The sequence below is a fragment of the Streptomyces xanthophaeus genome (genome assembly GCF_000725805.1).
GTDB classification, from domain to species: Bacteria; Actinomycetota; Actinomycetes; order Streptomycetales; family Streptomycetaceae; genus Streptomyces; species Streptomyces xanthophaeus.
The window spans coordinates 57,672-163,053 of record NZ_JOFT01000022.1 but is presented as its reverse complement, the minus strand read 5'-3'; the positions used below and the strand labels follow the sequence as shown (position 1 = coordinate 163,053).

The 105,382-nt window shown below is 69.4% G+C and carries 88 protein-coding genes, 3 pseudogenes and 3 CRISPR repeat arrays; of the genes and pseudogenes, 53 read left to right on the top strand and 38 right to left on the bottom strand.

All coding sequences use genetic code 11. The annotated features are described in order from the left end of the window. Positions 1–108 precede the first annotated feature (108 nt). Genes IO30_RS0115340 through IO30_RS0115330 form a run of 3 tightly spaced genes read left to right on the top strand, consistent with a single transcriptional unit; the run spans position 109 to position 1,713 of the window. On the top strand, positions 109–474 hold the full coding sequence (locus IO30_RS0115340) for a hypothetical protein (protein WP_031143257.1): 366 nt from the start codon (positions 109–111) through the stop codon (positions 472–474). After that, positions 471–1,130, top strand: coding sequence for a nucleotidyl transferase AbiEii/AbiGii toxin family protein (locus IO30_RS0115335; protein WP_031143255.1), 660 nt, complete (start codon positions 471–473; stop codon positions 1,128–1,130). Before IO30_RS0115340 ends, IO30_RS0115335 begins: the two co-directional genes overlap by 4 nt. A 37-nt stretch (positions 1,131–1,167) precedes the next feature. Continuing rightward, positions 1,168–1,713: a hypothetical protein gene (locus tag IO30_RS0115330; RefSeq protein ID WP_031143253.1), complete on the top strand. Its 546-nt coding sequence runs from the start codon at positions 1,168–1,170 to the stop codon at positions 1,711–1,713. 188 nt (positions 1,714–1,901) lie between these two features. Here IO30_RS0115330 and IO30_RS0115325 read toward each other — a convergent pair whose 3' ends face one another. Further along, the gene (locus IO30_RS0115325; RefSeq protein WP_157853314.1) at positions 1,902–2,246 is read right to left on the bottom strand and encodes a hypothetical protein; all 345 of its coding nucleotides are present in this window, start codon (positions 2,244–2,246) and stop codon (positions 1,902–1,904) included. Between the two features lie 331 nt (positions 2,247–2,577). After that, on the bottom strand, positions 2,578–3,666 hold the full coding sequence (locus IO30_RS46400; protein ID WP_031143249.1) for a DivIVA domain-containing protein: 1,089 nt from the start codon (positions 3,664–3,666) through the stop codon (positions 2,578–2,580). 268 nt (positions 3,667–3,934) lie between these two features. Here IO30_RS46400 and IO30_RS45430 point away from each other — a divergent pair, with 268 nt between their 5' ends. Continuing rightward, complete coding sequence (locus tag IO30_RS45430; RefSeq protein WP_157853312.1) at positions 3,935–4,096, top strand: hypothetical protein; 162 nt, start codon at positions 3,935–3,937, stop codon at positions 4,094–4,096. Positions 4,097–4,190: 94 nt separating this feature from the next. Here IO30_RS45430 and IO30_RS45425 read toward each other — a convergent pair whose 3' ends face one another. Then, entirely contained in the window at positions 4,191–4,331 is a 141-nt protein-coding gene (locus IO30_RS45425; protein ID WP_157853310.1) for a hypothetical protein, read from the bottom strand. 170 nt (positions 4,332–4,501) lie between these two features. Here IO30_RS45425 and IO30_RS41975 point away from each other — a divergent pair, with 170 nt between their 5' ends. Continuing rightward, positions 4,502–6,511, top strand: coding sequence for a tetratricopeptide repeat protein (locus tag IO30_RS41975; RefSeq protein ID WP_051902315.1), 2,010 nt, complete (start codon positions 4,502–4,504; stop codon positions 6,509–6,511). A gap of 231 nt (positions 6,512–6,742) precedes the next feature. Further along, positions 6,743–9,535 (top strand): hypothetical protein, encoded by a 2,793-nt coding sequence (locus IO30_RS0115300; protein ID WP_051902313.1) that lies wholly within the window; start codon positions 6,743–6,745, stop codon positions 9,533–9,535. 103 nt (positions 9,536–9,638) lie between these two features. Here the strand turns inward: IO30_RS0115300 and IO30_RS0115295 are convergent, their stop codons facing one another. After that, positions 9,639–12,758: a DNRLRE domain-containing protein gene (locus IO30_RS0115295; protein ID WP_031143243.1), complete on the bottom strand. Its 3,120-nt coding sequence runs from the start codon at positions 12,756–12,758 to the stop codon at positions 9,639–9,641. 564 nt (positions 12,759–13,322) lie between these two features. Here IO30_RS0115295 and IO30_RS0115290 point away from each other — a divergent pair. Together IO30_RS0115290 and IO30_RS45420 are read left to right on the top strand one after the other, a co-directional pair. Then, on the top strand, positions 13,323–20,795 hold the full coding sequence (locus tag IO30_RS0115290; protein ID WP_107066892.1) for a ricin-type beta-trefoil lectin domain protein: 7,473 nt from the start codon (positions 13,323–13,325) through the stop codon (positions 20,793–20,795). Then, positions 20,774–21,289: a hypothetical protein gene (locus IO30_RS45420; RefSeq protein ID WP_157853308.1), complete on the top strand. Its 516-nt coding sequence runs from the start codon at positions 20,774–20,776 to the stop codon at positions 21,287–21,289. Before IO30_RS0115290 ends, IO30_RS45420 begins: the two co-directional genes overlap by 22 nt. A gap of 688 nt (positions 21,290–21,977) precedes the next feature. On the opposite strand, the gene IO30_RS41970 is transcribed toward IO30_RS45420, so the two are convergent. Together IO30_RS41970 and IO30_RS0115280 are read right to left on the bottom strand one after the other, a co-directional pair. Then, positions 21,978–22,604 carry a hypothetical protein gene (locus IO30_RS41970; protein ID WP_157853306.1) on the bottom strand — a complete coding sequence of 209 codons (627 nt, stop codon included), beginning with the start codon at positions 22,602–22,604 and terminating at the stop codon, positions 21,978–21,980. Then, positions 22,601–23,728: a C40 family peptidase gene (locus IO30_RS0115280; RefSeq protein WP_031143238.1), complete on the bottom strand. Its 1,128-nt coding sequence runs from the start codon at positions 23,726–23,728 to the stop codon at positions 22,601–22,603. The genes IO30_RS41970 and IO30_RS0115280 overlap by 4 nt, the downstream gene beginning before the upstream one ends. Before the next feature lie 255 nt (positions 23,729–23,983). On the opposite strand from IO30_RS0115280, the gene IO30_RS43560 reads away from it, so the two are divergent. The 13 genes from IO30_RS43560 to IO30_RS46390 all read left to right on the top strand — a co-directional run bounded on the left by IO30_RS43560 (position 23,984) and on the right by IO30_RS46390 (position 39,293). After that, positions 23,984–24,880, top strand: a complete 897-nt coding sequence (locus IO30_RS43560) for a hypothetical protein (protein ID WP_051902308.1) — start codon at positions 23,984–23,986, stop codon at positions 24,878–24,880. Between the two features lie 16 nt (positions 24,881–24,896). Continuing rightward, on the top strand, positions 24,897–25,238 hold the full coding sequence (locus IO30_RS0115270; RefSeq protein ID WP_031143234.1) for a hypothetical protein: 342 nt from the start codon (positions 24,897–24,899) through the stop codon (positions 25,236–25,238). Between the two features lie 6 nt (positions 25,239–25,244). Next, complete coding sequence (locus tag IO30_RS47005; protein ID WP_031143232.1) at positions 25,245–26,024, top strand: hypothetical protein; 780 nt, start codon at positions 25,245–25,247, stop codon at positions 26,022–26,024. Between the two features lies 1 nt (position 26,025). Further along, on the top strand, positions 26,026–27,858 hold the full coding sequence (locus tag IO30_RS0115260) for a hypothetical protein (RefSeq protein WP_237403543.1): 1,833 nt from the start codon (positions 26,026–26,028) through the stop codon (positions 27,856–27,858). 1 nt (position 27,859) lies between these two features. Further along, entirely contained in the window at positions 27,860–29,380 is a 1,521-nt protein-coding gene (locus IO30_RS0115255; RefSeq protein ID WP_031143229.1) for an SCO6880 family protein, read from the top strand. Further along, positions 29,380–30,939, top strand: a complete 1,560-nt coding sequence (locus IO30_RS0115250; protein ID WP_031143227.1) for a type VI secretion protein — start codon at positions 29,380–29,382, stop codon at positions 30,937–30,939. Before IO30_RS0115255 ends, IO30_RS0115250 begins: the two co-directional genes overlap by 1 nt. A gap of 1 nt (position 30,940) precedes the next feature. Next, complete coding sequence (locus tag IO30_RS0115245) at positions 30,941–32,626, top strand: type IV secretory system conjugative DNA transfer family protein (protein WP_031143225.1); 1,686 nt, start codon at positions 30,941–30,943, stop codon at positions 32,624–32,626. Positions 32,627–32,652: 26 nt separating this feature from the next. Then, positions 32,653–33,171, top strand: coding sequence for a hypothetical protein (locus tag IO30_RS0115240; protein ID WP_031143223.1), 519 nt, complete (start codon positions 32,653–32,655; stop codon positions 33,169–33,171). A gap of 157 nt (positions 33,172–33,328) precedes the next feature. Further along, positions 33,329–34,522, top strand: coding sequence for a hypothetical protein (locus IO30_RS46395; RefSeq protein WP_031143221.1), 1,194 nt, complete (start codon positions 33,329–33,331; stop codon positions 34,520–34,522). Between the two features lie 126 nt (positions 34,523–34,648). After that, positions 34,649–34,960 (top strand): hypothetical protein, encoded by a 312-nt coding sequence (locus tag IO30_RS0115230; RefSeq protein ID WP_051902305.1) that lies wholly within the window; start codon positions 34,649–34,651, stop codon positions 34,958–34,960. Next, positions 34,957–36,285 (top strand): zeta toxin family protein, encoded by a 1,329-nt coding sequence (locus IO30_RS40520; RefSeq protein WP_051902302.1) that lies wholly within the window; start codon positions 34,957–34,959, stop codon positions 36,283–36,285. The genes IO30_RS0115230 and IO30_RS40520 overlap by 4 nt, the downstream gene beginning before the upstream one ends. Before the next feature lie 261 nt (positions 36,286–36,546). After that, positions 36,547–37,551: direct repeats of the CRISPR family, unit length 29 nt; unit sequence CTGCTCCCCGCGCACGCGGGGATGACCCC. A 201-nt stretch (positions 37,552–37,752) separates the two neighbouring features. Next, positions 37,753–38,667, top strand: coding sequence for a CehA/McbA family metallohydrolase (locus tag IO30_RS0115220; protein WP_031143217.1), 915 nt, complete (start codon positions 37,753–37,755; stop codon positions 38,665–38,667). Between the two features lie 56 nt (positions 38,668–38,723). Beyond that, the gene (locus IO30_RS46390; RefSeq protein WP_031143215.1) at positions 38,724–39,293 is read left to right on the top strand and encodes a hypothetical protein; all 570 of its coding nucleotides are present in this window, start codon (positions 38,724–38,726) and stop codon (positions 39,291–39,293) included. 154 nt (positions 39,294–39,447) lie between these two features. On the opposite strand, the gene IO30_RS0115210 is transcribed toward IO30_RS46390, so the two are convergent. Further along, on the bottom strand, positions 39,448–39,786 hold the full coding sequence (locus tag IO30_RS0115210; protein ID WP_031143213.1) for a MerR family transcriptional regulator: 339 nt from the start codon (positions 39,784–39,786) through the stop codon (positions 39,448–39,450). Between the two features lie 998 nt (positions 39,787–40,784). Between IO30_RS0115210 and IO30_RS0115205 the strand changes: the two genes are divergently transcribed. Both IO30_RS0115205 and IO30_RS0115200 read left to right on the top strand, forming a co-directional pair. Further along, entirely contained in the window at positions 40,785–41,177 is a 393-nt protein-coding gene (locus IO30_RS0115205; RefSeq protein WP_031143211.1) for an ATP-binding protein, read from the top strand. 48 nt (positions 41,178–41,225) lie between these two features. After that, complete coding sequence (locus tag IO30_RS0115200) at positions 41,226–41,585, top strand: hypothetical protein (protein ID WP_031143209.1); 360 nt, start codon at positions 41,226–41,228, stop codon at positions 41,583–41,585. A 102-nt stretch (positions 41,586–41,687) separates the two neighbouring features. On the opposite strand, the gene IO30_RS0115195 is transcribed toward IO30_RS0115200, so the two are convergent. The 6 genes from IO30_RS0115195 to IO30_RS0115165 form a co-directional block, all read right to left on the bottom strand. Beyond that, positions 41,688–41,999 carry an SCO5918 family protein gene (locus IO30_RS0115195; protein WP_031143207.1) on the bottom strand — a complete coding sequence of 104 codons (312 nt, stop codon included), beginning with the start codon at positions 41,997–41,999 and terminating at the stop codon, positions 41,688–41,690. Between the two features lie 51 nt (positions 42,000–42,050). Further along, the gene (locus tag IO30_RS0115190) at positions 42,051–42,455 is read right to left on the bottom strand and encodes a CBS domain-containing protein (RefSeq protein WP_031143206.1); all 405 of its coding nucleotides are present in this window, start codon (positions 42,453–42,455) and stop codon (positions 42,051–42,053) included. Positions 42,456–42,501: 46 nt separating this feature from the next. After that, on the bottom strand, positions 42,502–44,016 hold the full coding sequence (locus IO30_RS0115185) for a DEAD/DEAH box helicase (protein ID WP_031143204.1): 1,515 nt from the start codon (positions 44,014–44,016) through the stop codon (positions 42,502–42,504). 316 nt (positions 44,017–44,332) lie between these two features. Beyond that, the gene (locus tag IO30_RS0115180; protein ID WP_031143202.1) at positions 44,333–44,536 is read right to left on the bottom strand and encodes a cold-shock protein; all 204 of its coding nucleotides are present in this window, start codon (positions 44,534–44,536) and stop codon (positions 44,333–44,335) included. A 472-nt stretch (positions 44,537–45,008) separates the two neighbouring features. Then, positions 45,009–46,613, bottom strand: a complete 1,605-nt coding sequence (locus IO30_RS0115170; protein WP_157853305.1) for a hypothetical protein — start codon at positions 46,611–46,613, stop codon at positions 45,009–45,011. 1 nt (position 46,614) lies between these two features. Beyond that, complete coding sequence (locus tag IO30_RS0115165) at positions 46,615–47,028, bottom strand: hypothetical protein (RefSeq protein ID WP_031143198.1); 414 nt, start codon at positions 47,026–47,028, stop codon at positions 46,615–46,617. Positions 47,029–47,322: 294 nt separating this feature from the next. Here IO30_RS0115165 and IO30_RS0115160 point away from each other — a divergent pair, with 294 nt between their 5' ends. Beyond that, on the top strand, positions 47,323–48,180 hold the full coding sequence (locus IO30_RS0115160) for a hypothetical protein (protein WP_031143197.1): 858 nt from the start codon (positions 47,323–47,325) through the stop codon (positions 48,178–48,180). Here IO30_RS0115160 and IO30_RS0115155 read toward each other — a convergent pair. The 3 genes from IO30_RS0115155 to IO30_RS45415 all read right to left on the bottom strand — a co-directional run bounded on the left by IO30_RS0115155 (position 48,171) and on the right by IO30_RS45415 (position 50,408). Next, positions 48,171–49,016 carry an aldo/keto reductase gene (locus IO30_RS0115155; protein WP_031143195.1) on the bottom strand — a complete coding sequence of 282 codons (846 nt, stop codon included), beginning with the start codon at positions 49,014–49,016 and terminating at the stop codon, positions 48,171–48,173. The two genes, IO30_RS0115160 and IO30_RS0115155, sit on opposite strands and share 10 nt — an antisense overlap. Further along, on the bottom strand, positions 48,950–50,161 hold the full coding sequence (locus tag IO30_RS0115150) for a JmjC domain-containing protein (protein WP_031143193.1): 1,212 nt from the start codon (positions 50,159–50,161) through the stop codon (positions 48,950–48,952). The genes IO30_RS0115155 and IO30_RS0115150 overlap by 67 nt, the downstream gene beginning before the upstream one ends. Positions 50,162–50,252: 91 nt before the next feature. Next, positions 50,253–50,408 carry a hypothetical protein gene (locus IO30_RS45415; RefSeq protein WP_157853303.1) on the bottom strand — a complete coding sequence of 52 codons (156 nt, stop codon included), beginning with the start codon at positions 50,406–50,408 and terminating at the stop codon, positions 50,253–50,255. A 743-nt stretch (positions 50,409–51,151) separates the two neighbouring features. Between IO30_RS45415 and IO30_RS0115140 the strand changes: the two genes are divergently transcribed. Further along, positions 51,152–52,510, top strand: coding sequence for an NsdA family TPR-like regulatory protein (locus tag IO30_RS0115140; RefSeq protein ID WP_031143191.1), 1,359 nt, complete (start codon positions 51,152–51,154; stop codon positions 52,508–52,510). Here IO30_RS0115140 and IO30_RS0115135 read toward each other — a convergent pair. From IO30_RS0115135 to IO30_RS0115130, 3 genes are all read right to left on the bottom strand, one after another. After that, positions 52,480–53,013 (bottom strand): NUDIX hydrolase, encoded by a 534-nt coding sequence (locus tag IO30_RS0115135; protein WP_031143189.1) that lies wholly within the window; start codon positions 53,011–53,013, stop codon positions 52,480–52,482. The two genes, IO30_RS0115140 and IO30_RS0115135, sit on opposite strands and share 31 nt — an antisense overlap. 459 nt (positions 53,014–53,472) lie before the next feature. After that, on the bottom strand, positions 53,473–55,107 hold the full coding sequence (locus IO30_RS45410) for a hypothetical protein (RefSeq protein ID WP_157853301.1): 1,635 nt from the start codon (positions 55,105–55,107) through the stop codon (positions 53,473–53,475). 415 nt (positions 55,108–55,522) lie between these two features. Next, positions 55,523–57,331, bottom strand: coding sequence for a hypothetical protein (locus IO30_RS0115130; RefSeq protein ID WP_031143187.1), 1,809 nt, complete (start codon positions 57,329–57,331; stop codon positions 55,523–55,525). A gap of 242 nt (positions 57,332–57,573) precedes the next feature. On the opposite strand from IO30_RS0115130, the gene IO30_RS0115125 reads away from it, so the two are divergent. Beyond that, complete coding sequence (locus IO30_RS0115125) at positions 57,574–58,737, top strand: tetratricopeptide repeat protein (protein WP_167347264.1); 1,164 nt, start codon at positions 57,574–57,576, stop codon at positions 58,735–58,737. 799 nt (positions 58,738–59,536) lie between these two features. Here the strand turns inward: IO30_RS0115125 and IO30_RS40505 are convergent. Further along, a complete protein-coding gene (locus IO30_RS40505) occupies positions 59,537–59,980 on the bottom strand; it encodes a hypothetical protein (protein ID WP_031143183.1) in 444 nt (147 codons plus the stop codon). A gap of 219 nt (positions 59,981–60,199) precedes the next feature. Between IO30_RS40505 and IO30_RS41955 the strand changes: the two genes are divergently transcribed. The 6 genes from IO30_RS41955 (at position 60,200) to IO30_RS43545 (ending at position 67,940) form a co-directional block, all read left to right on the top strand. Continuing rightward, positions 60,200–61,273: a hypothetical protein gene (locus IO30_RS41955; RefSeq protein ID WP_157853299.1), complete on the top strand. Its 1,074-nt coding sequence runs from the start codon at positions 60,200–60,202 to the stop codon at positions 61,271–61,273. Between the two features lie 28 nt (positions 61,274–61,301). Beyond that, positions 61,302–62,444 carry a tyrosine-type recombinase/integrase gene (locus IO30_RS0115105; RefSeq protein WP_031143179.1) on the top strand — a complete coding sequence of 381 codons (1,143 nt, stop codon included), beginning with the start codon at positions 61,302–61,304 and terminating at the stop codon, positions 62,442–62,444. A 220-nt stretch (positions 62,445–62,664) separates the two neighbouring features. Continuing rightward, positions 62,665–62,938: direct repeats of the CRISPR family, unit length 29 nt; unit sequence CTGCTCCCCGCGCACGCGGGGATGACCCC. A gap of 82 nt (positions 62,939–63,020) precedes the next feature. Continuing rightward, on the top strand, positions 63,021–64,064 hold the full coding sequence (locus tag IO30_RS0115100; RefSeq protein ID WP_031143177.1) for a transcriptional regulator: 1,044 nt from the start codon (positions 63,021–63,023) through the stop codon (positions 64,062–64,064). Between the two features lie 442 nt (positions 64,065–64,506). Next, on the top strand, positions 64,507–65,004 hold the full coding sequence (locus IO30_RS0115095; protein ID WP_031143176.1) for a DUF6328 family protein: 498 nt from the start codon (positions 64,507–64,509) through the stop codon (positions 65,002–65,004). A 394-nt stretch (positions 65,005–65,398) separates the two neighbouring features. After that, complete coding sequence (locus IO30_RS0115090; RefSeq protein WP_031143175.1) at positions 65,399–67,216, top strand: alkyl/aryl-sulfatase; 1,818 nt, start codon at positions 65,399–65,401, stop codon at positions 67,214–67,216. A gap of 214 nt (positions 67,217–67,430) precedes the next feature. Next, on the top strand, positions 67,431–67,940 hold the full coding sequence (locus tag IO30_RS43545; RefSeq protein WP_078904707.1) for a hypothetical protein: 510 nt from the start codon (positions 67,431–67,433) through the stop codon (positions 67,938–67,940). A 70-nt stretch (positions 67,941–68,010) separates the two neighbouring features. On the opposite strand, the gene IO30_RS0115080 is transcribed toward IO30_RS43545, so the two are convergent. Next, the gene (locus tag IO30_RS0115080) at positions 68,011–68,640 is read right to left on the bottom strand and encodes a winged helix-turn-helix transcriptional regulator (protein ID WP_031143173.1); all 630 of its coding nucleotides are present in this window, start codon (positions 68,638–68,640) and stop codon (positions 68,011–68,013) included. Between the two features lie 81 nt (positions 68,641–68,721). Between IO30_RS0115080 and IO30_RS0115075 the strand changes: the two genes are divergently transcribed. The 3 genes from IO30_RS0115075 to IO30_RS0115065 are packed head-to-tail and all read left to right on the top strand — an operon-like array spanning position 68,722 to position 71,366. Further along, on the top strand, positions 68,722–69,474 hold the full coding sequence (locus IO30_RS0115075; protein WP_031143172.1) for an MBL fold metallo-hydrolase: 753 nt from the start codon (positions 68,722–68,724) through the stop codon (positions 69,472–69,474). Between the two features lie 23 nt (positions 69,475–69,497). Continuing rightward, positions 69,498–70,142, top strand: a complete 645-nt coding sequence (locus tag IO30_RS44650; RefSeq protein WP_031143171.1) for an NAD(P)-dependent oxidoreductase — start codon at positions 69,498–69,500, stop codon at positions 70,140–70,142. A 3-nt stretch (positions 70,143–70,145) separates the two neighbouring features. Next, on the top strand, positions 70,146–71,366 hold the full coding sequence (locus tag IO30_RS0115065) for a multidrug effflux MFS transporter (protein ID WP_051902295.1): 1,221 nt from the start codon (positions 70,146–70,148) through the stop codon (positions 71,364–71,366). An 841-nt stretch (positions 71,367–72,207) separates the two neighbouring features. Here IO30_RS0115065 and IO30_RS0115060 read toward each other — a convergent pair. Beyond that, positions 72,208–72,717 (bottom strand): hypothetical protein, encoded by a 510-nt coding sequence (locus tag IO30_RS0115060; RefSeq protein WP_031143167.1) that lies wholly within the window; start codon positions 72,715–72,717, stop codon positions 72,208–72,210. 187 nt (positions 72,718–72,904) lie between these two features. Between IO30_RS0115060 and IO30_RS0115055 the strand changes: the two genes are divergently transcribed. Beyond that, positions 72,905–73,216: a hypothetical protein gene (locus tag IO30_RS0115055; RefSeq protein WP_031143165.1), complete on the top strand. Its 312-nt coding sequence runs from the start codon at positions 72,905–72,907 to the stop codon at positions 73,214–73,216. A 101-nt stretch (positions 73,217–73,317) separates the two neighbouring features. Continuing rightward, positions 73,318–73,550: pseudogene (locus IO30_RS0115050) on the top strand (hypothetical protein). A gap of 18 nt (positions 73,551–73,568) precedes the next feature. On the opposite strand, the pseudogene IO30_RS43540 reads toward IO30_RS0115050, so the two are convergent. Next, positions 73,569–73,835 (bottom strand): annotated as a pseudogene (locus tag IO30_RS43540) (transposase); the annotation flags it as partial. Between the two features lie 139 nt (positions 73,836–73,974). Here IO30_RS43540 and IO30_RS0115045 point away from each other — a divergent pair. Further along, entirely contained in the window at positions 73,975–74,985 is a 1,011-nt protein-coding gene (locus IO30_RS0115045) for a quinone oxidoreductase family protein (RefSeq protein WP_031143161.1), read from the top strand. Positions 74,986–75,152: 167 nt separating this feature from the next. Here the strand turns inward: IO30_RS0115045 and IO30_RS0115040 are convergent, their stop codons facing one another. Next, complete coding sequence (locus tag IO30_RS0115040; RefSeq protein WP_051902293.1) at positions 75,153–77,408, bottom strand: MMPL family transporter; 2,256 nt, start codon at positions 77,406–77,408, stop codon at positions 75,153–75,155. Between the two features lie 174 nt (positions 77,409–77,582). Between IO30_RS0115040 and IO30_RS0115035 the strand changes: the two genes are divergently transcribed. From IO30_RS0115035 to IO30_RS0115025, 3 genes are all read left to right on the top strand, one after another. Continuing rightward, positions 77,583–78,752 (top strand): sensor histidine kinase, encoded by a 1,170-nt coding sequence (locus IO30_RS0115035; RefSeq protein ID WP_031143157.1) that lies wholly within the window; start codon positions 77,583–77,585, stop codon positions 78,750–78,752. Continuing rightward, a complete protein-coding gene (locus IO30_RS0115030) occupies positions 78,727–79,389 on the top strand; it encodes a response regulator (protein ID WP_031143155.1) in 663 nt (220 codons plus the stop codon). The genes IO30_RS0115035 and IO30_RS0115030 overlap by 26 nt, the downstream gene beginning before the upstream one ends. A 333-nt stretch (positions 79,390–79,722) precedes the next feature. Next, the gene (locus tag IO30_RS0115025) at positions 79,723–80,184 is read left to right on the top strand and encodes a hypothetical protein (RefSeq protein WP_031143153.1); all 462 of its coding nucleotides are present in this window, start codon (positions 79,723–79,725) and stop codon (positions 80,182–80,184) included. A 102-nt stretch (positions 80,185–80,286) separates the two neighbouring features. On the opposite strand, the gene IO30_RS0115020 is transcribed toward IO30_RS0115025, so the two are convergent. The 5 genes from IO30_RS0115020 to IO30_RS0115000 form a co-directional block, all read right to left on the bottom strand. Continuing rightward, positions 80,287–81,012, bottom strand: a complete 726-nt coding sequence (locus IO30_RS0115020) for a dienelactone hydrolase family protein (RefSeq protein ID WP_031143151.1) — start codon at positions 81,010–81,012, stop codon at positions 80,287–80,289. Positions 81,013–81,158: 146 nt separating this feature from the next. Continuing rightward, complete coding sequence (locus tag IO30_RS0115015; protein WP_107066894.1) at positions 81,159–81,587, bottom strand: MarR family winged helix-turn-helix transcriptional regulator; 429 nt, start codon at positions 81,585–81,587, stop codon at positions 81,159–81,161. Next, positions 81,503–82,066: an STAS domain-containing protein gene (locus IO30_RS47000; RefSeq protein WP_078904705.1), complete on the bottom strand. Its 564-nt coding sequence runs from the start codon at positions 82,064–82,066 to the stop codon at positions 81,503–81,505. The genes IO30_RS0115015 and IO30_RS47000 overlap by 85 nt, the downstream gene beginning before the upstream one ends. Further along, positions 82,063–83,133 (bottom strand): cobalamin B12-binding domain-containing protein, encoded by a 1,071-nt coding sequence (locus IO30_RS0115005; protein WP_373316560.1) that lies wholly within the window; start codon positions 83,131–83,133, stop codon positions 82,063–82,065. Before IO30_RS0115005 ends, IO30_RS47000 begins: the two co-directional genes overlap by 4 nt. Next, complete coding sequence (locus IO30_RS0115000) at positions 83,133–84,755, bottom strand: PP2C family protein-serine/threonine phosphatase (RefSeq protein WP_373316558.1); 1,623 nt, start codon at positions 84,753–84,755, stop codon at positions 83,133–83,135. The genes IO30_RS0115005 and IO30_RS0115000 overlap by 1 nt, the downstream gene beginning before the upstream one ends. 302 nt (positions 84,756–85,057) lie before the next feature. Here IO30_RS0115000 and IO30_RS0114995 point away from each other — a divergent pair, with 302 nt between their 5' ends. The 4 genes from IO30_RS0114995 (at position 85,058) to IO30_RS0114980 (ending at position 86,807) form a co-directional block, all read left to right on the top strand. Then, positions 85,058–85,411 carry an STAS domain-containing protein gene (locus IO30_RS0114995; protein ID WP_031143144.1) on the top strand — a complete coding sequence of 118 codons (354 nt, stop codon included), beginning with the start codon at positions 85,058–85,060 and terminating at the stop codon, positions 85,409–85,411. 83 nt (positions 85,412–85,494) lie between these two features. Then, the gene (locus IO30_RS0114990) at positions 85,495–85,917 is read left to right on the top strand and encodes an ATP-binding protein (protein ID WP_237403544.1); all 423 of its coding nucleotides are present in this window, start codon (positions 85,495–85,497) and stop codon (positions 85,915–85,917) included. 64 nt (positions 85,918–85,981) lie between these two features. Then, positions 85,982–86,497 carry an STAS domain-containing protein gene (locus IO30_RS41950; RefSeq protein WP_051902289.1) on the top strand — a complete coding sequence of 172 codons (516 nt, stop codon included), beginning with the start codon at positions 85,982–85,984 and terminating at the stop codon, positions 86,495–86,497. 55 nt (positions 86,498–86,552) lie between these two features. Next, positions 86,553–86,807, top strand: coding sequence for a hypothetical protein (locus tag IO30_RS0114980; RefSeq protein ID WP_031143141.1), 255 nt, complete (start codon positions 86,553–86,555; stop codon positions 86,805–86,807). Between the two features lie 49 nt (positions 86,808–86,856). Here IO30_RS0114980 and IO30_RS47865 read toward each other — a convergent pair. The 3 genes and pseudogenes from IO30_RS47865 to IO30_RS0114970 all read right to left on the bottom strand — a co-directional run. Then, positions 86,857–87,210, bottom strand: a pseudogene (locus IO30_RS47865) (DUF4158 domain-containing protein); the annotation flags it as partial. 183 nt (positions 87,211–87,393) lie between these two features. Further along, positions 87,394–88,274: direct repeats of the CRISPR family, unit length 29 nt; unit sequence CTGCTCCCCGCGCACGCGGGGATGACCCC. 86 nt (positions 88,275–88,360) lie between these two features. Beyond that, entirely contained in the window at positions 88,361–88,726 is a 366-nt protein-coding gene (locus IO30_RS0114975) for a hypothetical protein (RefSeq protein ID WP_031143140.1), read from the bottom strand. A gap of 14 nt (positions 88,727–88,740) precedes the next feature. After that, entirely contained in the window at positions 88,741–89,997 is a 1,257-nt protein-coding gene (locus IO30_RS0114970; protein WP_031143138.1) for a helix-turn-helix transcriptional regulator, read from the bottom strand. Positions 89,998–90,608: 611 nt separating this feature from the next. On the opposite strand from IO30_RS0114970, the gene IO30_RS45960 reads away from it, so the two are divergent. The 4 genes from IO30_RS45960 to IO30_RS0114945 are packed head-to-tail and all read left to right on the top strand — an operon-like array spanning position 90,609 to position 93,688. Then, positions 90,609–90,746 carry a hypothetical protein gene (locus tag IO30_RS45960; RefSeq protein ID WP_167347263.1) on the top strand — a complete coding sequence of 46 codons (138 nt, stop codon included), beginning with the start codon at positions 90,609–90,611 and terminating at the stop codon, positions 90,744–90,746. A 14-nt stretch (positions 90,747–90,760) separates the two neighbouring features. Beyond that, entirely contained in the window at positions 90,761–91,948 is a 1,188-nt protein-coding gene (locus IO30_RS0114955) for a cupin domain-containing protein (protein ID WP_031143133.1), read from the top strand. Beyond that, positions 91,945–92,850 carry an aldo/keto reductase gene (locus IO30_RS0114950; protein WP_031143131.1) on the top strand — a complete coding sequence of 302 codons (906 nt, stop codon included), beginning with the start codon at positions 91,945–91,947 and terminating at the stop codon, positions 92,848–92,850. Before IO30_RS0114955 ends, IO30_RS0114950 begins: the two co-directional genes overlap by 4 nt. Beyond that, on the top strand, positions 92,834–93,688 hold the full coding sequence (locus IO30_RS0114945; RefSeq protein WP_031143129.1) for a hypothetical protein: 855 nt from the start codon (positions 92,834–92,836) through the stop codon (positions 93,686–93,688). The genes IO30_RS0114950 and IO30_RS0114945 overlap by 17 nt, the downstream gene beginning before the upstream one ends. A 330-nt stretch (positions 93,689–94,018) precedes the next feature. Here the strand turns inward: IO30_RS0114945 and IO30_RS45955 are convergent, their stop codons facing one another. Beyond that, positions 94,019–94,507 carry a hypothetical protein gene (locus tag IO30_RS45955; RefSeq protein ID WP_167347262.1) on the bottom strand — a complete coding sequence of 163 codons (489 nt, stop codon included), beginning with the start codon at positions 94,505–94,507 and terminating at the stop codon, positions 94,019–94,021. Between the two features lie 213 nt (positions 94,508–94,720). Here IO30_RS45955 and IO30_RS0114935 point away from each other — a divergent pair, with 213 nt between their 5' ends. Further along, positions 94,721–95,977, top strand: coding sequence for a hypothetical protein (locus IO30_RS0114935; RefSeq protein WP_157853293.1), 1,257 nt, complete (start codon positions 94,721–94,723; stop codon positions 95,975–95,977). 228 nt (positions 95,978–96,205) lie between these two features. Here IO30_RS0114935 and IO30_RS0114930 read toward each other — a convergent pair whose 3' ends face one another. Continuing rightward, positions 96,206–96,445 carry a hypothetical protein gene (locus IO30_RS0114930; protein WP_031143124.1) on the bottom strand — a complete coding sequence of 80 codons (240 nt, stop codon included), beginning with the start codon at positions 96,443–96,445 and terminating at the stop codon, positions 96,206–96,208. 325 nt (positions 96,446–96,770) lie between these two features. Between IO30_RS0114930 and IO30_RS0114925 the strand changes: the two genes are divergently transcribed. Beyond that, complete coding sequence (locus IO30_RS0114925) at positions 96,771–97,148, top strand: hypothetical protein (protein WP_031143123.1); 378 nt, start codon at positions 96,771–96,773, stop codon at positions 97,146–97,148. A 92-nt stretch (positions 97,149–97,240) separates the two neighbouring features. Continuing rightward, entirely contained in the window at positions 97,241–99,589 is a 2,349-nt protein-coding gene (gene secD, locus IO30_RS0114920; protein WP_051902287.1) for a protein translocase subunit SecD, read from the top strand. 1,090 nt (positions 99,590–100,679) lie between these two features. On the opposite strand, the gene IO30_RS0114905 is transcribed toward secD, so the two are convergent. From IO30_RS0114905 to IO30_RS0114895, 3 genes are all read right to left on the bottom strand, one after another. Further along, complete coding sequence (locus IO30_RS0114905; protein WP_051902285.1) at positions 100,680–100,913, bottom strand: hypothetical protein; 234 nt, start codon at positions 100,911–100,913, stop codon at positions 100,680–100,682. Between the two features lie 34 nt (positions 100,914–100,947). After that, positions 100,948–101,853, bottom strand: coding sequence for a hypothetical protein (locus IO30_RS0114900; RefSeq protein ID WP_031143114.1), 906 nt, complete (start codon positions 101,851–101,853; stop codon positions 100,948–100,950). Positions 101,854–102,218: 365 nt separating this feature from the next. Continuing rightward, positions 102,219–102,479: an HNH endonuclease gene (locus tag IO30_RS0114895; RefSeq protein ID WP_031143113.1), complete on the bottom strand. Its 261-nt coding sequence runs from the start codon at positions 102,477–102,479 to the stop codon at positions 102,219–102,221. A gap of 1,257 nt (positions 102,480–103,736) precedes the next feature. Here IO30_RS0114895 and IO30_RS0114890 point away from each other — a divergent pair. Continuing rightward, positions 103,737–104,207 (top strand): MFS transporter, encoded by a 471-nt coding sequence (locus IO30_RS0114890; protein ID WP_031143111.1) that lies wholly within the window; start codon positions 103,737–103,739, stop codon positions 104,205–104,207. Positions 104,208–104,402: 195 nt separating this feature from the next. Here IO30_RS0114890 and IO30_RS0114885 read toward each other — a convergent pair whose 3' ends face one another. After that, positions 104,403–105,272: a hypothetical protein gene (locus IO30_RS0114885; protein WP_031143109.1), complete on the bottom strand. Its 870-nt coding sequence runs from the start codon at positions 105,270–105,272 to the stop codon at positions 104,403–104,405. Between the last annotated feature and the right edge of the window lie 110 nt (positions 105,273–105,382).

Genomic DNA, 105,382 nt, shown 5'->3' with positions numbered 1-105,382 from the left:
GCGCAGGGCCCCCCGGGCCCCCCGGGCCCCGCGGGCCCTGCGCGGCCCGGGGCCGGCGTGTCGCACCTGCGCTACCCGAGACGCACGGGACGCGGGATAATCAGGTCCATGGTCACGCTCTCCTCCACCGGCCCTGAGCCTTCCGCGGCTGAGGTACTGCACGCCAGGTACGCGAACCGGCTGCCCGCCTCGCTCGAGAAGCTCGCAGGCCCAGCCCACGGCGTGGTCCACCTCCCGCTGCACGTCGCCTGGTCCGGCCTGCGCTCCTACGACCTGGACCGCCCGCGCCTGCGGATGGGCATGTACCGCACCGTCCTGGCCGAGGGCCAGCACGAGGACCTCGTGAACCTCCTCAACCGCGACCTGCTCCTCGCCCAGTGGCCCACCCTGCGCACGCTGGTCCCCCGGCATCTGCGGCAGGCCTGGGAGAGCGCCTTCCCCGAGCTCACCCCCGCGGGATCAGCCGCCGCGTGAACCTCACCGACCTGCACCGTCGGCTCCTGAGCGCCGTCATCGACATCGGCACCCCCTACCCCCTGGTCATTACCGGCGGGTACGCCGTCCAGGCCCACGGCCTGGTCGACCGCCTCAGCCAGGACCTCGACGTCGCCACCGAGAACCCGGCACCCATGCCCGAGATCGTCGCCAGCCTCGAGCTCGGCCTGAACGCGCGCGGCTGGCGCGTACGCGTGATCGACGTGGACACGCTCTCGGCCCGGATGATGGTCACCGACCCGGACACCGACGAGGACTGCGAGGTCGACGTCCTCAAGGAGCACTTCTGGACCCCGCCGGCCCAGACCGAGTACGGCCCCGTCCTGGCCTTCGACTCCGTCATCGGCACGAAGGTCCGCGCCCTGGCCGACCGCGGCGCCGTACGCGACCTCATCGACGTCCACGCCGCTTCCGCACACCGTGACACCGGCGAACTGGAGCGCCTCGGGGAACGCCACGGCCGCGGCGAGTTCCGCCTCGAGGACCTCCGCGACCGCCTCGTCGGCGCGGACTGGGCCGACGACGAGGAGTTCACCGCGTACGGCCTCACCGAGGCTGAGACGACCGAGCTCCGCGCCTGGGCCCAGCGCTGGGCGAGCGACCTCGACCAGCGGCTGTACGCCGACGACGAGTGACAGCGGCTCGGTCAGTGCCTGCTGCGAGCATGTCGCCATGACGATCGCATCACCTGATCAGCGGCCCGACGAGGCCACCCTGGAGTTCCTGCGCTCAGCGTTCGAGCCGGAATGGCGGGAGCCGGCTCTCGGATACGAGGCCGTCTCGACGTGGGAAGCCGAGAACGGGGCCGTACTCCCGGAGCCGTACCGGAGCCTGGTCGCGGAAATCGCCAACGGCTCCTCGCTCGGGCCGCCGGAGGACGGCGGACTGCTGCCCCTGGGCTGGCTCACGCCGGCCTGGCCCCACCCAGCTGACCGGAACCCCGCGGCGCCGTTCCCGCTCCAGGAGACCTGGGCCTGGGAAGGCGAACCCCTCGTCGAAGATCACGACGAGCGCGTCGCCGATGTCCACGGCCACGGCTCCGTCGTGCTGGGCACCGACGACGAACTCTCCTACTGGGTGCTCGTCGTCACCGGCCCCCAACGCGGCAAGGTCTGGCTCCTCAGCGACGTAGGCGCCCACCCGTATCCGGGGCCGGAGGCGCTCGGCTTCCTGGAGTGGGTTCAGCGCTGGCAATCCGGCGACGGCTGGTGGGCCTGATCCGCAACGACAAGGCGCCCGATGCGCTGAGCGCCTGATTGCGAGGCTGCCATGACAAGCGCTGTGGTGGCGAGGTGTGGTGCTGACGTTGTGTCGGCGGGTCCGTGACAAGTGATCTTGACTGGAGCCGGGTCGTCCCTGCTGGTGCGCCGGAAACTGCGGTGCGTGTGGGCCGGGCGGCGACCGGCTTACGCCTCGTCGGCGAGGATCAGTTCGGCCATCGCAAGCAAGCCTCTGAAGACCCTGAGTCCCTCTCGGTAGTCCGCCGAACGCGCCAGCAGCGCGACGGCCGCACGGAGTTCCGGTAGGCAGTCCCGGAGAACCTCGACGGCGCCCGGGCCGGGAACGCCATCGTTGCTGAGGTAGGTCGTGACGCAGCCAGCCATGTTGAAATCCAGGTACGCGAGATCGTGTCTGTGATCAAACGGCACGTCGGGGAACGGTCCGGGGTGGTGCGCGGCCCACAGGAGGGCCACCTCGCTGACAATCGCCCGGTGCCGGTCGGGCCCGGGAGGCGGGATGAGAGTGGTCACGAAGCGATCCTCCCGCACACGCCGGGCCCCACCCGCCGCCGGCCTCCTTCGACCTGGCCGACAAACCTGACCACTTGGCTGAGCCCCTGGCCGCCATCTCCACGATCGTCAAGGAACGCGCGGCCGCCGAGCGGCAGACCGGCTCCCCGCCCCTTCCTCGATGGCACGTCAGAGCACTCGGGGGCTGAGCCAGTCAATATCGCCTGTCGGGGGACAGCCAGAGCAGGGGTGGGAACCGTTCGGGGGGCTTGCGTGCCTTGGTGATCCGGCGGGTCATGAGGGTGATGACGGTTCGGCGATCCCGAACACACCGCCCTGTCCGGCTCACGGACTAGCGGGCGTACGCTTTCGGGGCGCAGGGGTCCAGCTTGTCCCGGGCTGGCGAGGCGGTCGGCGTCGGTGTGGGGGTAGGGGTGGGCGTCGGCGTCGGTGTGGGCGTGGGACTCGGGGTCGGCTCGGGACTTGGTGTGGGTGAGGCTTCCGACGAAGAGCCGGAGGGGGGCCCGCTCGGGAAGCCGAACATCGGCCGCGGGGTGTAGTTGGGCGGGAACGTGATGAAGACCTCGGGCCTAGGGACGAACGCGGCCTGCTGGACGGTACCGCGGGCCTGGAGGCCGACTCCGGGGATGAGCCGGCCGGCGTCTTGGGCCCGGCAGTCGCCGGACGTGCCGAGGAAGGAGTCCCCCGTCAGGATCGCGGTCGTCGCCAGAGCGGCCACCGCGACCGCGGCAGCCAGCGGACGTAACGCGGGACGCAGCGCAAGGCCTGTCCCCTGCCGCCACCGCGACCGGCTCACGTCGGCAACGCCCGGCGCGTGCGGGGCTGCTCCCTGCCCCGCGGACGCCCGGTGGACCTGCCCGGCCTTCTCGCGGGCCCGGCGCAGGATTTCGTCGGCCTCCTTCTGGGCCTCGGCGCGCAGTTGTACGGCTTCGGCTTCCGCGCTCCCACGGATCCGGCCTGCTTCCGCGCGGGCGTCCTCGCGGACGGCCTGGGCTTCCTGCGCGGCATCGTCCAGGGTCTGCCGCACCGTGGCACGTAAGCGCTTGCTGGCAGGCTGGGCCTGACGCTGGAGCAGTTTGACGTCCCGCCACCGGCCCCGCCATTCGTCCAGGAGGTCGGTGTCGGCCTGGGACCCGGCGGCGGAACCCTGTTCCAGGTCTCGGGAGCGGGAGGTGGTGAGGACCCGGATCAGTTCGAGCAGTGCCTCCAGGGAGGTGAACCGCCTGCCGGAGAGCATCTCGTTGAGGCCGGCCTTGGTCAGCCGCGGCCTCACCGAGGCACCGGCCATGGTCGCGTAGGACGGTGCGCCGTGGTCGATGTGGAGCCGGTTCAGGTCGTGTGTGAACGCCTGCAGAGCGTCCTCGAACGCGGTGATGGCGGTGGCGTCGTGCGGTTCGATCCCGGGATCTGTCTGTGTCACCGGATCACCCCCCTGTCCGGAAAGCAACGCTAGAGGGAGCCGGGCGCGTACGTACACGGAATCTTCCGAACGTTGCTGAACGCTTGGCAGCGTTCGAGGTCAGGGCCGCTTCAGCTGCACGGTGACCGGCACTGTCCGGGTCCATGCGGGCCCGTACGGATCGCTAGGAACCCGCCCCTGCGGCCGCTCTCCTGGAGACATGACCCACACCGACGCGACACCCCAGACACCCGGCCCGGGACAGCCTCCCGGTCGCCCGGAACCGGCCATGCCCCCGGCAGCGGACCGGCACAGGCACCGCGACAGCATCGTGCTGATCGCCCTCCTCGCCGCCTGCGCCGGCGTCTACCTCGCCGTGGGAGCCACCGGCTTCGCCGGCGTCATCAGCGCTGTTACCGGCCTCTACGGCGCCTGGCACATGCGCCGCTGACCCACCGAAGGGCACCGGCCCGGTCCTCCCTCGCGGCAGGCCCGGTCCGGATTCGGCCGTGCCCCGGCCGCGAGACTGGGGCACGGGCGCCTGGTCACTGCGGAGGGTTCTCACCCTCGTGGTCCGTGTCGCCCTTGCGGGCCTCGCGGCGGGCCCGCCGGGTTTCCAGGGTGATGGTGAGCGCCGCTCCGACCAGGGTGAGGAGGTCGGCGGCGACGGCGAGGATGTCGTTCACGGGCTGCCCTTTCGAGTGCGGGGCCGCGGTGTGCGGCCGGTAGGCAGACCATGAACGGGAGTTGACTTATCCCGGCCCTCCAGACGGAACATCGCAGGTAAGTTGCGGACAGAACCGTGCTTGTCCCGGATGGAGCGGACAAACACACAGCACGCAGCAGGGGGCTACAGGTGGCGGGAGCGGACAAGCGCAAGGGCCGGCCGTGGGGGGCGATCCGGCCGGCGAACCCGGCGGCGGGCAAGCTCGCCGCGTTCCTGCGCGCCCAGGTCGAGGGTTCCGGCAAGACCCTCGCTGTGCTGGAGAAGGAGATCAACTACTCCACGACGCAGATCAGCTCCCTCCTCAGCGGACGGATCCCTTCGCAGCCGTTCGTCACCGCCCTGATCGGCGCGACGGTGCCCGCCCAGATGCGCGAACGCCGCCAGAGCGAGGCCGACGGCCTGTTATACGACGCGATGCACCCGCCCCGCACAGCCCCAGCCAGAGGCCTGACATCTGAGGCCACTGCGGGCGCCAGAGCAGGCGTCGTGGACGTGGCCGCGGCACAGGCGCAGCAGATCGAGACGTACGACCGGCTCACCCGAGCCCTGGAGCAGCAGGCGGAGCTCCGCCAGGCAGCCGACAACAGCGCCCGGCTGATCTGGATCCTTCTCAGCATGATCCACAACCTGACCGGCCGGGTCACCACGCTGACGCGGGAACGTGACGACGCCACGGGCCGGGAAGTGGTGGAGGCCGCCCAGGCCAAGCTCGCGCGCGCCCAGTCCCAGCAGGCCAAGGCCGAGAGCGAGCTCACGCGCGCCGAGGAGAAGAAGCAGCAGGCCGAAGACCTCTCCGCACGCCTGCAGGAACAGATCGACACGCTGACCGAAGAGCTCGACCGCCTCCGGGGCCAGGGAACCGCTCCTCACGAGCGCCTGCCCGACCTCGCTCACCTCGCCCCGGGCGAAGAGACCTCCGCCGACCCGGAAGCCGACGACATCGACGCGGTCCTGGAGCGGGTCAGCGCGGTCAACGACACCGACGACGACACCGTCAACCGCATCACCACCGAGCTCGGTGAACCATCACCCGCCTTTGTCCCGGACAACCCACCCACCAGCGCGGACATCCCGAACAAGACCGCAGAGCAGCTACGCGCCGAGGCCACCGCCGCCAGGGAGCGCGATGACTTTCAGGAAGCCTCCCGCCTCTACGGGCTTCTGGCCACGGCTTCAGCGGGCTTTCTCGGCCCGGACCACCGAGACACCCTCAACGCGCGTGCATGGCAAGCCAGCTGCACCGCCAAGTCAGGCGAAACCGGCATCGCACGAGACCTCTTCGCCGACCTGGTCTCCGACCGCACACGTGTTCTGGGCCCCGACCACTCCCTCACCCTTACGAGCCGGTACCAGCACGCCTACTACGTGGGTGAGGCGGGCGACCCGGGCGCTGCGCGGGACCTCATGGCCGCGGTCGCCTCCGACCGCACACGCGTTCTGGGAGCTGACCACCCCAACACCCTCTCGAGTCGAAACCAGCACGCCTACTTCGTAGGTGAGGCGAGCGACCCCGAAACCGCACGAGATCTCTTCGCCGACCTGGTCACCGACCGCGGACGTGTGCTCGGTCCCGACCACCCTCGGACCCTCATGAGCCGGTACCAGCACGCCTACTACGTGGGTGAGGCGGGCGACCCCGACACGGCGCGGGACCTCATGGCCGCGGTCACCTCCGATGAGAGCCGCGTCCTGGGCCCCGACCACCCCGACACCCTCATGAGCCGCCACTTGTACGCCTACTACGTGGGTAAGGCGGGCGACCCCGAAACCGCACGAGACCTCTTCGCCGACCTGGTCTCCGCCCGCAACCGCGTCCTGGGCCCCGACCACTTCGACACCCTCATGAGCCGGTACCAGCACGCCGACTACGTGGGTGAGGCGGGCGACCCGGACGCTGCGCGGGACCTCATGGCCGCGGTCGCCTCCGATGGGATCCGCGTCCTGGGCCCCGACCACCCCGACACCCTCACGAGCCGGTACCAGCACGCCTACTACGTGGGTGAGGCGGGCGACCCCGACACGGCGCGGGACCTCATGGCCGCGGTCGCTTCCGATGAGAGCCGCATCCTGGGCCCCGACCATCCCCAAACCCGCATCACCCGTTCCTGGCTCGATCAGGGCGAGACGGCCTCGGACTGAGGCGACCCGCGGGTGGCCACACCAGACCGTTCCGGTGGGGTGAGAACGACCCGTTGAAGACAGGCCGCGCTTGGGCGAAGCAGCAGGGCGGCGCATGGTGCCGTCCGCACCCGGGTCACGCCCCGGCTGCCCACGCCCGGCTTCGTCATCGCACGAATCCGATGGATATGCCCACGGCGACCTCGGCAGAGTTAGCATCCGCAGGTTCTGCAACTGGGGGAAGGACTGCAGATGGAGTCGTTACGGACGCTCGGGGAGACCTGGGCAGCGCGAGCGCGCAACTTCGCCGATCCTGCCGAGACCGACATCTATCGCCGGTGCGTGGAAGCCGCGCTGGAGCAGCCGGCCGCGGCCCAGCTGCTGAACATACGGCCCGGCGTGGGTCCCAGCGACGTGGCCTACGAACTGCAAGGGCTCTGGCACTTCAACCTCGCCGTCAGTCAGTCTTCCGGCTTGCGGCGCCGCTACTTGCGCAAGGCGTCCCAGGGGTTGGCGAGGACGCTGGCCAGGCACCGGGCCGCCGGTGCGGAGACCGAGTGGCACTGGCTGGCCGTCTGCCTGGGCGTCGCCTTCGCAACCCTCACCTGCCTCGTCCTCGCCGGCCTGCAAGCACTGCTCCTGACCGTTCTGGCCGTGGCCGCGGTGTTCGGGGCATTGGCCCTTCGGGGGGTGACGGGGCCGTGGAGGAACATCAGCCGCTCCCTGCTCGCAGGAGGACACGGGATCGTCTGGGTGATCCAGCGGGTCGACCTGGGATATCAGGCGGTCCTGTGGGGCGACGACCTCTACGTGAACGGGGTCGTGCCCATGACGATGCAGCGCATCCGTCACATGCTCGGCGACGACCCCGACTCCCTGTTCATTCCCGAGGGCTACGACGGCCTGGGCACGCCGCGCGCCTCCGGCTACGTCGTCGACACCGCGGCGGCCCGCCAGCTGAAGAGGAAACTGCAGTACCTCGACGACGGCACCATTGCCGTGTGCGGGCCCCGGGGTGCCGGCAAGACGACCCTCCTGCAGCAATGCGTCGACAAGGCCGGTTTCGGATTCCTCGCACAAGCCCCGGCCACCTACACCCCCCACGACTTCCTGCTGACGCTGTCCGTCCGGCTGTGCCGGACCTACATGACCCACGAGGGCTACGAGCCTCCTGAGTTCACCCGGCTCTCCCCGCTGGCGCGGCTGTTGCGCAGGGCGCGGCGGCGCGCCCGGGAAGTGGGGCGCTGGAGCACGTACGCGGTCCCGGCCGCCGCACTGCTCGTCCTGGGCCTGTCCCCGACGGTCCGGTCCCTCTACACCCAGTACGCCGGCTCCCTCGCGGACTTCGCACGCACATGGGCGGAGCGGGTCGTGGACCGTGTCCACGTCATCTGGGAGGGGCAGGCGGTCGCCGCCAGTGTGATCGTCGCCGTCATCGGCATCGTCTGGTGGAGGTCCCGGCACACGAACTGGCTGCCGGCCCTGGCAGCGCAGGTGTGGAAGCGGACCAGCGGCCCGCTCGGCATGCTCCTGGTCCTGCTGTCCGCCGTGGTGAGCGTGATGCTGGACCTGGCCGACGTCAGGGTGCACATCGACCTGTCCCCCCTGAGCGTGCGCGCCGAGGAACCGGTCAAGGTGCAGCCCATCCCGCCGATCGGACTCGGCACGATCGCCCGCGGCACGCTGCTGCTCGTCATCTGGCTGGCCTGCCGCCAGATGCGGTACTCCCGCACCACGTTCTGGGTGGGTCTGTGGCACATCAAGCCGGGGAAGATGTTCCGGCTGCTCGCACCGGCCGCGGGATTCGGCCTCCTCTACTTCCTGGTCACCGACCCGCAGATCCACGCGCTCCTGGCCGACCCCGAGAACCCGCTGCGCCTCGCGGGGGTCCTGGCGGGCACCCTGCTGATGAGGGCAGGAGGCTGGACTCCCCGCAAGGCAGAGCCCGAACTCGTCACCCGGTGCCGGAACTACCTCTACCGGCTGCAGACGACGCAGGCCTCCACCAGCGGGATGACCACCGGGGCCGCCCAGATCCTCAGCCTCGGCAGTACCCACAGCACCTCGCTCTCCACGATCCCGCCGAACTATCCCGAACTCGTGGAGGACTTCCGCACCCTCCTGAGGCTGATCGCCGAGGAACAGGCAGCCAAGGCCCAGAGCGTGGTCATCGCGATCGACGAGGTCGACCGCCTCGGCTCCGACACCCAGGCGCTGGCCTTCCTCAGTGAGATCAAAGCGATCCTGGGAGTCCCCGACGTCTACTTCCTGATCTCGGTCGCCGAAGACGTCGGCGCCGCATTCGTCCGCCGCGGGCTGCCCCACCGGGACGTCACCGACAGCTCGCTCGACGACATCATCCACGTCCAGCCCAGCACCCTGGCGGAATCCCGGACCGTCCTCGCGAAGCGCTCGGAGGCGCTCACCGACCCTTACATCATGCTGGCCCACGCCTTGTCCGGCGGCATCCTCCGAGACCTGCTCCGCTACGGGCTCCAGCTCAAGGAGATGCAGGACAAGGCCCAGTCCCACGAGCTCGCGGCCATCTCCCGCCACCTCATCCTGGAGGAGCTCTCGGAAACCCTCGCCGGCTTCAGGACGCTGCTGAGCAAACAGCAGTGGACCCTCAGCACCAGCGGTGTCCTCAGCGCCTTCAGGGCCCTCGGCGGCCACCTCCACGACATGAGCCCGGGCAACGCGGCCATGCTCCATGTGGCCCTGGCCGATTTCGCCGACTTCTACGCCACGAGTCCCGTCCCCGAGGACGAGCTCACCGATGCCGCCCGGCAGCTCATCGACGAGGCTTCCACCTACGCCTACTTCTCCCTCACCCTCCTCGACATCTTCAGCAGCGAAGGCATCGGCCGCCGCACCCGGCAGGCCGCCCGGCAAGGCCCTGACGGAGACCCCGAGCGGCTGGCGGAGGCACGCCGCGAACTCGGGATCTCCCCCTACAGCGCACGCGCACTCATCACCGACATCCGCAAGGCCTGGTCGCTCCCCCTGCAGGCGGCCGCCATCCGCATCCCGCCACCGGCGCGATGACCGGGCCCGCCCGCGGCCAGGGCAGCAGCAGGACGGCGCCGGCCCGGGGCTGTGTGCCCCGGCCCGGCGCCGTTCGTTCGTGGGTGTGGTGTGCAGGTGCGGGTCAGCCGATGGTGAGGAAGTCCGTCCAGCCGTCGTTGTCCGAGCCGGAGGGCATGCCCGGCATCCAGTCGGGTGCGCCGGTGAACAGGTACTGGGTGCCGTGGGGGCCCACGGTCCAGATGTCGGGGACGCCGTCGCCGTTGGTGTCGGGGGTGCCGAGCACCATGGGGAGTTCGGCGCGGCTCCAGTAGGTGGTGGCGTAGGTGTAGTCCTGGCCGCCGGCGGAGTCGGCGGCCGAGCGCAGGGACTTCAGGTCGGCCCCGCCGTTCGGGCCCGGCTTGCCCTTGCGCAGGGCGAGGCCGCGGTTGTGGTCGGCGTCGTCGCGGAAGATCAGGTCGGGGACCTTGTCCCCGGAGACGTCCCGCACTCCGACGATGTCGCGCGGGGCCCAGCCGGAGTTCAGCTTCGTGGCGGTGGCGAAGCTGGCTCCGCTGTAGCCGGTGAAGGCCCAGAAGCCGTCCGCGTCGAGGGCGAACAGGTCGGGGAAACCGTCACCGTCCACGTCCTCGCCGACGACGATCTGCCGCAGGGTCGCGGGGTCGGGTGCGCCTGCGGGCAGCAGGATCTCGATGCGGCGCCCGACGTCGAACTGGCCGGTGCCGGTGCCCGGGTAGACGTACATCTTCCCGTCGGGCATGCGCGCGATCAGGTCGGTGAGGCCGTCGCCGGGGTACCAGTCGGTGGAGTGGCCGATGAGGGCCGCTTTGCCGGTGGCGGGGTCCTTCCAGTAGCCGGGGGCGACGGGCTTGCCGTTCTCGACGGCGCCGGGGAGGTGGGCGTCGGTGTCGCCGACCTGGTCACCGCCGTAGGTGCGCAGGTTGCCGGCCGCGTCGATGGCGAGGAGGTCGGGGTGGCGGTCTCCGGTGACGTCGCCGGGTGTGTCCTGGCCGGCGGCGGGCCTGACGTAGAAGAGGTACTCGCTCGGCGGGGAGACGTTTCCGAACTTGCTGACGGTGCGGACGTACAGGACGTTGGGTCCTGCGGTGTCGACCTGGGTCTTGATGGAGGCCAGGTCCGCCTCCCACGGGACGGCCTTCTGGTCGAAGCTCGGCCGGTTCAGGCTCCACTGGTACTCGCGGATGTCCGCGGCCTGGGTGCCGTTGCCCCGGACCTCGATCCACTGGCCCGGCGTGCCGGCGGGGTTCACGCTCCACTCGGCCGCATCGGGGCCCGGCGCAGGGAACTGCTCGGAGCTCACGGCCGGGGAGCTGGGGGCGGTGTGGTCGACGGTGAAGGTGCACCAGCCGCCGCCTCCGGAGTCGAGCGGGCCGCTGCCCACCGTCCAGTGGTCCCAGTCGTTGGCGCGGGAGAGCCAGTGGTACTTCCTGCCGGAGGTGAAGCGGTCCCAGGGAATGTCCTTGGTGATCACGCCGTCGCTGTTGGGCCACAGCCACTCGTCGTGGACCTTCTGGCCGCTCTCCGCGTCCCAGATCTCGATCTGGAGCTGGCGCAGGTTCCCGTCGCGGTCGAATCCCCTGACCTGGAAGGTGATGTCCGTCTTGCCGATGCCGGTGCCGTTTCCGCTGGTCAGGCAAGGGCCGCCGGGGAAGGTGTTCATGTTCTCGGCGAGCGGGATGTCGGGCGGGCTGTTGTAGACGATCTCCAGGTACGGGGCGTTCTCACCGTTGGCGAGGAACTTCTTCCAGTACGTGGCGCTCGTCTCGTTGGGGGAGGCGAAGCCGAGGGAGAGGGCCTGCCAGCCGGCGCTGGCCGCCTGCCGGGCGAGCCCGGTGATGTCGGGGGCGATCCAGTTGTCGGGGCAGGCGCTCTTGTAGCCGTAGCCGGAGGACTCGGTGGCGACCTTGTTGCCCCAGTACGAGGACGTGTTCCCCCACGTGCTGGAGGAGGTGATGTAGGGCGTCGAGTAGACGTCCATCGGCCTGGCATCGCAGGACCACGAATGCGTCTGCAGAGCGCGCACCTTGGCCGAGTGAATTCCGGTGCCGCGCAATTCGGCGCCGAAGTCGAAATTGAAGATGGAACGGGCGGTGCCCACCGTGTCCGACTCGTAGCCGACACGGGCCTCCGACGTACCGCCAGGGTTGTAGTTCTGCCCGTTGAAGAAGCTTGAGTTCGGACTCTTCTTGTAGAGCAGGGTCCAGGACTGCTTGCGCCCCTTGAACGACGGGTCGATGAAAACCGGGTACACGGTTTCCGGAGCGCCCATCCACGAGGAGTCAGGGGTCAGCGAAAGCCTGTTCTCGGACAGTTCCGCCCGGGCGAAGGACTGGTGTGCGCCTTCAGCGCCCGCCATTCCGGGGAGGGAAAGCGTGGCGTGCTGCTTGCCTATCTCGGTCGGAATCCAGGCGGGTTCGTCGTCCGTGGTGGCGACCTTTCCGGACGAGTCCCACATCAGCGGCGACGGCGCCCCGGCGACTTCCTCACCCGCGGCGTCCCGGGCGCTGAGCGAGCCCGATGCACCGTCCAGATGGAACGTCAGGTCCGGGGAAGCCAGCTGGTACTGGAGCCGGCCGAGCAGGGGGTCGGCAGCGGCCTGCTTGTCCTTGACGACCAGGACGTGCGAGTAGCCGCCGTCCAGGGCGGTCAGCACCAGGTCGATGCCGGGCCGGACGTTCTCGTACAGGGCCCGCGGCCCGTCGATGACCGGGGCGGGCAGGGCACCCGGCCAGCTGACCACGATGTCGTGCCCGTCCGTATTGAGGCGGACGAGGTCGGTCCACACCTCACCCGGCGTGTCCCGCTTCAAAGCCACCCGGCTCACGCCACGGGCGGCGCGCTCCCCACCGGCGGCCTGCGGCGCACTCCCGGCGCTGAAGACCACGCGCCCGTTCACGGCCTTGGCGGCGAAGCCGTCCCCGACCCGCTCCAGGTCGGTGTCGATCGGCTTCCACTGCCCGCCCACCTTCGCGCGCACGGCCGAGTTGAAAACCTGCTTGCGGAACAGCCCGTCAGGCTGCGCCCAGGTCGTGGTGTTCGCGCTCTGCTCGGCCGTGACCTCGACGTCCTTGCCGGACTCCTCGGCCAGACGACGGGCTTCCGGCGCGGCGACGGGCGCACCGGCCTGCCCGTCCGGCCGGGCCTTCGGCTTCTGGCCGTCCGACAGGTACACCCCGGTCGGCACCGCAACGGCCACCGCGAGCAGGGCCGCCAGTCCCCCCATGACGCGACGGCGCCTGAACCAGCTGCGCGCCGGTGCGGCAACTTCACTTTCTGCAGGGGTTGTTGGCGGACTCTCGTCCACGGATTCACTGACAGCCATGGTTTTCTTCTCCCCCCTCGGGCGCGCACTTCCGCAGCCCTCGGCACTCACTAATCATTTCGGCCAGTGGCCGGAAAACGCGAAGAGGCGGCTCCCTGCTCGTCTTTCAACGCAAAGGAGTCGCGAGCCGAGCATGAACCATGCCACCGACATCCTCACCCCCTGTATTCGCTGTTCGGCCCACTCTGGTGGGGTCATTTGTGTGGATTGCCCCACGGTATACAGATAGTAAAGTGACAAAGCCCACACCGATTATCGGAACCTAGATTTTCGGGTCCGTATGGCCGCAGAATCAGCTGGCTATTTGTCAGTTTCCTGCCAGCCGTGTGCCATCGCCGCGGCGGCGGAGCGTGGGGGGTCCACATGTCGCCGTTGTCGGCGAACAATTTCCGCCTGCCCGGAAACAGAAAGGCGCGCGCAAGACGCGCGCGCCTCGCCGGGCAAGCCGGCATCACGCTTTCCGTGATGCTGGTCGCAACTCTTCTGCCCATCGAGGCCTGGGCTGCGCCACCGGGCGACCGTAATGGCGTCCAACTGCCGGGTCTCCAGCAGGACATCAGAGCCAAGCTCGACAAGGTCGAGGCCGCCAAGCTCGAAGGATGGGCGGGCACTCCCGCGCTTCCGCCCGCCGAGTACGAGCCGTCGAAGGTGACGCCCCCGGCCGCAGGCGCCGTGGACGTCGCCCTCAGCGGGGACCAGCTCGTCCAGGCCGGAACCCTTCCCGTCAGCATCGGCAAGGCCTCACCCACCACAGCCGAACCTGCGCCGCCCACCCCTTCGGGCACCTGGTCCGTCGCAGTGGAAGCCCGTACCGCCACCGAGGCGGCCAACGTCGACGGCGCGATCATCAAGGTCACCCCGCCCGCCGAAGGCTCCACCCCGGTCGACGTCCAGCTGGACTACAAGAAGTTCAAGGACCTCTACGGCACCGAGTGGGCCACCCGCCTGGAGCTCAAGCAGCTCCCGGCCTGCTTCCTGACGACCCCCGACCTGCCCGAGTGCTCCGTCTCCAAGGACGTCCCGAGCACCAACGACCCCTCCAGCGGCACGGTCCGCGCCACCGTCGACCCGGCCACCGCACCCGGCCAGGGCCTGCGCACCATGGCCGTCGGCGGGGGCGGCCCGATGGTCCTGGCCGCCTCCGACGGCGCCTCCGGCGCGGGCGGCACGTACAAGGCCACGTCCCTGTCCCCGACCGGTTCCTGGACCGCGGGCGGCAGCGGCGGCGGCTTCTCCTGGACCTATCCGCTGACCGTCCCCGCGCCGCCGGCCGGCCCCGCCCCGAAGATCGGGTTCTCGTACTCCTCCCAGGCCGTCGACGGCAAGACGTCCGTGGCCAACGGGCAGGCGTCCTGGGTCGGCGACGGCTGGGACTACGAACCCGGCTACATCGAGCGCCGCTACCGCTCCTGCGGCGACGACCTGAAGGCCGTCCCCAGCAAGCCGAACAACGACAACGCCACCGACAAGAAGAAGGGCGACCTCTGCTGGGCCGCCGACAACGTGGTGATGTCGCTCGGCGGCTCCACCACTGAGCTCGTCCACGACGCCGCGACCGGCAAGTGGGTCCCCGCCTCCGACGACGGCTCCCGCGTCGAGCGCAAGACCGACGCCGGCATCGCCAACGGTGCCAAGGACGGCGAGTACTGGGTCGTCACCACCCGCGAGGGCACCCGCTACTTCTTCGGCCGCCACGACGTCGACGGCGCCGGCAGCCGCCCGGCGACCAACTCCGTCCTCACCGCTCCGGTCTACGGCAACCACCCGGGCGAGCCCTGCTACCAGACCACCTTCGCGGCCTCCGCCTGCGACCAGGGCTGGCGCTGGAACCTCGACTATGTCGAAGACGTCCACGGCAACGCCATGGTCATCGACTGGGCCAAGGAGACCAACCGCTACGCCAAGAACGGCAAGTTCAAGGAGCCCGTCTCCTACGTCCGTGCCGGCTACCCCACGCAGATCAGCTACGGCCTGCGCAGCGACAACCTCTCCGGCGCACCGGCCGGCAAGGTCGAGTTCACCGTCGCCGAACGCTGCATCAAGGAGCAGGGCGTCGACTGCTCGGACGCCTCCTTCGACTCGAAGAACTACGGCGACAAGCAGCCCTGGTGGGACACCCCCTCCACGCTCCACTGCAAGGCCGACGCCAAGGACTGCTACACCAGCTCACCGACCTTCTGGACCCGCAAGCGCCTGACCGCGGTCACCACCTACGGCCAGCGCACCCCCGGCTCCACCGCCCTCTCCCTCGTGGACCGCTGGAACCTGGCCCAGTCGTTCCCCAAGCAGCGCACCGACACCCACCCGCCGCTGTGGCTCGAGTCCATCACCCGCACCGGCTACGGCACCACCAAGGACGCCGCGGGCAACCAGGAGAGCGCGTCGCTGCCGCCGGTCTCCTTCCTGGCCAACGTCCAGGACATGCCCAACCGCGTCGCGACCGGCCCCAACGACGCCACCCCGGACTTCGACCGCCTGCGCGTGGAGACCATCCGCAGCGAGACGGGCGGAGAGACCTACGTCGACTACTCCGCGCCCTGCGCGGTCGGCGGCACCCACCCGAAGCCCGAGGAGAACACCACCCGCTGCTACCCGGTCCACTGGTCCCCGGACAGCGAGCTGGAGAAGCCGCCGCTGGAGTGGTTCAACAAGTACGTCGTCGACAAGGTCGTCGAGAAGGACCGCGTCGCCCGCCAGCCCGACGTCACCACCGCCTACACCTACGAAGGCGACGCGGCCTGGGCCAAGGACAGCGACGAGTACTCCAAGCCCGAACTGCGCACCTACAGCCAGTGGCGCGGCTACGCCAGCGTGCTCGTCAGCAAGGGCGTGACCGCCAACGCGGGCAAGCCCGACGCCACCGAGCAGTCCCAGACCCGGACCCGCTACTTCCGCGGCATGTCCGCCGACGCCGGCCGCCCCAAGATCACCGTCAAGGACTCCACCGGCACCGAAGACCTCGGCGAGGACCTCCTCCAGCTGCAGGGACGCGCAGCCGAGACGATCAGCTACACCAAGGCCGGCGGCACCGTCTCCTCCCGGGTCATCAACTGGCCGTGGCTGCAGAAGACGGCCTCCCGGCCCAGGGACGGCACCACGCCCCTGGACGCCTACCGCTCCGACACCTCGCGCACGGACAAGATCGAGTCGATCAGCGGCGGCGCCACCCGCACCCAGCGCACGCGCACCACGTTCGACGCCACCTACGGCCTCACCGAGAAGGTGGAGAGCGAGGCCGTCAGCCCCGACGGCACCGGCGGCTGGAAGACCACCGACCAGACCTGCGCCACCACCTCCTACGTCCACAACACGGACAAGCACCTGATCGGACTGCCGCACCGCGTCCGCACGACCGCAGGCACCTGCGCGGCGGCCGGCTCGCTGATGTCCGACACCCGCACCTCCTACGACGCGCTCAACGCCTTCGGCGCCGCCCCCACCAAGGGCCTCGTCCACCAGGTCGACACCAACGACGCGGCGGGCACCGGCTGGATCACCACCGCCCGCACCGAGTACGACGTGCTCGGCCGCCCGGTCAAGGTCTTCGACCCGGCCGGGAACACTGTGACCACGGCCTACAGCCCCGCCACCGGCCCGGCCTTCGCCGTCACCGGGACCAACGCACTCGGCCACACGACCACCACCACGAACGACCCCGGCCGCGGCCTTCCGCTGGAAGACACCGACGCCAACGGCCGCAAGGTCACCACGTCCTACGACAGCCTGGGCCGGTCCACCGCCGTGTGGACGCCCTCCCAGAAGCCCGGCACCGACAAGGCCGCCTTCACCTTCACCTACCAGATCTCCGAGCACGAACCCCCCGTCGTCACCAGCAGCACCCTGCAGGACGACGGCACCTACGCCCATGCCCTCACGATCTACGACGGCATGCTGCGCCCGCGCCAGAGCCAGGGCGAGGCCCTGGGCGGCGGCCGCCTGATCACCGACACGCTCTACAGCGCGAACGGAACGGTCCGCCAGACCAACAACGGCTACTACGCCGAAGGCTCACCGGCGAAGAAGATCTTCGTCCCGGAGAGCGTCTTCCAGATCCCGAACTCGACCAAGACCGCCTACGACGGCCTCGGCCGCACCGTCCGCAGCACCACCCTCCACGCGGACGTCCCCCAGTACTCCAGCACCGCGCAGTACGGCGGCGACTGGACCCTCACCCGCTCGGCCATGTCCGCGGACGGCACCACGCCCCTCAAGGGCAGCCGCTCCTCGAAGACCTGGACCGACCCGCTGGGCCGCACCTCGGCCGTCGAACACGCCACCTCGACCGACCTCACCACCTGGAACCGGACCAGCTACGCGTACGACATCCGCAACAAGCTGACCGGTGTCACCGACACCGCCGGCAACAAGTGGACCTACACCTACGACGCCCGCGGACGCCAGACCTCCGCCACCGACCCCGACACCGGCCAGTCCTCCGTCGGGTACGACGACCTCGACCAGCAGGTCTGGGCCAAGGACTCCAGCGGCCGCGCCCAGTACACCGCCTACGACGTCCTCGGCCGCAAGACCGAACTGCGCGACAACGCAGCCGACGGACCCCTCGTCGCGTCCTGGACCTTCGACTCCCTGCCCGGCGCCAAGGGCAAGCCCGTCTCCTCCACCCGTCACGAGGGCGGAGCGGCGTACAAGAGCGAGGTCACCGGATACGACAGCGAGTACCGGCCCACCGGCTCGAAGGTCACCATCCCCGACGTCCCCGCAGCCAAGGGCTTCGCCGGGACCTACGCCTACAGCACCACCTACACCCCCACGGGCAAGGTCCAGTCGACGACCGTCCCCTCCACCCCGGGCGGCCTCGCAGCCGAAAAGCTGATCACCCGCTACAACGGCGACGGCATGCCCCAGAGCGTGTCCGGCCTGTCCTGGTACACGGCCGACACCGTCTATAGCCCGTTCGGCGAGGTCCTGCGCACCGCATCGGGCAGCGCCCCCAACCGGGTGTGGACCACCAACCTGTACGACCCGAACACCGGCCGCGTGTCCCAGTCCATCAACGACCGGGAGACCGCCAACGCCAACCGCATCAACGACATCTCCTACGCCTACGACCCCGCGGGCAACATCACCTCGGTCACCGACAACCAGCCCGGCGGCCGCACCGACCGCCAGTGCTACGCGTACGACCCCATGGGCCAGCTCACCAAGGCCTGGACCGGCAAGACCGCAGCCTGCACCGGCCCCAGCCTGGCCGACGTCACGCCCGGACCTGACGGTGACGGCTTCTGGCAGGAGTACCAGTTCGACTCGATCGGCAACCGCACCAAGCTGATCAACCGCGACCTCACCAACGGGGCCCTGGACGACGAGACCACCTACACCTACGGCGTCACCATCGCCGGCAACGGCACCCAGCCGCCCGTCACCACCAAGCCCCACGCCCTGGCCAAGACCGAGAAGATCACCCGCAACCCGGGCTCCACGATCAACTCGACGTCCACCTACGCGTACGACAACTCCGGCAACACCACGAGCCGCCGGATCGACGGCGACACCCAGACCCTGAACTGGGACCGCCGCAACAAGCTCACCTCGGCCCTCAGCCCCGGCATCGGCGCGGTCTCCGTGACCGGCCTCTCCGGCAAGTGCCTCGACGTAGCCGCCGGAAACACCGCCGACGGCACCCGCGTCCAGCTCTACACCTGCAACGAGACCAAGGCCCAGCAGTGGCGCCTGACCGGCGACACCGTCCAGGCCCTCGGCAAGTGCCTCACCAACCAGAACGGCGAAGCCCGCATCGCCACCTGCGACGGCAGCGCCCAGCAGAAGTTCACCTACCGTGCAGGCGACAAGACCCTCTACAACGCGGCCGCCAACGCCTGCCTCGACGTCTCCGGCGGCAGCGACGCCGACGGGGCCAGCCTCCTCCTCTACACCTGCGCGGGCGCCACCAACCAGCGGTGGGCCTTCGACAACACCACCACCTACATCTACGACGCCGACGGCAACCGCCTGATCGAGGAGACCGGCAGCGCCCGCACCCTCTACCTGGGCGACGCCGAGATCACGGTCAACAAGGCCGGCCAGGCCCTCGACGCCGTCCGCTACTACAGCGGCCCGGGCGCCACCACCGTCCGCCGCACCAACGGCAAGACCGACAACCACCTGCTCAGCATCCAACTGGCCGACCACCACGGCACGGCCACCACCACCATCGACCAAAGCGCGGGCCAGACCATCACCCGCCGCAAGTCCGACCCCTACGGAAACCCCCGCGGCACCCAGCCCGGCAACTGGCCCGGCAGCCGAGGCTTCCTCGGCACCGGCGTCGACGACACCAACACCAGCCTCACCCACATCGGCGCCCGCGAATACGAATCGACCACCGGCCGCTTCGTCTCCGTCGACCCGGTCATCGACATCACCGACCCGCTCCAGATGAACGGGTACACCTACGCCAACGGCAACCCGATCAGCAACGCAGACCCCACGGGCCTCTACCTGGACGACGGCACGGGCCACTCGGAAAAGCTCGACGGCAGCTCCCCCGCGAACCCCCTCACTCCCGGCGCCAAGTACACACCGCCGACCGACGGCGGCAATCCTGGCAAGGGAGACAGCCCGAAGGGGAACAAGGGCAAGACGACCAGCAGCAAGAAGGACTGCGGCTTCTGGTCCAAGTGCAACTTCAACAAGAAGGTCAAGGCCACCAAGGACTGGGTCAACGAAAACAAGGTAGCCATTGCCGCGATCACCACTGAAGTGATTGTCGGATTCGCATGTGTAAGTGCTGCAGGAGCAGGGGCAGCTGCGACGGGTGGCGCAAGCCTTGCGCTGATAGCCGGCTGCGGAGCGGTTGCAGGAGCCGCTGGGGCTGCCGTCGCCAATTACATGACACCAGGCGCAGACCACAGCGTGATGGGTCAACTGAAGGCCCAAGCCCGAGGTGCTCTCTGGGGAGCCGCGGGCAGTACAGCCATGAAGGCAGCCTCCCCGGCATTTGCTGCGGTCGGCAAAGTAGCCGGAAAGGCCGCAGGTGAGGCCGTTTCTAAAATTGGGTCAAAGATTGGAAACAAGGGCGGCACATGCCCGACCGGAAATAGTTTCGCTGCAGGAACTCTTGTCTTCATGGCGGATGGATCGACCAAGCCGATCGAACATCTGGAGCAGGGTGACAAGGTCCTTGCCACCGATCCGGAGACCGGAGAGACCCGCGCTGAGGACGTCACGGCAACCATCCGCGGTGAGGGAGTCAAGAGCCTCGTAGAGGTCGCTGTAGACACAGACGGCAATGCTGGATCAGCTGCCTACACCATCACCGCTACTGCTAAGCACCCCTTCTGGGTCGCCGACCTGGACGAATGGGTGGACGCCACCGAGCTCAATCCAGGCCAGTGGCTTCGGACCAGTAGCGGCACTTTCGTGCAGGTCGCATCGGTCAAGCGGTGGACGGCTGAACAAGAAGTCGTCTACAACCTCACCGTCGCCGACCTCCACACGTACTATGCACTGGCCGGTGCCACTCCCGTCCTGGTCCACAACTGCCCTACTGGAACCCGAGGTCCGCAGGGAAAGTTCAAGCCCACGCTGGTGGTGGATCGCGCTCAGGGAAACTGGGACATGGAAGCGAGGATCTCGGATGCCAGTGCTCTTCGTGACCAGGTTGCAGGGGCAGCAACGGGGGCGGCGAAGTCACGCACCTACACAGCAGCAGTGCACAGGAGGACTGGCGATATCGCTGTTAGCTGTTCTGGGAACGGAAGCTGTGCGGAACCGAACATCCTGAACGCAACTGGATGGTCAGCTGACGATGTGATCTTCACTCGAGCCGTGAGACGAGAGGATGTCGGTGACGGTTTGGGGAAGATTCTACAGGAGAAGGAAATATGCACTGTTTGTCAGGGGAACTATGGACCCGATAATTTCGTCTCGGGCGTTCTGTATGACCCTGCTGGACCTTGGATGTTGAGGGCAGGATGAGGGCGTATATTGTTGAGCTGGAGCGCCACGACTGGGCTTCGCTTAGATGTGGATGCGGAGATTCGGGCGCCCATATCCCGTCTTCGTTCACTGCCCTTCTCGAGGCGCGCACTCAAGCGGAAACCATCGGGTATACGCTCGATGGTCATTTGGAGCGAAACGCCATGCTGTTCCAAGTGGCGCCGTATGCGACTCCCGTAATTCTCGCCGCCCTGGCCGAAGATTTGCCACCGTTTACCAGGTCTCATTTGCTGAACATTCTTTGGTACTTGGTGACAGGGGAGTCTCATGAAACCGAAGTGGAAGCGGGCTTTCCGGGTCTGGAAATGGAGTGCCGCTCTGCGGTGGCGGAGGGGATCTGGTTGATCTACAAAGAGGCGGCATCGGGAGACGGTGAGACAGCTCTGGATATCTTGGAATTCACAGATTCGGATTCTGTGCGATTTGAACATTTCCGCTCGACTATCTCCCGTAGATTCAAGGGGAAGGCGTGAGGAAAATCTATGAGCTGGGCGACTTCGGAAGCTGTACCCTGCGACGGGTGAAGAAGGGCCCGCACTGAGTTTGCACTGCGTGTGATCGAAACCCGACGCTTGGGTGGGATTGAGTAGTCAGCTCGAACGGCTAGCTAGAGCTCCGCCGGGAATATTCTTCCCGGCGGAGCTCTCAGCCGCTCTGACGGCAACACGGACCCCCGGGGCCAAGTTCGGGCTCTGATTGACGGGGAGGGTCGGGTGCGGTCGGATGAGGCACGATGCCATGGCTCCGAGGGGGTATGCCCAGCCGACGGGTATGGCATACAGCCGAAGCAGGATGCGTCCAAACTTTCTTTACATCTTCAAGGCGACCCGCTGGTGCGGGTCGCGCGCGGCACAGCCGCCCCCAGGCCCGCTCTCGGCTCCGCCACTGGGCCGGCCAGCCACCAGGCCGCGCAACAGCGCACCAGATGACCTAAAGCGCGAAGAAGCCGGACGTGCCCGCACAGCGAGCAGCCCACGGCCCTTCGGCCGTCCAGTACGCCCTATTCGCCGCCTGCGGCGGTCAGACAAGCCTGATTCTGGACAGGCGACGAACGGCTGCGTCTGGCACTCAACGAGGTAAGCCCACCGCTCAGGCCAGACTGGGTGCTGGCCGCAAGGCAGCGCAATTGCCATGGGCCGGCGGTCGTTCAGTGGCTGAGATTCACAGGGCGGGCATCGCTGCTGCGAGCTGATCGTCCCCGGACCGCTGGACCTGCTCGAGGTGTTCGCGCATGCGGAGGATCGCTTCCGTCCCGCCGCTCTGCAGCTCGGTGAACGTCTCCATCAGGCCTTCTGCGAAGCGCGCTGCGTCAGGGTCCGGCAGGGCCTTCCACATGCTGTACGTCCGCCGCACCGCGAGGTTGGTCTCCTCGTGGTCCGGGCCGTGGAGTGCTGCGTGCAGGCGGACGACGTGGAGGTACCAGGCCACCGCGGTTTCGTGGTGGCCGGTCAGGAGGGCGAGGTAGGCCCGGACTTCCCGGACCCGCACCGTCTCGATGTGTTCTTCGCCGTGCGCAGCCGTGGTCCTCGCGTCGAGCTCCTCCGCGAGGATGTGCGCGCGCTCGAGGTCGACGGAGGCCGCCGCCTGGACGGCAGCCAGCTGCTCCGCGGTTTCGCCGCTCACGGCGGCGGCAGCTGCATCGGCGGCAGCAGGGGCCTCGACCGCGGGAAGGGGTTCGTCGGTCTCCGTGCCCGCCCAGAACGCCGGGTCGACCACGCCCCAGGGGCGGAAGAGCAGCTGGTCGTCGTCCAGGTCCTGCATGGGCTCCCCCGTGTTCGTTTTGGTCACCAGGCCACCACCCGTCGGATGCCCGTTGCCCGGGTCATGTAGTTCGTCGAGTTGCGCCAGCTGCTGTACGGGACGATCCGCGTGCGGACCCCGGTCCGCGGGGACTCGATCAGGAGCCCCGATCCGATGTACATGCCGACGTGCCCCGGGCTGGCGGCAGAGCCGTCGGACCCGGCGTTGAAGACTAGGTCGCCCGGCTTCGGGTCGTCCAGGCCGACCTTGATGGGCAGGTCGATCTGGTCGAACGTCACCCGCGGGATGGTGATGCCGGCCGCCCTGTACGCCTGCTGCATCAGGGACGAGCAGTCGCACCAGTGCTGCGGCTTCGAGCCGAGGGCGTCGGTGCAGTCGCCGCCGAGCTGGTACCAGCCACCCTGCTGCGCCAGGGCCCACGCCACGGCGGTACGGACCTGGGGCGGGGTGTCGGGCGGCAGCTCGAAGCCGTCCGGAAGCTCGACGGGCCCGCCGCCCCCGCCCCCGCCTACGGACGCGGTGTACTTCACCGACCGGGCCAGGATCGCCTTGACGTAGTTGTAGGTCTGCCCCGCGGCGAAACTCGCGGGCGGGACGCCGCCGAACTGTTCCACCCGGCCCCACCCCGCGTTGTATCCGGCCAGGGCCTTCTCGATGGGTGAGCCGCTGTACTCGGGATGGGCCTTGGCCGTCTTCAGCAGGCCGCACATCATGCGTCCCTGCGCGGGGATGGCGTCCTTCGGGTCCATGACGTCCTTGTCGCCGTCCCCGTCACCGTCGACTCCCTGGGTGGCCCAGGTGTCCGGGATGAACTGCGATATCCCGTACGCGATCGGCCTGCCGGCCGAATCCCGGGAGATCGCGGTCGGGTCGAAGTTGCTCTCGGCCCACAGCTGGGCCGCCAGGATGGCCGGCGGCAGGCCTTGGTCGCACGCGGCGGCCGCAGCGAGGATCAGCGGCGCGTACTGCGCCGGGACGCCGTCGGGCCCCCCGATCCGCAGCGCCCCGGACGTCGGCCACGTACCGACGCTGCGCCCCTTGCCTCCGTCCTCCGCGAGCGTGGCGACGAGCATCACCATGCCGATCCCGAACGCCAGCGGGGTGGCGACCACCCCTGCACCGGCAACCCCCAGCCACCGCTTCGCCCCCATTCGGTCCCCCCGACCATCCGCATGATTTGCGCCCACGAAGATCTGATCCGGCCACGATGGCCGGTAGTGCATCCATCTGAGATCGCGTGGCGGATCGTGACACTATGCCATTTCCGCTTACGGGAGGGGTTGCTGAATACCCCTCAGTCGATCCGATGATCACGGTGTAAGGTGCCGATGCGTTGCCCCTTCGAGCCGGTGGCCGTGTGGAGTTCACATTAGCGACGGTTCTGTGTGGCGCGTTTGGGGGGAATCATGGGTAAAAAGGGCAAGCCGCCGTTCCTGGGGCTGCCGGAGACCGCGCGCCTCGTCGTGCCGGTCATGGCTGCGGCCGGAGGCAGCGCGCGTTCCACCGTCGCGCACCTCCTTGCCGACGAGCTGGCACCGTCGGCCGACACCGTCGTGCTGGACCTCGCGCCCCGCCTCGCTTCCCCCTGGCCCGCGTGGAGCGGCGGCACACAAGCCGCCGGTCTCGCCGGGCTCCCGCAAGGCCAGCCCCTCACGCGCGGCGCCGTCCGCGCTGCCGCCGCAGCCCGCAGGGCCGCTGAGGGCAGCTGGCGCGTGATGACCGACGGGCGCGAGTGGCATGCCGCCCCGCTGGCCCTGCCGTCCGAGCCCGCCGCCTGGTACCAACTGGCCGCCGCGGGGGGCTGGCAGGCCGTGGTCGCCGACACCGCCCACGCCGTTGCGCATGACGTCCTCGCGGCTCGGTGCTACGGATACCCCAGCCTGACCCGCGCCTGGTGCGACCTGCCCTTCGCGATACCGGTCCTGTGCGCCCAGGCCACCGCCGACGGCGTGCAGGCCCTGCAACAGGCCGTGATGGTGCTGCACGCCGAAGGGCTGCCGCTGCAGCGCACCGTGGTCGTCCTTGCCGCCACGGCGGACGGTCGCCCGCCTGCCGTCGTCCGGGCGGCGGCCACCATGCTCTCCGCCCGTGCCGCGGCCGTCGTTCACCTGCCCCACGACGTGGACATCCGCGCCACCGGACTCCAGGCCCAGCCGGCCCGGATCCGTACGCGAACCCGGGAGGCGGCCCGGGAGCTGGCCACCGCCGTGCTCGCCGCCGCCCACGTGTCCTTCGGCCACCCGCTGCCCGATGCTCCGCAGCCCGCCCCGCTCCCTGCCGCCGCAGTACCTGCTGCCGTCTGACGAGGAATCACCGATCATGAGCCAGTTCCTGACGACCCTGCACACCCTCGCGAGCGACCCCGGTCTGGTGACGCTGGCCGATGGCGTGGGGCCCGTACCCGACTTCGATCCGGCGCTGCCGACGTCGGTCAACACCCCCGTCCAGACCGTCCTGGCCTGGACCGCCGGCGGTGGCCTCGCCCTGGCCGTCCTCGGCGGACTCTCCGGGTGGGCCCTGGTCGCGGTCGGCCACAACACCGAGCGGGCGGCCCTGGCCGCCCGCGGCAAGCAGGGCGTGCTGTGGAGCCTCATCGGCGCGGGCGGCATCGGGCTGACGTCCTCGCTCGTCCTGGCCGTCTTCACCATGACGAACGGCTGAGCCGGCGTGGACTCCTCGACCGGGCTCAGGGCCCGCAGGGCGCGCTTCGTTCTCGCCGCGATCGTCGTTGTCGTGGCCGCGCTGCTGGTCGCGGGCGGGTTCGTCGCGGCCACGCTGATGGGGGACGACGCCAAGGGGAAGCCTGCGGCCGGAGCCAGTCCCTCCGCCAGCGCCCCCGAACCGACCGGTGGCGCGGCCACGGGCGGTCCGATGACGCCGGAGCGGGGGCAGAAGATCACCCTCCGCAAGCCCACCGGGCACAAGGACGGTGTGGCCATCGGCTTCCCAGGATCTCCCAGCGGGGGGATCTCCGCTGTCGTGTACTTCTGGGAGGAGTACGCGTGGCTCGACGACGAGAAGGCTGCTCAGCAGCTTGCCGCCGTCGCCTCCAAGGACGCGCCGGGTTATGCCGACAAGCAGGTGTCGGAGATCCGCAAGCTGCGTGAGGCGCTCGGTCTGGCGCCGTCGGGCGGACTCCCCGCCGACATCGAGTTCACGACTGCCGTGCACGCGGCCCGGGGCAAGACCCTGAAAGCACCAGGGCTTCCCGTCGGCGACGTCATGCAGGTCTGGCTGTCCTACGACCGGTACGCCACCGGCCCCAAGGGCGGCGTCGACCAGAATCCCCTGCGCGGCGACACAGTGTCCTTCGTCGTGAAGTGGGAGGACGGGGCCTGGCGCTTCACGGACAAGTACGACGCGCTCGGAGACTTCCCCGTTGCCTACGAGCCCACCAGCCCCTACGCCTGGAGCGACGGCTGGGTGCAGGTCCTCCATGCAAGCTGACATGCCACACCGCGCGATCCGGGCCGTCGTCGTCCTGTGCGCCCTGCTGTCCTTCCTCGGCACCGGAGCCGCCCTGTCGATCGCCGTGGCGGCCGATGATCCGAAGTACCACGCTACGGTCGGCCCGCCCGACCCCATCCCCAAGGACTGGGACCAGTTCAGCGTCGGCATCGACCCGCGGGGCAAGTACTGCCTGGTCGACCAGATCGACGACCGTGCGATTTGCCACCTGCCCGGCCCCGACGACCCGCCGTTCCCCGGGCGGACCATCCCCTGCGAGGGAGCGGACGGCACTGGCGCGGCCGAGTGCAACGACGAGGACAAGAGGACCGCCGAGATCCGGCGCCTGGAGCGGTGGCGCAAGGACTTCCCCGACAAGCAGTGGAAGAACTACGAACCGCTCAACAAGTACCTCACCGACTGCGTGGAGAAGGACAACCGCCCCCTCGCCGTTTGCCAGAAGGAGGGGGAGGCGAAGTACCCGCCTCCCGCCAAGGGGCCCCTGGACTGGGTCGCCGGGAAGTTCTCCGAGTTCGCCTCCAACGCCCTGAAGGAGGCCGCGAGCTACATCGGCAAGGCGGTCGTGTGGTTGTTGCAGGAGTTCGCGACGATGTTCAACGAGAACTCCACGATCGAGCTGGATGACACCGGCATCCACAAGTTCACGCTGATGATGACCTCCCTCTCGGCGGTCCTGGCCGTCTTCCTGCTCCTGATCCAGTTCGGAAAGGTTTCGATCAGCCACAACGGCGGCCCGGCGGCAACCGCCCTGACGGGCCTGGCGAAGTGGGCCGTCATCTCCTCCGTGTACTGGGGAGTGACGCAGACGGCCCTCCACTGGTCCGATGCCGTGTCGACGTGGATCATCGACAAGACCTTCAACGGCAGCGGCGCAGATGCGACGTCGGCCATGCAGCAGCAGCTCGGGGTCCTGTTCGGGGGCCTGATCACCGGGGGCGGTGGCGCCGCCACCGCTGGTGGCGCGCTGATCGCCGGCGAGACCGTTACCGTCGCCGCGGTCGGCGTCGTCATCGTCGTCGGCATCGTGTGCATCCTGGTCATCGCAGCCCTGTGGGTGGAGATCCTGATGCGGCAGGTCGGCATCATGATCATCGTCGCGACCATGCCGATCACCCTGGCCGGACAGCTCTCCGACGCCACCTCCGAGTGGTGGCCCAAGGCCCGCAACGCCCTCATCGCCCTGATCCTGATGAAGCCCGCGATCGTGGCCTGCTTCTCGATCGGCGTGTTCGCCATGTCCGAGGGCAAGGGCGTGCAGAACATGCTGGTCGGGCTCGTGACGTTCCTCGCGGGTGCGGTCTGCTGGCCGGCGCTGGCGAAGTTCATGACGTTCACCACCAACGGCTCGGGCGCCGCCATGGCCTCGGGATGGATGAGCTCTGCGGGCTCCTCCGCCTCCTCCATGAGCGGCGGCTACCGGCCCGAGCCCAGCGGCGCCGGATCGGTCGGCGGCGGCTCCGGCTACACCAAGGCCCTGGAGTCCGAGAACAGTACGACGGGCACGGCCCCGTCGGCCGCGTCCGACGGCGGCGGCGGTTCAGCCAAGGCCGCGGGCCGCTTCGGCGGCCGGGCGATGGGCATGGCCGCGTTCGGCCTGCAGGTCGCAGCGGTCGGCAAGGACACCCTGGAGTCCGGGCTGGGCAGCACAGCGGCCAACGCCGGTCTCGACCAGGGCGGAGGCGGCGGCCGGCACGTGGTCATCCCGCCCCGCAGGCAGCCGTCCTCGTCCTCCGCACCCGCTGCGGTCGGAGCACCGACCGAGGCACCGGACCCCGGCCCGCGGCCCTCCCCGACCCCTCGAACGGAGGGATGACGTGTCCCAGCCCGTTTCCTACGGAGGCTGGCAGTCCGAGACGACCGGCTTCATGGGCCGCCTGTCCGGACCCGGCTTCGCCATGGTCGCCGCAGCCTCCCTCCTCGCGCTCCTGCCGTTCAACGTCGGCTGGCAGGCCGCCTTCGTGTGCGTGCCGATCGCGCTGCTCCTGCTCGCGCTCGCCTTCGGGCGGGTCTCGGGGCTCAGCGCCGACGAATGGATCTCCCTCGCAGTAAGGCACCAGATTTCCGTGGCTACCCGACGCAACCTCTTCTTCTCCGGGGCCTTCGCGCCCCGTTCCGCCAAGACCGGGCGGCAGCCGATGGACCTGCCCGGTGTCCTGGCCCGCCTGCGGATCCTCGACGCCCCCGACGGACTCGGCGGACAGCTCGGCGTCGTGCACGACCCGGTGGCCGGCACCTACAGCGCCATCGCCCGCATCTCCTTCCCCGGCCTGGCCCTCGTCGACACCGACAAGCAGGCCGCACGCGTGGCGTCCTGGGCGCAGTTCCTGCGGTCCTACTGCACGGAGGACTCCCCCGTCACCCGGATCGCCGTGCACCAGCGGTGCCTGCCCGACGACGGCGCAGCCCTGGCCTCCTGGACCGCCCGGCACGTCACCGCCGACGCACCGGCGGCCGCGGTGACCGCGCTGACCGAGCTGATGGACGGAGCCGGACCGGCCGCAGCCTCGCGCGAGACGTACCTGACGGTGACGCTCTCCGCCGCCCGGGCCCGCCTGGCCATCAAGGGCGCGGGCGGCGGCCAGGTCGGCGCCGCGGCCGTCCTCGTACGGGAACTCCACGCGATGGGCCAGGCCCTGTCCACCGCCAGCCTCCAGGTCATCGAATGGCTCCCGCCCCGCAAAGTCGCCGCCACCGTGCGCACCGCGTACGACCCCGAGGCCCAGCAGATGCTCGCCACCCGCAACGCCGCAGCCCAGGCCCCCGACTGGACGGGCACCGCACCCGGCGTCGACACCGACCTCGCCGGCCCCGCCGCCACCGAGACCGTCTGGGGCGTCTACCGGCACGACGGCGCCTGGTCCGTGTCCTACCAGGTCCGCACCTGGCCGCAGGCCGAGGTCTACGCGACCATCCTGCAGCCCCTCATGCGGCCCCGGCAGAACGCCCGCCGCGCCATGACCCTGCTCTACGAGCCCATCGGCCCGCGCCGGGCCCGCCAGGAACTGGCCCGCGACAAGGCCAAGCGGAGCTCCGCCCGCCACCTGCGGGCGAAGTCCGGACGGGACGAGAGCGAGGACGAGCGCCGCGAGGAGGCCATCGCCCGCCAGCAGGACGTCGCCCGCGCCTCCGGACAGGGCGTCATGCGGATGACGGCCGTCCTGACCGTGACCGTCACCGAACCCGACGAGCTGGAGACCGCCTGCGCCGAACTGCAGGCCGACGCCGCCGCCTCCGGACTGGAAGTCCGCCGCATGTGGGGCGCCCAGGACACCGGCTTCGCCACCGGCGCCCTGCCGCTGGGCCAGGGGCTCCCCGACCGACGGATGGGATTCTGATGGGCCTGTTCTCCCGGCGCCCGGCGGGCGACACGCTCCTCGACGCCATCGGCATCGACGAGGCGGCAGGCATCGCCGACCGCCCGCCCCTGCCCGTCCCGCCGCAGAGGAGCGCCCGCGAACTGCGCCGCGCCCGCCTCCTCGAAGAGCCCGACACCTCGATGCGCGTGGCACCGCGCAAGGGCTGGAGCCACCCCTTCGCGGGCCGGGCCGCCTCCGTGCCGCGCACCGAAGTCGTCCGCGCCGACACCGCCAACGCCGCCGGGATCTACCCGTACCTGCACGCGGCGAGCCTGCCGCCCATCGGCGCGTACATCGGCCGCAACGTCCTGACCACGGAGGCCTTCAGCGCCCACCCCGCGGTCTGGGTGAAGGAGGGCCTGTGCACCAACCCCAACGTCATGATCACCGGCATCCCGGGATCCGGTAAGTCCGCCCACGTCAAGGCACTGTCCCTGCGGCTGATGGCCTTCGGCCACCGCACCCTGATCGCCGGAGACGTCAAGGGCGAGTACCAGGCCATGTGCCGCCACCTCGGCGTCGAACCCGTACGCCTCGGCCCCGGCCTGCCCGGCCGCCTCAACCCCCTGGACGCGGGCCCGCTCGGCGCCGGCCTGGACCTCATCAAGGACCCGGCCGAACTCAAGTCCCGCCTCACCGAGATCCACCGCCGCCGCCTCACCCTGCTCAAGGCCCTCCTCGAACTCCAGCTCCGCCGCACCCTGCTCCCCCAGGAGGAAGAGGCCCTCGACGTCGCCGTACGCGAGGTCACCGGCGAGCTCCACGGCGCCGGCGCATCCCGCTTCGCCGTGCCCACCCTCCCCCTCGTCTACGACCGCCTGCGCGACCCCACCGACGCCATGGCCCGCGAGCTGCGCATCCGCGACGGGGAAGTCCAGCGCGCCCGCGAGCAGATGGCCTCCATCCGCTCCGCCCTCGGCGGCATGGTCACCGGACACCTGGGCGGACTCTTCGACGAGGCCACCAGCATCGACCTGGACTGGGACGCCCCCATCCAGTCCGTCGACATCTCCGCCCTCCAGGAGTATGGCGACGAGACCGTCGCCATGGTGCTGTCCTGCGTCTCCTCCTGGGCCCAGTCCGCCATCGACCAGCCCGGGCAGAAGCCGTGGATCGTCGTACGCGACGAACTGTGGCGCCAGATGCGCTCCGGCGGCGCCACCATGGTCAAGAAGATCGACGCCGACCTGCGCCTGTCCCGGGCGACCGGCACCATCCAGGTCCTGGCCACCCACCGCCTCTCCGACTTCGAGTCCGTGGGCGCGGCCGGCTCCGAAGCCGTCGCCATCGCCCGCGACCTCATCGCCTCCTGCGAGACCCGCATCCAGCTCGCCCAGGACACCCGGCCCCTGCAGATCACCCGCGAGGCCATCGGCCTCACCGACTCCGAATGCAACCTCATCGGCTCCTGGGGCGCAGGCCAGCGCGGCCGCGCCCTGTGGAAGGTCGGCCGCGGCGGCGGCAGCCACGCCGTCCAGCTGATGCTCTCCCGCACCGAGGAACGCCTCTTCGAGACCGACGAGAAGATGGTGATCTGACGTGTCCGAGCGCGGCTCCGGTCCGTCCACCGCCGGACTGGACGACAACACCCTCCTCGCCGCGTACGGGGCCGGAGCGGTCGTCACGACCGGCAGTGCCGTCCTGCTCGCCGGACCCCTGGCCGGGCTCCTGTCCGGGAACGGCTGGGTCACCAGCCCGGACAGCGTCCCCGTCACCGTGATCTCCGCCCTCGTCAAAGGGCCCGCGTCCGTCTACCACCCGGCCCCGCCCTCCTGGCTGTTCTACGGGCTCACCGCCGCCCTCGTCCTCGCCGTCGGCGCCGTCATCGTCAAGCTCGCCACCCTGGTGTCCTTCGGCGGCAAGACGGGCGGCGCCCAGTGGGGCGGCGCGAAGATCGAGCGGAAGATGTCGGCGGCGGACGACCCACTGAAGCGCATCAACCGCATCACCGCCGGGCGGGGCCTGCGGACCAAGCACATCGTGGCCGCCCAGCCCAACATCTCCGCGACCGTCTTCGGCGTTCCCGGCTCCTCGAAGACCACCGGCCTGGTCCTGCCGAACGCCGCCGAGTGGCAAGGGCCCCTCGTGGTCACCACCACCAAGGCCGCCGACCTCGACGTCATCTACGCCCGCCGCCGCGCCATCGGCCCGGTCTGGGTCATCGCCCCGGCCGGCATCCCCGGCCGCGCCACCGACCACTGGTCACCCGTCGCCTACTGCACCGACGCCAAGGCCGCCGACCGCATGGCCGCCTGGTCCGCCGAAGGCTCCTCGTCCGGCGACGACAAACGCGCCGCCCCCTGGATCGACCAGGCCAAGAGCGTCCTCAAGGGCATCATGCTCGCCGCCCAGCTCTCCGGCGGCGGCATCACCGACATGCGCCGCTGGATCGGCCTCGGCAAGGACGCCGTCGACCACGTCCGCGCGGTCCTCCTCGCCCACGGCTACACCGACGTCGCCGACGACTACGCCTCCCCCTGGCTGCGCCTCCACGAGGACGGCATCGGCTCCATCCAGTTCAGCCTCAACGTCCTCGCCCGCGTCTTCGCCGACGAAGAGGTCCGCGAGACCTGCTCCCGCTCCGACTTCACCTTCGAGGAATGGCTCGACCGGCAGGGCACCATCTGCATCATCGCCTCCGAGGCCGACGCCGACCGCTTCGCCCCGCTCATCAGCTCCCTGATCGCCGGCGCCATCCACGCCGCCGAGTCCCGGTACAACGCCACCGGCAAGCCCATCAGCCCCAGCGTCGGCGTACTCGTCGACGAGGCCGGGAACATGCTCCGCTACCCCCGCCTGCCCAACATCCTCACCACCGGCCGCGGCATGGGCATCACCATGCTCACCGTCTGGCACGACCTCTCCCAGCTCCGCGAATCCCTCGGCGTCCAGAAGGCCAACACCGTCCTGTCCGCGAGCGGCCTGCGCATGCTGCTGCCCGGCTGCGGCGACCTCGAGACCCTGCGCTACTTCTCCGGCCTCTACGGCCGCACCGAAGTCATGAAGACCAGCCACGGCCGCTCCCGCGGCGAGCACTCCACCAACACCCAGGCCACCGAGACCGACCTCGCCCCCGTCCACTCCCTCCAGCAGCTCCCCGACTTCACCGCGATCGCCCAGTACACCAACCTCCCGCCGATCAAGGTGAAGATGCGCCTCACCTTCCGCGACAAGGACCTCAAGAAGCTCCTCGCGGAGCCCAAGCCCAGCCCCGCGAAGCAGTAGCCGACGACGACCGCCAGGAGGCGCACGTGCCCGACCCGCTGAACCCCGCCGACCTCTGGCCGATCCCACCCGGCGCCGCCGCACAGCAGAACGAGCCGCAGCGCTGGGTGTGGGCGGCCATGGAACCGGCCGAGCGCCGCATCCGGATGCGCGAGCTCGGCGCATGGGTCGACTGGCTGCGCACCACCTTCGAGCTCCACCACACGATCACCTACTGCTGGTACCGGCACACCGCCGTCGTCGAGCACCTCACCGCGCTCTACACCGGCTGGATCCGGACCTACGCCGCAGAGGAGCAGCCCGCCCGGGAGCTCGCCGAAGCCGACTGGATCAACACCCTCCACGCCCTCACCCCGCGCCTGAAGCTCGCCGCCTGCGCGACCGGCACCCACCAGGAACCGCCCATGATCGTGCCCCCGCCGGCCGGCAGCAGCGAGGACTTCGAGCTGTACCTGACCCTCTCGGACGCCACCACCGCCCCGGCAACCCACCCGGCAGCCGCCGAGCTCCACCGCCGCGAAGCCGAGCTCAACGCCCCGCTGTAGTCCCGTCCCCGGGTGAAGAAGGCACGGCGAGCGCCAGCACGTCCGCCACCAAGCCGTACTGACCGTGCTGGAAGCCGTACTGGAAGCAGCCACCGCCCCACGGCAGAAAACGCCGCCACCGCCCGCCCCGTCGCACGCCACCCCGGAGGTACCCGCGATGACCACACCGATCGACGCGGAGCCCGCCGTCGCCGACGCCGCCGACGTCGCGTACGAGCAGCCGCCCGGAGACTCGATGCCCTTGTGGCACGACTCCCCCGAACCCCCGGACGCCGCCGACCCGCCCCAGGACGAGGACGTCTGGGCCGCCTGGGACGAGCTCTGCAACGGCGTTGCCGCAGCCGAAGTCCGGGCGGCCGTCGCCCCTGACGTGGCCGTACTGAACCCGGCGCCCCAGGCAGCGGCTGCCGACGAGCCGCCGACCCCGACTCCCTGGGCCCCGGTGGAACCGACCACAGCCTCCGCACCACCGGACGTCACGGAAGCGGCCGCAGCAGTCGACAGGGCCACGGCCGCCGCCGACTCGCACGTCGGACACCTGGCGGACCACCCCGAATGGCAGCGGATCCAGACCGTCCGCGGCGCCCTGCGCCACGTCTGGGACGTGATGAAGGAGAAGGCCGGCTCCGCCTGGGAGAACCTCCGCGCCGACGCACGCTTCCAGGGCTTCTGGAGGACCATGTCCGTCCGGGCCTGCGAGACGATCTCGGCCCAGGCAGCCGCCCTGGCCAACCGCCTGGGACCCGGCGCAGGCGACCTTCCCACCGCCGACGCCCTGCTGAAGCTCTCCGGAGCCACCCTGAACTACAGCACCGCCGCCGGCGCCCCGCGGGCGCCGGGCCAGACACCGGAACCCGCCGCGGAAGGGGACACTGCCGCAACACCCCTGGAACGGCTCGTTGAACGCTCGACCCCGTCGGCGTACGCCACCCGCGAGGACGCCGCCCGGGCCGCGGCCGAAGTCACCGCGCACCTCCAGACCTGGATCACCACCCCCATGGGACAGGAACTCGCCGACTCCGGACACCGCCGGGTCACGGACCTGCGGAACGCCTGGCAGCAACTGCCGCCACACGACTCCGGCCCGGGCCCGGCCGTCGGCCCGTACGGCACCGTCGCCGAAAGAGCCCAGGACCTCGTCACCGCCGCGGCCGGCTCGGGCCGCTTCGCCCCCGGCGACCTCCAGGCCCTACAAGCCCTGGCCCGAGCAGCCGACCAACACGCCGCCCGCCTCGCCGTAACCCTGCCACCCGGCACGGCCAGAGCAGCTCCGAGGGCAGCCGCCGCGACGCCGGCCGTCGCCTCACCCCCACCGGCCGAAGCACGCAGCACGCCCGGCCTCTCGGCGTGAACGGCACTTCCCCAGGGCCGGCAGCAGATATCGAGTGCGACCCGGCCCGCCCGGAAGGGATGCTGTGAAGTGATCCACAGGAACACCCCGTCAACACAACGATCGATAGAAAGAAGGCCAGCCCACATGACCGGACCCGACGAAGGCATCTCCGTCACACACCAGCTGCAGCCCTACGCATGGTCGAACGAGGAAACGGCCGCGTACGAGGCCGCGATCGAAGCGGTGAACGGAGTGGTCGGCGCCTACAGCGCGCTGATCGCCGCGGAGGAAGCCAAGCCGGCTCCGGACCAGGACGTCATCGCGGAAGCACGTGCCGCCCGGGCCCGGCTCGCCCGTGAGCGCGAGAACCTGCGCCCCGAGGACCGCGAGCAGATCGCCGCTGCACGCCAGCACTACGCGCAGCTCGCCCGCGAGGTCCGCGAGCGCACCGCGTGACCGACCTGGACGAGGTGGAGCGCTACCGGCTGCCGGAGGCTGAGAACCGGCGGATCTTCCACGAGGGCATCGTCCCCGACCTCCTGGAAGGGCGCTCTGCGCAGAAGACACCGACGGTGGTGTTCCTGATCGGCCAGCCAGGTGCCGGCAAGAGCCGTGTGACCGCGATGGTGGCCGGGGTCCTCAATCAGCACGGCGGGTTCGTGGACGTCGACAGTGACCTCTACAAGCCCTACCACCCGGCCTACGGCGCGCTGATGGCGAAGGACGACACCCTCATGGCCGCCTACACCCGGGCCGACGGGCGTGCGTGGATGGCGCAGGCTGAGGAGTACGTCCGCTCCCACAAGCTGCACGCGATCATCCAGGAGACCTCGCAGAACGCCGGGGCCGTGGAGGACAAGATGCTGGCCTACCGCCGTGCGGGGGCCCGCGTGGAAGCGCTCTTCATGGGCGTCCCGCAGGCCATGAGCAACCAGGGCATCGTCAGCCGGTACTTCGAGCAGCTCGCCGACCGTGGCCAAGGGCGGCTCACCGTGCAGTCCAACGCCGACGAGTCCTACCGCGGCATCCTCGCCCTGGCCGACAGCGTCGACGAAGGCGCCCTGGCGAACACCGCGAGCATCTACCGCCGCGGCGAGAGCAAGCCCCGGTACAGCAACACCGTGGCCGCCTCCGGCGACTGGACCAGCCCTCCCGCCCTGGCGGACGCCCTCGAAGCGGAACGCACCCGGCCCTGGACGGCCGCGGAGAGCGAGGCCTTCGTCGCCACGCAACTGCGGCTGCGCGAGGCGAGCCGCGACATGGGACCCGAATGGTCCGAACGGCTGACCCGGATCGAGCAGCAGGCCATGCCCCTCCTCGGCCCTGCTGCTGACGGCGGCCCCCACCTCGGACTCCTCTCCGACCCCCAGCTGGCGACCTGGGCCGAACGGCTCCGGAACGCCGAGCAGGCCGCACACCTCCAGGCCCAGCCCGCCCAGCCGACGCCGGCCGACGACATCGCGCGCCGCCTGCAAGAGCAGGGCGCCTCCCCCGAGTCGATCTCCAGGGCACAGCAGACCGCAGCTGAAGACCATCAGCACGCCCGCCGGACTGCCGCGCTCGCGGGGGAACAGGGAGACCGCATCCAGCGTCTCGGCCAGCGCGCAGCCGCAGAGCTGCAAAGGCGGGACCAACTCCCATTCGCCCAGCGCGAGCAAGAGGCCGGCATCCGACACCAGATGCAGCCCCTCGCCGAGCCCCGCCCCCCGGCGAGCCCAGTGCCGACTCCCAGGATCGAACCGCCAAAGGGGCAAGCCCAAGCCCGCGGCCGATCTCTTTGACCCGCACGCCGCGGAGCGGCTCGTACGCATCGCGATCCGAACGGGACGGCTCTCGCCGGACGAATCCGGCGACTGCCCGCCTCCCTAAGACGTAGCGCTGTGCCGAAACATCGTGCGGTCCGTGCGCCACACAGTCGCAGACGGCAGGGCGAGCAACTGCGCGGCAATGGATCGCATTCACCAGATATGACCGAAAGGCGAGTATCAGCGGAAGTGCTTCAGAACAACGTGTAACCCATCTAAAGTGGCTGCTCAGCAAGCCTGCTCCCCGCGCACGCGGGGATGACCCCCATGACGGGTCCACGCTGATGGACGACTGGCTCTGCTCCCCGCGCACGCGGGGATGACCCCGCAGAGCTGAAGCGGGAACTGGAAGAGCTGAACTGCTCCCCGCGCACGCGGGGATGACCCCGCCCGGGTAGCCGAAGACCGCAACCTCGCCTCCTGCTCCCCGCGCACGCGGGGATGACCCCTCGACGACGGTGTGCCCATGATGTGGCTGGACCTGCTCCCCGCGCACGCGGGGATGACCCCCGGCCAGCCTGAACGCCGATTCAGCCACCCTCCTGCTCCCCGCGCACGCGGGGATGACCCCGCGGACCGCTGGTCAATGAGCAGGACCAGCGTCTGCTCCCCGCGCACGCGGGGATGACCCCGCCGCGACCGGCGGCGGCGGCTGGGCAGCGAACTGCTCCCCGCGCACGCGGGGATGACCCCAAGCAGTAGGAGGAGAGATCATGGGATACGCGCTGCTCCCCGCGCACGCGGGGATGACCCCTTCAAGCTCGAAGAGGAAACGAAGGACATCGACTGCTCCCCGCGCACGCGGGGATGACCCCATCTGGGAGGCGAAGGGTTCGAGGGCGGCGTCCTGCTCCCCGCGCACGCGGGGATGACCCCGTGACCATGTCCGACGTCCGGGCCCGCGTGGCCTGCTCCCCGCGCACGCGGGGATGACCCCGCGTCCGACCGGCCCCGCTGCTGTCGCCCTCTCTGCTCCCCGCGCACGCGGGGATGACCCCAACTTGGCGTCGGGGTCGAAGGGTGCGCTGAGCTGCTCCCCGCGCACGCGGGGATGACCCCCTGGAGGTGGCAGCGTGACCCGACCGACCGCACTGCTCCCCGCGCACGCGGGGATGACCCCGAGCCGACCGCCCAGGCAGTTATTCGGGCCCTCTGCTCCCCGCGTACGCGGGGATGAACCTGAGGAGACTGGTGACGGCCGGATCTTCGCCGTCTGCTCCCCGCGCATGCGGGGATGCGCTGACCGTGTCGGTTGGTCAGGCTGCTGCCTCGTGCCGCGGCGGGGAACCGTGTTCGAGGCGGCCCACGGCGGAATTGATCAGCCCCGAACCACCCGCCGGGAGTCCGGCGCACCGTCCCACCAGGCAATATTTGGCATACTTATTGTCGAAACCTCCTACAGTGAATGGGACTTGGTGACGTCGTCGCGCACGGAGGTTGTTTGTGCTGGATCTGCCGTTCGATCAGCCCGGCCGGTTCTGGCGCGGCAATCTGCACACCCACTCGGACGAGTCCGACGGTGCGCTGTCCCCGGCGGACGTGGTGCGTCGCTACCGGGAGGCCGGTTACGACTTCCTGGCCGTCACCGACCACTTCCGGGCCGAGTACGGCTTTCCCCTGACGGACACCCGGCCCCTGCGCAGCCCAGACTTCACCACGCTCCTCGGGGCCGAGCTGCACGCCCCGCGCACCGAGGCCGGGCCGAAGTGGCACATCGTGGCCGTCGGGCTGCCGCTCGGCTTCGCGCCTCCTGAGCCCGCCGAGACCGGGCCCGAGCTGGCCCGCCGGGCACGCGCCGCGGGTGCGTTCGTCGGGATGGCCCACCCGGCGGCCTCGCTGCTCACCCTCGACGACGCCGAGAGCCTGGACGCGGCCCACGCGGTCGAGGTCTACAACGCGCTCGCCGACCGGGAGCACCGGGGCGACAGCTGGCATCTGACGGACGTCCTCCTCAACCGCGGCCACCGCCTGAACGTCTACGCAGCCGACGACGCCCACTTCCAGCCCCAGGACCCGCCGGGCTGCGTGGCCTGGGTCCAGGTACGGGCCGAGTCCCTCGACCCGGACGTCCTCCTCTCGGCGCTCAAGGCCGGCCACTACTACTCCAGCACCGGCCCCGAACTCCACGACATCCGCATCGACGACGGCCGCATCACGGTGCTCTGCTCGCCCGTACGCAAGATCCTGCTCACTGGAGGCGCCCCGGGCTTGCAGGTCCTGGAAGGCGACGCGCTGACCGAAGGCGTCCTGCCCGTGGCGATGTTCGGCCAGGGCTACTGCCGGGTCACCGTCGAGGACGCCGCCGGGGGCCGCGCCTGGAGCAACCCGATCCACCTCGGCGCCGCTACCGGGGCGTAGCCACCCGCGTCGCACTCCCCCGCCCCCACCCGCCCACGTCCGGAGGAAGTCCTGTCGTGCTCTGGCCCGCACTCCGAGCTCTGTCCGACGGCGAGCTGGCACCCGACCAGCTGCAGTGGCTGCGCACCGAGTTCCGGCTCGAGGCGGCGCCCCGTACCGAAGGGCCGGGGGCCGCGAAGAGCATTACGCACCGCGCCTTCACCGACGACGCGGGCACCCGCCTCCTGCTGGACCTCGCTCGCGCCGGTGAGTCCGGATGGGTGTTCACCCTGTTCTACGAGGGGCAGCGGCCCTCGCGCGAGACGGTGGGGGCCCACCGTGCCCTGTTCCGCGACGCGGTCGAGCGGCTCGGTCTCTCCCTTGTGGAGATCATGCCGGCGGCCACCACCGCCGAGGTCCTCGTCGCGCCGCCCGCCCCTTCGGATGCTCTGGAATCCGCCTTCGCCGCGCACTGGGACCTCCCGTACGAGGAGCTGGTCCAGCTCTGGCCCCACCTCGGGCTGCGCGCGGACGACCCGCGCGAGGTCAAGGAGGCCGAGCTGCGCGAGCTGGTGCGCTCCCCGGCCTGGACGGACGCCCCCGCGGCCCTGCGCGCCCAGGCCGAGGAGTTCCTGCGCGGCAACTGACCCGGGGAACAGCAGTGAGGCCGACCGGGGGCATCGGCCGCCGAATGCGCCGTCGACCGCAGGTAGGGCAGCGTCTTCGCGGCGGCCGCCATCACGTGCGTGTGGGAGACCGTCTTCCGGGACCGAGGCCCCGACCCTGACGGGCACACTCGGTTCAGGCCGCGGCCGTCGGGTCCGCCGATTCTGCGGCGCGCCGGTACTCGGCGTTGATGCGCCGGGCTTCCTCGAGCTGGTCTTCCAGGATCACGATCCGGCAGGCGGCCTCGATGGGGGTGCCCTGATCGACGAGTTCGCGGGCGCGGGCGGCGATGCGCAGCTGGTAGCGGGAGTAGCGGCGGTGGCCGCCCTCGGAGCGCAGCGGGGTGATGAGTCGGGCTTCGCCGATGGCGCGGAGGAAGCCCTGGGTGGTGCCGAGCATTTCTGCGGCCCGGCCCATGGTGTAGGCGGGGTAATCGTCGTCGTCGAGACGGCCGAAGGAGTCGTCTGCTGTCATTGAACCTCTCTCATGGAACGCATGGAGGGGCCCTGGCGCCGTACCGGCACCAGGGCCCCGAAGGAACTACTACACCATCTGTCGGCCCTGATACTGCGCCGACCCTGTGTTTCCGCCGACCCGACCGATACGCGGCCGGGGGTGCGGGGATCGCGGTTGCTTGACCGGAGACCACCTCACGATCGATGTCCTGCGGTACCCGGGCTCAGCCTTTCCGCCCGGGCGATCCTGATGGTGCTCGGCTCCTCCGTTCTTCCCTCGGTGATCAACTACCTACTACTGGTACTGCTGGTGATGCGAACTGCTCGTGGCCTGACCCAGCGCCACTCTTCGGCAGCCAGCCCCGTTGCCCGTCCTGCGTCTGCTCTGGCTTAGAACCCCACTGCCGAACTTCCCGGTGCGCGCGTCCGCAGCCGACGCCTTCACCGAGGTGCTGCTCACTCTTCACTGCTGGGTACTGCGCACTGCACTTACGGGTACTGCCACTGCGTTAACTGCGGGTACTGCTCTCGGCGGCCCCTGATGACTGCGGGCCACCCGGTCCGGTCGTCAGCCCCGTCGCCGTCCTGCGAAAACTCTGGCTTCGGAACTCCACCACCGCACCGTCCTGCGCACTGCACCTACGGGTACTGCATGTACTGCTGCCCGGCAGTTCGTCTCTGCCAGGCCCTGCTGTCTCTCTGGCTACGAGAGAAACCATAACCACGCCAAGGCCCAATGTCTACTCCAGCCGTCATAGATTTTCGTTCCCACTGAAGAGAGCTAGACCTTCGTGGCCGGCCCAGGATCCGCAGAGCAGGCTGCACAGCAGGTCAGGGGCTCGGGGGGTTCGCAGCCGAGGGCGCGGGGTCCCCCACGTCTCGTCGACTGGCATCGTGCTTCGACTGCTCTTCGATCCCTTCTCGGAGACCTGAGCCGGGTTGGCGTGCAGTGGGTGGGGCACAGGGAACAGGTAGGCAAGGGCCGGACGTGGACGATGCAGAGACCAGGGTGACCTGATGAACACGATGGCCGAGAGCGTCACAACCGTGCTGTCCACGGAGGCTGTTGCAGCTGCACGCGATGCCGCGCGAGCCTTCCTCGACCGTCTTCGTCAGCCGGCGATGGCCACAGAAGCCGCAGACACCGTGGTCCTGGTCGTGTCCGAGCTCGCCACGAACGCCGTGCGCCACGGCGGGGGCGCCTGCACATTGGAACTGACGGCCCGCGCGGAGAGCATCGAGGTGGCCGTTCACGACTCCAGCCCGCACGCGCCGCGTATGCGCACCCCTGACCTGTACGGCGGTACCGGTGGATTCGGCTGGCCCATGGTCAACCACCTCGCCCGGGCGACCGCTGTCACCCGTCGGGCCTCCGGCGGGAAGACGGTGAGCGCTCTTCTCGACCGGTAGCCCTCCCGGTCGCGAGAGCGGGACGACCGGTGCATAAAATCGGCTCCCATGTCGAAGCCTGACGAGCTGCTCGTGGACGTTGCCACCCTGGTGGAGTCCGGGCAGAGCAATCAGATGTCCCTGACCGTTGTCACCGGTGGTGCTGTCATCACCGGTCGGCTGGCGCCCGAAGCCGTGTGGAGGCAGCGGGTGTCGGAGGTCCTGACGGACTCCGCCCGCCTGGGCGAGTTCGCCGCCATCTTCACCACCACGACACCCCAGGAAGGGCCGCCCACCCATCTGCACTTCCACGTGGCCCGCATCCTTCAGGGCACGGTCGGGATCCCGGAGACGGGCGGGATGTACCGCGTCTCGATCGCGGACGTCAGCGCCTGGACCATGGGCGACTTCAGCTACTCCGACCACTGACCCGACCTTCGCGTAACCCCCGGGTATGCGGGAGGGCCCGACCGGCGTGTGCCGGTCGGGCCCTCCTCGCTGTTCGGTGTCGGCTTGCGCCGGCCCTGTCCGTCAGACGGTCACCGGGATGCCGAGCATCGCGGAAGCCTGCTGGAGCGGGCTGAGGACGCGCGTGGGCACGGCCGCCCGGGGCAGGCCGCGGCAGGTGAACCCGAGCTGGTTCATGGCCCGCAGGACTTCACCGGCGCTGAAGTCACGGCGGTCCTGCCGAGTGATGACCTGGCCGACCTGCTTGACGGGGTAGGTACGCCGCCCGATGATCACTGACTCGCCGACGACCTGCTCCGGTTTGATGCCCTTCATCGACTCCAGGACACCGCTCTTGGTCAGGTCGAACGGGAAACGGGCGATGACACAGCGCATGTGGCCTCACAGGAAGAAGAACGGGGGACGGTCGTGCCGTGGTGAGGCGGATCAGCGGGCAAGGGCGAGGACGCCCAGAGCGCTGCCCTGCTCGTCGACGACCGGCAGGGCATCGAGCCGGCGGTAGCGCATCGCGTGCTCGGCCTCGGCCACCGTGGTCAAGGGCGAGGTGACCGGCCCGCGGTCTCCCAGGAGGTCGCGGAGACGGACCTGGTCCGTGTACGCCGCGCTGTCGCGGACGGTGGCGAGCCTTGCCTGGGTGACCAGCCCGGTGCACAGGCCGTCCTCGTCGCAGACGAGCAGATGACCCGCGCGGGCACTGGCCATGACGGCCAGGGCCACCTCGACCGTCATGTCGTCACAGACCTGCGGACCGGCCGCCTCCATCGCGTCGTCCACCGTCCGGTGCACGGGGTTGGCGTTCGTCGAGCGGAAATGCATCTGGACCAGCGTCAAAACGTGCCTCCTGCAGAGATGGGTCAGTTTCCTCATCATGTGCTTCTCAGGCCGCCGCATCGAAGGCGGACTGCCGCACGCTCACGCGCCGGACGGTCGAAGCAGGTCGGCGCCTCCCCCGGGAGGCCGCGCTGCGCTTGGCGCGTTCGACGACCGGTGCGGTGATGACGACGGGGATCCCGGAGGGGGCCTGGGAGCCGGTGATGCGGTTGAGCGCCTCTTCGCCGGAGCGGACCTGGGTGGTCTGCGGGGTGATGCCGGCGGCCTGCATGAGGCGGGTCATGTCGCGGCGCTGGCCCGGGGTGACGAGGGTGACGACGCTGCCGGACTCGCCGGCGCGGGCGGTGCGGCCGCCGCGGTGGAGGTAGTCCTTGGGGTCGGTGGGCGGGTCGACGTTGACGACGAGGTCGAGGTCGTCGACGTGGATGCCGCGCGCCGCCACGTTCGTCGCGACCAGCACGGTCACGTGTCCGGTCTTGAACTGGGCCAGGGTGCGTGTGCGCTGGGGCTGCGACTTCCCGCCGTGCAGGGCGGCGGCCCGGACGCCGCTGTTCAGCAGGTCCTCGGTCAGCCGGTCCACGGCGTGCTTGGTGTCCAGGAACATCATCACCCGGCCCTCGCGCGCCGCGATCTCCGTCGTCGTCCGGTGCTTGTCGGCGCCGTGGACGTGCAGCACGTGGTGCTCCATCGTCGTCACCGCACCGGCCGAGGGGTCCACCGAGTGCACGACGGGGTCGGTGAGGTAGCGCCGGACCAGCAGGTCGACGTTGCGGTCGAGGGTGGCGGAGAACAGCATCCGCTGGCCCTCGGGGCGCACCTGGTCGAGGAGGGCGGTGACCTGCGGCATGAAGCCCATGTCGGCCATCTGGTCGGCCTCGTCGAGGACGGTGATCGCGACCTGGTTCAGCCGGCAGTCGCCGCGGTCGATGAGGTCCTTCAACCGGCCGGGCGTGGCCACGACGACCTCTGTGCCCCCGCGCAGCGCTCCGGCCTGCTTGCCGATCGACATGCCGCCGACGACCGTGGTCAAGCGCAGCTTCACGGCGCGGGCGTAGGGGGCGAGGGCGTCGGTCACCTGCTGGGCCAGCTCGCGGGTCGGGACGAGGACGAGGGCGAGCGGCTGGCGGGGCTCGGCACGCTGCCCGGCGGTACGGGCCAGCAGCGCGAGGCCGAAGGCGAGGGTCTTGCCGGAGCCGGTGCGCCCGCGGCCGAGCACGTCACGGCCCGCAAGGGTGTTGGGCAGGGTGGCGCCCTGGATCGGGAAGGGCACGGTCAGGCCCTGCGTGCCGAGAGCGGCCAGCAGCTCGGCCGGCATGGCGAGGTCGGCGAAGGCCTCGACGGCGGGCAGCGCCGGAGTGATCGTCTTCGGCAGGGCGAACTCGCCTTGGATCGCGGCGGGCCGGCGGCCGTAGCCGCCGGAGCGGCTCGGACCTGCGGAGCGGCTCGGGGCCGACGAGCCGAAGCGGTTGCCCCGCTCCGAACCGGTGGCAGCCCCGGAAGCGGGGCCGCCGGTGCGGGTGCGGGTGCGAGAGGAACGGTCGTTCGTACGTGTGCGGTTCATTCAGAACCTTCCTTGATGCGGCACATATCAAGGAATTCCCGCAGCGGAAAGCAGCGCGGGGAATCACAAGAACGGGCCGAATGGAATGCGAAAGCGAAATCGACTCTGGCCTACAGGGATTCCGTACGGGCGCATGCGCTGAGATGGGGATGGCGTCATGCGGACGCGAAATCCAGAAAAGTCGGGTCGGTTGAAGCTCGACGAGGCTGGGCCCCTGAATGCTTCGTCCTGCAGGTGACCGCACTGCGGGAAATGCGTGCAGCTGGGGCCCGCACCCCGAGGGATGCGGGCCCCAGCTACGGAATGCGCGTCAGCGTCAGGCGGGAACGATGTTCTCGGCCGTCGGGCCCTTCTGGCCCTGCGCGATGTCGAAGTTGACCTTCTGGCCTTCCAGCAGCTCGCGGAAGCCCTGGGCGGCAATGTTCGAGAAGTGGGCGAAGACGTCGTCGCCGCCACCGTCCTGCTCGATGAAGCCGAAACCCTTGGCCGCGTTGAACCACTTCACGGTGCCAGATGCCATGTCGTATCTCCTTTGGGGCAGTACACCAGCATCCGCACTGTACGGACACCGTGTCGCCGCGATGATGCCCCGCCGGAAAATGACCCGGAAATATGAAGCGCTCGATTGTGGCGCTGAGGCCGACTGGAGCGCTTGAAGTTTTTGGGAACCAAAACTGCAACCGAGATCGACAGTAGCACGCTGCAGCGGCTTGTGTACGGAAAATATTTCCACCGCGTGCGGTGCGACAAAAACTCTCCGTGCGGGGCCCATTAAACTCTATGACCGCGGGGATAGATATTGATTCCTTCGCGCCCGTGGCCTACGTGGAAACGGGCACGACACGACCGCCCGACTGCTGACCGCCGATGCCTCCATCGCCGACCGTGGTCAGGTCCACGACCTGGAGGCGGGGTTGCCGCCAGGCGGTGATCGGCTCGGAGAACACGTGCCGGTCGCCGGACGGTTGGCCCCTGATTCCGGCCGTCGCCGCTCAGCGGCGCATCCCCGGGCGACGTCCGACCACCAGGTCGACCGGCACGTGCGCCCGAGGCAGCTCCCGGGGCTTCGCCTGCACCTGCTGCCTCGGCGCCCAGCGCTGCTCCTCGGCGATGGCCCGGTGCGCAGAGGCGTCCAGGACTGCGCGAGGCACTGCAACCCCTGCCCGGCGGGCGATGTCCAGCAAAGCCCCTGCCGCGGCCTGCTCCGCCGTCATCACCGCCGCGTACGCGCCCGCCAGCCGCTCCACCTCTCGGGGGTGCACGGAGTAGAAGCGCCAGTTCTCGTTCCAGCCGGGAGGCCGATGTTCGGCGGCATCGGCGACCAGCCCCGCCCCCGCACGCTTGACCGCCAACGGCGCTGCGGCTGCCATCTGCCAGCCGGCCGAGGGCAGCCGGTACAGGGAGGCTGCCAAGGCGCCCGGACCTCCGGCGTCCGCGAGGACGCCAGCACCGGGCCTCGACGTTCCCAGGCCCTGCTCCGGCTCCCACTGCGGGCCGAACAAGAGCTGGCCCACGCGTGTGGCGGCCGTGCGGGAGATGACCACGGCGGGGTGCGGGTCGGTCGTGGGCATCTGCACGAGCTCGCCCCGCCGAACGAGGCCGAGTCCGGGCGGGGGAAGAGCGGGACGTTCCCGGGGGTCGGCCAGGTCCACGATGTCCATCCACCCCGCAGCGGCCGCGGTCCAGACCTGCGACGACTTCCGCAGCGCGCCGGCCGCATCCTTGAAGCCGGTCCGTACCGGCCCCTCCGGCATGCTCGCCGCGACGTGGAGCAGGAGACGGCCGGTCAGGATGCGGGTCGTCGCCGTCCAGCTGGAGAGCTGCCGGAAGTCCGACCCGCTCATCCGCTGTTCGTCACGGTCGTGCAGGGCGCCGTACGCGGCCCGGGACAGCCGCTCACTGTCCTCGCCGAGCCGCACAGTGACGGCACTGGTCGCGTCGGCAGGAGTGGCCTGGACCGGTGCGACGGGCAGGGCCAGCGGGAAGGTCTCCAGGTGCACGTCGGCTTCACGGCCTCCCGCCCGGGCGTACACGGAGGCCTGGGCGAGAGACGCCCTTGCCGCCTCGAAGGCCTCGCCCGCACCCGGGTGCTCGACGCCCTGAGAGAGACGGTGCACCACCTCGCCGGCCGTCCAGGCCACCTCGGAGTACCGGCGGGACAGGTAGTCGAAGGCGGCCTGGTGCCGCAACAGGTAGGCATACGGCGTCAGCGGTGCCCGGTCCGGCCCCAGATGACTGGTGATCGTGTCGCGCACCGCTCCGACGGCCTGCGCTGCGGCGGAGATCCGGTCCCCGGCCGGCCCGATGGCCTCGGAGGCGGGTGCCTGAAGGTGGCTCCGGGCGGTACCCAGCCACGAAGACGCCTGGTCGAGGCAGCCCTCCAGGTTCCGTTCGGAGACGGTCAGCTCCCGCTCCTCCGTGGTCAGCACCGGGGTGTAAGCGCGAGGACCCAACCCGCTTCTGACCTGGGTCAGTACGTCTTCGACGCGGCCGATCAGCGCTACCCGTTCCTCCGGCCCGATCGATGCGAGCGGCGTCTCGGCGGCCCCGACGAGATGAGCGACCGCGACATCGAACAGTTCCCCCAGAGTGGTCACCTCACTGCCCCCGCACTGCGGCCAGCGCCACGGCCGCACGCGACGCCAACTGGATGGCCTCTCGCAGCGACCGTTCCGCTCCCCCGCCGAGCTGGTCAGCGGTGGCGGCGAGCCGGATCAGGGACTGCTGAGCGTGCTCCAGGAGCCGCACGAACGGGTCCAGACCAGCGCTACCCGGCGCGAGCTCCGGCACCTCCGCGGGCGATCCGCTCTGCGGCAGAGGCAGCAGATCGCGGCCTGCCATGCACTGCCGGGCGGCGGACATCGCCTGCAGCTCTTCGCTGCCCTCCTCGAACGTGATCGCATCGGCCACCTTGGCCGCCACGGTGAACACGTCCCAGACGGCCGACAGGATCGTCAGAGTGTCCTCGGAGTCGAGCTGAGCATCGAGCTCCCACAATGCAGCCGTCGTCATCCCCATCCCCTCCTTCACGCGCTTCGGAACGGAGAAATCGTCCCACCTTGATCAGAACCGTGGTTAGCGCTGTGGATAAGTCCCGCCCTGTGGAAACCCCCGCACACGATCTCGTCACACCCCAGCCCGAACAGGACACCGGCCAAAGCCGCTCCGGCCACCGGCGTGGGCAAGGCGGTGGCCGCCCTTGCAACGGCCGATGATGGGGCGGAAGTTGATAAGTTCTGAGTTGACGGACCATCGTGTTGCTGGGCCCCTTCCTGCTACGGTCATCCGTTTGCCGAGGAGGTCGTGATGAACGGATCCCTGCCCGTTGCTGCCCAGGTGGATCTACGCTGTCAGCCGGTTGAAGACGTGCTGGAGCGCGTGGAAGAGGCTCTACACGTGCGGTTGGTTCGGGAGGTCTTGGTGCGCAAGCGCCGTTCCTTGGGGGGCCGTACGGAGCGGGGCACGTGGGTGCGTATCGAGCGGCGGGGATTCGAGCGGATCGGCCCGCAGGGCTGGAACGGGACCGAGGCTGCTGCCGTGCTGCAAGGTGTCGCGATGCCCGAGTGGTACCAGGGTGTGGCGTGGCGCGAGCCAGGCGAGCCGGTGATGTGGCGCGCGGATGAGCTGGAGCTGATTCCGTCGCCGTCTGTTGGCAAGGGCGCCCTGGTGCTCGAAGACCCGGGCTTGCCGGACAAGTGGTGGGAGGCGTTGAACGCTTCGTTGGACGCGCTTGCCTCACAGCAGACGCCGCGGATCGCGACGCCGGACACGGTGACGATCACGCAGGAGCAGGTGACCCAGACCCTCGGGGCAGTGTTCCCCGGGGTGGCCGATACGCGGATCGAGCGGTGGGCGCCGGCTCATGCAGATCTGACCTGGGCCAACGTGATGGGACCGGAGTTCTCCCTCATCGACTGGGAGGACTGGGGCATGGCGCCCCGAGGCCTGGACGCCGCAACCCTATGGGGCAACGCGCTTGCCGTCCCGGGTCTCGCGGACCGTGTCCACCGGGAGCGGCGTACGGACTTGGAGAGCCGGGACGGCAAGCTGATGTCGCTGTTCTTCCTGTCGAAGATCGTCGGACCTTATGCCTACGAAGAGGATCCGCTGCTGGCGCCGGCCCGGAGGGAGGCCGAGCGCCTGGTGGCGGAGCTTCAGCTCTGACGGTGTCCGTCGAGGGCCCGCAGGTACTGACTGACGGCGGCGGTGTCCACCTCCGTGCCCAGGGCCTGGAGCAACTGGGCCAGGTGGCTGGGGTCGTCGGTGCCGACCGCCATCGCGGAGGCGGTGGGCAGGTGGAACGCGGTCCGGAACGCCGCCTGTATGCGGGACAGATCCCCGTGACTCGGTCGCAGGAACGGCCGGGGGTCGAATTCCTCCCACACTTTCCGGTGGCCGCCGCCGAAGGGACTCATGCCCCAGGTTCTGCCCGGCTGCCAGGCCATGCGCAAGACGGTTGTGGCGTCGAGTAAGCCGATGCCTACGAGGAGCCCGGCCCGGACCATCAGGACGTCCGGAGACGGCAGGTCGTCCACCCGGACCATGCCGAGTGATCGGGTATCCCAGGAAGCCACACCCCAGGCGCCGCACAGACCGTCGCGGGCGGCGTCGGCCAGAGCGGTGCAGGCATTGCCGAGGAGGGTGTGGCCATCTGCCGGGGACAGGCCCGTGAGGCTCCGTTCGGGGTTGTGGAGGAGCACGGTGTCGGGTTCCCTGCCGAGTTCCCGCGCCGCCTTCTCGATGGCCAGGCGCAGCCGACTCGGATCGAGGGAGTGCTCAGTACCTCCGGCGCCCGGGAAGAAGCCCACCTTCGTGGAGAGGGCGAACTTCGGCAGCAGATCGGCCGATGTCTCGGCCAGCACCGCGTGAGAGCGGAATCCGAGGTAGGCGGCCGCGGTGTCCAGGGCGGTGACGCCGAGGTCGAGTGCGGACGTCAGGATGTCGCGGTGGTGACGAGACCGGTGTAGGCCGAGGACAAGGCGGGGGTCAGCTCCGTGCACAGTTCCTCCTTCACCAGGATCTCGGCGAGCTGTTCCACGTCCAGGCCGGTCTTCTCGGTGGCGTCGGCGATGTCGACGGGGTGGCCGCTCAGCAGCAGCGCAAGGGCGGGGTACGCCTTGCTGGCGAAGGTGAGCTTCTTGCCTGCGGCGAGGACGTCCACCGCGTCGTGGTGCTGTTCGATCACGGGCTCGAAGTCGGTGACGCACACGACGGCCGCAGGCTTGCCGAACAGGCCGGTGGCCGGGACATGCCGGGCGGCCAGGCGTTCCCGCTCGCGGGCATCGAAAAAGTCCTGCGGAGTCAGCTTCGTAGCCATCTCGGCGACGGCGTCGGCCAGGAGGTGCTGCTGTCCCTCCCACTGGCCGGGGGAATTCCAGCGGTCCAGGTCGTACCGGAACAGGTCCTGCGCGCGGGCCTGGTCGGCGAGCCAGGCCAGCCAGTTCACGCCGACGCGCTTCACGATGCCGAAGGTGGCGTGCAGGCTGTGGCCGTCGCCCTGGTCGTCGCGGGTGGCCTGGTGCCAGAAGCCGCGCGGGATGTGCATCACGTCGCCGGGCTCCATGACGCCCTGCCACACGATTTCCTCGCTGGGCTCGGCATTGGGGGCGGAGTCGCGGTACATCGGAACCTTGCGCGAGGTGCCGCGGACTTCCCAGCTCTTACGGCCGGCGAGCTGGACAATCACGGTGTCATGGTCGTCCCAGTGGAGCTTGAAGCCGCTGGCGTCCTGGGTGGTCAGGTAGGCGTTCACCTGCACCAGCTCACGGGCCCACCACTGGAGCGCACGGCAGGTGGCCTCCATGGCCGGGTCGAAGAAGTCGACCTCGTCCAGGACCATGGTGCAGCCCTCGCGCATGAGCCCGCCGACGCGGCGCATGTCGGCCATGGGGATGGCCTGTCCCCGCCGGGTGACGGAGGGCTGGATGTAGCGGCCGGGGTGCAGTTCGGCTCCGTCCTGGAAGATGCGGAACTGGGGCGTGGTGACGCTGCGGCGCATCACCAGGTCCAGCAGCTTCGTGGGGTTGAGCAGGCGATCGAGCAGATCGAGGTCCTCGATCGTTCCCCGGGCGAAAGCGGCTCCGAGTGCGCCTGGTCCGTCCCAGCCGAGGGCTTTCTCCATTGCGGTGACGAAGTGGTGGTCCACGTGTTCCTCCGGTCGGCGTCGTGGCGGGTGAAGGCCAGGGGCCCGCTGTGGATGACGGGCCCCCGGGTGGTGCTGCGGCGCACTGGTGGGGCTACTCCTGCGGGAGGTTCAGGCCGTCGCGGTTCTCGCCGTCGTCGCCCGCGGAGGTGCCGGTGGAGTCGGACTCCGCCGCCGCAGCGGTGAAGCGGTCCTGGACCTTGATCAGGCTCTCGACGCCGATCAGCAGGTCTTCCTTCTGCGCTGCCATATGTGTCTCCATTTCCTGGAAGTCCAGGGCCGACGGATGCCGGCCCAGCCCCGATGGGGCGTGCCTCACCAGCCCTTTGTTCCCGGGCCGGTGAGGAGACGGGGGTGGCGCGAGCCACCGATTGAGCGAAGGCGGGATTCGTGCCGGAAGCCGGTTGCCGGTCAGCGGCCGGGATCACCAGCGATGGCCAGGGTGACCACCAGAACGGTGACGACGGCGGCGTAGAGGAGCACGGCGAGCTGTTGGCGCCAGCCCCGCGGAGCTCGACCACGTACCCGGGAATCCCGTTCTAAAGGAGCTTTCAACGTCGGAAGGCGGCCACTACGCCGACCCCGGCGCGATGGATGCCGGCTGAAGGGCACGGACCGACGACGAGGTACCGCCGCAGCGGGGGCATTCGCACGGGGGGTAGCGGCCGGGGTTGGAGAGGATGTCGAACGGGTCGCCTTCCAGGACCCGCGAGCGCGGCGACCATGTCCGGCCCGAGTCCCGCGATACCCGGATGCTCATCAGGACGCGGGGCTGTATGCCCAGGTCAGGGGTTGCCCCGAGGGCCGTTCGCTCTGTGTCAGGAGTGCCCGCCAAATCGTTCAAGGCGGTCGTCCTCGGTCGCTTCGCCATGTCCAGAAGGATCGCGATCAGGACGACGAGCCAGAAAGGCCCAGCGGATTACCCAACTTGGGTAACATCACGGTCGGTTGAGACTTTGAAGCGATCCGTAGTCTTCCTCCGGAGCGTGCCCGATGCCCGAGACACGTCGTACGAAGGAACTACCAGTAAGTCTGCTCACCGAGCCCGAGATGATCGACGCGTGCCGCGTGCGCGACTTTGCGAGGGTCTTTCGTCTGGTCAAGACTCGGGCAGGCATCTACCCGTCGATGATCGCGCGGCAGTGCGAGCTGACGCCGAGCCGAGTGGGTGAGGTGATCGCGGGTCAGCGACAGCTCCTCCACATGGAAGTGATCGAGCGGATCGCCGATGGATTGCGTATCCCGGGGCACATGCTCGGGCTTGCCCGCCGTACGTGGGAGACGCCGGCTGTCTTGGCCGTGGCCGAGCGGGAACGGCCGGAGTTCGGTCACGTGCCCGTTCAGCCGAAGCTCCTCAGCGCCTTACCGGGCGTGGAGGTGGACAGCATCCTGGCCCTGGCCGCCGGGACCAACCCGAACCCATCCACATTGCACGCTCTCCGTTCTTCGATCGAGGACTACTGGCGTCGCGACGACGAGCACGGGGGCGAGACGCTTCGACCCGCTGTCGTCGGCCAGCTGCGATATGTCGAAGGGCTACTGAAGGACCAGCGGCCCGCGCCGATCCAGCACGGCCTGTACGGCATCGCGGCGGAGCTGGCGCGGTTGACCGGGTGGACGTACTTCGACGCCCGGCAGTACCACCAGGCCCGCGCGTACTTCTCGGAGGCTCTGCAACTGGCCAGGGAGATTGACGACCATCCCTTCATGGCCAACGTCCTGGCCTGCATGAGCCTGCAAGCGACCTACCAGGACAAGCCGGCGGACGCGCTTGCACTGGCGTCTGCTGCCCAGGACCAGGCCCGAGCGGCCACGGGTACGACGCCGCGGGTTCGGGCCATGCTGGCCATGCGTGAGGCGTTCGCCCACGCGACCATGGGCGAACGGACGGCGACCCACACCGCGATCTCCGAGGCACACAGTCAGTACGGGCGGATCAAGGCAGACGACCCGGACCCGGCATGGGTGACGTACTTCGACGAGCCGAAGCTCATCGTGGACACCGGCATCGCGCACGGCCGTCTTGGCGAGGCGGCGATCGCAGAACCGTTGATCGCGGATGCGCTGGAGCGGGAGGACCCCGCGAACCAGCGCGGTAGGGCGTTCCATGCCTTCTGGTTGGCCCGTACGCAGCTCCAGAGGGGCAAGCTCGACCAGGCTTGCCACACGGCGATCGAGGCGCTGGTGCCCGCCTCCGCCGTTTCGTCCGAGCGGGTGACCGGGCACCTTCGCGAGTTCTACGAGCAGCTTGCGCCCTATCGCGAGGTGCCGGCCGCAGTCGCCTTCGAGGCACGCCTACGAGCAATGCTTCCCCCGCTGGGTCAGCGAACCCCTTCGTCCATCAGGACGTAGAGGAGGCCGACCAGAGAGCCGCTGCTGACGATCTCGCGGCGGTCGATCATGCCCCGGATGTCCGCCAGCGGAATCCACTCGACCCGGTCCGACTCGTTCTTCTCAGTCGGCGGCCCGTCGTACGTGGCGCCGTCGGCGCGGAACAGGTGGTGCTGGGAGTCGGTGATGCCGTTCGCCGGTTCGGCGTAGATCAGCGGCTTCATCGGGCTGGGACGCCAGCCAGTCTCTTCGAGGACTTCACGGGCGGCAGCCTCGCCGGGCGTCTCATCCGCCTCAACCAAGCCCATGGGCAGCTCCCAGGCCCACGCGTCCGTGATGAAGCGGTGACGCCACATCATCAGGACCTCTTGGCGGTCGTTGATCACAGCAGCCACGGCGAGGTGGCGGAGCTTGACGACGTGGTGTTCCCAGCGGTGCCCGTCCGGCGTCTCGATGTCGGTGAGCCACAGGTTCACCCACTTATTTTCGTAGATCGGACGTTCCCCGTGGATCTTCCACTGCATCGCTGCGGCCCCTCTCGATCGGCCTCCAGCATCGCAGAGTCAGGCGTAACTACAGCCAGGTTCAGGCAAATTCACGTCACAGTGACGAATAGGGTGACGTCGTTACCGTCTCGAGCCAGCGATTCTCGGTGTGGTCTTCGGCTAGATCCGCACGATCCCCTCCCGGGGTGACCGACGCCGATCCGGTCGCCGCGCACCTGGCCTCGTGCGCGGCGTGGGCGGACAAGATGGGCGTTCTGTTCCGGGAGACGATCGCGCGCGCGAGAGTGGGTCAGCGAGGTCATTGAGGCAGAGGGCGCATTTCGCGGTACTTGTCTAGGGCGGGCATACTCGCCTGCCGGCCCCGCCCGAAGGTCCTCGGCAAGCAAACTGGGTAGCGTGTGCAGACGCGCTACGGCATACCGTCGTCTAGCCGTCCCGAGCCCGGTCCAGGGACGGTCGCCGCAGCTCACGCCTCGACTAGTTGCTGTCTTGTGCTGCTGCGTCACGGGCAGGACCGTGGAAGGTGTAGTCACCCATAGGAGCATTCTTCAAAAGCATGGCCCTATCCAGCAAGCCTTCCAGTTCTGACTGAATCCCTCCTGGGTCTGGGAAGAACTCATTAGTGATGCGCTGAAACTCTTCTTGCATGGTGACTGACACCTTGCTCAACGCGCTGGATGACTCGGCCATGATGAACGAGGTGATCCCGTCGAGAGCGTGCCCGCGAGCCGTTCGGATTGCGTTCACCGAATCTCCGTCGGGCTGGATTTTTGTCAAGATCTCACGAGCCCCACCGAGGCGGATTCGTGCATGAGCGTGGGCAAACTCCCCAAGAGCTCTATTTAGGGAAGACAGACGTTTCCAGCCGGCCGCATTCAGCCAGTCCTTTGGTGTTGAGCTGGAGGACTCCTCCAGCTGCTGTGCCTTCTCGGGCTTATTTGTCCACACCTTCAGGCGAGCGCATTGTTCGAGTGCTACACGAAGTAGTGCCATAGATCGGTCGTCGTCCTCAAGCCACAGCCAATGCGCTGATCGCAGAGCCGATGAACACATCGCGGCTGCGTTTCCGTGCGGAGTATCGCCGAGCCATACCGAAGCTAGCCCAGCCATTTCGGCACACATGACGCGCTCGACATCTCGATTTGTGAGGCCGTCTAGATTGAACTCATCTCCGCGGAGGGCTTTCTCTTCGTTCAGTGCGCTCTTTGCCCATTTGGCTGCCCTTGCTCTGCGTTCATAAAACAGCAGGCGAACCATCTCGTCATCGCGAAAGAGCCTTCCTGCGGGACGCCGCCCCAACATCACCTGATCATAGTCATGAGTGGCCTGACGGTATCCATTGAGAATTTCATCCGACAGCCCAGTCTGAGGCATCAAGGGGAAGAGGCTTTGAGGTGCGGGTGGTTCCCAGCCTCCGTAAGTCCGTTCGGGCAGGGCGAATAGAAACCGCGCCAGGTTGGGATCTCCCCGCTCTTCGGCCAGGGTGGCAAGGCAGAGGCGTATTTGCCGCAGGTTGAGAGTCAGGACGTCAGTAAGCCATTGTGTGCATTCAGTAAGCCTCGCCGGTTCCCCGGAAAGGAGTTCAGACGCTTCCCATCGAAACACGTCAGCAAAAGGGCCACGCCCATGCAAGAATTCGGAAAGCAGTGTCATGGATTCTTCGGGGTAGACTTGATAATCTTTCCCGATCGTGACGGACGGCCCCTTGGATTCGCCGATTGTCCGCTCGTCTTCCCAGAAGTCCAAGCTGTCAATGTCGGGGCTTAGGTGAAAAGACGGGTGCGTCTTGTTGCGATCGGCGGAGGGGAAGGAATCGTGGCATTTCTCCCATGCGCGGGCAGTGAAGCTAGCTGTGCTTTCCCCCGGCACGTGGGTGATCTTGGCGTTGTAGGCGGCGTTCTCGGTCCAGCGTTCGAACTGTGATCGGAGGACTGCGGCTGCCCCTACGTATTGTCCACTGAAAAGCAGGCGTGCTGCAATGAATGCGCTATCGGCCCCCCAGGCGAGGTGGTCGATCCATGTAGCTCCGTAATCTGCGGGGTGCCGGCCTCGAGTTGCTCCCAATTTGCGCAGGGCGTTGTCGATCATTCCGAATGACAGGAGCGCCGACATTACCGGTTCCACCGCACTAGTGGGCGTTTGTCCTATTCGGAGCATTCGTTGATTGTGGCGAGATATGAGAGTTTCGGCAACGTGCCGACGGCCCAGATCTGCGAGCTGTTCGTACTCGGCAAGTGCAGAACCTCGCCGCTTGCCTTGCCTTTCAGCCCTGTGCGCCCGCCTTGTCTCTCTTCTGAGAGCTTCTTCGGTGGACTTTGGCGGGTTTCTGAGTTCCGCCCTCCGGCGGCTGGCCTTTCCCACATGATCTCCAGAGACGTGTTATTCACTCGAAGCCAATCATGCCGAAGCTGGCCTTCGCCAGCGATCCCTTTTGCGTGGGGAGGGCGCATCCCTGGTTTGCCAAGGGCTTAGGGGGCTCAGCAGCTGACGAGGTTGTGGGACCGGACACGAATGAGCACGGCGTGGGCTAGCTGTCGAGTCCGGCGCGTCCCCGTGCCACCTCGTGAGCGGCGCGCAGCATCTCGCGTTGATCCTCGTCCAGGCTCCGCGGCTGAGTGGCGTGTGCGCTGATGGCGAAGAAGGAGATGGGCCCGTAGAACGGCCCGTCGTGGCAGTCGAGCAGGCGCAGAATCTCGTCAGCGACGGGATTGGAGCTCTCGGACGAAGCTGTGACCAGCTCTGCCACGTAGGCGTGGACGGAGGATGGGGAGGGCAACCAGATCCGGTCGACGACCCCGGCGCCAGCTGAACCCACCTTGTCACGCATGCCATCGACTGGGGCGGTGTGGAATTCCAGCTCCCCTTCAGGGGTGACCAGGGCGTAGGTGATCGCGGGACCACTCGGCTCTTGTTTACGACCAGCCCTCAAGTCGTCGAGGAAGGACTCCATGTTGTGGTCGGTCTCGTCGCTCTGGAGGTCGGCCATGTCGCCATCGAATTCGGCGGTCTCCAGTGGCCGAGCTTCGGTGCGCTGCTTCAGGGTGAGAAAGCGGCTGAGTGCCTCGATCTCCGCGTCGTGCTGTTCCAGGAGTCGCAGGGCAGTGCCCAGAGTCGCTGGGCGCGCAACCCAGTTCGGCAGGTCGTACTCCTCGATGCGGCGGTCGTGCAGGAAGCCGATACGTCGGCCGACGTTGGTGACAGCAGCCGCCGACACGTTGCCGGGCTTCAGCCCGGGCGTGCGCTGACCCCATGCCACCGCTGCGGCCGCAGCGCTCCACGCAATGGCGATGAGCTGTCCGAGCGTGAAGCCCTCTCGCAGTGCTCCCAGGAGCGTCTCGTAGGCGTCAGGCAGACGATGTTCCGGGATGGGCTCCTCCTGATAGGTGCGGATCAGCAAGCCCTCGAGGTAGGTAACAGCCATACCGGCCTGAAGTTTGTGCACCTGGTGCCGCACTTCGTCTGCCCGGCTGATCAACATGCGGCCCAGCAGGGACGTGATCTCACGGCGCGCCGCTGTCTTGCTGCCCAGGGCGGGCGCCAGACACCAAGGGATCTGCTTGATGTACACGCCGCGGACGGTGCCGTCGTCGTCAAACGCGAAGTCCCCAGTCGTAGCCGGCAGGGTCGGACTGATCCACCGCTCCTGGTGCAGGCTGCGGAATACCTCCACGTCGACCTCCGCAGACGCCGCCAGTGAGTAGTCCAAGCTCTGCAGCGGCCCGATCGTCTCGGTGTCCTTCCGCTGCATGATGTCCACCATGGAAACCAGTGTCAGTGCGTCCACGACGCTCGGATAACTACTGGGGAAGTCTCGTCCTGCCTGCTCCTGCAACCACGACGAGGCTGCATCGACACGTGCCTGGTTCTGCTGCCGATGCTCTTCTGCAACACGCTGCGCTTCCTGCGCCGCATGCTCTGCCGCAGCTGTCTGACAGTCGTGGCATGAGCCGCCCGTGACGGTCTCCTCGCTCGGGAACACGTCCGGCGCCCACTTCCGAGTCGCGACCATGTCCGAGCGGCTGTGAATCCTCTTCGGTCCGGCGCAGTCGGGGCAGACGATGGTGAGCAGATCTGCGTGGCAGGACGCCTTCACCGTCCTCAGAACCGCAGTAGTGGCGCCGATCTCAGCGACCTTGTACGACCAGGTTCCGGGTTGGAAGAACGACCAGTAGTCCAGGCACACGGCCTTGTCTTCGTCGGACACGTCGGGCTTGAAGACGACCTCGAGTAGCGGGTGATCCGTACTCGGGATGAGATGCCGAAGCTGTGACTGCTGCTTGACGATGGTCTTGGGCTGCTTCTGCTGACGATTGCGTCGGCGCTGACGCTTCCCCATGGCGTCCCCTCCCTGGTGGATCGCCAGAATACGGCGGCCAACGACACCAGGAGACGAAATCCGGCATACCCGACCGCGACCCGGTTGGTCGGTCTTTCTAGGGCCGTTCGGCTGGGCTCCCCAGAACGGCGCCGGGTGCGGCAGTCAGTGGACCAGGGGTGGACCGCAGGCACAACAGAACAGCCCAGGAACCCGTGAACGTGCAGGTCAGGCGTGAAGGAGTCGCCTCAACCAGGACGGTCTTGAAAACCGTTCCCGCCGCGCCGACCTGGCTCAGGGGCCTGCTGCTGGCCCAGCAGGTCCACGCGCTCCATGTTCTCGAACGCGGCGCAGAGTCCGTGGTCCAGGGCGAGGCACTGACGGGGCTGTCCGACTGGCGGCCGGAGGACCCGGACGACCGCACGTCCGCTCTGGCCGGGCTGCTGAACAACCTTTCCTACGGCCTTGCCGCCACCGGCCGCCTCGACGAGGCGCTGGACAGGGCCCGGGCCTCCGTCGATATGCGCCGAGAACTGGCCTCCCGCGACGCCGGAGCACGCCCGGATCTCGCGCGCTCGCTCAACGCGCTGTCACGCCACCACCACCAGGCGGGGCACCTGGACGAGGCGCTGAGAGTGGCCCGGGAGTCGTTGCAAGTCCGCCGGGCGGCGGCCGAGGACAGGCCGGACGCCTATCTCACCGAACTCGAGTCCACGCTGAGCCACCTCGCGGAGATCCAGCTCGACCTCGGTGACTTCATGGGTGTGCGGGAAACCGTCCGGGAGACCGCGTCGGTCCTCCATCAGCTCGACCCCTCCGATCCGGACGCACTACAGCGGCACTACGTGCGGGCCCTCCTGGACATGGCGGAACTCAGCGCCGCGGCCAACGCCCGCGAGGAGGCGATGGAGATCGCGGACGAGGCCGTCACCCTGGCCCGGCAGCTCGTCCGGGACCGGGGCCGTGACCATCTGCCGCTGCTCGGCGGAGCTTTCCTCATGCAGGCGAAGACACTGGCCGACGCTTCCCGCCTGATGGTGGCCTCCCGCGTGAACAACAAGGCGGCGCAGGTCTTCCGCTCCGTGCTCCGCGACACGACGGACTACGTGCAAGGCCTGCTGACCGCGCTGCACAACCAGGTGGGCTTTCTGACGCTCATGCACAGGTTCGAGGGCGCAGAGCGCGCCGCCGCCGAAGCCGTCACCGTCCTGGCACCGTTGGAGCTGCCGGCGGAGCTCGCCGAAGCCCATCTGAAGCACGCCAGAACCCTGCTCGCTCTCGACCGCCTCCCGGAGTTCGAGTCGGCCCGCAGCTCGGCCCTTGAGCTCTACCAGCGCCTGGACGGCGAGTCGCCCGGCGACTACGCGCAAAAGATCTCCGAGGCTAAGTCCCTCGGCATCGAGCCCCCTCAACCCGCCTCACCTTAAGGCGCCGTCACTCGCGGGGCGTACCAAAATCCGACGGTGCTGGGGTGCCTTCTGTCGGGCCCAGGCGACCCCTTCTGTGCGATTCACAGGGGTAATTCTGGCGGCTTTGCGTGAGGGGTCCAATGGGGTACCGTAATCACCGTTGAACTCTCCGCTACGGGAGGGTGTCCGGTGCCGATCCGCCTCAATGCCGCGTTCATTCACGGTGTTGCGGGCGGGTGTGCACTCGCGCACCGGTTTCCCGACGGAGAGGGGGCCCGGATGGGCCTCGGCAGTGAAGACGACTGGTGGAAGCAGTGGTGGTGCGCCCTGCGAAGGGCTCTTCACCACGCGTCACCGCTCGTCGCCCTGACGGCGAACATCCTTACGATCCTCTGCGGGATCCAGGTAGTCGCTGGTAGGTAGCCGCCCGGGTGACCGCTAATCACCCGGGCTGGCCGCTTGCGCGGGGAACGCGGTCCGATCCCGGCTTAGTGCCGCGGGCGGACCGCGGCTTCTTGCTCGGGAACATTGTCCCGCTGCTGATTACCCCACCCGTAGCGTACCGTATTTCGGCACGGATCTACGGCCGCGCGGTTCGCCGGATTTCATTTCTGGCGTAGTGTCGGCGACCGTATTCGCGTCTGAAATCAGGATTCCAGTGCTCTACCGGTTTTCCGGCGTCATTTCGTCCCTCGTATTGCTGCTGTAGCGGCGGGAATTAACAGGTTCCAGGAAGGGTGTCCCTGGAATGATGCGATCGCGGCGTCGTCCGCAGTGCGGCTTAGGCGGAGCTTTCGTGACGGAGCACCCCTAAATGTTAGGGGGTGGGGATCCCGTCCCCGGCTTGGTGCACGGTTTTGATGGCCGTGAAAAACGTGCTGACCAGCTCCTGCGGCATCTGGTAGCCCTTGACCTTGCCGAAGCCGGGGCCCCGCGGGGCGAGGGGCGGCTGCATGCCCTCCGGCCACCACCCCTCGCGAACGCCGCGTTCGAGCGCCCGCTTGAGCGGGCCCGCGTGGCCGCGAAGGCTCTTGCCGTCCAGCTCCTCGCGCAGGACTTCGTCCGGAACGAAGCCGTCCCTGACGGCCGCCTCCCGGAGCAGGCGTTGCGCCCGTGGCGGGACGGCCTGGTAGAAGCGGCCGGCGCGCTCCACCGTCCACTCGGTGTCGAGCTCGACGACGGCGGAGTGCTTGGCGAGGAGGGCGAGGAGGTCGGTGCGGAACGCATCGTCCGGCTCTTCGACGGTCACGGTGATGCGCATGGATCCGGGCTCCCGTTGCAATAGACGTAGACAGAGGTCTCACTGACGTGAAGTCACGGTAGCGGAGCCTTCCCTCCTCTGTCCTCGTCTTGCGGATGTCTATCGACAGGAGGCCCTCGGAGGGGCGTTCCCGCACTACAGGAAAATTACGGTTTTCCTGTAACCTCACGGCAGCCCACTGAGTTGTCGTCAAGCCCTGGACCCATACGGGAGAGTTACGTGGAAACCACCAGTACGCCCGATCTTGCTCCCGGCGGTGACGGGTCTCGTGGCGAACACAGGCCTAGGCCGGCCCGCCGACGTGCAAGCCGCTCCCAGCTCGACTTCCCGCCGGTCCGCAACGGCATCGACTACCTCCTCAGCGTGATCGAGCACCTGCACGAGGACGCCGGAGGCGGCGCCCGGGAGCTCAAGTACGCGGTGCTCCACCTCCAGGCCGCTGCCGAAGTCCTCCTCAAGGCCCGCCTCCGCAGCGAACACTGGACCCTCGTGTTCAAGGACCCGGGCGAGGCCAGCCTCAAGAAGTACGAGGACCACGACTTCGAGAGCTGCGGCACCGAAGCCGCTGTGGCCCGACTCCGGCGCATCGGCAACATCCCCATCAGCGACAAAGACGCCAAAGCGCTCAAGGATCTGGCCAAGGACCGCAACGCCCTCCAGCACTACGGGCTCACGCACAGTGCCGAAGCAGTCGAGGCCCGCGCCGCCACGGTCCTCGACTTCCTGATGAACTTCGTCGACAAGGAGCTGCTCCCGTCGCTCAGTGCCGACGAGCGCGCAGAGGTCCACCACGACCTCTCCGAGGTCCGCGAAGCACTCACGAGCATCCACGCCTACGTCACCAGGCGCATGAACCGGCTGCGCGGCAGCGTACTCAAGGACAAGCCGCAGGCCGTCCTCACCTGCGAAGACTGCCAGCAGGACGCCCTTCTCCTCGGCCCCGTCGAGGGTGACGAGAGCGGCGCGCCCAACCCGCTCGTGGGACAGTGCCACTTCTGCGGAGGGGTCTGGAACGCCACCGATCTGGCCTCGATCTTCCAGCCGGAGGCCGGCGTACCCTTCAACGAGTGCCCCCAGTGCCACGCCGAGACTCTGGCGAGCGTCACCTTCGTCGGTGACAGTGAGTATGTGGAGCACTGCTTCGACTGCAATGCCACCTACAGCCCGCACGACCTGGCCAACTGCGCCGCCTGCGGCTGCTTCTGTCCGCACGAGGGTGACGACGACGGCACATCGCAGACGCTGTGCGACTACTGCCGGCAGCAGATCCTCATCGAGGAGGAGATGGCGTGATCGGCTCCGAGCACGGAGGAAGCGACGGATGACCCTCGTCCCGGCAGTGGCGGCCCACACCCCCGCTCCGCGGTCAGCGCGTACGTCGCTGGCCCGGCTCGGCCAGGACCCCCGGGACGCGTGGCCGCCCCACGCCCGGCGGCTGTTCGAGTACCTCGCCGCGATCTACGGCGAGCACGACGTGCTGTGCACCCTCGCCGCGGCCTGGATCGCCCACCATCACCAGCGCTCGCCGGGCACGGCGAAGACCTACGCCCAGAACTTCAAGTTGTTGGAGGCGTATGCACGCCAGCACGGTGCCCACCCCCTGGGCCTGCGGTTCCTCCTGGCCGACGCCTTCGCCGCCAACCTGGAGACCCTGCCCACCCTGGTCTGGCGCGAAGGACAACGGGTACCCGAAGGCCCGCCCCGTAGCGACGCGACCCGCCACAACGTGCTGTCGGCGTGCTCCAGCTTCTACGTCTTCCTCCTGAGGACCAAGCTCCTGCCCAAGGAGCAGCTCGACTCCAACCCGTTCGAGGCCGTGCTCTACCCGGCGATCGATCCGCTCTACAGCCGCACCGAGGCGTTCACCAAGGCTGAGTTCGCCACCCTGCTGCGCACCGCCCGCGACGGGCTCGACCACCGCGGCAACCGCTGGCCGACCGGCCACCGCCTCTACACCGAGCTCCTGATGCTCCACGACTGCTGCCTGCGCATCGAATCGGCACTCGGCGCACGCATCGAACGCCTCGGGCAGGACGCCGGCCACCGCGTCTTGGACGTGGAGGTGAAGGGCGGCTACTGGGTACGCAAGGCCGTGCCCCCACTGCTTTGGGCCGCGATCCAGGAGGAGATCGGCGACCGCACCGAGGGCTACATCCTGGCCACCCGCACGGGCCGCAAGCTCGACGAGCCATCCCAGTGGAGGGCCATCAACGCCCTGGCCAAGCGCGCAGGCCTCCCCCAGCGCAAGGTGGGCCCGCACGCGGTCAAGCACACCACCATCACCCACGCCCTGGCCCGGCCGGGCGCCCGGCGCGACAGGATCCAGCACTGGGCCGACCACAAGGACCCCCGAACCACCGACCGGTACAACCGACGCAGGGGTGCGCTTGACGGCAGCCCCGGGTACGAGGCCAGCGCCGATCTCGCGGAGGAACTCGGCAACTCCGACTACAGGAGTGAATAGCTGCACGGGACCGGATGTGGTGCTGAGTCGCGGACCGGCAGGCTCGTGGCGGCCCACCGTCTGGCCTCGACTCATGCGCGATCCCATGAGCGGCCACCCGGTCAATATCCCTGCCCCTACCCAGCAGAGTTCAGAACTGACTGAAATGCCTGACAAGCCCGATTCTATGCAAGTGCTTCAAAATGAAGCCTGGTCCATCTAAAGTGGCAGGTCACCGAGCCTGCTCCCCGCGCACGCGGGGATGACCCCGAGACCGGCGCCGCGTGGCTGCGCCCGGGTGCCTGCTCCCCGCGCACGCGGGGATGACCCCTGCGCCTTGTCGCGGGCGGCCTTGTCGCGGATGCTGCTCCCCGCGCACGCGGGGATGACCCCCACGACGACAACATGCTCCTCGGCTCCACGGGCTGCTCCCCGCGCACGCGGGGATGACCCCACGGGCTCCGGCAAGACCACCCTTGCCCAGCACTGCTCCCCCCGCACGCGGGGACGGACCCGAACAGCCAGTCAACTGGCCCGTATCCCAGCCTGCCCGCCCCTACTCTGGGAATCCCAGGCCGCGAAGACGGAGAGGACCCGGTGCGCACGCGAAGGCAACTGCTCGCGAACCTGGCGGTCACCGCGGCCGCCGCCATGGGAGCCCCTGTCGCCGGCGCCACCCCGGCCAAAACCGAGGAAGCGCAACTCGGCGAGACGCTCGTCGCAGGGCTGCGCGACGCCATGCTGGGACTCGGCCGCACAGCCCCCGACGCGCCCCTGGACCTCCTCGCGGCGGAACTGCACCGCGCCTCAGCCGACTTCAACGACTGCGCGTACTCCAGCCTCGCCCTACGGCTCCCACGCCTGATCTCCGCCGGGCACCAGTCCACCAGCGCCAGCGACACCTTCCCCGTGCTGGCGCAGGCCTACCTCCTCGCGACGCGCATCCTCATCAAACTCCACGAGCCGCAACTCGGCTGGATGGCAGCCGACCGCGCCCGGCAGTTCGCCGCCGCCAGCGGAGCTCCCATGGCCGTCGCGGAAGCGGCTCGCCAGCAGGCCGTCCTCGCCCGCAAGGCGGGATGGCACGACCAGGCCCTCACCCTCGCTCTCAACGCCGCCGACGACCCGGCCCTGCGCGCACTCGGAAACGCAGGGATCGCACAGCGAGGTCTACTGGTCCAGTGCGCCGCCTACACCGTCGCCTACCAACGCGATCAAACGGGCATGCGCGAGCTGACCAGCGAGGCCACCGCCATCGCCAAGAGCCTCGGCGCCGTAACCCACCTTCGAGACACGAACGGAGGCTTCAGCTGGGCCACCGTGCAGCTCCATCTGATCTCAGCCGAGAACACGGCCGGTGACCCTTCCGCAGCCATCGCCGCTGCCGATGCTCTCGCCCCCCAAGCCCTGCCCACCACGGAGCGGCGCGCGCTCTACTTCACCGACCGCGCGAAGGCGTTCGCCCAATGGGGCCGACGAGACGAATGCATCCGCGCCCTCCTCCAGGCCGAGCACTGGGCTCCTCAGGAGACCCACGCACGCCCAGCCGTGAAATCCCTCGTCTCCGGCCTGCTGCTCTCCGGGCGCACCACGCCCGAGCTCCGAGGCATCGCCGCCCGTACCGGAGTCCTCCACAGCTAACCGACCAAGCCGCCGATCACGACGACGATGGTCGTTGCCCCGCCCATCTACCAGGAGCAGCGCGCAGCCTGCTCCCCGCGCACGCGGGGATGACCCCGTCTCCGCCGCGTTGGTGGTCAGCGGAGACGGCCCTGCGGCGATGAGCCCCAGAGTCCCCGTCAGATGGTCGGCGGCCCACGCCAGCGCCATGGCCAGCGTTGCCCTTCCTCCTGGGCCTCTGACTCGCCCGCCACATCCACCCCGCCACCCCGCCCAGTCCCTCGCCCCCGCACCTGGCCAGCAGACTCCGCCCCGGACCCGACCGAGGAGCCAGTGCATCCGGTCCTCAGGCATGAGTGCATCAGCCGTCGGTCCACATCGAGGTGACGGCGCGTGAGCCCGCGGTCCGGGGGCACACGCCTGCCAGGGCGATTCGAACGCATCGAACACGGGAGGCAGGCAGATGACGGCGGACAGATCCGAGGATGGACGGGCCGAGAGCGAAGCGGAGCGGGCAGACCGGCAGTGGCAAGAGCTGATCCAGGAGATACGGGTCGCCCAGACGGGCGTTCAGATCCTGTTCGGCTTCCTGCTGACCGTGGTCTTCACCCCCCTGTTCCACGAACTGGAACAGACGGACAAGAACATCTACATCACCACGGTCGTACTGGGAGCCCTGGCGGCCGGCGCGCTGATCGGGCCTGTGTCCTTCCACCGGATCGTCTCCGGCCGCCAGATCAAGCACCAGGCCGTGACGTGGGCCTCGCGTCTGACGTTCAGCGGACTTGTCTTGCTCCTGGCCACCTGCACCTCCGCCCTGTTCCTGGTGCTGCGGGTCGCCACCCACGACCACCTCGTCCCCTGGCTGGTTGCAGGCGTAGTGGCCTGGTATCTGCTCTGCTGGTTCGTCCTGCCGCTCTGGGCCCGCATCCGCTACACATCAAGCGAACCGAACCGGTAGGGAGACACTGCCCGGCCGCCCGACCTCGGCGATGGGCCGCCCAGCTGCGCAGCCCGGGCAGGCTGTGGCGAGGGTGTCGGGGTCGGAGCCAGTGGGTGGAGACCCCAACACCCCCGGCTGAGCGGGATCCGGTGCCAGCGGGGAATCCACTACCACGCCCGCCGACAAGCCGCGCTGTACGGGCGGTCGACGCCCGCGGACCGGGTCGGCCGTTCGACGTCATGACACGGCGGATCTCAGCTCTGCCCGCCCGGCCTGTTCACGTGATCGCCGCGCGGCAGCATGCGGGCACCGCCTCAGGCAGCGATCTGACCGGACGTTCGTGACAAACTGCACATATCTCCATCCGGTGCAGAGATGGACCGGCCCGCACCGCCGCAGAACGGAGCAAGAGATGAGTGCCCTGCCCTTCGAGGACACCACCGACTTCGACAACGCCGACCGCGGTTTCATCGGCGCGCTGATCCCCGGGGTGGTCGAGTCGGCGGACGGCCGTGTGGTGTGGGACAACGACGCCTACGACTTCCTCAAGGGCCAGTGCCCCGACACGGCGAACCCGAGCCTGTGGCGGCAGGCGCAGCTCGCCTTGAAGCAGGGGCTGTACGAGGTGACCGAAGGCATCTACCAGGTCCGAGGCCTCGATCTGTCGAACATGACGCTCGTCGAGGGTGAGCGTGGTGTGGTCGTCATCGACCCGCTCATCTCCGCCGAGACCGCCGCGGCCGCGCTCGCCCTCTACCGCGAGCACCGGGGCGACCGGCCGGTCACCGGGCTGATCTACACCCACTCGCACGGGGACCACTTCGGCGGCGCCCGCGGCGTGCTGCCGCGCGGTACCGAGGAGGGCGTGCCGGTCCTCGCGCCCGTCGGCTTCCTGGAGCACGCGGTCAGCGAGAACGTCTACGCCGGCAACGCCATGACCCGCCGCGCGGTCTTCATGTACGGCGACCGGCTGCCCAAGGCGCCCGACGGCCAGATCGGCGCCGGGCTCGGCATGACCACCTCCACCGGCACCATCACGCTCATCCCGCCCACCGTGGACATCACCGAGACCGGCCAGGAGGAGACGGTCGACGGCGTCCGCATCGTCTTCCAGCTCACCCCCGGCACCGAGGCCCCCTCGGAGATGAACTTCCTCTTCCCCGACCACCGCGCCCTGTGCCTGGCCGAGAACGCCACGCACAACATGCACAACATCCTGACTCTGCGCGGCGCCGTCGTACGGGACTCCCGCATCTGGTCCCGCTACCTCGACGAGGCCATCGACCTCTTCGACGGGCAGTACGACGTCGCCTTCGCCTCCCACCACTGGCCCACCTGGGGCCACGACAACGTCGTGCGCTTCCTCTCCGAGCAGCGCGACCTCTACGCGTACATGCACGACCAGACCCTGCGCCTGCTCAACAGCGGCCTGACCGCCCTCGAGATCGCCGAGGAGATCCAGCTCCCGCCCGCCCTGGAGAACTCCTGGCACACCCGCGGCTACTACGGATCCCTCAGCCACAACGTCAAGGCGATCTACCAGCGCTACCTCGGCTGGTTCAACGGCAACGCCGCCACGCTGTGGGAGCACCCGCCCGTCGAACTCGCCAAGCGGTACGTCGACCTCGCCGGCGGCGCCGCCCAGGCCCTCGCCAAGGCCCGTGACTACATCGAGCAGGGCGATCTCCGCTTCGCCGCCACCCTCCTCAACCACCTTGTCTTCGCCGACCCCGGCGACACAGAGGCCAAGGAGACCCTCGCGGCGGTCTACACCCGGCTGGGCCACGGCGCCGAGAACGGCACCTGGCGCAACTTCTACCTCACCTCCGCCATGGAACTGCGCCACGGCGAGAACGCGGCCCTGCTCGACGCCGCCAACCCCGAGATGGTGAGGGCGCTGACCACCGGCATGCTCCTCGACTCCATCGCCGTCCGCATCGACGGTCCCCGCGCCTGGCACGAGGACCTCACCATCGACCTCGTCCTCACCGACGAGGACGCCCACCACCGCCTCACCCTCCACAACGGCGCCCTCACCCACCGCACCCTCGGCGGCGCGCCCCGTACCCCCGCCGGCCTCACCCTCACCCTCACCAAGCCGCAGCTGCTCGGCGTCCTTGCGGGCAAGGGCCTCGACGGCATCACCACCGACGGCGACCCCGTCCTGCTCGCCCGCCTCCTCTCCTACGTCACCCAGCCCGACCCCGGCTTCCCCGTCGTCACCCCGTAAGAACACCGGTCGCGGGGGTGACGGCCTGATGGCCTGATGGTGACTGCACTCCGCGGGCCTGCCCCACTCCCTCTCGCGGAGGTCTTCGGGCTCGGCGAGAAGACCGCGATGCGTTACGCGGATTCCGCACAAGCCCTGCTGGAACAGGCCGCTGAACAGCACCTTCGCTGAAATGTGCTCGACCGGGACGCACCGTGAAGGGAATCATGAGCGTGTGACGTCGACCGAAGCAGCAGCAATCGCTCTACAGGACCATGCTGCCCTCTGGAGGGTGGGGGAGATCAGTGCGAGCGAGGTGGTCGATTCCGCCTGCGACGCGCTCGTCGCCGGACTCGACACCCCCAACCTTCGAATCCTCGCCGCCTGCACGCGCGCCGAGGCGAACTACGACGTCCACGACCTGCTTCCCCCGGCACTCGCAGAACTCGGCCTCACCCTCCATCCGGTTGGCAGTGAGGCTGGCCAAGAAGCTGCCGTGCGAGCGCTCGCACGGCGCATGCTCGCCGGCGAGCTGAAACCTTGGGAGCTCACTTTCCGGATTCACCGGCGCTACGGGCACGAGCTGCCCCTGGCTGAGCGGCTCGTCGAGCTCGATGACGAGTACGGCATGCTCGAAGACGGCGACGAAGCACTGGCTCAGGTCGATGCCGAGGTCACGGCGGAAGCCCGCCGCCTCGCGGCCCACCCCACAGTTCCCGCCGAACCCACGGCTTCACCCGGTTGATACACACGGACCGACCTGCGAGTTCCCGCTGAATAAGCTTCGGTTTCGCAGGTCGCGAGCGGCCGGTCGATCAGCGGGGCAGGATGCGCAGTACTGCCTCGCGTTCGCCGCTGAGCCGCAGGCCTTGCTGTTCTGCGGCGTTCAGATCGAGGTCGCCGAGCAGGGTCGCAGCCAGCAGGTGCGGCGGTCCGGTCAGTGACGCGGTGGGGTGGTCGACCCGGCCGGCGTGTGTGTGTACCGAGCCGTCCTTGACTTCGATGACCAGGTCTTCGTTGCCGTCGGCGTGCAGTTGCAGGGCGATGGCCGGCTGGTCGGGGCGGTGGTCGGTCAGTGCCCGGGCGGGCATGTCCAGCCAGTGGGTGCGGAAGGTGTCACTGCCGCCCGGCTCACGCAACAGCGGTACGCCCCACCGGCTCAGTTCCTGCAGCACCGGCTCGAGCTCGCGGCCACGCTCGGTGAGGGAGAACAGGGTGGTGGCCACCGGCGGCGGGGCGGCCTCGCGGTGGATCAGGCCGGCTGCCTCGAGTTCGCGGAGCCGGTCGACCAGCAGGTTGCTGGCGATCCCGGGCAGCCCGTTGCGCAGGTCGGTGTGCCGGCACGGACCCAGGGCGAGCAGTTCACGGACGATCAGCAGGGTCCATCGGTCGCCGATGACGTCCAGCGATTTCGCGACGCCGCAGTACTGCCCGTAGGTGCGCATGCCACCACCCTACATCGTGGTGTTGAGATTCAAAACTCTCTTGTTGACTTTCTCAACAAGGTCGGTCTAGCGTCGCTGCCCATGACCCCCACCCTTTCCGTGCGTCGGCTGGCCTGGGCCGGCGTCGAGATCCGTCTCGGCGACACCCGCCTGCTGATCGACCCGCTCGAGAACGTCGCTCCACTGGCGCCGGTGATGGGGCCTCCGCACCGGCCGGTCGACCCGGTCGATGCCCCGCCCGGCACCCACGCCCTCATCACCCACCTGCACCCCGACCACTACGACCACGACCTGATCGCCCGGATCGCGGCCACCGGCACGATCGGCTGCCACACCCCCAGCGCGGCCGCGCTGCGCGAGGCGGGCATTTCCCCCGTCGCCCAGGACCTGGGCCAGTCACGCCGCATCGGAGAGCTGACCGTCACCCCGGTGACCTCGCTGGACTGGCGCGGCAACGACTGTGACCAGGTCGCCTGGGTCGTCGAAGGCGCCGGCCGGCGGGTCATCCACTGCGGCGACACCCAGTGGCACGGCAGCTGGTGGCAGATCGCCCGCGACCACGGCCCGTTCGACGTCGCGTTCGTCCCGGTCAACGGCGTCATCGCCCACTTCGAGGGCTACGCGGCCAACGTCCCGGCGACCATGACCCCCGAGCAGGGCGTCGAGGCCGCCGTCGCACTCGGCGCCGGCACCGTCTGCGCCATGCACTACGGCCTGTTCCACAACCCGCCGTTCTACACCGAACAACCCGACATCGAGCAGCGCTTCCAGCACGCCGCCGACGAGCGCGGCATCACCGCGGCCATCGTCGCCGACGGCCAGCCCGTCCTGTGACCATCAGAAACAAGGAGCAACACATGAAGATCGTCCTGTTCGGTGCCAGCGGCAACATCGGCCGGCCCACCACCGAGGAACTACTGCGTCGCGGCCACACCGTCACCGCGGTCACCCGAGCCGGCCACATCGACGGACTGGGGCACAAGGCCCTGACCGTGACCACCGGTGACGTCACCGACCCCGCGGCGGTCGCCGGCCTCGCAGCCTCCCACGACGCCGTACTGTCGGCCGTCGGCCCCCGGATCGGCCAGGAGAACGACCGCGCCACGATCGTCGGTGCCGCCCGTGCGCTGATCGACGGACTCCGCCGAGCCGGCGTCACCCGCCTGGTCACCATCGGCGGTGCCGGTAGCCTGCGCACGCCGACCGGCGCCCGGGTCATGGACGACCCGGCCTTCCCCGCGCTGTGGAAGGCCAACGCCGAGGCCCAGTCCGAAGCGCTCGACCTCTACCGCGGCGTGCACGACCTCGACTGGACGTACGTGTCGCCCGCCGCGGTCATCGGAGCGGGCGAGCGGACCGGGGCCTACCGCAGCGCCGGGGACACCCTGCTCACCGACGACGACGGCAACAGCCGCATCTCGTACGCCGACTACGCGATCGCCTTGGCCGACACGATCGAGAGCGGCACCGCGATCCGCCGCCGCATCACCGTGGCGTACTGAGCCATGGGCAACGACGCCGCCGGCCGGCAAACCCGATTCATCGTCCTGCTCGCAGCGCTCGCGGCCCTGGGACCACTGTCCATCGACGGCTACCTGCCCGGACTGCCGGACCTCGCCGGCGACCTGCGCGCCAGCGCCGCGGCCACCCAGCTCACCCTCACCGCCTGCCTGGCCGGGCTGGCCATCGGGCAGCTGATCGCCGGGCCGCTGAGCGACACCTACGGCCGGCGGCGTCCGTTGCTGGCGGGCCTCGCCCTCTACACGATCGCCAGCGCGCTCTGCGCGGTGGCGCCCGACGTCCGGACCTTCGTCGGCCTACGCCTGCTCCAGGGCATCGGCGGGGCGTTCGGCATCGTCATCGCCAATGCCATGGTCCGCGACCGCACTTCCGGAACCCGCACCGCACGTCTCTTCTCCGCACTGACCTTGATCACCGGCCTGGCGCCGGTGCTCGCGCCGGTCCTCGGCGGCCAGCTACTGCGCGTCACGGCCTGGCCGGGGATCTTCGTGGCCCTGGCCGTACTCGGCGCACTGATGCTGGCGGCCTCCGCCGCAGGACTGCCGGAGACCCGGTCCTCCGCGTCACGCCAGCCGCTGCCGGCTGTCGTCGGGCAGCTGCTCAGCGACCGGGTCTTCACCGGGTACGTCCTGGCCAACGGCCTGGTCTTCGCGGCGATGTTCGCCTACATCTCCGGCTCGCCGTTCGTCCTGCAGGAGATCCACGGCCTGTCACCGCAGCAGTACAGCGCCGTGTTCGCCGTCAACGCCGCCGGACTCATTGCGGCCGCCCAGATCAGCGGCCGGCTGGTGGCCCGGGCCGGCGCCCGCGTGCTGCTGCTCGCCGGTCTGCTGGGCGCGACGGCCGGTGGCACCACGGTCCTGGGCGCGGTGCTGACACGGGCACCCCTGCCCGCGCTCCTGATCGGCCTGTTCGTCCTGGTCTCCAGCGTGGGCCTCGTCATGCCGAACGCCGCGGCCCAGGCCCTGGCCGACCACGGCGGACACGCCGGGTCGGCCGCCGCTCTGCTCGGCTTCAGCCAGTTCATGATCGGCGGGGCACTTGCTCCGCTGGCCGGCGCGGGTGGCGCCACCGACGCCTTGCCGATGGGAATCATCGTCGCCGTGCTGCCGGCGCTCGCTCTGCTCACACTCGGCGTCCTCACCCGGTCGATGCCGGGTGAGCGCACTCGCAGGCCGGCTCGCCAACATCTCGGCGACCGGTGATCAGCTCCCAGCGAGCCCACCCACCATCCGCTACCGGGAGCTGGACCCCACCTGGAACTTCGATTTCGATGACCACGACGAAATGACCCGCCGACTGCCCCGCTTGGCAGCTCTCGATCTGGAGTAAGCGGAAGCTCGCATTCACAAGACGAGGTCCAACAGCAGAGAACGAGACTCCCGGATCACTGTCGGTCATCTCATCGGACCATGCACACGCCTCGGCTGACGAATACGCGACACCTCAACATGCGCGCCTACCAGTCCTGAGGCCGAACAGCCCTGGCCCTACCCACCAGAGTTCGGAACTGGCTGAAATGCCCGACAAGCCCGATTCTCTGCAAGTGCTTCAAAATGAAGCGTGCCCCATCTAAAGTGGCAGCTCACCGAGCCTGCTCCCCGCGCACGCGGGGATGACCCCCCGGTCAGGGAGTCGGCGCCGAGCCGGGCGGCCTGCTCCCCGCGCACGCGGGGATGACCCCCTCTCGTTCGCAAGAACCTTCGGGGTGCCCAGCTGCTCCCCGCGCACGCGGGGATGCCCCCCTGGCGAACGACGCTGCTCGACTGCTCATGGGCTGGGCCACCGCTGCTCCCCGCACATGCGGGGATGACCCCATCGGTTCCCTGATCGTGAGCAAGATCAAGAGCTGCCCCCCGGCAGCCGCGGGGATCCCGGCCCTGAACTCGTGAGGGCTCAGGGCCAGTGCACCTCGCGTACGAACCGTGGCAAGACCCGAGCGCACCGGGTGCCGCAGCTGTTGCCCGGCGTCGCGGACGTGCAGGTGGCGGGGAGGGAGGTCGCCGAGTGCGGCGGGGACGTGGGAGACGTGGAACTCGTACAGCTCTACGAGGCGCCAAGGTCTCCGACGGTGTCCGGCTCCCGCCCGTCCGGTTGCCGTTGGCAGTACGTCCAGGGAGTGAGCGGCGAGGCCGAGATGGCCTCTCGGCCTGTCGAATATCCCAGGTCGATCCGCGCGGCCTGGTCGAAGGAGAAGTCGACTTCTACGAGCCGCACGGCAGCAGCCAGTGCCTCAGGCAGCTCGGAGAGCAATAGCGGTTGTGTGGGCACGCCGTATCGGCTGTAGCGGTCGTCGTGCTCCTCGTCCCAGGTGAACAGGTACGGCGCCCGTGCCAGCTCGATGATGCAGTGCTGGGGACAGTCATGTTCCGCACACCCCGCATCGAACCACTCCGGGTGCCGCGTCTTGGCCCAGGCCGTCGCCTCGTCCAGGGCCTGTACATGGGCGTTTGCTGCCGAGGGCACCGGTCCGAACGCAGAGTAGAACAGCCCGACTCGGTCGAACGGATCTACTGCCCACCAGTGGAACTGGAGTCCCCAACGAGGATGCGTCATGGGATGAGCATATGGAGGCGTCGTAGCTCCTTGTGTGCCCCGGGCCTGGCGTTCAGATCCGGTCGTACCCAGTGGTCCAGCGCGTCGAGCGAGAGGCCTTCCCCACTGCGCCAAGTCTCACGAAGAACGTGCCCTTACCTGCCAGGAAAGCCTAGTCCGGGCCACGCAGAGCACTGATGTTCGCGGCATGAGACGAGAAGTCCAGACCTTCGTCGCCGACGGTCCGCCGCTGCCCGACTGGGACGCCGCGGAAGAAGAGATCGACCGGCGCGGCACCCAGCTCGAAGCGATCACCAAGCCTGTGACGGGCGAGGAAGCAGCCGCCCTCGTCCGCTGCCTCGGCCCCGACGACTGCTACGGGGTCGCATGGACGCTCCTCCACCTCATCGAGACCGGCCCGAACCCGGCTCTCAACGCCAAGCCGGTCCCGGACGCCAACGAGTGGCACCACCGGCTCTACGACCGCGCCTTGTTCGAAGAGCCCGACCCGACGACTTGACGCGTGAGACACGTGAGACACGTGAGGTGTCCGTGTGTTCGGTCAAGTTCCAAGGCCAGTGGTTCGTGCGGTCGAGGGCGGACCGGGCCGTAGGGGTGTGCATGAGTGACAGCCAGGTCCGATCAAGCTCACGAGTGACGAGGCACTGGTGCTGTCGCACTGGCTGGAGAAGCTCCAGATGACGGACCTCAGCCGCGTCGTCGATGATCCGGCGGTCTGGGCGCCGATCCATCGGATCGCCGGAACGCTCGACAAGGCGCTTCCCGAGCTGTTCGCGCCTGACTATGACCAGCGGCTTGAGGCCGCTCGTCAGCGGCTTCGTCCGGAGGACTGACCGAGCGGTCTGGACTCCTCACCTGGCCGCAGCCGGTTGGGGCTCGTCGAAGGTTCCGTCGCGGAGCATCGCGAACAGGACGTCGGCCCGGCGTCCGGCGAGGCAGAGCAGGGCCTGGGTGTGGTGCTTGCCCCGGGCGCTCTTCTTGTCGTAGTAGGCCCGCGATGCCGCGAGGAAGAAGGCCCGCTTGTGCTGCTTGTTTCCTCTCCTGGGCGGCTGTTCACCGCGGATCGAGGAGCCCGAGCTCCGGGTCGCCGGGGCGAGTACCGCGTGCGCCGCGCGGTGGAGCTGTCGGAGGCTACGCCGGTTGTGGCGGGTGGCCGTACGGCGGTGCGGAAGCGGCGGGCTGGTCTGCTTGCCGGGAATCGGATCGCCATCAACGGGGTTGGTCGGGGTGAGAGATGAGAGCCGTTATTGGAGTGCCATGCGAGCGATTCAGGTGTACGAAGTAGGCGGTCCCGAGGTGCTGCAGGAGGCCGAGGTGGACCAGCCGCGGCCGGGTCCGGGCGAGGCGGTCGTGGAGGTCGCCGCATCCGGGGTCAACTTCCTCGACGTCTACCACCGCGAAGGCCGGTACAGCCTCCCGCTGCCCTTCACCCCGGGCGCTGAGGGCGCCGGCACGGTCGTCGAAGTGGGACCCGGCGTCGCTGACGTCGCAGTCGGGGACCGGGTCGGCTGGGTGGAGATTCCCGGCACGTATGCCGAGCGGGCCGTCGTGGACTCCTCCCGGCTGGTGCCGCTGCCCGACGACATCGGCTTCGAGACTGCCGCCGCCGTGCTCCTCCAAGGCATGACCGCGCACTATCTCGTCAAGGACGCCTACCCGGTTCAGGGGGGCGACACGGTGCTCGTACATGCGGCTGCTGGCGGCATGGGGCTGCTGTTGACCCAGCTCATCACCCATCTCGGCGGCAGGGTGATCGGCACGACGTCGACCACGGCGAAGGCCGAGCTGGCGAAGCGCGCCGGGGCCGCCGAGGTGATCCTTTCCTCCGCAGTCGACGATCTCGCAGCCGAGGTGAGGCGGCTCAACGGCGGTCAGGGACTGCCGGTTGTCTTCGACGGCGTCGGCGCGCACACCTTCGATGCGAGCCTCGCCAGCCTGCGACCCCGCGGCCATCTCGTGCTCTTCGGCGCGGCAAGCGGTGCCGTGCCGCCGTTTGATCCGATTCGGCTCGCGCACGGCGGTTCTCTGACCCTGATCCGGCCCAGCCTCGGGGACTTCGTCGCCGATCGGTCCGAACTGCTCCGCCGGGCCGCCGATGTGTTCGAGTGGGTGCGCTCGAAGGCGCTTGAGGTCACCGTAACGGGCCGCTACGCATTGTCCGAGGCTGCCCGGGCCCACAGCGATCTGGAGGCTCGGCGTACCACCGGCAAGCTGCTCCTCGTACCCGATGCGGCCGCTATGGGACGCCGCGAGGAGACGCAGAGCTGATCGCGGGTGACGAGGCAGGGGATCTTGGAGACTGAGAGGTCGAGGCCATGGCCGACCGTCATCGCCAAGATCCCCGACAGCGTCAGGCACTCAGCAAGCCGAGATCAAGCTCTGGCGGGTTCCTGGCGTATACGTATCCGGGTCACACCCCTTCAAGGATTCAACGGTCAACCAGCCGCGGACGAGGGGGGCTCACCCGTGGATTCCGCGTCGGTGCCGATCGGGCCGCGGGGAAGCATCCGGTCCAGCCACTTCGGCAGCCACCAGTTGGTCCGGCCGAGAAGTGTCATGGTCGCCGGTACCAGCACCATGCGTACGACGGTGGCGTCGATGAAGATCGCGGTGGCCAGGCCGAGCCCGAACATTTTGGTGGAGGGGTCCTCGGCGACGGTGAAGGACAGGAAGACCGCCACCATGATGAGGGCGGCCGAGGTGATGATCCGGGCGGTGCCCGAGACGCCCTCGACGATCGCCGTGCCGTTGTCGCCGGTGCGCAGGTACTCCTCGCGTACGCGGGAGAGGAGGAACACCTCGTAGTCCATCGACAGGCCGAACAGGATGGCGAAGAGGAACATCGGGATGAACGACACGATCGGAACCGTCGCTTCCAGCCCGATGAGCGCGCCTCCCCAGCCCCACTGGAAGACCGCGACCATGATGCCGTAGGCCGCGCCGATGCTCAGCAGGTTCAGCAGTACCGCCTTGAGCGGTACGAGTACCGAGCGGAAGACCAGCATCAGCAGCAGGAACGACATCGCCAGCACGGCGGCGACGAGCACCGGCAGGCGTTGGCTGGTGCGTTGGCCCACATCGGACAGGCTCGCGGTGGCGCCGCCGACGTGGGCCCTGGCCGGGCCGTGCCCGATCGCCGCGGGCAGCACGGCGGTGCGCAGCCGGGCGATGGTGTCGGCGGTGGCCTTGTCCTGCGGGCTGGTGGTCGGGAAGACCACGAGGGTCGCGATGCCGGTGGCCCGGTCGATGTGCGTCGGCGCGACGGCTCCGATGCCCGGATCCGCCGCGACCGCCCCGACGAGTCGGTCCAGCACTCCCGGATCACCGGCGGGGTCCGCGGCGATGACGAGGGGACCGTTGGTGCCCGGGCCGAACCCCTCGGCGACGAGGTCGTAGGCGCGGCGCTCGGTACGGCTGGGGGGCATCGAGCCGTCGTCGGGCAGGCCGACGCGCAGGCCGAGCACGGGCAGCGTCGCGGTCAGCAGCAGCCCCGCCGCGCCGATCGCGTACAGCACCGGGTGCCGGCAGACGTGCCCGATCCAGCGCCGCCAGCCGGCGGCGGGAGCGGCGCCCGCCACCGCGTCCCGCCGCGGTGCGAGTCGGCCCGGCTTCCTGGTCTGCAGAGCCCGGCCGATCCGGCCGGCCCGGGCCAGGCGCGGGCCGGCGGCGCCGAGGAAGGCCGGCAGGAGCGTCACCGACGCGACCACCATGATCAGAACGACGATCGAGACGGCGAGCCCGCCCACCGTCATGAACGGCACGTTCGCGACCGCCAGGCCGAGGATCGATACGACGACGACACCGCCGGCGAAGACCACAGGCCTCCCCGCCGTGGCCACCGCGCGCCCCGCCGCCGCCTGCGGATCGAGCCCGCGCGCAAGGTACTCCCGGTGCCTGGCGAGCACGAACAGCGCGTAGTCGATGCCCACTCCGAGCCCGACCATGCTGCCCAGGACGGGGGCGAAGGCCGGGACGTCCGTCACCCCCGCCAGTACCGTCATCGTGGCGACCCCGATGGTCAGCCCGAAGACCGCCATGCCGATCGGCAGCGCGGCGGCGACGAGCGAACCGAACGCCAGGAACAGGATCGCGGCCGCGGCGAGGATGCCGATCAGCTCGCTGACGCCGCCGTTGGGGTCGGAGAAGGCGTAGAAGAGGTTCCCGCCCATCTCGATGCGCAGCGGCAGCTCGGCGCGCAGCCGATCACCGAGATCGACGAGGGCGTCGAGGTCTTCGGCCGACAGCCGGCTCTGGTCGGGATACTGCACCCGGACGACCGCGATCCGTCCGTCGGCCGAAACGAGGCCGCCGCGCACGGCGGTGTCCCCGCCCGCGCCGAGCGCCCCCGCCGGGTCGCTCGTGCCGAGCACGTGCGGCAGCCGCTGCACCTCGGTCTGCAGCTGCGTGAGAGCGGTGCGCGCGCCGTCGTCGTGGAAGAACGTCGCACCGCCGTCGAGGGGGGTGACGACCACTTGGGCGGTCATCCCCTCCTGGCCGGTGCCGGCCCGCTCGATCAGTTCGGCGGCCCGTTGGGAGTCCAGCCCCGGAGCGGTCATCGAGTCCGCGGTCCGCCCGCCGAAGGCCGTTGCGGCGAGGACGGCAAGCGTGGCGGCGATCAGCCATGCCGCGATCACCCGCCAGGGATGGCGGGCTGCGCTGGCGCCAAGGCGCAACAGGGCTTTCGAGAGCATCGGGTCCTCCAACCACCTCGTCGGCCGTCCTTGTACGGCCGCCATGCCGAGGCTCGTCGCCACGGCGCTCCGCGGCATCGGCCCGCGGGCCGCGGATCCGTCAGCCCCAGGGCGGAGTGACGTCCCGTCCTTTCGGCCGATGCGCGGCACGCCGCCGTCCCTAGTCTGAGAACCGTGCTACGAGACGACCTGCGAACCCTGTGGACCGAACCCCGGCCGCCCGGCGCGCCCGCCCGGGTACGGCGGGACTGGGCGCTGCTCGCCGTGTGCCTGGGCGCTGTGGTGCTGGAGGCCACCCTGCGCGAGAACGTCGTATGGCGGCCGGTGGCGGTGGTGGTCGCCGTATGGCTGTGCCTGCTGCTCTTGTGGCGCCGGACCCGCCCACTGGCGATGGTCAATCTGGCGTTCGGCTCGGTGATCCTGCTTCAAGTGGCCTCGCTCGTCGCTGCACCGCGCGAGCCGGCCGGCCTGGACACCGGCGCGGTCGTACTCGTGCTGGTGTACGCGCTGCCCCGATGGGGATCGGGACGCGAGATCGTGCTCGGCAGCGCGGTGATCCTCGCAACCTGCACCCTGGCGACCTTCACGTACGAGACCCCGGTCGTCGAAGAGGTCGGGGGCCTCGTCTTCCTGCTGCTGCCCGGCGTGGCCGGCGCTGCCGTGCGGTTCCGGGTGACCGCACGCGAGCGGCAGTTGGAGCAGGTGCGCTCACGCGAGCGCGAGCGGCTCGCCCGGGAACTGCACGACACGGTGGCCCACCACGTCTCCGCCATGGTGATCATCGCCCAGGCGGGCCGGGTGGTCGCGGGCACCGACCCGTCCGCCGCCGTCGAGGCGCTGGAGGGAATCGAGGAGGAAGGAGCGCGCACGCTGGAGGAAATGCGCGCCATGGTCGCCGCGCTGCGCGACCGCGGGGTCGGCGCCGAGCTGGCGCCGCCTGCCGGAGTCGCGGATCTGGACCGCTTGGTGCGCACACCGGACGGTCGCCTCAAGGTCGACCTGGGGCTCGACGGCGAGCTGGACTCGCTGCCCCCGGCCTTGGACGCTGCCGTCTACCGCATCGTGCAGGAGTCGGTGACCAACGCGATGCGCCATGCGGCCAGCGCGACCGAGGTCGTCGTCCGGGTCACCGCGGAACGGCACACGGTACGGGTGAGCGTGCGCGACAACGGCCAACGCCCCGGCCGAGGCCGCGACGGATACGGACTTACCGGACTGCGCGAGCGCGCATCCCTGCTCGGCGGCACACTACGAGCCGGCCCGGGCACCGACCGGGGCTGGTATGTCGAAGCCGAACTGCCGAGAGCGAGGAGCGAGCGTGGCCATTCGCGTCCTCGTCGCTGACGACCAGACGATCATCCGCACCGGGTTGCGGATCATGCTGAACGCCCAGCCCGGCATCGAGGTGGTCGGCGAGGCCGCCGACGGGCGGCAGGCAGTGTCCCTGGCCCGCGAACTGCGTCCCGACGTCTGTCTGTTCGACATCCGCATGCCCGTACTCGACGGGCTGGAGGCCACCCGGCTGGTCGCCGGCCCGGGCGTCGCCGACCCGCTGGCCGTGGTCGTCATCACCACGTTCGACCTCGACGAGTACGTCTACGGCTCACTGCGTGCCGGCGCCCGCGGCTTCCTCCTCAAGGACACGGGACCGGACCTTCTGGCGCAGGCCGTACGGTCGGCGTCCGACGGCGAGGCGCTCATCGCGCCCAGCGTCACCGTCCGTCTGCTCCAGGCATTCGCGGACCTGCCCGCCGGCCGGCCCGCGGTCCAGCCGGTCTCCCCCGTCACCGCCCGCGAGGAGCAGGTGCTCCTCGCCGTGGCCCGCGGGCTGACCAACACCGAGATCGCCGATGCACTGCACATCAGCCTCAGCACGGTGAAAACGCATCTGGCCAGCCTGATGGCCAAACTCGGCGCCCGCAACCGGGTCGAGATCGCGATGTGGGCCTACGAAACGCGCCGCATCCTCCCCGGGACCTGAGCCGGGTGCCGGCCCGGCAGCTGACCGCCCAGGAGTCCCGCCACCGCCGGGTCCGAAGGGACGTCATCCGGTCCAGAAGACAACGCGGGGTCTCCCACTCACCACACAGAAGACGAAGCAACCGGTCGGACCGGATCCGCCCGCGACCCGGCAGATTCCATCGAGCACAACGAAACCCACACCGGTGCCATCAGCCCGGTCCGGCACTTCCTCCCCACCCGGCTGGTGTCGGTCGGCTTGACGGTCGTGCGAGCCCACCACCACGCCGTGGAAGGCTTCCGGGGGTGCTTCGGATCGGCCACCATGGAAGTCCGTCGACGATCCGAGGTGGGGATGAGCGAGGGTGGGGACGTTCTGGACGGGCAACCGGAGCCGGTCGGACCCGCGCCGTGGCTGGCGCTGTCCTGTCTGGTCGGGTTGCTTCTGGCGTACGTCGTGCTGACGAACTTCACCGATGAGCTGCGGGCGGCGCTGTGGGGCAGGCCCGGGACCGTGACCGGAGCCGACTGCCGGACGTACGACAACACCGTGGCCAATGCGGGAACGTCGAGGTCCTGCTCGGGTGCCTTCACCCCGGACGGCGGCGGCTCGTCGTTCGAGGTCTCCGTCGAGGGCGACATCCGTTCGCAGCCCGTCCGTGCGTGGCTGGCGGACGGTACGTCCAGCACGGCGTACGTCTCGCCAGCGGTGTGGACGGGAGTGCTCCCGGTGGGGCTGTCCCTGCTCCTGACGGGTCTCCCGGCGGCGGTGACGGTGAAGCACGTACGCCGCGTCCGCGCACAGCGCTCCAGGTAGCCCCTTCAAGTTCGAGGGGCAGACCCGGAGTCGAGCGCGTGATCGACGACGAGCCGGCCTGAGGACGCCTCGAGCCGGCTGCTGTACGGGGAGCCGGTCGGATCAGTCCGTGACGGGCAGGCACTCGGCGAGCAGGGCGACGACGTCTTGCCAGGCTCGCTGTGCGTGCTGTGGGTGGTAGCCGACGCCGGGACGCACGGTGTGGTCGACCGATGGATGGTGGAAGGCGTGCAGGGCTCCGCCGTAGACCACGAGGCGCCAGTCGACGCCCGCGGCCTGCATCTCTGCGGTGAACGCGTCCCGTTGGGCGGGCGCCATGATCGGGTCTTCCGATCCGACCCCGGCCCATACCGGGCAGCGGATGTGCGCCGCCTCGCCCGGCCGGCCCGTGATCAGCCCGTTGACCGTCGCGATCGCGCGCAGGTCGACGCCGTCACGCCCGAGTTCCAGCGCGACGGCGCCCCCGGTGCCGTAGCCGACGGCGGCCATCCGGTCGGGGTCGGTTCGCGGTTCGGTGCGCAGCACGCCGAGCGCCGCGTGGCCGATGCCCCGCATCCGGTCGGGGTCGGCGAGCAGCGGCATGCAGCGGGCCAGCATCTCCTCGGGGTCCCCCAGATAGCGCCCACCGTGAAGGTCGAAGGCCAGCGCTACGTATCCCAGCTCCGCGAGGGCATCGGCCCGGCGGCGCTCGACGTCGCTGAGCCCCGTGCCCTCTGGCCCGATGAGCACCGCGGGCCGGCGGTCGGCGCCGGCCGGGAGCGCGAGGTGCCCGATCATGGTCAAACCGTCGGCCGGATACTCGACCGTGCGCGTCGTGATCGTTGTCATGCGTCTCGACGGTAATGACCTTTGCGCCCGATCGGGTCGGCGTTCACCGATGGCAGACAGCTGTACGTCCCGGGTACGACACCCCCGCGCGCGTGCTGCCCGTCGTCGTACGGAGGACGTGTTGCAAGCGGTTGCCCGGGGTGCCGTCAGGCGGCGGGGTTGTCCTGTCGGGAGGAGCCGGTGGTCGCGGTGATGCCCTGCTGGAGCGCTGCCAGCCCGGTGGCGAGTGCTTGCCGGGTATCGGCGCTCATGGTGTCGAGGGCTTGGGCGAGCGTCTGCTGGCGCTTGTGCCGTATCTGGGCGAGGTGTCTCTCCCCGGCCGGGGTGAGCCGGGGGGTGAGCTCGCGGCCGTCCCCGGGGCCGGGATGGCGGCGCAGGAATCCGGTGGCCTCCAAGCGGTCGCACAGCCGGGTCACGGAGGGGGCTGCGGCACCGAGGAGCTGGGCCAGGGCGCTCATGCGGATCCCGGGCTGGCGGTCGAGGAGGAACATCAGGCGCAGCTGCGTGGTGGAGACCGGTGATGCTGTAGCCGCTTGGCGCGCGTTCTCGTAGATGACGTCGAGGATCTCGGCGATGTCGCTGACCGAGCGTGCGGCGTCCGGGTCGACGCCGACCGAGCGTGGGGCGTCCAGTTCGACGCCGACCGGGCGTGCGGGGTCCGGGGCGGCGCTGCTGGGCCCGAAGGCCGGTACGGACATGTGTATTCCCTCCGTGCGAGACCGGCATGCGGGCTGGTGAGGTAGCTGAGGGTGCCGGTGACCTGCAGCATCCGCTCCAGCACCGGCGGACGCCCCTCCAGGTGCAGGCGTACGCCCGCGGCGTCCGCGCGCCGGCGGGTCATCAGCAGGGCCGACAGTCCGCTGGAGTCGACGTCGGCCATGCCCGTGCAGTCCACGTGCAGATGACGCAGCCGGCCCGGCCCGGCGAGGACTTCGGTGACGGTGTCCAGGAGGCGGTGGGCGTCCTGGTGGTCGAAGTTGCCGTGCAGCTCGATGCGCGCGGCGCCGGCCGTTTCCGTGCTGGTGAGGCGTAGCGGCTCGGGTGCGGGGATCATTCGGCGGCTCCGCCAACGGTGAGAGGGGTACTGGTCAGGCGCTGGACGGCGAGCCGGAGCATGCCGGTGGCGCGGGGGAAGTCCTTCAGCTCACCTGCGAGGAGGTCCAGCGTCGGCGGCAGACTCTGCCCTGGGACGCCTCGGGCTTCGAGGATGCCCGAGGTCCACAGGAGGAAGCGGGAGAACAGCTCGGCGTCCCCGGTGTAGAGGGCGGCGGAGAGGAAGTCCACGATGTGGGCCAGGTCCTCGGCCATGCGCTCTCGCTGTGCCTCGTTGTAGCCGCTCATCGCCGGATATCTGTTCTCCAGTCCGGTGAAGACGGCCCGTACGAGCTGGGGTCGGCTGCGGGTGACGTAGGTGTACTCCTGGTCCGCCAGGTGCGGCAGGTCATCGATGGGCTGGTGGTCCGGCCGCGGGCGCGGCAGCGGCCGGTGTTCGAGAAGGTCGGCGGCCGAGCGGGCGTCCGGCGCCCACGCGTCCGCGCCCAGCAGGGGGGCGTACTCGCCGTGCGGCCCGAACGCGGCTCCGCCGACGAGGACCGGCGTCCCGGCCGCTTGACACGCGGTGATCGTCGCGTGGGCGGTCGGCAGCCGGGTGGGCATGGAACTGGACAGGGCGACGAGGTCGGGTCCGGTGCGGTGGATGTACGCGATGAGGTGCGGCGTGGGGACGTGGGCCCCGAGGTGGTCGACGTGCCAGCCCCGCAGTTTCAGGACCTCGGCCAGGAGGCGGGCCGGCAGCCCGTGCCACTCCCCGTCCACGCAGGCGACCACGACCCGCCCGCGCGACTGCTCCGTACGGGAGGCAGGATGTTCGGCGACGACGGCCATGGCACGCTCATTGATCGCGGTCGCGGCGTGCTCCTGCGCGACGCTGATCCGGTTGGCGGCCCATTGTTCACCGACGCGGCCCTGCACCCGGGCGATCACGTCCAAGAAGACGTCCTGCGGTGTGGCCCCGTCGTCCAGGGCCTGGCGGACCACGGCGACCGCGGCCCGCTCGTCGCCCGCCAGGGCCGCGTCCCACAGCCGTGCGACCAGAGGTTCTGTGCTTGTCACGTGCGCTATCACGCTGTGAACCTGCCCCTCGTGTGCCCGTCCACCGCACTGAGGTGGTTGGTTCGGGGCGCGGAGATCGCAACGACGGCCATGTCGTCGTGACGGCCGCTGCCGACCCACTCGGAGGCGAGCATCTGCACGCGCTCCACCACCGCTTCCGCCGGCATCCCCGCGCACTGCGCAAGCACGCGCTGCAGCCGCGCGTCACCGAACATGTCCCCGCCCAGCGGTCCGCCTCTGGCCTCGGTGATCCCGTCGGTGTAGAGCACGCAGGTCTCGCCCGGGGCGAGCGTCACCTCCGCCGTCTCGGCGGTCACGGCCGGCAGCGCTCCGACCAGCGTGCCGTAGGTCGCGGCTTCCTCCACGGCGCCGTCGGAGCGCAGGATCAGCGGAGCGGGATGGCCGGCACTGGTCAGCCGCAGCTTGACGGAGCCTCCCTCGCGGACCGCGGAGGCCAGGACCAGGGTCGCGAAGCGCGCGTTGTGCGTGTTCAGCAGGGCGGTGTTCAGCAGGTTCAGCATCCGCGGGTGGTCATCGGCCATGGGCAGCAGTGCGTGCAGGGTGTTACGGATCTTTCCCGTCATCACGGCCGCTTCCAGGCCCTTGCCGCAGACGTCGCCGAGGATGACCAGCGAAGCGTCGCCCGCCACGGCGGCGGGATGGACGTCGTAGAAGTCCCCGCCGATCCGCTCGTGGTCCAGCGAGGGCCGGTAGCCGCCCGCGTACTCGACCCCCGCCACCTGCTGCAGGGACGGCGGGAGCAGGGCCCGCATCAGCGTCTCGCTGATCGACGCCTGCTCCGCGTACAGGCGCGCGGCTGACATGGCGGCGCCCGCCCTGGCGGCGAAGAGACGGGCGAAAACCTCCTCGCCCTCGGTGAATCCGCTACCGCCCGCACGGCGCAGCAGGACCAGTGCTCCCGCCGGGACGCCGTGGCCGGGCAGCGGTGTGATCACTATCGATCCCACCGTGCCGAACCCCTCCGGGACCAGCCACGCCGGGGCGGTGACAGGGTCGATCCAGCGCGACGGGACGGGCGGGAACCCCTGCAGCGCCTCCGCCAGCCCCGCTACGGCCTCGGGCTGCGCGGCAACCCGCGACGCCAGCGGCATCCCGCCGCGCACGCAGGACACGATGGGCAGTTCACGACCGCGTGAGGGCGCAATGACCACAGCCGCGTCGGCCAGGTGCTCCGCGGCCATCTGCGCCGTGACGTCCATGCACCGCTCCAGATTCAGCGAGGACAGCAGCACATTCGACGCCTCCCCCAGGAAGGCCGTGCGCTCCCGCTCCATGCGCAGGGCCTCGCGGGCCAGACGGTGGTCGGTGTCGTCGACGAGCCACCACACCACCGTCCCGTCCTCGCGGCACGTGGGATGCGCTTCGAACGAACGATCGCCGACCGGACCCTGCACGACGGCGCCTGCTGCGGCTGTCGAAGGCCGGGCCGCTGCCGGCGCAAGACAGCGGGCATGGGCTTCGGACAGCCATGCGGGCACCGTGCCCACGACCGGCGCCCCCACGCGGGCTTGAGGGAAAAGCAGACCGGCAACCTCGTTGACCAGCACCAGATTTCCCTGGTCGTCGGCCACAAGCACGGGGTAGGGGGCCTCACTCCACGGCGCGCGCACCGGAGGGGCCGCTTCCTGGGTGGGATTCACCACATCGTTGAGGCCCGCTGCGCGAACCCCTCACCTCATAGTCTCGAAGAAGATTGCTTGCCTTCCGGCAACCATCCTCTATGGGGCACCCTCATGGCAACCGCGCCCTGCGCAATGCGTCCTGCGTACCGCGTCCTGCGCCGTCCCGCAACCTGGACACCCCAAGCACCACATCGGCTGCACGGCCTGTCACGTGGTGATAGGCGTCGACCCCATGCACCTCGGGCAGTCCCATGGAGGGATGCGGGTGCGGGATACGGGAAGATGTCCGGATGATCGGAGATGAAGGCAAGACGGTGGTCAGCGAGTGCACACCTGAGGGCATGACCATCATTTCGGTCCGCGGAGACCTGGACGATGACGGCTCCCCTGACCTCGCCCGCGCCCTTGCCGATGCCGTGGCATGCGGATCCGCGCGCACGGTGGTCGACCTGTCGGGGGTGGGCTTCGCGGACTCCTCCGCCCTCCACGCCCTGTTCGAAGCCCTGCAAGCCCATACCGCCGCAGGAACCACGCTCGTCCTGGCAGGCCCGCTGCAGCTCGGGGTACGCCGCTTGTTCCAGGTCACCAACCTCGCGCCCGTGTTCCGCTGGGCGGACAGCCTGCAGGACGCAATGTCATGCTGACCACCGTCACCTACGCCCGAACCGACTCGGCACAGCGCATGGCCACCACCACCAAGGGCAGGCGATAGAGAGTGGAACCGCCCGTGGCAGCAGACAGCATCCCCCGGCCGGAGCGCACCGGGAACGGTGCCCGGCCGACCGTCGCCACGGCGGCATCCGCCCGTCACCGGGTCACCGAGCTCCTCACGCGCGCGGGCATCAGCCCCGACAGCGTCCCCGCCGCAGACGCTCTTCTGATCACCTCGGAACTGGTCACCAACGCCATTCGCCACGGCGGCGGCATCTCCCACTTCCACGCCACCGTCATCGACGACTCCCTGCGCGTGGCCGTCAGCGACGCGAACCCCGCCCACCCCTCGTCCCACCCCAGGGCCCGGGGCCGTCCCGGTGGCTACGGATGGCCCCTCATCCAGCTCCTCGCCGAACGCGTCGACATCACCCCCCTCCCTGAGGGAGGCAAAACCATCACCGCCACCCAGCGCCTGAAGACCACGGACACGACGTAACGCCACCCTTGGCCCCAACTCGGGCCGGCGTTCGTGACAAGCGAAGAACAGCAGACGGGCACGCATGAGTGATGCAGAGACAGCGCACCTGGTCGCCATCCGAATTGCTGCATACCTCGCTGCGGTTCACCCCGACGACCCCAATCCCGACGACCTGGCCTGGATCATCGTCCACGAACTGAACCGGGCCGGACTCCTCGCCGGCAGCGGCCCCAGGCCCGACGCCAAGGAGAAGACACCGGAAGCGCAGCAGGTCCTGGCGCTCCCGGACCGCAACGACGGAGCACGCGTCATCGTCTGCGCCGGTGAATTCGACCAGCGAACCCTGGCCGCCGTGGAAGAGGCCGGCGCGGCAGCCATCGATGATCCGGACATCCGGCGCATCGTCCTGGACATCAGCCGCGTCACGTTCGCCGACTCCTCCATGCTCAACGAGATGTTCCGTCTCCGCCGCAACAGCAACCTGGTCCTCGTCGGCCCCCTGCCCACATCCCTGGCAAGAGTCCTGGAACTCACCCAGGCCCGCGCCCTGTTCCACGTCGCCGACAGCATCGAGGCGGCTCTCGCCTGGGGCGGGTGAGCGAGTTCACCCGCTTGCAGAGCCCGAAGGAGGGCAGGCGAATGAGATGACCACGATGGACGCGAGAGTGTACTGCGGCGACGACGGCCAGTGGGCCGGCCCGTCGCCCGGACGCGTGTACGTGAACCTGCTCGGCGGCCCCCTGGACGGCCAGCTCTACGACATCACCGAGATGTCCCCGCAGGAACGCGAGGTAGGAGCACTCCTGATCACCGACCGAGGCCTCTTCGGAGCCGGCGGCCGAGCCTTCTACAAACCTTCCGAAGCCGACCCCGGGGGCCCCTTCCTCTGGGAAGGCGATACCCCCTGAACCTCGGCACTCCTCCCCCTGGCCCGCCCACACCTCCTGATTCCCGGCCGCTCACCCCGGGCAGCAGCACCAGGTGGCGGCGCAGCCGGCCCACCGCGGGGTCGAACACCGCCTTCGGGCCCTTGGCGTGCGTCCACGCCCCGCCCGTGCGGGAAGGTACGGAACCGCTGGTTCCACGGGCCGTCCTCGTAGGGCGGTAGCACGGAGGCGGCGTCCCGGATCTCCCACACGTGGACGTAAAGCTGCCGGCCTGCCGCCGCTCCGTGTACCGCTTGACCACCGACGGGTCACCGATGCCGAGCTGCACGGCCAGGCGCTCGACCACCGGCCACGGCACCGCGAGCAGGCCCTCCAGGAACAGCCCGACGTACCGCACCATGCACATCTGGGGCGCGAACCCCAGCAGCAAAGTGGATGACTGCGCCAGGCAACCATGATCGTTCTCGCCGATGCCCACGGTACTGGTGTTCCCCGAGGCCGCTCTACCCAACGGACTTCGGAGCTGGCAGAAATGCCCCATAAGCCCGATTCTCTGTAAGTGTTTCAAAATGAAGGGTGGCCCGCCTAAAGTGGCAGGTCACCGAGCCTGCTCCCCGCGCACGCGGGGATGACCCCACCCGTGTCTCACGTGGCTCACTGGTCCCGGTCTGCTCCCCGCGCACGCGGGGATGACCCCAACGGCTGGAAGGCGCCGCTCGGCAGGGCCAGCTGCTCCCCGCGCACGCGGGGATGACCCCTCGATGAACTCGGGGGAGACGCCGAAGAACGACTGCTCCCCGCGCACGCGGGGATGACCCCTCCCGCCGAGATCACCAATCCACCGAGAGCTACTGCTCCCCGCGCACGCGGGGATGACCCCCAGGCCAACTTCGACGGGAACACGGTCTTCTACTGCTCCCCGCGCACGCGGGGATGACCCCGCGAGCTATACCCGTACAGAGCTGGAGAGTGTCTGCTCCCCGCGCACGCGGGGATGACCCCGTGGAGGCCGCGAACGACAAGCTTGCCGCGCACTGCTCCCCGCGCACGCGGGGATGACCCCGTCTCAATACAGATCATGCCTCTTGACCGGCCCTGCTCCCCGCGCACGCGGGGATGACCCCGGGACCCTGATCGCCAGGTGGACCCGGACCGGCTGCTCCCCGCGCACGCGGGGATGACCCGGCGCGGCTGAAGAAGGAGAACGACGAGCTGCTGCTCCCCGCGCACGCGGGGATGACCCCCCGGACCCGGTGTTCGTGCAGCCGTTGCCCATCTGCTCCCCGCGCACGCGGGGATGACCCCGCGGGCTGGGGGGCCGTGGAGAAGTACAAGGGCTGCTCCCCGCGCACGCGGGGATGACCCCCACTGAGCGTCACACAGCGATTGCGGTGAGGGCTGCTCCCCGCGCACGCGGGGATGACCCCTCCCACGGGCTGCGGAATCTGGCGGTGGCGGCCTGCTCCCCGCGCACGCGGGGGATGCCCCCCACAATCTCGCGGGCCGAGGCCGATTCCAGCGCGTACTCTCGGCTCTGGCGGTCCACGCAAAGGCCTAGGAATCTGTCAGGGCGGTCAGCTCAGCGCCTTCTCGATGGCTTCGAAGATGTCGGCATCGGTCTCCTGCTGCCACGACGGGAGGTCGGGCCAGTCAGCCACGTAGCCTGGCTTCGGGTCCTCGAAGTGCTCGAACATCTGGGCGGTCCAGCACGTCGCGACGAAGCGGCTCTTCTGCTCGCGGGTCAGCCGGGACGTGGCGCCACCGCTGATCTCGATGAACTGACGGACCTGCTCATACACAGAGCCCGCGGCCTTCCGCTCCCACTGCGGCGTGTCCGCCCACGGGGTCACGTAGCCGGCCTTCGGCTCGCCGGGAAAATGCTGATGCACCCCCGCGATCCAGGCTTCGCGGAACAGTCGTGCACCTTCGGTCTGCGACATCCCAACCCCTCTCATCACGGCGTCCTCAGTGTGGCGATCTCCGCCCCCAACTCCGCTACGCGGTGGTCCCGTCGCAGGGGGCCGAACTCGTCGCACAGGTTTCGGAGTCTACGGGCGACGTACCCGGAGGACGACGCGTGGGCCAGAGCCAGGGCTTCGCGGGCATACGCCACCACCTGCTCCGGATCCCGCCGCTTCGCGCCCACTATGGCCAGGTCGGCAAGGACTGCTCCTCTGCGGCGGTACGAGTGGCCGGCGGCCAGCGAGGTCTGGTTCAGCGCCCGCCTCAGTGCGTCCTCTGCCAGGTCGAGGCGACCGAGCTGTACGTACCGGGCTCCCCGCTCCTCCGCCAGCCGTGTGCCGTCGAAGCGGAGCCACCCACCATTCGTGCTGCCCTCCGACAGGCTCTGGACTTCCTCAGCCTGGCAGAGGGCCCGCTCGCATCCCTCCAGGTCGCCGAGGCCGGCGCAGACCTCTGCCTGCACCGATGCCACCCACTGCCGGGTGGACAGGCTCTTGTCCCCTCGTGCCGCCACGCGTTGCGCCGCACCGAGGAGCTCGGCCGCCTGCTGATACCGCTGATCGGACATGTCCACGTAGGCGTGCCGTACGAGGGAGCAGGCCCACAGGTCGTAGGCCCCCGCTTCCTTGCTCACGGATGCCGCGAGCGCGTACGAGGCCGCCGAGTCGGTGTACCGGTTGGCGTCGTACGCGACTTCCCCCGCAAGCTGGAAGAGGTCGGCTGCGGCGGCGAGGAGCGGGCGCGAACTGCCCCGGCGGCCCCCGGCCAGGGCCTCGTTCAGTGTGGCCAGTTGATCGCGGACGATCGGGTACACGGACCCCTTGGACCGTGCGAGTTGGTAGACCTGCCACAGGTGGCTGTTCATCCGGGCGAAGTCTGCCGGGCTGCCCCTGCGCACGCCGTCGGCCAGGGCCTCTGCCTCATCGAACGGCAAAGCGGTCAGCGCACCGCTGACGGTGAGGATGCGGAGGAATTCGCGGCGGATCATCTCGTCGGGGTCTCCCGCGCTCGGGGGGTCACTGGACTTCTGCCCTGTGGCCTCCTGGCTTCCGGCTCTTGGCGGTCTCAGGAGGCCGTCCAGCTCATGGAGGCTGACTTCAAGGGCTGCGGCCAACCCTGGTCGCTGAGGTGGCTGCGGTGCGATCTTGCCGCTCTCCCAGCGTCCGACCGTTGTGCGGTCCACGCCAAGTAACTCGGCCAACTTCTCCTGACTGTAGCCCAGGGTCCTGCGCCGTTCCGCCAGTCCCATGACGACCCCTTCCCGTGACTCCCGGCCCCTCGGCTCGCGTGCACGGATCTGCGTCAAGCCTGCCGCATGTATGCCGTGGAGGCTCCCGACTCGGCGCTGTTTCCTGGGTGTTGTCGCGAACGACATGGGCACGGACGACGGAAGGGTGCGGACATGGCAACGGCCGACAGCGGTCAGGGTGACGGATTCGGCGGGGCCTCCCCCACACCGGATGCCGAGCCCGAGAACCGTGTCCGGATGACCCTCCGCGTGTCCCGGGACTCTGGACGCTCGTGGTCAGGGACGACCCGTGTCCGGGACGGCGACCCGATGGTCATCCTGTCCTCCCCCGGACGCTTCCCGCCCTGCGAGTGCCCCCGCTGCGCCGGCTTGTCGGCACCCCCAGCCCGGACCCTCCGTACCGTGCCCGCCACTCCGAGCCGGTTCCGGTGACGGGATTAGGCCGGTGGTCGCTCCGCCGGTTCGGGCGGTACGCCGGGCCGCTGTACGCCGCAATGGTGATCGGCTCCGTGTGCCTGTACGCCGCCGGCATCTACGCCACGTCGTAACGCGCCGACCTCAGTCTTCCCACCGGGCACCGGTGGGAGTTCCCCAAGGAGAGAGGGAAACCGATGGTGGAAGACAACACCGGCTCCGTAGCCCCCGAAGGGGGTGGCCTGCTCGTCGCGAAGCGGAAGATTGTCGCCGCGCGCACCCGCGCCGAGCAGGAGTCCGACGTCAGTAGCGGCCGTTCCGACGGCAACGACTGACGGGGCCGCCCACGATGCTTGATGCAGCCTCGTGGGCGGGGCGTCTGGGCGGGGACACGTTCCTCGCCCAGACGTACCACCGCTCCTACGCGCACTTCACAGGCGCCGCCGACGTCGGCGGCCTGTTCACCTGGGACGACCTGAACCAGATCATCGCCACACAGCGTCTGGAGCCGCCCCGGCTCCGGCTGTCCGCCGACGGTGAGACGGTCCCCCTGCACCGGTACGCCGTCCCCACGACCAACCGGCGCGCGGTGACCTGGTCCCGCATTCAGCCGGCCGAGCTGCACACCCAACTCAAGGACGGCGCCTCGCTGGTCCTGGACGCGGTCGAGAAGATCCACCCCGCAGTGCGGGAAGCAGCCGAGGGACTGGAACGGTTCCTGGGCACCTCCGTGCAGGCGAACGCGTACGCGTCATGGACGGAGCGAGAAGGCTTCGGCCTCCACTGGGACGACCACGACGTCGTCGTAGTCCAGCTCCACGGCGCCAAACGGTGGCGCCTGTACGGGGCCACACGCCAGGCCCCCACCTTCCGCGACGTCGAATCTCCCGAGCAGCCGGAGGGCGACCCGGTGGCGGACATCGTGCTCGCGGCCGGTGACGTCCTCTATCTGCCGCGCGGCTGGTGGCACGCGGTCACCGCGGACCAAGGCACGGAATCCCTCCACCTGACCTTCGGGATGGTTCCGCACACCGGCGCCGACCTCTTGCTCTGGGTCGTGGACCAGCTCCGGGCCACCCTGCCCCTGCGCACGGACATCCCCCGCTTCGCCGCGCTTCCGGAGCAGTCGCACTTCCTCGCCGCCGTGCGCCACGAAGTGCTCGACTTGCTGGCCGATCCCCGCCTGATCGAGCACTGGGCGGAGTCTGCGGACACGACCGACCTCGGGCACGCAGTCCCGTCCCTGCCCTACGTGGACGGGCTCCCCGCCGATCCGGAGATCGCCGTACGGCTCACCGCCCCACGAGCCCGTACGACCGTGAACGCCGGGCACGGCACCCTCACGCTCTCGGCGGCGGGAACGGCCTGGGACTTCACGGAGTCCGCCGGGCCCGTCCTTCGCACGCTGCTGCTCGGCCAGCCGACGACGCTGGGGGATCTTGCCGCAGTTGCCGGCCTGGAGGTCAAGGACGTGGCTGACCTGGTCTGGGTCCTGATCCAGGGCCAGGCCGTCTCCGTCGTGGGGACGGCGCTGTGACGGCCGCCCTCGCCCTGGGCACCTACAGGGTCCGCGACGTGGCGGAAGCGGCGCGCATGGCGGTGCAGGCGGGAACCCCGTGGATCGACACCGCGCCGAATTACGGCGACGGCCGGGCCCTCCATGACCTCGGCAGGGTCCTGCGGGAAGCCCCCAGCCCTCCGCTCGTCGCGACCAAGACGGGCTTCTTCACCCGCAGCCAGGGGCGAGCCGCTCTCAGCCGGGGCCTGCTCACGGAAAACGATGTCTCCGCAGGCCATTGCCTCGACCCTTCGTTCATCGCCCATCAGGTCGAAGAGTCGCTTGCCCTCCTCGGCCGCGTGGACCTGATGTTCGTGCACAACCCGGAACGGGCCGGTCGCGGAGTGGACCGGCCGGTGATGCACTGGCGGCTCCGCGAAGCGTTCACCGTCCTTGAGGAACGGGCGCACGACGGCCAGATCCCCGGCTACGGGGTGGCCACCTGGTCGGGCCTGCAGGAGGGGGCGTTCAGCGTGCCTGAGCTGCTGGCGCTGGCCCGGGAGGCCGCGGGCTCGGCCGATCATCACCTGATTGCGGTGCAGATGCCCGTCGGCCTGATCGATGACGCCCCTCTCACGCAGTCCCTGAACGGCGCCGGTCCGCTGGTGCAGGCGAAGGAGGCCGGGCTGATCACGTTCGGCTCCGCCCCGCTGCACGGCGGCGAGCTGCTGGATGCGATGACACCCGAACTGGTGGACCTGATCCGCCCCGGGCTGTCGGCCGGCGCCGCTGGAGTCCTGGCCGCCGCATCATGCCCCGCCCTGGACTTCGTGCTGACGTCCACCACGAATCGGGATCACTGGAACGATGCCGTGAAGGCACTCGCTTCGCCTCTCGCCCCCGAGCACCTCAGGAGAGTGACCGATGAACTCGCCACCTGATGAGGACATCCGAGCCGTCATGGAGGCCGCGCACGAGCGGGCGGCCACAGCTCTGGGCCTCACCTGTACGGGCTCCCCGGTGTGGGGCTTCGCCGGATTCACCCTGGGGCGCGGCGCGGGCGACTACTGGCTTCGGGTCAGCCGCGGCCACTTGAAGAACGCAGGACGCACACCAGGGCAAGGCCCCGTGGGCGCGTCCCTCCTCGTGCCTCGCGACGTGCCGCGGCCAGCGCTGCACGGCATCCACGACTGGGTGGACGGGGCGTGGTCGTTTCAGTCTGAAGTCCTCGACCGCGTACGGCACCCAGTGGTCTCACCCACACGCGCTGACCTGGCCCGGGATCCCGCTCTTCCGGAGCAGTGGTGGGGATTGCTGAAGCGGTCCCTCGACCGCCTGGCCCAGGTGGAAGGGGCCAAGGAGACCGTCCGGAACTCCTGGATCGAGCGGGCCTTCCCCCAGTTCCTCGGCATTCCCGTTCCCGCGAAGATCGAGCGGGTCACCGGTCATGGTGACCTGCACTGGGGCAACATCACCGGCCAGCCTCTGACCTTCCTGGACTGGGAACGCTGGGGCCGTGTCCCCGTCGGCTACGACCCTGGCCTTCTGCACGCCCACAGCCTCCTCGTCCCCGCCGTAGCCGAGCGCATCCGGGCCGACTTCGCCCAGATCCTCGACACCCCCGCCGGCCGTATCGGACAGCTGGCTGCGATCGCCGAACTCCTCCAGGCCGTCGCCCGCGGCTTCTACCCCGAGCTGGCGCCCCACCTCCTCGACCGAGCCGAAGAACTGACCGGCATCCGCCCTCCGGTCTCGGCTCCCGCAGAGGTCACTGCCTGACTCCGCCGCTCCGTGGGCCCTGGCGCACCCCTCCCGCGCCGGGGCCCAGACATGCTCGCCGTCGCCCCGTCTTGAAGGGTTGGGTCTTGACCGGCGTGCGTGACCACGCGGTCGGCCGGAGCGGCTTTGGCCGGTGCCCTGTTCGGTGCTCTCGCGACCGGCCCCATGTCAGTACCAGGTGGCAGGCTCGGCGCCCATGCACAGCTCGTTGAGGCAGCCCGCAATCAGGCGTCCAACCCGAACGACGGCGAAGCGGTCGCTCGCGAGGCGACCTCCCTTGCTGGGTGGCCGCAGTCCCGGCCCCGCCAGCGTGGTATGCCGGGGCTCCTATCAAGCCTTGTCGGGGATCGTGTCATCGATGATGATCTCGGGCTCGGGATCGTCTGGGCTACTGGCAGCCTTGATCCTGTCGATCGCGGGCGCGAGGGCGTCGTATACACGCCGGGAAGAAGCGGTGTTCGGATACTCGCCGTTCATTTTGGACGGGTGGGCGTTGGAGTCCAGTTGCTTGAGGTATGCGACCAGGTTGGTGCCAGTCATGGTCACGCGGACCAGTCCTCGGCCTGCTTGAGGTCCGGCGGCGATCTCGGCCGTCTTGGCTTTGACCTTGTTCTGGGAGCGTTCGGCGGGCTTCGTTTCCTCCCATAGGTCTTTGGGGCACACGATCGAGACCCGTGCAAGGCCGGCTGCCTTGGTGAGCCGTGCCGAGTGCTCGGGCGGAGACTGAACGCAGCTGATCGCCAGCATGAGCAATCCGATGAGAAAAACAGTCTGGCCTGAAGGGCGCGGACGCCTGGAACGGCAGAATTGGGTGATCACCGGCCGATGATGAACTCGCCGCGACACATCATGGGTCTCTTCCGCTCAGCATCACCGGAATGAGTGCACCGAAGTCAGGGCCGACATCGCGCGTCCCACCGAGGGCGGCGCTGCAGAACAAGGCGTCCATGCCGCGAGGCTCAGGCAGCACCATCGGCGGGCGGCCCGAAAAATGCGGAGCTGGTGTCGGTGGGACAGGGGATGCTGGTGCCCATGGCAGACCCGGAGCAGCAGGACAGCGACGAAGACGTAGACCCGGACGACGCAGAAGCGGAGGCCCCGAGCGCTGTACGGCCGTACATCTACCCGCGCAGCCACCCGTTCCTTCGGAATTACGACCCTCTGGGGCCCTTGCGATCGCAGCTGGCGCGAAACAACGCCGCCATCGCGCTGGATGGGTTGGCGAGGATGGCGGTTCAGCAGCGATCGTTCCTGAACTCCGCCAGCTCGTCCGCAGGGGCGAAGATCGCGCTGGATGGGTTGGCGAGGATGGCGGTTCAGCAGCGATCGTTCCTGAACTCCGCCAGCTCGTCCGCAGGGGCGAAGATCGCGCTCGACGGGTTGGTCAAGGTGGCGGTTCAGCAGCGATCGATGGTGGACTCGGCGCTGGCCACGGCCGGGCCGGCACTGAACATCCTCAGTAGCTCGGTTCGGTCGTTCGAGCGCAATTGGGTGCCGTCGTACATATCGTCGCTGCGTTCCCTCGTCCTGCAGGCGGACTCGTTCCAGTCCTCACTGCACCAGATCGCCGGCACGATCAGCCGCATCTTCACCGAAGACCTGTTCAGCAGGTTCAATACGCTGCGCGGACTGTGGGAGTGGCTGCCCGACAATCTGCGCGAGGTCGACACGGGGCTGTGGATGTGGGTGCTGCGCATCAGCGCAAAGGACGGCACCTGCCTGGCCTGGGCTCCGCGCGCTGAGATCGTCGCGGAGCTCCTGGCACTGCGCCACTCCGAGGACCGGCACCGCTGCCTGATGGCCCACCGCCCGGAGGTGGTGGAGGACGTTGAGGCTAGCCTGAGGGAGGTCGACCACCCCGACCTGCTCGAGCTACGGGAACTCACGCTCCAGGCCGCCGCCTGTATCCGCGATGGCCACGATGCACCGGCGCAAGCGCTGCTGGCCAACGTCCTGGACACCACCATGCGTGCCCACGGCCACACCTGGCTGCGCAGCTACTTCCCCAAGGATGCGTTTCCGCCCAGTCTCAACACAGGCAGCCACAAGATGATCGCTGGAGCTCACGGCACATACTCGGGATCAGCCCAGCTGCGCATGCTGGGGCCGTACCTGCTGGTCAACGCGATGAAGAACGTTTTCAGCGGCGTTGACCGTCAGCACACCCTCAACCGTCACCTGGGGTCGCACAATGCCTCCGCCGATTCCTACCGAAGTGAGTTCGCCTTCGCAGCGCTGCTCAACACCCAGGCTCTGCTGCGCCTGGTGGACCGTTACCTTTACGCCTGACCGTCCGTCGGACCCGCACCATGCAAGGCGCGGCTGAAGCCCTGTCCCACACCGCGGTCGCCGGCGCCTGCGCGCCACTGGATTGGCCGGTTTCGGCCACGGCTGCACAGTCACGCAGAAGCGGTACCTGCTCCGCGGGTTCCGGGCGTACGACCGCAACCGAGGGTGGCGGGGCGTAGGTCATAGCGGGCGCGAGCTCGGTCAGTAGCCACTTCGATAGCCTCGCCCCTAGGGGCGTGTGAACACGAGGTTTGCGTGCCGCTGGAGGCCGTCGCCCTCGAACTGGCTGCTCACCAATGTCCACCCGATGGCAGTCACATCTTGGATGGCCTTGGCCAGGTCGGCGTCGTGCTTGGTGGGGCGTGGGTGGAACTTCCGGATGAAGACGGTGTCTCCGCGCTTCCACGCGTCGCCAGCGGCAACCTCAATCGGGGGTATGGCGAGCCTTTTGAGTAGCTTCTTCAACATGCGCCGAGCGTAGTGAGGCTGTGGCGTGAGACGGAAGTATTCACGGGCAGCGGCTTTCCAACGCTTCCATCGAGCAGCAGCGGGGCAGGCCCGGGACCGTGACCGAAGCCGACTGCCGGACGTACGACAACACCGTGGCCAATGCGGGACCTGGGTGATCCCCTGCTCGGCCTGGTGGGTCTGAGAGCGTCCCAGAGGACCGGCGCCAGTTGGCGAATGCGAAGAACTGCCGAGGAACGTGGAACGGACCGGGGTGCCCCATACGTTGAGCAGGGCGGGGCCACGCCGTGCGGACCCGACGAGCACGGCAGGGATGGGGGGACGCGTGCCGCAGCAGAGCCGCTCCGCCCGCCTGACCGCGTCCGCGCTGGCCCTCGTCGTCACCGTCCTCGCGCTGTTCGTCCCGGTGGCCGGGGCGCAGGGCATGCCCGTGCCCGCCGACAGGCCGCTCGCCCATCACACGGTGGCGGGGCACGCCGGAGAAGGGGCAGGACCGGACGACGTCCCGGCGCGGCATGTCGCGGTCGCGCACCGGCCTGACGCCCACATCCCGGGCCCGCAGCCTGCGGGCCCCGCGCGTACAGCAGTCGACACGGCCCCGCACCGCGCCCTGGGCGGGCCCGATACGGGCCCCGCCACCGCACTCGCGCCGCCGCGCAGGCCGGCCGGGTCCGCCGCCCCGCGTGGCCCGCCCCACCGATGAGCACGCAGACCGTCATCGACGCCTGACCCCCGGCGCACACCGCGCGGGGCCGGTCACGCGTCCCTCCGTCCTGCCCTCATCGTGGAGTACGCATGTCTCGCGCACCCTTGTCCCGCCCACCCTTGTGGAGAGCGATCGTCGCGCTGGCGGCCGTCGCGCTGTCCCTCTACATCGCCCTCACCCAGTCCCCCCGCCTCGGCCTCGATCTGCGCGGTGGCACCCAGATCGTCCTGGAGACCCGGGACTCACCCACCGTCAAGGCCGACGCCGCATCCACCGACCGCGCTCTGGAGGTCCTCAGGCAGCGCGTCGACGCCCTCGGTGTCTCCGAACCCGGCATCGCCCGCTCCGGCGAGAAACGGATCATCGTCGAACTGCCCGGAGTGCAGGACCCGCGCAAGGCCGCCGAGGTCATCGGCCGCACCGCACAGCTCACGGTCCACCCGGTGACGGGGACGACGGCCGACCAGGGCTCCGCGGAGCCCGCGGCCGACGGATCGCGCACCCTGCCCGACCCGGACCAGCCGGGCATCCACCTGAAGCTGGGCCCCACCGCCCTCACCGGCGAGGGGATCAAGGACGCCGAGGCGGTCCTCGACCAGCGGTCGCTGGGTGGCTGGATGATCTCCCTCGACTTCCACCAGAGCGCGGCCGACACCTGGGCGAAGATCACCTCGGACGCGGCCTGCGCGCCTCAGGGCGCTGCGGAACGCCGCGTCGTCATCACCCTCGACAACAAGATCATTTCGGCGCCCGGCGTCAACGCGAGCGTGGTGTGCGGGACCGGCATCACCGGCGGCTCCACGCAGATCAGCGGCAACTTCGACCGGGCCGAGGCGCGCGACCTGGCAGCGCTCGTGAAGGGCGGCGCGCTGCCGGTGCCCCTCGACGTCCTGGAACAGCGCACGGTCGGCCCGACGCTCGGCGCCGACGCGATCGAGGCGAGCACCAAGGCCGCGCTCATCGGCATCGCCCTGACCGCACTGTTCATCACCCTCGTCTACCGGCTCCTCGGCGCGCTCGCCGCCGTGGCCCTCGCCCTGTACGGCCTCATCTCCTACGCCGCTCTGGTGGCGCTCGGCGCGACGCTCACGCTGCCGGGGCTCGCAGGGTTCGCCCTGGCGATCGGCATGGCGGTGGATGCGAACGTCCTGGTCTTCGAACGGGCCAGGGAGGAGTACCTGGGCGTCCGTTCCCAGGACTTGGCGAAGCCGGTGCAGACCGGCTTCGCGAAGGCATGGAGCGCGGTGATCGACTCGAACGTGACGACGCTGCTCGCCGCGGGACTGCTGTTCTACTTCGCCACGGGCCCGGTCAAGGGCTTCGGGGTCACCCTGTGCATCGGCGTCCTGGCATCGATGCTCACGGCGCTCGTGATCACCCGCGCGCTCGCGGACTTCGCCGTCGCCCGCAGCTTCGTACGCAAGCGCCCCGGTCTGACGGGCATCGCCTCGACGGGCCGGGTCCGCACCTGGCTGTCCCGCCGCAACCCGAACCTGGTCCGTCACCGTCGCCGCTGGCTCGGCGCGAGCGCACTCCTGGTGACGGTGGCCGTCGCAGGAATCCTCGTCCGCGGCCTGGACTTCGGCGTGGAGTTCACCGGCGGCCGCCTCGTCGAGTACAGCACCAGCAGGTCCGTCGACGCGGACACGGCCCGGAACGCCGTGTCCGACGCAGGGTTCCCGCGGGCGGTGGTGCAGGAGTCCGGTGACGGCGACATCACCGTACGCACGGAGAAGCTCACCGACGACGAACAGCAGCGGGTCAAGGCGGCCCTGGAGGAGCCCGGCGGAACCGTCACGGTGGAGCGTGACGAACAGATCGGCCCGAGCCTCGGCAGCGAACTGCGCGAGAAGGCGCTCCTGGCGCTGGGCATCGCGGTGGCCGCCCAGCTGATCTACCTCAGCGTGCGGTTCCGCTGGACCCTGGCGGTAGCGGCTGTCTCTGCAATGGTCCACGACGTCCTCCTCGTGGTGGGCCTCTTCGCCTGGCTGGGCAGGCCGGTGGACAGCGTCTTCCTGGCGGCGCTGCTCACGGTGATCGGCTACTCCGTGAACGACACGGTGGTCGTCTTCGACCGCGTCCGCGAAGCGCGCCGCCGAGACCCGCGAGGCGACCTGGAGAAGACGGCCAACCACGCGGTGGTCCAGACGCTCCCGCGCACGGTGAACACGGGCATGGGAGCCCTGTTCATCCTGACCGCACTGGCCGTACTGGGCGGCGACTCGCTGGCGGACTTCTCCGTGGCGCTGATCGCGGGCGTCCTGGTCGGCATCGCGTCGACCGTCTTCACCGCGGTCCCGATCGCGATCGCCCTGGAACACCGCAACCCGCCACCGCCAGCGGAACGGGGCCACCGCGCCGCGAAGGCAGTCCCTGACGAGTACAGCCCCTTGGAGGCACGGAGGAAGAAGGAGAGGGGAACGGGGGCGGTCGTCTGAGCCTAGGAGGACGGCCCTGAGGTCGAGGGCGCCTCCATCACCCGCCGTCCAGGCCTCCACGGAGCTCCGCCAACCGCGGCCACGCTCCGTGGAGGCCCGGGCGGGACAGGTGGCGGTGTACTTCTCGCGCTCGATGCCGTGCGCGGCGAGGGCGTCGAGCTGGGAGTCGAGTTCCTGGCCGAGGGCGGAGCAGCGGGCGTACCCGATGCAGATGTCGGCGCCCGGAGTGTCCAGGGCGACGGGGGCCGGCGGCGGCGCGCGAGCGGCAGGGTGATCCGGGTTCGGCCGGGCACCGCGGGCAGGGGTGGCGTTCTCCGTTGTTGGCATCGGCCGGGGCGGGGCCGTGAGGGTCCGTCATGACCCCTGTGGGCGCCTCGGGTGCCGTGGTTGAACAGTGGCCCGGCCGTGCGGTGGGGCTGACCAGTCGTCAAGTCGGGCGGTCGCATGGTGAAGGGGTTGGCGGTGTCGCCCGCCTCGCCGGCCCGCACCCATGAAGAAGCCCCCGGTCCGCAGGGGTTTGGGCCCCGGCTCCGAGAGCTTCCGAAGCGTGTGCACCCGTGATATACTTGACGGTATATCACACGTCTCACGCGGCATGGTACAGGATCTCTTATCTATTTCCACAGTACCAAGTCGGCCAGTGAGACACAACAACTAACAGAAAGTTTTTGAATTGAACTCACTAGCTGACGCCGTGAGGCGTGCTGCCCGAAAGATGCGCGCTTGGTATGGACTGGGCGTCGTCGCCTTGGTGCTTGGTTGGTTCTGGCTGTTGGAGCGGTTCGGCCCACTGTGGAGCACTGACCTGTGGGTCCTGACCTTGGTAGTCGTCGTGGCCACAGCGCTTCTACCCGGAGCGTGGGCCTCCGCTATTTGCGCCCTGGCCCCGTACGTCTTCGACAAGAGGAGGCGTCAGGGGGCGTAAGACCGTGCCCGGTACCAGGTTGGCTGACTCACGTCTGCCTGGTACCGAGCCTACTGCGGCGAGCCCAGGGTAGTAGGCGTGTCCTGGTGTCCCCTGCATCACGCGCGTGGCCAGGTAGGACCAGGCCGCCCGCCGTCGCCACGCGACCCCAGCGGGTGCGTCGGGCTACTCGGCCTGTTGACCCGGCTCGTTCACGCGGTACTGGACGGGCCGGTCCTGGACCTTGACCAGGACGCCGGTACGGGCGAGGCCACGGTAGACGCGGCGGACGTGCTTCTCCCCCGGTTCGTACCCGGCGTCGCGCAGGACGGTCATGCCGCGGACGGTGTCCCACAAGCCTCCGAGGATCTGGACCTTGCAGACGAGGGCCTGCTTCTGGGTCTGCGCGGTGTCGCTCACGACGGGTCTCCTAGCTGTGCGGCTGCGGTGACCGTCAGCCGGGGTGGCGGTCTTGGCTGCTGGGCTGAGCTGTCGTGTCCGCCGGCGAGTGGGTGACTGCGTCGGCGGACAGTTTCGGGGCGAGTTCTTCGAGGTCGGGGTGGGTGGCGGCCACGGCGCGCAGGATGCGGATGAGGCTCTGGGGTTCGAGGGGGCGGCCGTTAACGGTGGTGAAGAGGTGACCGGTGTCGGCGCGGGCAGCGGCGCGCAGGGGGAGGTACTCGTCGATGGCGCGTACGGCGTCGTGGTGGACGGGCTGGAGGCGGGTGGCGTCGGAGGCGGCGTTCTTCTGGGGGACGTCCCAGGTGGTGCGGTGCTGTTCCTGGTGGCGGCCGTTCAGGCGCATGGCGGCGATCTGGCCGGGGCGCAGGACGTCGGCGTCGCTGTGCCGGCCCCACAGGTAGTGGTTGAGGCAGAGGTAGACGAGGGCGCGGGCGCGGTGGGGGCCTTCGCGGCGGGTGCCGGGGTAGCGGTCGGCGGCCTGGGCGAGCCAGCGGCACTGGTCGGGGGTGAGAAGTTCCCGGCCGGGCAGGCCGGCGGCGAAGTTGCCGCCGCGCTGGAACTGGAGCGACCTGGCGGTGCCGGGCTGCACGAGGCCGGGGCCGCCGGCGGCCCCGGGGGCCTCGGCCCAGCGGTAGAAGGAGCGGACGGCTCCGCAGGCGGCGTCTCGGGAGCGGGCGGCGGCCGCGTAGCCGATGGCCCAGTTCTGGAGGGCCATGGGGGTGGGCTGAAGGTACAGGTCGGGGTCCGGGCTGCCCTCGCTGCCGCAGCCGACGGTGAGCCAGTGCAGAACGGCAGGCCGGTAGTGCTCCAGGGCCTGGTAGCTGAAGTGGCCGTTCGCCTCGGAGTTCGGGCCGGCCAGCCACTCCTCGACGAGCTCGGTGACATCGCGATCCGCCATGCGGCCAAGTTACCTGTATCAGGGCGGGCCCCTGCTGCTCGGGTTCAGCTGTCCGTCAGGCCCTCGAGGTCTACCCCGCGCCTCCTCCCGCGCCTCCTCCTGCGGGGGCGGGAGGCGGGTCCGTGCTGCAGGGCGAGGTGGGCCCGACGGTCCCCGGTGGTCGTCTACGCGTGGCGGTCGGCCTTCTCGTTTCCCTTGCGGGGCTGGCAGCCGACGACCAGGCGGTGCGCGCTGAAGGCAGGGACCGACCCCGTTCGGGCACGTCGAAGGGCACGAGTGGGGTGTCGGTGGGCTCACGGCCGTGAGCGCGTTCCTCTTCGCCACAGGCATCGACGGGGGTGAGCGTCCACGTCTGTGGCGTGCGGTCAGCTGGTGGCTTCCCATCGCTGGTTGGCGCGGTGAGCCACGGCGAGGAGTTTCTGCTGGAGGTCGGCCCGCCGGGAGCCTCGGGTTTTCATGGCGTGGCAGTTGGGGCAGAGGGCGATCATCTGGGAGGGGTGGTCACGGCCTGCTTCCGAGATGGGCTGGACGTGGTCGACTTCCAGGATTGCGTGGCCGTGGACGGTGACGTCGGTCGGCTGGCCCGAGCAGTCGGGGTTCTCGCAGTGGCCCTCGCAGCGGAGCATGACCGCTTCCCTGGCTGAGCGCAGTCGGTGCGGGAGCTGAACGGTGCGTTCGGTCCGGCGGCCGGCGGTGGAGCTCTCTACGCGTTCGATGCGGGCGATCAGGGTGCGGTACCGCTCGCGCGCCCGGGCGGGTGTTGCTGCTGGTGTTATTGCTTCGGAGGGGGCTGGGGGCCCTTCGGGGGCGGAGCGGGGGTGGGAGCTCCGTTCGCACTGCTGGTGGCGGGTTCGGCCTGCGGGCAGGGTGTTGCCGCATACTGCGCACGTTTCTGGACCTTCGGCTGCCGGTGACTCGGTGGCCTCAAGTGTTGTTCCGTGGTCCGGCGGTTGCGTCGAGGTACGGGTTGCGGGCCGGGGTGCGCCGGGTCCTGCCGTTTTGGCTCGGCGGGCCGTGGGGTTGGCGAGGGCGGGGCCGAGTACGGGCGCGAGGGTCGTGTGGACGTGCCGGACCCATTCGGCTGCCTGGGTGCATGAGGCCTGGCGCTCTGCGGGAGAGTGTCCGTGGACTACCCACTTGATGGGCCTGTCACTGGTGACTTCGATCTGGCGGCCGGATATCTGAAGGCCGGTGCCGCTCCAGGGATTTTCGCGAAGGGCTGTTTCGATGGCACGTAGGGCTTCGCCGTTGCCCTGGCTGCTGAAGGTGAAGGTGACCTTGGGGTGGAGGCCCAGTGCGAGGGATGCGGTTGCAGAGAAGGGGCTGTTGCGGGCTCCGCCCAGGATGACGCCGGGGCCGATATGGACCCAGTCAGGGTCCAGGAGGCTGAGGATGCGCAGGAACTCGTCTGTCTCCGCCCGCAATGCCTTCCCAGTGGGATTCAGCCTGGGCTTCTTCTTGCTGGCCACGGTTCCCTCCCCGACGGCTGAGCCGGACAGCCATCACCCTGCAAAGATCTTCGCATAGATAAGTTACTTGTAACAGACCAGAACCACCCATCCCCTGCCCGCGGTGTACCAAGGTCCGGTGCCCACGGGTACGGCGCGGGGCGGGGTCCGGGCCGCTAAGGCGAGTGGGTGGGGAGCTGTCTGTTACAGGTAACTACGATCTGGATGCGGCCGGATGTCTTCCGTCGCCGGTTCAGGCTCGACCGACCCGCCTACGCGGGGACCGGGACCTCTTTGTCCTTCCCCGCACCAGTCGGGGGCCTCTTTTGATGAACCCCAGCGAAGCCGCCAACTGGCGTGCTAACCGACCATGACCAGGCCAGAGCACATCGGGCATAGGCGTCTCGGCAACAGTGAGACACCCTCGGAATCCTCGTGTCCTCCCTCTCGGCCGAACGGTTCGCCAAGCGCCGAGCCCAGCGCACCCTCATCCTCACGGGATTCACCACCACGATCGCCGGCATCGTCGTCCTGATCGTCGTGGTCGGCGGCTCCCCCAGCCCCTGGGCCTTCGCACCCGGACTGCTCCTCATCGGCCTCGGACTCGGCGTGATGCTCACCCCCTCGGTCAACATCGTCCAGTCGAGCTTCACCGAGGACCAGCAGGGAGAGATCTCCGGCCTGTCCCGCAGCATCTCCAACCTCGGATCCTCCCTCGGCACCGCGATCGCAGGCACCATCCTCGTCGCCGGCCTCACCAGCCACGCCTACGCCGCGGCGATGTTCGCCCTGGCGGCCGTCGGGCTCATCGGCCTCACCGCCGCCGCCCTCCTCCCTCACCACCCGCCACACACCCCCGTCCCCACCGACCGACACGGCGCACCGGGCCCGACCAGCAAGGGGTGAGGAGAAGGTCGCCTGCCCGAGGACGGCGGCGCGACTGCGGGGCGGTTCCCTACCGACGTAGTCGCCGGCGCCGAATCCAAGATCGGCCGGATCGATGCGGCGGCATCGGGCAGGTCTGTCCTGCTGGGTCTGCCGACGCTGAGAGCGGACCGGCACGGGTGATCAGGCGGCGAGTGGGGAATAAGCGGCAGCCCCTCACTGGACCAGGACGGTGTGCGGGTGGCCTCCGCTCGCCGGGCAGGCGTACAGCTGGAGGTGATTGGCGTCCAGCACCGTGATCTCGGGCGGATTGGACCGACTGCCGTCGGATGCGCCGGGGACCCGGTCCTCGTACGGGATCCAACTCGTACTGCTGCGGTGCCATTCGGACGAGGCGATGGTCAGCAGCGGCGTCATCGCGGTACCGCAGGCCACACAGAACCGCGGCATGGGGTCGGTGAGTCCCCAGGGGGCCCAGCCGCCGATCTTCCAGCCCGGGGCGTGGGACAGCGCCTTGTCATAGAGCCCCTGCGGGTAGCCGTCGTCAACCACGATGCCCGCCGCCCGCCAGGGCGCGGGGTCCGTGATCTGCTGCTTCAATTCCGCGGGGAGCTCAAGGGAATCGGGGTACTCGGTGACCTGCTCCGGCGCGAGCACGCACGGCTCAGGCACGTAGGAGTCCTCGTCCGCGTCGAACGGCTCCGGCGGTGCGGCCAGCACGTCGGTGACGTCCGCGGCGGTCCGCCAGGACAATGCGATCGGAATGCTTGAGTCCGGCGCGTGCTCCGAAGGGCACCACAGGACCTGCAGCAGGTCGGTCCGCCCGGGCGGCCGCAGCAGGGGTATGTCCCGCGCGTACAGCTGGGCCACGGGCACCAGGGGGTGGAGGCCTTCATGCTCGATCCTGCAGTACCGCCAGGGTTCTTGTGCGGGCCACAGCAGGGGCCCGCCGATCGAGCTGTCGTGCACCGTGGGAGAGCCAGGACGTGGGTGCAGCCGGACCGATGGGCGGGCCAGCGGGACCAGCGCGGGGAAGACCACGGCGATGTCGACCGGCCGTGGCGGGGTGGTACGTGTGCGATTCATGGCGATGATCTTGCCAACACTCACTGACAGCGGGCCTGACCCAGCAGGGCGAGTCAAGTGCTTCCTGCATGCGGCGCACGCCGCGTCCGCGCACAGCGCCCTGGGTAACC

Bases quoted from the DNA above. Each gene is read 5' to 3' on its own strand.
- IO30_RS0115060 (WP_031143167.1), bottom strand. From the start codon at position 72,717: ATGACGCATCCTCGTTGGGGACTCCAGTTCCACTGGTGGGCAGTAGAT.
- IO30_RS0114995 (WP_031143144.1), top strand. From the start codon at position 85,058: ATGATCGGAGATGAAGGCAAGACGGTGGTCAGCGAGTGCACACCTGAG.
- IO30_RS46395 (WP_031143221.1), top strand. From the start codon at position 33,329: ATGACCACACCGATCGACGCGGAGCCCGCCGTCGCCGACGCCGCCGAC.
- IO30_RS0114975 (WP_031143140.1), bottom strand. From the start codon at position 88,726: ATGTCGCAGACCGAAGGTGCACGACTGTTCCGCGAAGCCTGGATCGCG.
- IO30_RS0115230 (WP_051902305.1), top strand. From the start codon at position 34,649: ATGACCGGACCCGACGAAGGCATCTCCGTCACACACCAGCTGCAGCCC.
- IO30_RS0115200 (WP_031143209.1), top strand. From the start codon at position 41,226: ATGTCGAAGCCTGACGAGCTGCTCGTGGACGTTGCCACCCTGGTGGAG.
- IO30_RS0115165 (WP_031143198.1), bottom strand. From the start codon at position 47,028: ATGACGACGGCTGCATTGTGGGAGCTCGATGCTCAGCTCGACTCCGAG.
- IO30_RS45960 (WP_167347263.1), top strand. From the start codon at position 90,609: ATGGTGGAAGACAACACCGGCTCCGTAGCCCCCGAAGGGGGTGGCCTG.
- IO30_RS47000 (WP_078904705.1), bottom strand. From the start codon at position 82,066: ATGATCCCCGCACCCGAGCCGCTACGCCTCACCAGCACGGAAACGGCC.
- IO30_RS0115195 (WP_031143207.1), bottom strand. From the start codon at position 41,999: ATGCGCTGTGTCATCGCCCGTTTCCCGTTCGACCTGACCAAGAGCGGT.
- IO30_RS0115185 (WP_031143204.1), bottom strand. From the start codon at position 44,016: ATGAACCGCACACGTACGAACGACCGTTCCTCTCGCACCCGCACCCGC.
- IO30_RS0114885 (WP_031143109.1), bottom strand. From the start codon at position 105,272: ATGAATCGCACACGTACCACCCCGCCACGGCCGGTCGACATCGCCGTG.
- IO30_RS0115065 (WP_051902295.1), top strand. From the start codon at position 70,146: ATGGGCAACGACGCCGCCGGCCGGCAAACCCGATTCATCGTCCTGCTC.
- IO30_RS0115095 (WP_031143176.1), top strand. From the start codon at position 64,507: ATGACGGCGGACAGATCCGAGGATGGACGGGCCGAGAGCGAAGCGGAG.
- IO30_RS0115205 (WP_031143211.1), top strand. From the start codon at position 40,785: ATGAACACGATGGCCGAGAGCGTCACAACCGTGCTGTCCACGGAGGCT.
- IO30_RS45415 (WP_157853303.1), bottom strand. From the start codon at position 50,408: ATGGCAGCGCAGAAGGAAGACCTGCTGATCGGCGTCGAGAGCCTGATC.
- IO30_RS0115300 (WP_051902313.1), top strand. From the start codon at position 6,743: ATGGAGTCGTTACGGACGCTCGGGGAGACCTGGGCAGCGCGAGCGCGC.
- IO30_RS0115280 (WP_031143238.1), bottom strand. From the start codon at position 23,728: ATGGGGGCGAAGCGGTGGCTGGGGGTTGCCGGTGCAGGGGTGGTCGCC.
- IO30_RS0115210 (WP_031143213.1), bottom strand. From the start codon at position 39,786: ATGACAGCAGACGACTCCTTCGGCCGTCTCGACGACGACGATTACCCC.
- IO30_RS0115290 (WP_107066892.1), top strand. From the start codon at position 13,323: ATGCTGGTCGCAACTCTTCTGCCCATCGAGGCCTGGGCTGCGCCACCG.
- IO30_RS43560 (WP_051902308.1), top strand. From the start codon at position 23,984: ATGGGTAAAAAGGGCAAGCCGCCGTTCCTGGGGCTGCCGGAGACCGCG.
- IO30_RS44650 (WP_031143171.1), top strand. From the start codon at position 69,498: ATGAAGATCGTCCTGTTCGGTGCCAGCGGCAACATCGGCCGGCCCACC.
- IO30_RS0115090 (WP_031143175.1), top strand. From the start codon at position 65,399: ATGAGTGCCCTGCCCTTCGAGGACACCACCGACTTCGACAACGCCGAC.
- IO30_RS0114935 (WP_157853293.1), top strand. From the start codon at position 94,721: ATGGCAGACCCGGAGCAGCAGGACAGCGACGAAGACGTAGACCCGGAC.
- IO30_RS0115250 (WP_031143227.1), top strand. From the start codon at position 29,380: ATGGGCCTGTTCTCCCGGCGCCCGGCGGGCGACACGCTCCTCGACGCC.
- IO30_RS0115055 (WP_031143165.1), top strand. From the start codon at position 72,905: ATGAGACGAGAAGTCCAGACCTTCGTCGCCGACGGTCCGCCGCTGCCC.
- IO30_RS0115025 (WP_031143153.1), top strand. From the start codon at position 79,723: ATGAGCGAGGGTGGGGACGTTCTGGACGGGCAACCGGAGCCGGTCGGA.
- IO30_RS0115340 (WP_031143257.1), top strand. From the start codon at position 109: ATGGTCACGCTCTCCTCCACCGGCCCTGAGCCTTCCGCGGCTGAGGTA.
- IO30_RS41950 (WP_051902289.1), top strand. From the start codon at position 85,982: ATGAGTGATGCAGAGACAGCGCACCTGGTCGCCATCCGAATTGCTGCA.
- IO30_RS0115040 (WP_051902293.1), bottom strand. From the start codon at position 77,408: ATGCTCTCGAAAGCCCTGTTGCGCCTTGGCGCCAGCGCAGCCCGCCAT.
- IO30_RS0114945 (WP_031143129.1), top strand. From the start codon at position 92,834: ATGAACTCGCCACCTGATGAGGACATCCGAGCCGTCATGGAGGCCGCG.
- IO30_RS0115160 (WP_031143197.1), top strand. From the start codon at position 47,323: ATGAACGGATCCCTGCCCGTTGCTGCCCAGGTGGATCTACGCTGTCAG.
- IO30_RS0114970 (WP_031143138.1), bottom strand. From the start codon at position 89,997: ATGGGACTGGCGGAACGGCGCAGGACCCTGGGCTACAGTCAGGAGAAG.
- IO30_RS0114955 (WP_031143133.1), top strand. From the start codon at position 90,761: ATGCTTGATGCAGCCTCGTGGGCGGGGCGTCTGGGCGGGGACACGTTC.
- IO30_RS0115295 (WP_031143243.1), bottom strand. From the start codon at position 12,758: ATGGGGGGACTGGCGGCCCTGCTCGCGGTGGCCGTTGCGGTGCCGACC.
- IO30_RS0115330 (WP_031143253.1), top strand. From the start codon at position 1,168: ATGACGATCGCATCACCTGATCAGCGGCCCGACGAGGCCACCCTGGAG.
- IO30_RS0115260 (WP_237403543.1), top strand. From the start codon at position 26,026: ATGCCACACCGCGCGATCCGGGCCGTCGTCGTCCTGTGCGCCCTGCTG.
- IO30_RS0115045 (WP_031143161.1), top strand. From the start codon at position 73,975: ATGCGAGCGATTCAGGTGTACGAAGTAGGCGGTCCCGAGGTGCTGCAG.
- IO30_RS45430 (WP_157853312.1), top strand. From the start codon at position 3,935: ATGCCCCCGGCAGCGGACCGGCACAGGCACCGCGACAGCATCGTGCTG.
- IO30_RS0115020 (WP_031143151.1), bottom strand. From the start codon at position 81,012: ATGACAACGATCACGACGCGCACGGTCGAGTATCCGGCCGACGGTTTG.
- IO30_RS45410 (WP_157853301.1), bottom strand. From the start codon at position 55,107: ATGTCGGCGCTCCTGTCATTCGGAATGATCGACAACGCCCTGCGCAAA.
- IO30_RS0114980 (WP_031143141.1), top strand. From the start codon at position 86,553: ATGGACGCGAGAGTGTACTGCGGCGACGACGGCCAGTGGGCCGGCCCG.
- IO30_RS0115270 (WP_031143234.1), top strand. From the start codon at position 24,897: ATGAGCCAGTTCCTGACGACCCTGCACACCCTCGCGAGCGACCCCGGT.
- IO30_RS0115140 (WP_031143191.1), top strand. From the start codon at position 51,152: ATGCCCGAGACACGTCGTACGAAGGAACTACCAGTAAGTCTGCTCACC.
- IO30_RS0115075 (WP_031143172.1), top strand. From the start codon at position 68,722: ATGACCCCCACCCTTTCCGTGCGTCGGCTGGCCTGGGCCGGCGTCGAG.
- IO30_RS0114900 (WP_031143114.1), bottom strand. From the start codon at position 101,853: ATGGCGGATCGCGATGTCACCGAGCTCGTCGAGGAGTGGCTGGCCGGC.
- IO30_RS0114930 (WP_031143124.1), bottom strand. From the start codon at position 96,445: ATGTTGAAGAAGCTACTCAAAAGGCTCGCCATACCCCCGATTGAGGTT.
- IO30_RS40505 (WP_031143183.1), bottom strand. From the start codon at position 59,980: ATGCGCATCACCGTGACCGTCGAAGAGCCGGACGATGCGTTCCGCACC.
- IO30_RS0115080 (WP_031143173.1), bottom strand. From the start codon at position 68,640: ATGCGCACCTACGGGCAGTACTGCGGCGTCGCGAAATCGCTGGACGTC.
- IO30_RS0115105 (WP_031143179.1), top strand. From the start codon at position 61,302: ATGACCCTCGTCCCGGCAGTGGCGGCCCACACCCCCGCTCCGCGGTCA.
- IO30_RS0114895 (WP_031143113.1), bottom strand. From the start codon at position 102,479: ATGCTCCGCTGCGAGGGCCACTGCGAGAACCCCGACTGCTCGGGCCAG.
- secD (WP_051902287.1), top strand. From the start codon at position 97,241: ATGTCTCGCGCACCCTTGTCCCGCCCACCCTTGTGGAGAGCGATCGTC.
- IO30_RS0115180 (WP_031143202.1), bottom strand. From the start codon at position 44,536: ATGGCATCTGGCACCGTGAAGTGGTTCAACGCGGCCAAGGGTTTCGGC.
- IO30_RS0115130 (WP_031143187.1), bottom strand. From the start codon at position 57,331: ATGGGGAAGCGTCAGCGCCGACGCAATCGTCAGCAGAAGCAGCCCAAG.
- IO30_RS0115135 (WP_031143189.1), bottom strand. From the start codon at position 53,013: ATGCAGTGGAAGATCCACGGGGAACGTCCGATCTACGAAAATAAGTGG.